Consider the following 95,951-nt stretch of genomic DNA (forward strand, 5'->3'; position numbering starts at 1 on the left):
AGGGCCTAAGTGAAGGCTGAGAACTCCACCGATGCAGCTGTATGGCCATTCAGCTAGCAACTATGCTGGCCGTACAGCTGTATCGATTGCTATTAATATGATTTTAAAATGAAAAATGGCATCATTCTTGCAAAATAAATCTTGCTCAAGAATGAAAATGAATACAATAAAATTAAGAGGTACTGTATGAAACTGATCACCGCCATTATCAAACCATTCAAATTGGACGATGTCCGTGAAGAGCTCAACAAACACAGCATTCATGGTATGACCGTGACCGAAGTCAAAGGTGCAGGCCGTCAAAAAGGCCATACCGAAATGTACCGCGGCGCCGAATACAGGGTCGATTTTTTGCCGAAAGTGAAATTGGAAGTGGCCGTCCGGAGCGATCAGGTCGAATCAGCGATTGAAATTATCAGCAAATTTGCCGCTACGGGCAAAATTGGTGACGGTAAAATTTTTGTCAGCGCGCTGGAACAAGTGGTACGTATCCGCACAGGTGAAACCGGTATGGACGCCATTTAGTGTTATGCTCGATCCCATCCCCCCACCCTTTGGTTTGATCATCCTCCCAAAAGTTAAACACTGAATTACCTGGCAAGTGGGGTTTGGGGACACATAAGACTGAACTCAAATCTTTTATTGCCAGCCGGGTACAATTCTGACTATCCCTCTGAAAGCCTATTGCACCGTTTCTGCCCTTGTTCAAGGGTTCTAAAATGCCTTCTACGGCTGTGACTATGCCGCTCTCCTCGAGATGTGTTGCAACTTGCTACATGCTTACATCGCAGGCCATGTCCATACGGTCATTTAAATAAAAGGGGATATGAAAACGGCTTCCCATAAGTTTAAAGCAGGCTCAGCTCCAGACTCATCGGCTGCTCAAACTGGTCAAATAGAACACCTAAAAAAATCCTGCTAACTGCAGGATTTTTTTAGGCTGAGTGGATTGCTGGCTGCTTAGCCTTTTGCTGTGCGTTTTAATTTCTCTGGATCATCAAATGGCAAGGTATGCGCGATTGCATTCACTTCCAGGCTGCCTTTGACCTGTAGCGCTTTGCCCTGCTCTGCATAAGGTACATCCAGACGTGCGATGGCCACGGTTTTACCGGTCAGCGGCGAATGCATGCCGCAGGTAATGACCCCCACTTGCTGATTGCCGTCCCATAAGGTATCTCCCATTGCAGGCACCTGATCGCCCTCCAGCAGTACACCGAAGATTTTAAAGCGTTCTTTGCCTTTTAAACGGCGATGCTCATAGCAGCCACGGAATTCGCCTTTATGCGGTGAAACCGTGAAATCCAGGCCAAGTTCCCACAAGGTGTCGCCGCAGACATCATTCTCGAAGGGGAAATATTCTGAATTGTCATACGGGAAAAAGAGTAAATAACTTTCGGTACGCAGCCAGTCCAGCGTGGTAAATGAACAGGGAATAATGCCATATTCAGCGCCGGTACTGAGAATGGTTTCCCAGATCATCGGTGCATCGGCAGCCTTACAGAAAATTTCATAGCCGCGTTCGCCGGTATAGCCGGTACGTGAAATCATGACAGGCGCGCCAAACAGTTTGGTTTGCAGATGGTGAAAATAGGGCAAATCACGAATGCCCGGGACATGTTGAGCTAAATAGTCCACTGCCAATGGTCCTTGCAGCGATAAATCATGCAGGTCATCATCAAACAGTACCGCAACCTGACGCCCAGCAGCTGAACGGATCAGCATTTCATAGCCAATGCCTGTGCCATGCACCACCATAAAGGCATTTGGCCCGGTCCGGTAAATTACGCAGTCATCCACAAATTTTCCTTGTTCATTCAGCATGGTCGCATACACGGATTTTCCGGGATACAATTTGGAAATGTCACGGGTGGTTGCATATTCCAGCAGGCTTTCCGCATGCGGGCCGACATAATGGACTTTTTTCAGGCCCGAAACATCCATCAAGCCGGCTTTGGTACGGATGGCCGTATAGTGATCTGCAATATCCGAATCATAGGTCCATGCCGTTCCCATGCCGTTCCAGTCTTCTAATTTTGAACCGAGCTGACGGTGGTGGGCTGCCAATGCAGAAATGCGCCAAGAGTTTGCCATACAGGTCTTCCTTATTGAATATTTTAAAATGTGCTGCTTGCTTCAGGTTATGAAACTGAGCTGTTATTCATCTACGCCATCGAACTGGCTGAGCCATTGCACCAGCGGTTCACGATATTCACTGATGCCCTTGTATTCTGCGATCGGCTCAGGCAAATCGCGGATTACCCGGTATAGCCGCTTGGCCCATGCCGGATTGCGGGTCAAATCATTCAGGCTAATCAGATAAGTGCGGATACTGAACAGCAGTGCATTGCTGCGCGCCAGACGCGGCATCGTTTGCAGCTCCACCCGCAAATGCACCAGTTCACCGGCATTTTCCGCAGTGACCAGTCCCCGCTCGTGTCCCCATAAATGATAGGTTTCCGAGGAAGTATCCATACGTGGATTGATGGTCATGGTCCAATTCAGACGCCGGTAGGGCTGGCCAACCTGAATGTTGAGCAAGAATTTGAGTGCGCGCTCAAACACCCCCAAGTTATGTGCCAGCTTTGGTACAGGTGCATGCCATTGCTTAAAACTCATGCCAGCATCAAAATTCAGTGACCAGTCTGCAGGGCCGGTGATCATGCCAGTATCCATAAACAGATCGCCATCACGTTGGTCCAGCAAGGCAACATCGCCTTGAAACTGGCGGCTGATAAATTCAAACGGATCCATCGGCAAGCTGTCTGCCTGACCAAAAATAAAATGGACATCGATATTTAAGGGTTGGTTGACCCAGTGCCAGTTCAGGCCATCGCGCTCCAGCTGGAAATGTTCAGGGTAGTCTTCCGCATAACGCAGCATCACCATTTCCAAAAAGTCCCAGCTGGCTTGATGCATGTGCGGCATGATAATGCAACGTTTCGGGTCCTGTTCCAGGGTTAAGCGGCGTTCGTTCATGTCCGTTACATAATGCTCATCCACATCAAACCAATGCTCGAAAATGCTATCCGGCCTTGAAACAACAGGCTCAATATTCACCGAATACATATACTGGTCTTCGGGAAATGGAAAAGGAAAACGGGCAATCGCCTTTGCACTGTTATGGTAGTGAAACTGATCATGCATATTTTCATTGGGGTTAAATTGAACCGTCATCGTAATCTCCCAAAGCTATAGGTCTAAATGCAGGCAATGGCCTGGTTTGGCACGCGAAACGCAAGGCATTAACTGCGCCGAGCGCTCCTGCACCGTTAAATAATGATCCAGATGTTCCACCTCGCCTTGGCTGTATGAGGTGGCACATTGACCGCATACGCCACCGCGGCAGAGATTGGGTACCTCAATGCCTTCTTGTTCCAGTGCTTCCAGCAGGCTGAAATCGCCGGGCACATGAATACGGCGCTGGCTTTTACTGAGCACGGCATCAAATGCGACTCCAGGTGCAGGCGAAGAAAAAGCTTCCCAATGCACACGTTTTTTTGACCAGCCCAGCATTTGCGCACAGTCAACAACGGCATGAATCAGGCGCTCTGGCCCGCAAATATAGACATGGCTGCCGAGAGACTGCTGGCTCAGCAGTGCTGCTATGTCCAAACGGCGCTGGTTTTTTTCCGAATAAATATGTACCTGGTCACGGAACAACTGCATCAGCATATCTTCATAGGCATTGCTGATGCCGTCACGACAGGCATAGTGCAGTTCAAAACTGTGTCCGGCATGCAGCAGGTATTTCATATGCGACAGGAACGGGGTAATGCCGATGCCGCCGGCAATAAATACATGATGCTGGGCCTGAGAATTGAGGGAAAATAAATTCAGCGGCGCTGAAATATTTAGGGTATCGCCCACCTGAATTTTTTCATGCAGGTATTGCGAACCGCCACGCGAGTTCTCCTGCAAGCGCACCGCAATTTGATACTGGTGCTGCTCATACGGGGCATTCAGCAATGAATAGGCATTGCGGATGATGCGGCCTTCGACTGGCAGCTGCACAATCACATGGCTGCCGGAGGAAAATGGTTGCAAGGGGGTATCTAAAGCGGCCAAGGTAAATTCGCGAATCATCGGGGTAACTTGATGAATGCGGGTCACATGGACAGGAACGGTTGGGTTCATGCGCTGAGTGCTCCCATAGGTTGATGCGCATTGGCACAGACTCCCATATAGGCGCCAAGGCGTTCAGAAAAATGACTGCGGATCAGCAGTTCGACCTGACACTGTTCACAGCTACACAGCTCGTCTTTAACGGTATGCTGGGTATGCCCGCAGTGCACGCAGTAGACTTTTTTACTCGGGTTTTGCAGGCTGGAGCTATCCGCAATCAAGCTGATTTCCTCATCTAGGCAGCCCGTACCCACCAGGCACTGCTGTACTGTCCAAACAAAGGATTCATCACCGCAGACCACGGTACGTACGCCAGCCTTTTCCTGCTGCAGCACGGTCTCTAGTTCATGCAGCAGGCCAGCCAAGGCTTGATCTTGTTGACTGTCCAGCATCAGCTGCACCGTTTGCGGATGCTGTTTGCTCATTTCGGTTAATTGCTGTGTCACTGCTGATGCTGCATGCTGCAACACCAGCACATACTTGGGTGCATTCCAGTGCAGCGTTTCTACAGTTTGATATCTGGGGGTACTGTGCATGGCTTCCATCATTTGAGAAACCTCATATAAGAACTACATAATCAGATATTTAAAGGTTTTTACGCCGCCTGGCCATTCCCTCTAAATCATACCCACTAAGGGGTAAAGCAAAGCATGCGGGGGAGGTTTTTAAGCGAATGTGGACATAAAAAAAGCAGCTGGAAACCAGCTGCTGCAGAAGAAACGTATACCAGGTTGTTACTATATTTTGTGGGTCTGCCCGGCAGTGTGGCGGATCAAGCATTGACCGTCCTAACCTGCCTTTTGCTGTAGGTCGGCCTCGGTCTGTAAATAAGCCTCCAGGGAGTCATCCAGGGCATCAATCCAGGGCGTATGATGCGGCGTTGCCATCGTCCCGGTCATCAATGAACAGTAAGTATTGTCACGGAAGGCCATAATGTTTTCTTGCTTGTGTTTTTTCCATTGCAAAAAGGTCAGCCTCACCGCTTCAATATCAAAGCTTGGATAATCGGTCTGATCAATCAGGCGCATAATATAGTCGCCTTGAAATTTGAACATGGCTGCTGCATCCTGTAGGGTTTTTTCTTCCTCATGCCAGGCTTGGGTGTCGGCCTGCATCTCGGCAAAACTCGGCAAGGCAATTTTACCCAGCATCACATCGCGCGCATACCAGGCCTGTGCATCAAACATATTGAAGGAATACCACTGATCCTGCATGCCTAAATAAAATAGCTGCGGATTGGCTTCCCAGACCACGCCCTGATACAGGTGCAGCGGATAGAGAATGTTATCGGTTTTTAAACGCAGGCTTTCCGACATGAAAGGGAAACTGTGCAAATAGCCGGTACATAAAATAATGGCATTAATCTCGGCCGAACTGCCATCAGCAAAATAGGCATGGGTCTGATCGACCCGCAGCAGTTGCGGACGCTCTGACCAATTTTCTGGCCAGTGATAGCCCATCGGTGAACTGCGGTAACAACTGATAATCTGCTTTGCACCATATTTATAGCATTGTGAACCTATATCTTCAGCAGAATAGCTGCTGCCGACCAGCAGTACATTTTTACCTTTAAATTCCAGTGCATCACGGAAGTCATGGGCATGTAAAATCCGTCCGCCAAAACTGCCGAAACCTTCATATTCAGGAATTTTTGGGGTAGAAAAATGGCCTGAAGCCACCACCACAAAATCAAAAGTCTCGGTATACATCTCGTCGGTGACATGGTTATGCACCGTCACTGAAAACTGCTTGCTGTCAGGGTGAAACTCGACATGGCGCACCGCGCTGTTGAAGCGGACATATTTGCGTACATCGGCTTTTTCTACCCGGCCTTTGATATAGTCCCACAGCACGGCACGTGGCGGATAAGAACCAATCGGCCGGCCAAAATGCTCATCAAAGGTATAGTCTGCAAATTCCAGACATTCTTTCGGGCCATTCGACCACAGGTAACGGTACATGCTGCTATGCACCGGTTCACCATGTTTATCCAGGCCGGTATGCCAGGTATAATTCCATTGACCACCCCAGTCGGCCTGCTTTTCAAAGCATACCATTTCCGGAATTTCGATGCCCTTGCTTTGCGCAGATTGAAAAGCGCGCAGTTGCGCCATCCCGCTTGGCCCTGCCCCAATAATTGCAACTCGTTTCATGGTGAATCTCCATGTGATCTGTTTTAAACAAAACTGCCGTGATGCCATTACCTTAGACAGACCTAGATTATTTCGAAATTCCTCAGATGGGGTATGCACAATGGGATACTGACCGGGGGTCATGCCGCTTTAGCGACTTGCATGCTCTCAGTTTTGGATAAATACAGCGCCTTCCAGACCCAGCACCATGTCACTTTGCGAATATAGGCCCTGCCCGATTTCCTGTACCCGCTGTATACGGTTCTGGGCAGTGACAATGCGGTAGTGCAAATGAAATACGCGATGATGCTGCAAAGCCAACTGGATACTGTCCCAGACATACTGCTGGTCATCGGGATGAATCAGCTGTCCATAGCGCGGCGTATTGATCAGCAGCTCACTGTGATAACCCGTTATCTGCTGACAGCCGCTGCTGACATAGTCCATGGTCCAGTTCCAGTCATTGCGTGAGCGGTACAGCATGACCGGCAGGCGCGACAGCAAATCATGCAGACTGCGCTGCTGTGCATCCTGCAGTTCTTGCTGCCGGATTTTTTGCGTCTGCTCTGTGCCTAAAATGCACCATCCCCGCAACTGGTTTTTTCCGGCACCGGCACAGATCGGCTGCAGCGACAGATCAAACCACACCAAAGGCTGTTCCGGAATTAACAGGCGCAGTGCCAGCTTACACGGCCGTCCGGCCATGAGGGCACATTGGAAGGTCAAACTATCTTCGGAATACAGCCAGTAGCTCAAGGGTAAGCGCTGGGCTGCAGCATCCGGTTGCAGCTGTAGCAAGTTGTGCCAGGTACGATTGCTGCGCTGAATCGTGCCATGACTATCTAGCAACAGTGCAATATCGGCAAACTGGTCAAACAGTTCAGGCCAATCATGATTCAAGTCCATATTCAGCTCATCTTTGCTGGGAGGCAGCGCTATTTTCGACATATCAGCATTACTCGTACGGTGAACCTTAAACGGAAGACGAGGGATAAATATCAAAATCTGCAGTGTTAAGCTGCTGATGCACCCACACGGAAAGTTCCAGCCGTGAATGTACATTCAGTTTGCGTAGCAGACTTTTCACATAGACTTTTACCGTACCGTCACTGATGCCTAATTCGCGGGCAATCAGTTTATTGTTCAATCCTTTGGCGATCAGCTTTAACGTTTCCTGCTCCCGCTGCGTCATTTCCGACAGCAGTTTGCGCTGCAATAGCACCTGTTCAGAGGTTTTATGCAAGGCAGCGGCTAAGGGTGCCGTCTGCTGCCGGACTTGCTGGGCCAGCAAAGCGACTCCATCGGCATGCAATACGGTCCTGCCCTGCATGACTTGATGCAGTTGCAGCAGAATATCTTCCGGCAAGGTATCTTTGGGCAAAAAGCCATTGGCACCGAGACGAATGGCATCCAATACAATGCTGTCCTCCAGGCTGGCGGTTAAAATAATCACTTTAAGATCGACATTGCGTTCCCGGATGCATTTTAGTACCTCAATGCCGCTCATCTGCGGCATCTGTACATCCAGCAGCAGCAATTCAATGTTCGCGGTGTCCAGTGCTGACAGAAATGCTGATCCGCAGCTGTATTCCTGCTGTACATCAAAATGCTCGGACTGGCGGATAATATCCGCCACACCGCGCCTGAACAGCGCATGGTCATCTACAATACTGACTGCAATTTTATTCATCTCACTCCTCTCCAGTGCTCAGGTCTAATATCAGTTCAACGCAGGTGCCGCAGGGCTGATTCGGGCGGATACTGAGCACAGCACCAATCCGTTCGGCTCGTTCCTGCATAATTTCCAGTCCGAAACTGTCCGGCCGTTTCCGCCCTGCCTGTATGCCGCGGCCATTATCTGCAATCTGAATGTGCAGCTGCTGAGTGAAATTGCGCTTTACAGAAATGACGGCTGTACTGGCGTGGGCATGACGCACAACATTGCTCAGGCTTTCACGGATGATATACAGCAGCTGTACCGACTGTCTGGCACTGACTTTCAGCTGCGGGATACGGTTATCCAGTTCAAAGGCCACACTGGACTGATGTTCAAATTCGGCAATAATTTTTTTCAGCGCGGTGAAAAAATCCAGTTCCTGATAGGTTAAGCGTGAGGCGGTAATCAATTCACGCACCTGCTGGTAAGCATAATGGGTATAAGCTGCCAGTTCCTCGGTCTGTTCCAGCAGCGGTGCATAGCCAGGCTGCTGTTTGCATTGCTGGTTCAGCTGCGCAGATTTCAATCTTAAGAATCCAATAATTTGCGCAATACTGTCATGTAAGTCGGCCGAAAAATCACGCCGCTCCTGCTGCAATATGGTTTGTATGCGCTCCTGCTGTAGCGCGCGTTCCTGAAAGCCCGATTGCAAAGCCTGATCCAGCTGCTGTAGTAGCTCCGCTTCCACCGGCTGGACTGCCGAATAGTTTAAATATACCCGCCAGACTGCAAAATTCTGTCCGGTAAACAGCGGGAGGCAATCATGCTGGTCCAGCAGCAGCGGTACATCCTGCTGCATCACAGAGATGGAGCGAGGTAGCAGCTGCTCTTGGAGCAGACGTACCTCAGACTGCGCTAGCGGTTGCGCCAAGGCATGAAAAATGAAACATTCCTGAGTGAAGGGATAGCACATCACCAGACAATATTCCGGCAAGCCCGGCACAGGAAAATGCTGTTTCAGCCATTGCAGAAAAAGTGGCAATTCGGCCTTGGGATCCTGAATCTGCATCAGCTTTAATTTGGCCTGCAGATAAAACAGCGTCAATTCACTCTGGCGAAGCAGCCGTTGGGTCTGATCTAAATCACCTGCCTGGTTTATGGCACGCTCTGTCTCTATTTTGCCGTCATTCATCACTTCACTCGCAAGATGCGCCATGCTGCTGAATTATTCTTTACAGTTAAATTATTTGAGCAGGAATCATGCCAAAATCCAGCACTACCCTATTCAGGGTATACCTCTGGAGAAATTGCTGTGCCAGCAGAATATGTGTGAAATGAATAGCATCAGAACCAGCGAGACGCTTTGGGCTCATCTATGGGAACGCTTACTTCAGCTTTAGCCACTGCAGTGACAGATGAATATATTCATTTGCAGCAGCCAATCCATGAACTGTATTTGCGCGCAGATGCACAGTACATGCACATTTTTGACCTGGATGCGGGCGATCGCATTCAATTTGACTTACCTGAACAACAGAGTATTGATCTGCTGATTTTCAATACTGAACAGCAGCTTAGGCCGGAATTGCTGCAAGCACTACAGGCCGAATCCCTTCTGGTGGCCAATGGTGCTCGGGCTACGCTTGCGCAGTTAAATCAGGCCAGCGCCTCAGGCCAGCGCCTGAAACAGCAGTTAGCACAGCATGCCATACAGCCTGACTGGCTGGAGCAGGCACTGACCTTGCACAGCCCTGGAAAGAGCATTTTTCAGGCATCGGCGGCAATTCAGGTCATCGTGTTCAATACCGGCCTGGACATGAATGTGCAGCAGCAGTACTGCATAGATGAAGTGCCAGTGACGCTATTTAAAGCCCAGCCCGTGCATTATTATTTGCCGCAGCCTTTAGCCAAACCAGTGCAGGAAATTCTGATACCGCGCGCTTCAGCACGGACGTATAGCGTTAAAGCGGGCCAATGGATTCAAATTATCGACTTGTCGGGCAAGCAGTGTTCCGATTTTTTAGCCTTTGATGCCCAGGCTTTAGCCCAAGGCCAAGAACTGGGTCTGGATGCCATGGCCACCCGGACCATTTTGGGGCATGCCACCCCGGCTCCCGGGCTGCACTCTAAGTTTTTTGCCTCAGATCTGCAAGCACTGGCCGAAGTGGTTCAAGATACCGTGGGGCGGCACGATATGTTCCTCAGTGCCTGCAGTCCGAAGTTCTATAACGATTCCGGCTACTTTGGCCATATTTCCTGCACCGATAATTTTAACCAGGTTCTGCAGCCTTTTGGCATCCAAAGCCGCAATGCATGGCCTGCCATTAACCTGTTTTACAACACCTTTGTTGAACCTTGCGGTGCAATCAGCATGGCAGAACCGTGGTCCAGGGCGGGGGATTATGTCCTGCTGCGTGCCCACCGCGACCTGCTCTGTGCATCATCTGCCTGCCCTGACGATATTGATCCTTCCAATGGCTGGGTACCGACGGATATTCTGGTCCGGATTTATGATCAGGATCAGCATTTCCCACGCTCCCAGCATTATCGAATTGACCCAGAGGAACTGCCGCGCATGACCCAAGCATCAGGATTTTTTCCGCGCATCCAAGCGCTTACTTCAAAAATCAGTGAGTACCACGGCTATTGGATTGCCAATGAATACGACGGCTGGGGTGCCAAAGCGGAATATCTGGCCTGCCGTGAAAGGGTCGCCATGATCGATTTAAGCGCGCTGCGCAAATTTGAAATTACCGGCCCGGATGCAGAAGCTTTTATGCAGTATGCCTTGACCCGAAATATCCGCAGACTGGCGGTGGGTGAAATTGCCTACTCGGCCTCCTGTCTGGAAACAGGCGGCATGGTGGATGACGGCACGATTTTCCGCATGGGTGAAAACTGTTTCCGCTGGATTTGTGGTGATGAATATTCAGGAACCTGGCTGAAACAGCTGGCCCAGCAGCATGGCTATAAAGTCAGCATCCGCAATTCATCCCGGCATATTCACAATATTGCAGTGCAAGGTCCGCACAGCCGTGCGCTGTTGCAGCAACTGATCTGGACACCGGAACATCAGCCAAGCGTAGAAAAATTAGCATGGTTCCACTTTACCCTTGGCAAGCTGGGCGGTACAGACGGGATTCCGGTCATGGTATCACGCACCGGCTATACCGGTGAGCTGGGCTTTGAAGTCTGGTGTCATCCTAGCCATGCCGAACAGCTTTGGGATGCCGTTTGGCAGGAAGGCCAGCAATATGACATTGCTCCGCTCGGTTTTGATGCCCTGGATCTATTGCGCATAGAAGCTGGGCTGATCTTTGCACAGCATGAGTTTTCAGCTGAAACCAATCCCTATGAAGCCGGCATTGGTTTCACGGTACCGATGAAAACCAAGGAAGAAGATTTTATCGGCAAACAGGCCATGAAAAATCAGGCGCTGGAAAGCCGGCATAAACTCATGGGCCTGGTCCTGGAGGGCAATGAAGCGGTCCAGCATGGCGACCCGGTCTATGTCGGACGTTTTCCTGTGGGTGTGGTGACCAGTGCAGCCAACTCTCCTTTACTGCAGCAACAGATTGCCCTGTGCCGCCTTGCACCGCAGTATGCCCTAACAGGCACCGCTGTCGAAGTTGGACAACTGGATGGCCTTAAAAAACGCCTGAAAGCCAAAGTGGTGGAGTTGCCTTTTTATGATCCACAAAGGTTAAGAGTAAAAAGTTGATTGTCCAACCCATCATTTTTGCCTAGCCGTTGGATGCTCTTTAAAGCTGAACATTGCTACTGCTGAACAGCCATCCTGAACATAAGACCAGCGCTGCATTTTTCTAGAGGGTGCGGCTCTTTAACCCTGAGTTTTTATCTGGCTATGGCAGGATTATACAAATATTTTAAAGGCGCAATATCCCGGGTGATGATAACTGCAAGCTCCCACTCGGATGGGTCGTTTGCCTTATTCAGTAAACTGGTACCCTCCAGCCAGCTTCAGAATATTCAGTTGATGAGTTAGAGAAAATAGCAACATATTTTAAGGATCGAGAAAGATGTGTAGATAGCTGTGCCTTTAGGTTAAGTAGAATGTCAATTTCTAATTTATTTACTGCAATCTGTTTACATACCAAAAGTAGAGAAATGATGAGCTAACCATCGCTATATGTCTGATCACATCGTAGAAATTCTTCCATTTTTTAGTTTTTACATTATTTTTTAACTGCACGTTTAAAAGCTTTCAATACTTCCTCTCTGGCGCTTGCCAGCCATTAGGCCAGATCATGGTTGAGGCTAGCTCCTTACCCCTCTATCAGAGCCACCTGATTTTAGTTTCCACGTTCTTTTAACCAGGGACTAAAGTCACACCAGATCATGGCCTGCACAACACTCCCCCCTCTTCTGAAGCTTTTGTCCTAGGTAAAAGGTGGCATTATGGGTAATTTAAGCATCGGTTTCTTTCAGCTTAGGCTATTTCCAGCAGTCCAGTGAATGAAAACAATAATTTTGGCACCCATTTTGCTTAATCAGTATTACGTTTTATAAAAATTGTAATATTGAGGGGCAACACTATGGGTTACGTTGCACGTGAACTCAGTCAAAGAAATAAACTACTGTTTGGCTTGGGGTCTTTTTTAATACCGGTCTTGATTTGGTGTGCAGTCAGCTATTTACCCTTTATCTGGCATCCACAAGTCCAGATTGCCGATTCAGGCAGCGTGAACTATTTACAGGTCGGTAGTCGCATTGATAAAGACGTCTTTTTCTCTGCCGCCCAGTCTGCGCTAGATCAAGGTCTGGCTCCACCTCAAGGGATTCTGGTGAATCCGATCTATCTGCCCGCCCCGCATGAAGTGGCGATTGCCCTAGTCACGGCATTCACCACTGAACCTGCACAGGCCAATGCACCCTGGTTCCATGAAAGCCTGTGGCACAGTATCAAGCTGGTCTTTAGTGCTTTCTTTATTTCTTCGCTGATCGGGATTCCACTCGGTATTTTATGTGGCTTCTCTCATAAAATTTCCCAGCTGACCGAGCCTTTTGTTGAATTTTTCCGCTACTTGCCTGCCCCGGCTTTTGGCGCACTTGCAGTGGCTATTTTAGGGATCAATGATGCACCGAAAATTGCCATCATTGTTATTGGCACCCTGTTCCAGCAAATCCTGATTATTGCCAATACCACACGTCTGGTAGACCGTAGCCTGATTGAAGCCGGTTTTACCTTAGGCACCAATAAAATGAAAAGCCTGTTTTATGTGGTCATTCCAGCAGCCCTCCCTGAAATTTACCGCAATCTGCGTGTCCTGCTCGGCTGGGCATGGACCTATCTGATCGTGGCTGAACTGATCGGCAGTACCTCCGGGATTACCTGGTTCATTACCCAGCAAGCCCGTTACCAGAATTTTGACAATGTCTTTGCCGCGATCCTGATCATTGGGGTGATTGGTCTGCTTTGCGATGTGATGTTAATGAAACTGGGACAACGCCTATTTAAATGGAAACCGGGAGCAAATTAATGCAAAACCCTGAATTTAATACCCGCGAATACTTTGACAAGATTTATAGCCGTCCGGTGATTCTGGAAGCGAAACAGCTGACGCAAAAATTCAGTCATGGCAAAACTGAACGTACGGTTTTAAATGCCCTGGATCTCAAAATTCATAAACGTGAGTTTATCTGTGTGATTGGTCCTTCCGGTTGTGGTAAATCGACCTTTAGCCGTGTGGTGGCGGGGCTAGACCCTTATAGCAGTGGTGAGATTCTGGTCGATGGCCAGCCGATTACCGGTCCGAGTCCGGAACGTGGCATGGTATTTCAGGGCTATACCCTGTTCCCATGGAAAACCGTCAAAGAAAATGTCATGTTTGGCCCGAAAATGAAAGGCCAAAGTCATGCCTCAGCCGAAGCGCAGGCACGTGAATGGATCAATATCATTGGTCTGGAAAAATATCAGGACCAGTATCCGCATCAGCTTTCTGGTGGGATGAAACAGCGTGTCGCGATTGCCCGTGCGCTGGTCAATGAACCCAAGGTCTTGTTGATGGATGAACCTTTTGGTGCACTAGATCCGCATACGCGCCAGAAAATGCAGCGTCACCTGATGGACCTGTGGCAGAACATCGACATCACCATCATTTTCGTGACCCACGATATGGATGAAGCGATTTTGCTGGCCGACCGGATTGTGGCCTTGAAAGCCAATCCAGGTGAAATTAAAGAAATTATTGAAGTGAATCTGCCACGTCCGCGTCATCCCGATCTGATGCTGACGCCGGAATTTAAACAACTGCGTGAGCATGTCGATCACCTGGTGCATGCCCAAGAAGATGAACTGGATCCTGCACTGGCGGATCTGCCGGAGATTCCACGCTTAACTAAAATTAGTAACTCCAAATAAGAGGTAGACCAAGACCATAATGGCTTATGTGTATTTATTGATTGCAGTCATTTCAGAGGTTATTGCGACCTCTGCACTGAATGCATCAAAAGGCTTTACCGTTTGGCAACCCAGTGTTGTGACCTGTATTGGTTATTTGATTGCTATTTATTTCCTAGCATTAACCATGAAAAGCATTCCGATGGGGATTACCTATGCTCTCTGGTCTGGTGCTGGGATTGTATTTATTTCTACGATAGGCTGGATTGTCTTTAAACAACATCTGGATGCCGCTGCGATGATCGGTTTGGCATTTATTTTGGTGGGTATTTTTATTATTAATATCTTTTCAAGTTCAACTACTGTTTAATTTTTTACTTGTCGTTTCTCAGTCATTGCAAACTTTAAAAATAAACTAGAAAAAAGCCCAGATTTGGATCTGGGCTTTTCACGTTTTTGGTATTATTGTAATGATTCCACCAGTGTTGGCACAATCAGGCCATCTGCATCTTGTTCAGTAGTATAAACACCATTGCTTACGTTGAATTTATTCACATAGTAAGTTGATCCATAAATTGAATCGAAACCTGTACCTTTGCTAAATACCTTTTTATTGGCTGACAGATCTAGCAGATGTGTACCACCAATAAACTGTTCATATTGTTTAGGATCAACGCCCACTTTATTTGCCATGATTTTTACAGCTTCTTCATGGGTCGCTGGGTCATTGATGAATTTAACAGTCTTGTCCCAAACCTGAATGATCTTTTTCCATTCTTCTTTATTTGCAGACAAATGGGTCATATTCACAGTCAGCGTATCGTAGATCAGACCCGGTTTATCTTTCGAGCTATAGATAATTTTAGAACCTGAAACTGCTTTGAGTGCCTGATTTGCTACTGGTTGCCAAACTGCAATCGCCGATACATCAGGGCTATTAAACACCTGTGGCAATTCATTGGTCATCGAGTTAATCAGATTGACCTCAGAAGATTTAATCTTGGCATCTTCCAGGGCTGTAGACAGCAGCAAGTGATCGACCAGACCTTTTTCTACCGCAATTTTTTTGCCTTTCAGTTCATCAACACTATTAATGCCATTTTTAGCGATGATGACGTCATTACCCGCAGAATAATCTGTCACCATGATCATTGCACCTTTAGTACCGCCGGATGCAATCACCAGATTGTCACCATTGGTCACGGAAATTGCATCCAGCTGGTTCGCAGAAAAGGCATTAATCGACGCTGAATAGTCAAACCATTTAAAGTCTACATTCACACCAGCTTCTTTAAAGAAACCTTTTTCAATAGCGACTTGCCAAGCCACCCAGCCCGGCCAGTCGCTGTAGCCAATGGTGATTGGTTTAGTATTTACCGTTCCAGTTGTTTTACTGGATGGTTCTGGCACCTTAGCCGTATTGTCACAGCCACTCAATAAAATGGTGCCACAGATCGATGCGGCTAAACTTAGTTTTTTCATCATGGTGCGATTTCCCCTATGCAATTACATTTAAAACGCGTGTTTGAAGGTTGTTTTGATTGAATAAAGTCACGCCAGCCGCCGAAATGGCTGATGTCAGTGGCATCTTCCAGCGCATAGCCTTCACAGATAAAGCCTTTGACCCAACTACCATCCGCCAGCTGAACATTGCCAATACCGAGCGGTGCCGGCACTTCTGCAACAATCTGACCAAAGTTGGCAAATGGAATATCCCAGACTTCGACTGCAATCTTCTGACCTGTGCTGCTGTACTGCAGGCCCGGTTTAGGCGGAGTGGTATTTTTCAAGGCATACAGTTTATAGCGGGCTGCGGTCTGGGTGGTTTGCAGCAAGGTTCCGCCACGTGTAGTCAGCTGGAAGTTCAACGGCATGTCGGTCAGGTGTGCACCTACAACTGCGAGTTTGACCGAATGCTGGGATTGAATCGGCATTGTTGGAGCGTAAGTTTTTTGCGAAGTCCCCAGCGTTAAAGATGTCACTTGCTGCCAGTGTTGAGCAAAGTTGGCCAAGGCCTGATCCATCCAGGCGGGAGCAATAAAGGTCACTCCGCTTGGCAGGCCATCGGCACGAATGCTATTTGGCAGTGCCAAAGCTGACAGATCGGCAAAATTGACGAAATTGGTATAGGCACCCATGTGGCTGTTTTTGACCAGTGGGTCTGCTTCAACCTCGGCAATCTTGTAAATGGTCGGTGCGGTAGGCACCATCAGGGCATCAAAGTCTGCCAATGCCAGATTGATTTGGCGCGCCAGCTGGGCACGTTCATATTCCGCCTGCATCATATCGACAGCGTTGAAGTTGTCCGCCTGACTGATGATCTGGTGAATCACCGGATGGGTCACCTCACGCGAAACCATTTTTTCTACAGCGCTGCTACGCTCTGCGACCCAGGCTTTGTTATATAAAGCCGAAGCCAGCTGATTGAAGATGCTGAAATCAATCGCTTCGACCGCATAGCCCAGCTGTTTGGCACGAGCGATCGCCAGGTCAAAAGCTTTTTCCGATTCCACATCTGCATAAAATTCCAGCTGTGCCGGAATGGCAATTTTGCCTTTGGAGAACTGGGTGGATACATTTGCTGGATGCTGGCATGAATATTCATCAGATGCATCATAGCCTTGCATTAGCTGAGCCACTTGCCAGGCATCATCCACCGTCAAGGCAAAAATTGAAATCACATCAATGGTACGGCAAGCCGGAATCAGCCCCGAAGTTGAGAACCAGCCCTTGGTCGGTTTAAGCCCCACAATATTGTTATGTCCTGCCGGCACACGGCCCGAACCTGCGGTATCGGTACCTAAACTGAAGGGCACCTGACCATTGGCAACCGCCACAGATGAACCCGAACTTGAACCGCCACTGATATATTCAGGATGAAAGCTGTTTTTCACTGCACCGTATGGAGAACGTACGCCGACCAGACCGGTTGCAAACTGGTCCAGATTGGTTTTACCCACCACAATCGCACCAGCCGCTTTCAACTTGGCAACCACTGTTGCATCCTGGCTGGCCAGATACGCAGCTTCTTTACAGGCCGCAGTGGTATAAAAACCGGCAACATCAATATTGTCTTTCACCGCAAATGGAATGCCATATAACGGTAAATCATCTAATGATTTGTCTTTTAGCTTATCAATTTGGGCTTGTAATTGTTCGCTTAAGGCAATGGAAATCCAGGCATGATCATCATTGTTAAACGATGCAACATAAGAGATCAGGTCCTGTAACTGGATCTGCTGTTGCTGGTAAGCATTCTGCCAGTCCTGGATGGTCCATAAAGTGTTCATGACAATACTCCTTTATTGGTATTTTGGGGAATGGGAGGCATCACGGCATCCATCAGTTCCAGGTGCCCTTTGAGCACCCCTTTCAATGCAATAAATTGTTCGCCAATTTCTTTCAGGTCACTGCTCACGCCCTGCATCAACATCACCTGCAGGACTTTTTCATCATCCAGCTGGATATGCAGCGAGCTGATCACCTGTTCCAGATATTGCTGTTGCAGGTCCACCAGCTGGGAACGCAGCGGCTTGAGGCTGACGTCATAGACCAGCGTCAGGGTGCCGACCATCACTTCATCGTGTGCCACCAGATCGTCAATCAAATAGCGGTTAATCATGTCGACAATAGCCTGAGAACGGCTTTCATAATGTTGCTCGACAATCTTTTGATCGAGTGCCTGAAGCGTGCTTTCTGGCAGGGTGATACTAATCCGTGCCAATTTTTGTTTAGCCACGGCGGTATTCCTTCTGCTGTGCGGATTGCTGTAAATGCAGTCCGGCACGTACGCTTAAAAGCTCAACTAAAAATTTCAGCCATGGATGCAGCTTTTTATTCGAGTCTGGATAATTCATGTGCATCTCCTACAGGTATTACAAAACTGGAATTTCGTATTACTTGCTAAAATGCAGAAAGCGTGCCAATTGTGGCGATGGGGTGAAATAAAAACGGCTAAAAAAAAGCCCCATTACGCTGAGCTGGGGCCTGTTTTAAATCAGGGGGTTATTGATGATTTCACCGGTTCGATTGCTTTTATTCTTCATGTACAGTTATTTTTTTTATACATGATGGGTTGACCGATGAGTATGGTTGAGTGATCAAGTAAATGGCTCTCCTCTGTTTATCTGTCATGTAAATAAAAGCAGAAAGCATGCCAGCTTAGTTCTTATAAATAAAATTATCTAAAAACAGTTATTTATTAACATAAAAAGTACTTCAAAATATTGATCAAATGTATATGCGCCAAGATTGATCAGATTTGCACCAAAACGATGTCATTTAAAATATAAAATTGTGCTGTGTAGTCTTGGGTGGCAGTTATAGTGTTTTACCAATGAGCTTGTGGATTTTGATTCCGGCTGTGGTGGCTTGGGGGATTTGGCTCTTAGATCATAAGCATATTTAAAATAAAAACCGCCAAGAGGCGGTTTGTTTACATATTTTTATAAATGGTATCTCGCCGATCTACATCCAGAACAAGCATGACAATTTTTGCATTGATCTAATCTATTTTTTATTCTTTAAACCATTGAATATTAGTCATAAGTTCTATAAAAGCCCACCCACTTACATTTGGGATATCATCATTATGTTGGCTAGAGGTCTTTCCTGACATAAGATCAAGTTTATGATTTATCGCGTAAATAATCTGTGATTGTTTATCTTGTTCTAAACTCTCCCACCAGTTGGGTGATAATGCGTGATTTTCTGAGTTTAAAAGCAGGTACTGAAAAAGTGTATGCTCTATCGAACCGCCTGAATGTACAATCTTTCCTAAACTAATTATAAATGGTTCACAAGTTGAATTATTTTTAATATGCCAAGCAAATACGTATCCCCATCCCTCATCTATTGGTGCAGAGAAATAAGTGATTAAATCTTTATCATTTTCAAAGTCACTCAAATCTTGTAAAAATCCTTTTTGAAAATCAAAATCAGGATAAATTAAAGATGAGAAAGCTATATTCATTGGTTTTTTTGAATAAAAAATTATATATAAAATATCCTTTTCAAATGTTTGATTAAGGAAGGTTTCATCATAATTTTTCTTTATTTTTATTAATTCTTCGTAACCTTTTTGATTACCTAGTAAATTCCATATTAGATCTTGTTTATGTTCACCTGTGACTAATGGAATATTCTCTTTCAAAGAATGAATAACTTTATATTTTTGATAAATTTCTCTACATATTGAACGATATGCGTACAGAAAAACTTGTTTTTCTGTTGGTTTTAACTTGGCATTGTCAATATCTTCGAAAATTTCATTATCATGTTTCTTACAAAAACCCTTAAAGACAGAAGCTTTACTAGTCCCAACCTTTTGATAATCCAAGTAGGTTTTAGTTTGATGTATATATTTATGACTTAGCTGATATACATGCCCATTTTTAGCAATACTTGTGAGAGACTGACTATTCTGAATTGAATGTGCATTAATAATTTTTTCATCACACTCATCTCCAGCCATTGGGTGAAGACAAAATTTGTGTCTATCCATAGAGTGTTTATTCTTCAATAACTTGGCAATATCTAATGACTCATCACTCTCAAACTTTACAAATTGAGGTTGAGTTAAACTTTCATCTACACCGATGTAAAAAATAGAAAATCCATGTTTTTCTGCTTTATCAAATTGTTCAAGCCCTATATCTCTCCCTAAAAACATTTCACGGCTTACTCTTACTATATTCTCTTCTAAGCTAGTAACTTTCCATTTTTCATCCTTAAAATAATAAACGCACTCTCTAAATGCACTGATTGCAGAAAATGCTTTAACCCAACATGTTACCTGTACATTTTTATACTTGGACCACTTCGAATTTTTTTCTAAAGCTTGGACTTTAAATGTTAAGAAATAGATTTTATTCATAAATATTTTTATAGGTTCATGTTTACTAGCACTATTCTAATAAAAAAACCGTCCTTACGGACGGTCTTTTTTATTCTATCTTGATTAAGCCACCGGCGCCAAGGTAAACAACACCTGCCCTGTTTTCACCGTTTGCCCTTTCTCAATGGTAATGGCATCCACACGCATACGCTCAGGGGCAAGAATTGGAATCTCGATCTTCATCGCTTCAATCACGGCCAAGGTTGCGCCTTCTTCCACAATATCACCTGAAGCACATTCAATTTTCCAAATTGAACCCGGCATATGCGACTCTACGGTGCAGCCACCATCAGGAATTTCAACGCCTTCACCATCATCAACAGCGTCCAGGCTTTCAGACACATATTCTGCAAGACCTGCTGCATGCCAGCGACGGCGTTCTGCATCAAAATTAGCTTGTTGTACGGACTTAAAAGCAGAAATCGATTCCTGATGTTCCGTTAAGAAGTCGTTGTATTCCTTCAGGTTCAATACACCATCTTCAATACGTAGTTTTAAACGACCCGCTTTAAAGTCCTCACGCATTTGCATGAGTTCCGCTTCAGAGACTTCATAGAACTTGATCTGGTCAAAGAAGCGCAGTAACCACGGTTTGCATTGTTCAAAGTCGGTATTTTTACGGTAGCGTGACCACATTTGCGTAGTACGACCGACAAACTGATACCCCCCCGGACCTTCCATACCGTACACACACATATAGGCACCGCCAATCCCTACGGCATTTTCAGGTGTCCAGGTACGTGCCGGGTTATATTTGGTGGTGACCAGACGCTGACGTGGATCAAGCGGCGTGGCCACAGGTGCCCCTAAATACACATCGCCCAGGCCCATCACCAAGTAACTTGCGTTATAGACCACATCTTTGACTGCCTGTTTATCTTTTAAGCCATTAATACGGCGAATAAACTCGATATTGTCCGGACACCACGGCGCATCTGGACGCACGGTTTGCATATAACGTTCGGTTGCCAGTTGGGTTTGAGAATCTTCCCAGGCCAGCGGCAGATACACGGTACGTGATGGTACTTGCATTGCTGTCACATCCGGCAGTTCAGCTTCAGCGACTTGCAACAGGCGCAGCAGGTCAAGCTGATCCAGCTGGATCGAATCAAAATGGATTTGCAGCGAACGGATGCCCGGCGTCAGATCAATAATGCCGGCAATATTCTGTTTCTGTACCCATTTCATCAAGGCATGGATACGGAAACGCAGGTTAAGATCTAAAACCAGCTCGCCATATTCCACCAGCATATAGTTATTGCCAGCAGGACGATAGACTACATCCGGTAGACCATTTTGACCTTTTAAGGTATCCAGCACGGCATTTTTCAGCGTACTGATTTCAGGGTAGAACGATTCATCAAATGCTACGTCTTTTGTATCTGACGCTTCTAACTGCGCATGATATTTTTCATTGAGCACTTTGGCTTGGGTGTAGCTAACAGGGATAAATTTCACTTTGTCACCGGCTTTCAGCTGACCGAGTTTCCACAGTTCTGAGTTGATGACCACCGCAGGACAGACAAAGCCCCCCAGACTTGGTCCATCTGGGCCTAAAATAATCGGCATATCCCCGGTGAAATCAATCGCACCAATCGCATAAGCATTGTCATGAATATTGGAGGGATGCAGACCGGCTTCACCGCCGTCGATACGTGCCCATTCCGGTTTTGGACCAATCAGACGAATCCCGGTACGGCTTGAATTGAAGTGAATCTCAAAGCTGTTGGCAAAGAAGGTATCAATGTCATTTTTGCTAAAGAAATCCGGTGCGCCATGCGGGCCGTACATCACCGCAATTTCCCATTCATGGCTGAATGTTGGAATTTGTTCAGGCGCAAGTGCTTTCACTTCATCAGACGTAAAAGCAGTAATTGACAGCATATCTCCGATTAGCAAGTTACGGCCGGCATGACCACCAAACTGACCCAAGGTAAAGGTTGCTTGTGAACCTAAATATTCAGGTACATTCAGACCGCCCTTTATGCCGATATAGGTACGGCAACCTGTCGCGATTTTGCCACATTTCAAAATCTGGCCTTTACGTACATTCACCGTTTGCCACATCGGCACCACTACGCCATCCAGTGTTGATGGCATATCCCCACCGGCCAGTACGATCTGGCTGTCACAATGGAATTTCAGTGTCGGGCCTTGCAGGGTACATTCCAGCCCTGCGGTATTCGCTGCATTACCAAGTAATTGATTAGCGACATTGAGTGACAATGGATCAATCGCACCGGATGGCGGTACACCGACATCCCAGTAACCGAGACGACCAGCGACATCCTGCACAGCAGTCTGAATACCGGCTTGCAGCACTTCAATTTTCTGGGTTTTCCATGCAAAGGTATTTAAAAAACGTGTGCTTTGAGTCCCGGCTTTAAACACCTCACAGTCGATGATGTTTTGCAGATATTCCAGATTGGTTTCAATCCCCGCAACCTGCGTTTTTGCCAGAGTTTCGGTCATCGCCTGAATCGCAGATTCACGGTCGTCTGCGGTGACAATGATTTTGGCAATCATCGGATCGTAAAAAGATGATACGGTGGAACCGGTTTCTACCCAGGTTTCATTACGGGCATGGGCATCAAACTCAACATGGGTCAAAAGTCCTGCACTGGGCTGGAAGTTCTTGATCGGGTCTTCGGCATATAGACGCACCTGAATCGAATGGCCATGAAATTCCAGTTTCTCCGTTGGTGCTGTCCAGTCACCGCTGGCCAGAGTCACCATCCATTCCACCAGATCCACGCCAAACACCTGCTCCGTCACGCCGTGCTCGACTTGCAGACGGGTATTCACTTCCAGGAAGTAAAATTCCTGCGTATCGGTATCCATCACGAATTCAACCGTACCGGCCGAACGGTAATTCACTGATTGCATCAGCTGGATCGCGACATTCTGGATATAGGCACGCTGTTGATCAGTGATATGCGGTGCCGGGGTTTCTTCGATCACCTTCTGGTTACGACGCTGTACTGAACAATCACGCTCCCCCAGTGCAAGTACCTGTCCGTTGCCATCACCAAAAATCTGCACTTCGATATGACGGGCGTTTTGTACAAATTTCTCTAGGTATAAACCTGCATCTTTAAAGTTGGCTTGGGCTAAGTAAGACACCGTTGCATAGGCATCTTTCAGTTCAGTCTCATTCCAGACCAGACGCATGCCGATGCCGCCACCACCCGCGGTACTTTTTAGCATCACCGGATAGCCAATACGCGCAGCCTCAGTCAGCGCTTCAGCTTCATCTGCCAATAACTGGCTGCCCGGCAGTAATGGCACCTTGGCCTGAATCGCCAGTTCACGTGCGGTGTGTTTCAGGCCAAACTTACGCATTTGTGTGGAGTTTGGACCAATAAAGGCAATGCCTTGAGATTCACACAGGTCGCAAAATTCGGCATTTTCAGACAGGAAACCGTAACCCGGGTGAATGGCCTGCGCACCGGTCTGTTTGGCAACTTCTAGAATTTTCTCAACATTTAAATAGCTTTGACTGGCCGCTGCTTCACCAATATACACCGCTTCATCGGCCAGTGTGACATGCAAGGAATCACGGTCGGCTTCTGAATACACCGCAACCGACTGGATACCCAATTTCTTTAAAGTACGGATCACGCGGCAGGCAATCGCGCCACGGTTGGCAATGAGAACTTTATTAAAGCCATATTTTAAAGTCATGTGCTTACTCCTCAGCTTCACGGATGATCAGTTGAATTTTGGTTGGGTTATAGGCATTACATGGGTTATTCAGTTGCGGACAGTTTGAGATCAGTACGATCAGATCCATTTCTGCTTGAATCTCGACAAATTTACCGGGTGCTGAAATGCCATCATCAAATTTCAAATGACCGTCTGCTGTCACCGGCACATTCATAAAGAAATTAATGTTTGGACCAATATGACGCACATTCAGGCCATGCTTTTTGGCAATCGGATGCTGAGACAACGCCATCATGAAATTGTTACGGCAGCTGTGCATTGGATATTTGTCATGCGCATAACGCACGCTGTTACTTTCACATGAACATGCACCGCCTAAAGTATCGTGGCGGCCGCAGTTATCATCCTGAATTTTCGCAATCGCATTGCCAAAGTTGGTATAAAGCGTGGTGCCTTTTTCTAGATAAATCTGTTTATTGATCGCAAGCGTATCGGTTGCGCTGTAACGCTCTTCAGGATTTCTTGCTGAAATAAATAAGGTATCCACCGCCTGGTTGCCCTCCAGGTCAACAATACGGAAATACAGTCCTTTCTTGACTTCCCCCATCCACGCTTCACCGGCAAGACAGACTTCACTTAATACTGATTTTTCTAAACCATTTTCTAAATTAGCTAATGCAGTCATGATGATTCCCCCAATTAAATGCTGAGTGCGTAGTAACGATTATTGTTTTGGAAAGCACGCTGATTTTGCGGGCATGAATCACGGCAAATATCGGTCTCGGCTAAAGTATTGGCTTTGAACAGTGACAATTGAATATCGGCAGGTTGATACTCAACGCTGTCATCTAAGGCATGGGGTGCTGCAGACAGGAACAGCAGACAGTCCATTTCAAAACGCAGTTCAATGATCTGATCGGTATGGTTCGATGCCACATAAGACAGCTCACCGGCATCATTTGGCGCAACTTTAGAAAACAGATTGACCGTAGCGCTTAAATCTTGAGTCGATAAGCCAAATTTGGTCATCTCTAACAGCAAGCTGTCTTTGCCATTGCGGTACATGTCATTGCGTGCATCTTGAAAGGTTTGGGTTCCAAACTGTTTTTCAATTTGTACTTTGGTGCTTGGAGCGCATAAAGCATCATTCCAGCCATGCTCATCGTTGACAATCGATGCCATGACCCGGCCGAGATCTGAATACAGCACATGGCCGGTGCTTAAAAATGCGGTATGTTGCCCTTTTAGACTGTCGGGCATGTTATAGCGTTCCAGTTTATCCTCAGCATTAACACAGAACAGGGCAACGTTGGCATTGGCACCGAGTGCCTTGAATTGTAGAATTGCGCCTTTTTGAATGCGACCCGACCAGTGATGCCCGCCTGGCAGGATTTCAGTCCATAAAGTCTGATTGTTATGATAGTCGCCCATGTGCATGACCTCTCTAAGGTTTCAGTTCCAACCTCCCGGGCTTTTATCCCTCCGTGTAGCTCTGTTTTTTATCAAAACTAAGCCGTGAACTCTCGGTCTCAGGCACAGTATTTTTGCAAATAATTGCCCAAATAACTGCCGGAACCCTAGATCACTTTATGCTAGAGAGGTAAATGCAAATGATGTGCCAGTTTAGTATTACGATTTTTTGTTTTTATCACACTGTATTGGGCATAAAAGCAGGCATTGCAACGTAATCTTCGCTGCCCTGCACCATGATGAATCAAATTGGCTTGAAGTGCTGAAAGCTTGGGTTTTTAGCTTTTGTCCATCAAAATTCCGCTACTGGATCCTGTTGTCTCACGCTATTCGCTGGAATTTTTAAATGCCCTTGAGGTGGAAATAGGGCGGATGAATGCCGAAGTAGGCTTAAATCATGTCATTGCTTTAGACCCAGTCGATCAAGGTCGGCTTGTGATAAGAACCGGTTAGCGCTGTATTACATCCAGCTTCCTGCAGGTATGTATCAACACAAGCGCTTAACCCGATGCTAAACAGACAACTGCTGTTGCGGCAGCTGGCTAAAAAATGGCGGACTTGAGAAGTTGTTATCCGCGGGGTTTACTGATCAGCCAGTTTAAGTTTTGGCGAACGGCAGGCCACTCATGTTTTACAATACTGTACACATAGGTGTCTCTTAAAATATCGCCAGCCACCACCTGATGACTTCTTAAGATACCATCCAGCTTTGCCCCTAGGCGTAAAATTGCGGCCTGACTGCGAACATTAAAAGAAGATGTTCTGAATTCCACCGCAATACAATTCAATTGTTCAAAGGCATGCGCAAGCAGTAACTGCTTAGATTCTGTATTCACCAGTGTGCGCTGTACGGACTGCCGATACCAGGTAGAACCAATTTCCACACGTCGATGCAGCGACTCAATATTCATAAAACTGGTCATGCCTAATGCCTGCCCTGTGCTGCGATCTTCTATATAAAAAGGCAGCATACTTCCCGACTGTTGTAATGCCAGCCGTCGTTGAATTTCAGTACTCATTTGCTCTGGTGCAGGAATATGCGTATACCACAGCTTCCAGAGTTCTCCATCGCGAACCGCATCCACAAGTGCCTCGACCTGGGTTAAATCAAGCGGTCTTAAAATGACCTGTTCACCCACTAATTCAACCGGTTTGATCCACGGCATGTTGCTCTCCCCCATTAGACCGAAATGCGGCCTATACTTTCTGCTTGATGTACTGGATTCGGCAATGCATGCATGTATTTTTTGCATCACCTGCCCAAGCATGTGCCTCATCCAGAATAGTGCAATACTGTTGGTTTTTCCTGGGTTTTAATTGTTCTTCAAGTCGTCGCATTGCTCTTTCGATCAAGCAAAGTAAGGGGAAATATTTTTCAGCGTATAGTCAATCTCTCCAGATTCATGCACCTATCAAAAGCAGTACCACCCGTCCAAGAGCCAAACCACCTGCCGAAAAGCAGCACTTTGCCGGTGAAGCTGAGTGCCCTGTTTGGCACTAGAATAGCCTGTCCATAATTTGCTTGAATTTTGTAGCATCTGTTTGCCACTGCGGATTTTTGTCTTTATCAATGATCAGTGCCCGTACACCCTCAATAAAATCGCCCTGCTCTAACCAGATATCCTGCAAATCCCGTTCCAGTTGCATACATTTTTCCAGCGACAGGTTCTGACCGGTCTGCTGCAATTTCAGACTGGCTTGTTTTGCCATCAGCGGACGTTGCTGCAAGAGGGCCAGCATTTTCTTGGCCCAGTCCTGATTGAGGGCATCGCTGGCATGGGCCAGACTGTGTTCAATTTCGTCCAGATGGGGATAGGAAAAATGCTGGTTAATCGGGTCGATGCGTTTTTGTAATTCGCTTTCTAGCGGATGGGTGATAAATGTACTGATGATTTTGCGGATTTCCACCGGGTTTAAAATAGGCGCAGCACTCAATGCCGCTTCTAAATCAGCAAAACACTCACTCGGCACATGATAATCGACCAGATCCAGATAAAGCGCATCACTGCTGCTGATCTGCTCACCGGTCAGTGCCATATATACACCGACTTCATCCAGTCTGGACAGAAAATGGGTTGCACCAACATCCGGGAAGAAGCCAATCGCGGTTTCTGGCATGGCAAAGCGTGATTTTTCACTGGTCACCTTGATATGACAGGCCTGAGCCAATCCAAATCCTCCGCCCAGTACATAGCCATCCATCATCGCGATCACAGGTTTGGGAAAATGACGCAGCGTATTCAGCATGGCATATTCAGTGGCGAAAAAATCCTGATATCGGGTATTGCCGGCCTGATAGCTGTCATACAGATAACGGATATCGCCTCCGGCACAAAACGCTTTCGGACTGTTGGAATTGATCAGCACGGCTTGTACCTGCGGGTCATGACGCCACTGATCGAGTTGTGCCTGAATACCCTGAATCATCGGCAGGGTTAAAGCATTTAAATGGCTGCTACGGTCCAGGCTAATGATGCCCAGACCTCCTGCGACCCGAATTTCTAAGTTGTTATCATCACTCATTATTTTTTCCTATTATGATTTTTATTGATGGGTAAATTGGGCTGGGCGTTTTTCCACAAAGGCCTGCATGCCTTCTTTCTGGTCAGCACTGGCAAAAATGGAATGGAAAACCCGGCGTTCAAAACGCAGACCTTCGGCCAGACTGACTTCAAAGGCCCGGTTAATCGACTCTTTAATCATCATCACTGCCGGCAAGGATTTCTCGGCAATTTTTTCCGCCGCTTGCAGGGTGTGTTGCAGCAGTTCTTCCTTGACAAATACCCGTGCCACCAGACCGCTTTGCTCGGCTTCCTGTGCCCCCATTTGCCGTGCGGTCAGGCACATTTCCATGGCTTTGGCCTTGCCGATGGCCAGGGTTAAACGCTGGGTCCCGCCAATGCCGGGCAACACACCTAAGGTAACTTCAGGTAAACCAAATTTTGCATTGTCGGCGCAATAAATAAAGTCACACATCAGCGCCAACTCGCAACCGCCACCCAAGGCATAACCACTGACCGCGGCAATCAAAGGCTTACGGCGCTGTGCGATGCGATCGGCCAGACTGAAAAAATCGTCCAGATAAATTTGTGGGAAAGTTAAATCTGCCATTTCCTTAATATCGGCACCGGCAGCAAAAGCTTTTTCCGAACCGGTAATCACGATACAACCAATTTCGGGGTCTTTTTCTAGCTGATCGAGTGCCTGATTGACCTCGACAATCAGCTGGTTATTCAGTGCATTTAACGCCTGAGGACGGTTTAAGGTAATCAGTCCGACACCGTTACGTTGTTCGAGTAAAATGGTTTGCCATTGCATGATAAAAATCCTTTTTAATTCCTTATAAACTGCGTGCAATCACCAGACGCTGAATATCGCTGGTGCCTTCATAGATCTGACAAATTCGGGCATCGCGATAAATGCGTTCAATCGGAAAATCTTTCAGATAGCCATAGCCACCAAAAATTTGTAGCGCCTTGGAACAGACGCGTTCGGCCATTTCTGAAGCAAATAACTTGGCCATGGAGGCTTCAGTCAAACAGCTTTCGCCGGCTTCCTTTTTACGTGCAGCAAAATGAACCAGTTGACGTGCAGCTTCAATTTCGGTGGCCATGCTGGCCAGCCTGAACGCAATCGCCTGCTGCTCAAAAATCGGTTTGCCAAAGGCCACGCGCTCATGCGCATATTTGCTGGCTTCTTCTAAAGCGGCACGCGCCAGTCCGACCGCCTGTGCGGCAATACCAATCCGTCCACCTTCAAGATTGGCCAGAGCGATTTTCAGGCCTTCACCTTCTGCACCGAGTCTTAAGCTTTCATGAATGCGCACATCGGTTAAGGCAATCTGGCAGGTATCCGAAGCGTGCAGGCCCAGTTTCTCTTCCACCCGGATCACTTCATAGCCGGGAGTATCGCGCGGCACTAAAAAGGCACTCATGCCTTTTTTGCCCGCAGTCGGATCGGTGATGGCAAAGACAATAATCATCCCTGCGTTATTTCCAGAGGTAATAAACTGTTTGGCACCATTAATGATGTAGTGATCGCCATCTTTGACCGCGCGGGTTTTAATCGCAGCAGCATCCGAGCCGGTATGCGGTTCGGTCAGGGCAAAAGCACCAATCATTTCCCCTTGGGCCAAAGGTTTTAAAAATTGCTGCTTTTGCTGTTCGGTTCCGAACTTGAAAATCGGTACACAACCCACCGAGTTGTGTACGCTCATAATCGCAGAAGTTGCGCCATCCGCTGCGGCGATTTCTTCCAGTGCCAGCACATAGGCCAATGTGCCTGTACCTGCCCCCCCCCATTCCTCGGGAATCAGCATCCCCAGAAAACCCAACTGTCCCATTTGAGCCAATGCATCTTTGGGAAAGATGCCTTTTTGATCCCACTCGCCGGCATGCGGTTTAATCTGTTCCTGGGCAAAGCTCTTGGCCATGTCCTGAATCAGTTGTTGTTCTTCCGTAAATTGCATTGATTCTTCCTTCAATCTCTTTAATTCGATCTTTTATTCAATCTGCTGAATTTGGCTGGTTTATGCAGTCTTGGCTTGTTGCTTGTTAATTTCCTGATTACGTAATAAGAAACGTTGAATCTTGCCACTTGGGGTTTTCGGAAGTTCAGTGACAAACTCGATCAGGCGCGGATAGGCATGTGCAGACAGTCGCTTTTTCACAAACTGTCCCAGTTCCTGTTGCAGCTCGGCAGTTGCAGGAGAATGGCTGGCCAGAATCACAAAGGCTTTAATGATTTCGGTCCGCTCTGGATCAGGTACGCCAATCACCGCCGCTTCGATCACCGCGTCATGCTCCAGTAAGGCACTCTCGACATCAAATGGCCCGACGCGATAGCCTGAGGTGGTAATGACATCATCACTGCGTCCGACAAAACTCATACTGCCATCGGCATGAATTTCCGCAGTATCTCCGGTTAAATAGTAACGGCCGACAAAAGGAGATTTGCGGCTTTCTTCATAGCCCGAGAACCACATCATCGGCGACTGGCTGATATCCACCGCCAGAATACCCGGAACGTCAGCCGCTAATTCATGGCCCTGTTCATCCACGACGGCAATCCGGTAACCCGGGCTGGCAAAGCCTGCCGAACCTGAACGCACCGGATGCTCCAGTGCATGATGGTTACACACCACCATCCCGACTTCGGTCTGGCCATAATGATCATAAATCGGCACATCCAGCACCTCTTTAAACCAGCGGATCACTTCCGGATTTAAAGGCTCTCCGGCACTACTGACCACGCGCAACTTGCCGTGCAGCTGGGCCATCTGGGCAGGGTCCGCTGCCATCATCATGCGATAAGCGGTCGGTGCACCAGCCAGATTGGTGATGCCATATTCCTTGACGATTTCGCAGACACTTTCGGCATTAAAACCACCTTCATAAAACAGGGTCGAGTGTCCGAGTAATAAAGGCCCGGTAATGGCGTAGTACAAACCATAGGCCCAGCCCGGATCGGCAATATTCCAGAAAGCGTCGTCCTCGGTGAGACCGATGGCATTGTGCATATAGCCGGCAAAAGCAATCAGCGCTTTCAGCGGAACTTTTAACGGTTTGGCTGGCCCGGTGGTGCCCGAGGTAAACATCAGTAAAAATGGCTCATTGATACCGAGCATTTCCAGTTCACAGTTTTCCGCTTGCCGGTTCAGCACCCTCCAGAAGCTGAGATCCTGCGGATAGACTTCGGCCTGCAGTTCAGCCTGTACCGTCACAATCGGGGGGCAGTGGCTAATCTCGGATAATTTTTCCCGATTGGCCAAGTCTGTGACCACCAGCTTGCTTTGCGCCAGCTGAATACGATGCTCAATCGCTTTAGGGCCAAAGGCGGTAAATAAAGGCTGATACACTGCGCCAATGCGCCAGGTTGCCAGAATAGTGATGATCAGCTCCGGGGTGCGCGGCAACAAGCCGGAAACGCGGTCACCTTTACCAATGCCCTGTGATTTTAAAAAGTTGGCAAACTGACTGGAATATTTCTTCAGTTCACGAAAGCTGTATTGTTCTTTGCGGCCATCTTTGCCATACCAGTACAAGGCAATCGCATCGGAATCGGCATGCCGGTCACAACATTCATAACAGGCATTCACTGCCTGCATCGAACCGGACAAATACTGCTTTGCCACCGCATCTAAATCAAAGTTTTCAACCGTTTTTTGATAATCTAACATGTTCAACCTCAGCCTGAATTTATCGTTATTACTGACAAGGTATTGTTAATGAAGCGAATCCTTGCTCCATTGGATGATTAAGTTCTTAAGCAGGTGTTGGGGTGTATTGATGCATGATGCTGGAAAAATCCAGATGGGCATGACCGTCCTGACACAGCTGTTGGTAGAGTTTTTGTACCATGCTGCCCAGAACTACCGGCTGCTCGGCCTGTTGCGCGGCATCGACCGCCAGACCCAGATCTTTCAGCATCAGTTGCGCGGCAAAACCATCGGTATAACCCCGTGATGATGGTGCATTGGCACAGATATCTGGCCAGGGATTATAGATTTCAGAACTCCAGCAACGTCCGGTAGAACTGTTGATCACGCCAGCCAGCGCCTGCGGATCAATCCCCAGTTTGGCCCCAAGCGCCATTCCTTCTGCAACGGCGGTCATGGAAATGCCCAGAATCAGGTTATTACAGATTTTGGCCACCTGTCCTGTACCCACAGCACCACAATGCACCAGATTTTTACCCATACAACTGAGGACTGGTTTGACGGCTTCAAAGGTGGCAGCATCTGCACCGACCATAAAGGTCAATGTACCGTCTTTGGCGCCCAAAGTCCCCCCGGATACCGGTGCATCACAGACGCGAACCTGTTTGGCCTGCGCTGCTGCTGCAATCTCCTGAATGGTTTGCGGGTCAATGGTGCTACTATCGATACACAAACTACCCGCTTGAAGCACGTTCAAAATACCGTGTTCACTGAGATAGACGTCACGAACATGCTTGGCTGCGGGCAACATACTGACCACAACCTCTGCCTGCTTGGCAGCGGCTTGCGGGCTGTCACAGACGATGCCGCCGGCTGCTGCAAAATGCTGTAGTGCTGTTTCACTCAGGTCATAACCCAATACCTGATGTCCCGACTTGAGCAGGTTCTGCGCCATCGAGCCGCCCATATTGCCTAGACCAATAAATGCAATCTTCATGCTGATGCTCCTTAACGCAGACTGATCGTGGTATTCACACCAGTAGTTTCCTGGTCATCTTCAAACCAGCGGCTGGTAATGGTTTTGGTCTGGGTATAGAACTGCACTGCCTGCTTGCCATAAGGACCCAAATCGCCGAGTTTTGAACCGCGTGATCCGGTAAAGCTGAAGAATGGCACCGGTACAGGAATTGGAATATTGATGCCGACCTGACCAATATCAATCTGGTTTTGGAAAGTGCGCGCCGTATTGCCATTTTGAGTGAATAGTCCCACGCCATTGCCAAACGGATTGGCATTAATCAGCTCAATTGCTTGCTCTAAAGTGTCGACATGGATGATCGCCAGTACCGGGCCAAACACTTCTTCCTTGTAAATGCGCATCTCGGTCGTGACCTGATTAAAAATCGTTGGTCCGACAAAATTACCTTGTTCATAGCCTGGAACCTGCACATCACGGCCATCCAGCAGCAGTTCGGCGCCCTGTTCAACCCCGCTGTTAATCAGATCAATCACGCGGGCTTTGGCACGGGTTGAAATCACCGGTCCAACGTCGGTATTGGGTTCATGTCCGGCATTGACTTTCAAAGTTTTGGTTTTATTGACCAGTTCATCCACCCAGTGCTTGGTCTCGCCAACCATTACGGCCACGGAAAGTGCCATGCAACGCTGACCTGCTGCACCAAAAGCTGCACCGACCAAGGCATTCAAGGTCTGTTCTTTATTGGCATCCGGCATCACCACCACATGGTTTTTGGCACCCATCATCGACTGCACACGCTTGCCATGCTGGCCTGCAAGGTTATACACATGCGTACCGACTGCGGTTGAACCGACAAAGGAAATGGCTTTGATGTCACGATGCGTACACAGCAGATCCACTACTTCTTTACCGCCATGCACCACATTCAGTACCCCAGCAGGGACACCGGCCTGAATCGCCAGCTCCACCAGCATCATGGTCGACAGGGGGTCTTGTTCCGAAGGCTTTAAGACAAAGGTATTACCGCAGACAATGGCCATCGGGAACATCCACAGGGGAATCATCGCCGGGAAGTTAAACGGGGTAATTCCGGCACAGACACCCAGTGGTTGCTGCAAGGTGTAGGTATCGACCCCACGTGCCACGCCTTCCACATACTCGCCCATTTGCAGAGTACCGATAGAACAGGCATGCTCGACCACTTCCAGACCGCGCTGGATATCCCCTTCGGCATCGGCCAGGGTTTTGCCCTGTTCAGCAGTCAAGACCTGGGCAATGCTTTTTAAATTACTGCGGATCAGGTCCTGCAGTTTCAGCATGATGCGCATACGCGCCTGAATCGGAGTTTGGCGCCAGCTGGCAAAGGCATTTTGCGCCGCCGCAATCGCAGCATTGACTTCTTCAGGGGTTGCGAATGGCACCTGACCCAAGACTTCCTGGGTGGCAGGATTGACAATATCTTGCCAATGGCTGCTTTGTGACTCGACAAATTCACCATTAATGAGGAGTTTTGCGGTGGTGAATCCGGTACTTTGCTGTGGATGATGAATAGCGTTCATGGTCGCTCCGTGCTGGTTTGTTATTGTCGTTGTCTCTGCCTTTACTGGCTTTTTTAACGTATTTTTTTACGCTGTTCCAGCAGACTAACAAAGAACACTTTGACCACCAATAGAAATTGATGCACGATGGTTGTGCAAATATGCACAGGAATTTAACAGGATGTTAAATAGAAGATGAAAGTAGATTGGGATCATTTACGCTTTTTTTTGGTTTTGGCACGTGCTAAAACGCTCACCAATGCAGCCCGCTTGATTGGGGTTGAACACAGTACCGTGGCACGCCGGATTCAGGCGCTGGAAAGTACCTTGGGTACGCAACTGTTTAAACGCGAAGCCAGCGGTTATGAGCTGACCTCGGAAGGTTTGGCGCTGGTACCGCGTGTAGAACAGATGGAACAGTCCTTTATCCAGATTGACAAGCGGCATGACCCCTTGCAAGGTCGAGTCCGTATCGGAGCACCGGAAGGATTCGGCACGGCATTTCTGGCCGGTCTTTTGGCAGAGTTTTCCCAGCATTATCCGTTGCTGACCATTGACCTGATTCCAGTGCCGAAAACCATTAAACTTTCGCATCGTGAAGCCGACATTGTCATTTCCATCGACCGGCCTAAATCTGGACCCTATATCATTACCCGGCTGTCGAATTACTGTCTAAAGCTGTATGGCAGTCAGCATTATTTACAGAAAAATCCGAAAATTAAAAAACTGGAAGACCTCAAGCAGCACCGCTTTGTCGATTATATTGATGATCTGGTTTATAGCGCTGCGCTGTATTCGCTGGAACGTTTACCCTTGCAGGTCAGCGCCTGCTTTCGCAGTAACAGCATTCTGGCGCAGGAGATTGCAGTGCGTGCAGGTGCCGGACTGGCGATTTTGCCACGATTTCTGGTGCATGATAAAAGCGAACTGGAAGAAGTTCTGGGCGATCAGCTGAGTTTTACCCATACTTTCTGGATGCTGACTCTGGTCGATTTACAACATGAGCCCAGAATTAAGTTAGTGTGGGATTTTTTGCGTAAACAAGCCGATGTTCAGCAAGGGCTGTTAATGGGTAGATAAATCACAGCTTGAATCAATTTCAATAACAACATCTCGATACAGCAAATGAACGGATCACAACAATCTACATGCCAGCGAATTGCTAAATTAACTTGCGATGATGCGTATAAACGTTAAAGAAAGACAGGAAAATAATATGAACATTCTGATGGTTTTGACTTCACATGACACGCTTGGTAAGACCGCTAAGAAAACCGGATTCTGGCTGGAAGAACTCGCTGCTCCTTACTACACCTTTGTAGATGCCGGTGCAGAAGTCACCTTGGCCTCTCCAAAAGGCGGGCAGCCACCGCTAGACCCGAAAAGCAGCGAAGCGGATGCACAAACTGAAACCACCCGGCGTTTTGAAGCGGATACATCGGCCATGCAGGCCTTGGCGAATACCCGGAAACTAAGTGAAATCTCTATTGCCGATTTTGATGCGGTATTTTATCCGGGTGGTCATGGTCCATTATGGGATCTGGCCGAAGATCAGCCCTCGATTTCCCTGATTGAGCAAACCCTGCAAGCGAATAAACCGCTGGCCTTGGTGTGTCATGCACCCGGCGTACTCCGTCATGTAAAAAGCACTGATGACCAGCCTATTGTAAAAGGCAAATCAGTGACAGGCTTTAGCAATACTGAAGAAGCGGCGGTTGGCCTGACCGAAATTGTTCCCTTTCTTGTCGAAGACATGCTCCGGGAAAATGGCGGGCATTATTCTAAAGCTGAGGATTGGCAGGTGCATGTACAGCAAGATGGCTTACTGATTACCGGACAAAACCCGGCTTCTTCTGCTGCGACAGCAGAAGCACTGTTAAAATTACTCCAATAGGGGGGCAGTACAGGTTAGAAAGAAGCTCTATCAATATGTCGTTTTTATGGACATGCAGACGATCTGTTCAGATTCATCAGAATACGCATTCGTTATTGAACTGGTTTGTTTAATTCACTCTCAAGACTGAATATCTGTCGCCATAAAAGATTAATCGATGCTATGTGGTCGATCTATGAGCGGGTCGAAGGCAAAGAATCAAGGGTGATTCTGTCACAGCAGCGTACATGCGGTATTGTTGCTGTGGCTTCATCAAGCCCTAGCAGCAGACAGCGCAGATGGGCTCAGCCTTCAGATCCGTCATGCTACGAGCGATCAATGGTCAAACAGGGTATATAAAAGAATAATCAGGCCCATCAAAATGTACGGACATAAGTACAATGCCAAAGCCGCAGGCCAAGTCCAATCCCATCCATAATGTACGCCAAGCACACCCACAGTCGTGCCAACAACAGGAATCCCCGCTGTAATAATCGCCACGATTATTCCCACTATACCATGCCAATCAAGTACCTCATTGAAATAGGTATAAACTCCAAAAAACTGAATAATGGTGATTATCCAATAAGCTAAAAACTTAATTACTTTCATTACTCTACCACCCCATCAGAACTCATCCCATTTAAACGATCCATGCCATCAATGTTTTGTCATTTGATGTTATGAACTATCTCAATGTGTCAAAGGAGATGTTTAAATCTCATCGACTTCTCTGTTCTGCGTTCATATCAGCTTAGCTAAAATAGAAAAACCAGAAAGCTATCAACACGCCCAGTGAAAAGAGTGCAGCAAACAGGGTGAACCATGAATGCGATTCGATCCCCCAGAACATCCGTTTTGCCAGCCATTTTTTAAGCAAAACACTATTCAGTGTCAACGCTGCCAAATGCAGCAACACACTGGCTAAAAACAGATTGGCAAAGAGCTCATGAATTTCTTTTAAGGTATGGCTATAGGTATAGTCGGTCAAAAAGCCGGCCAGCACCGTTAAAGGCAGCAGGAGAAAAATACCCAGTATGCTGAGCTGAAACAGGCTAGAACTGGCAGCTTTTAAAAATGTTGGCGAAAGCCATTGCTGCGGCTGTGCCCAATAACGCTGTACAAAAGGCTTGATCACCTGCAATCGTCGGCTTGGCCCTGAAGGCTGAGTATGGGCCAGTCGAGGAGCGCCAAACTGCCATAAAATTCTTAATATCAGACTGATTCCGAGGGTATAGCCAAAGGCCATATGGATTTGATGCCATTCTTCTGCATCCCCAGTCAGATAAGCCCCGGTAAAACTCAACATGATGACAATATGCAGAAACCGAATCAATAAATCCGTTGAAGAAGTGGTTGTACGCTGAAGCATAAAAAACCTGTGCTGACTTTATTTTAGGTACAGCATAGCAACTCAAGCTGAGTTGAATCTTAAGATACAGCCAAAAAAGTGCGCTTGTTGAAGCGCACTTTTTAGCATGAGGAAATCTGATCAAGATCAATGTCAGGAAGCCTCAATAAGCAGGTTTCTTTTGTGATTTGTTACCTGTTATTCCATCAGCCTCATTCTAAGCTCGGCAGGATTGCCAGCCCTCCATTGACCCGTTTCCTATCAGCTGGAAAACTCTTTAAAGGCATCCAGTGCATTTGCAGCATACATCAATGACGGCCCACCGCCCATATATACAGCAACACCTAAAAGCTCTTCCAGCTCCTGCAGGGTCATCCCCATTTTAACCAGGGTTCTGACATGAAAACCGATACAACCATCACAACGCGATGCAACACCAATCCCCAGAGCAATCATTTCCTTGGTTTTGGGATCAATCACGCCGTCACGCATAGCCGTCTGAGACAACTGATTAAAACTTTTCATTAAATCAGGTGAATCCTGAGTTAAGGTTCTTAAACTGCCTGAAATGTTCTGGGTTAATTCTTTGTATTTCATCACTGCCTCTCACATTAAACAATCAACAATAAGGTTGTTCACCTATTCAATAGCTTATTTTTCTACCGGATAGCCCTGTTGCAGCCAGGCCTGATAACCGCCATGCACAGACTTGACCTGGGTAAAACCCATATTCTGTAAGGTATCGGTTGCCAATGCTGAACGTCCACCCGTGCCACAGATCAGATAGATCGGCTGATCTTTAAGATATTCCAGTGCCTGCAGGGTATCGCAATGATGGCTCGCCACAGGATGCTGGTGAATTCTCATTTCTAAAACACCACGAGGATAATTCACCGCCCGGTCTATCGCTGCCGCCTGAAATTCATCCGGTTCCCGAACATCAATCAGAATGGTTTTATGGTTTTTCATCACTTCAAACAGTTCATCTACGCTCACTTCCTGAATCCGGCTTTTTGCATTCTGGATCAATTGCTCTGCAGTTTTCATCATTTTCATTCTTCCTCAGCCATTAAAATCATATTCATATTTTATAAAATATAATCAGGTAGATTAAAAGAGGTTTAGTTTAAATTCCCAACCGGCAGTTTCAGCCCTCTTGCCACGATCAGGCCATGCAGACCCTAGCTGCTAAAGTGCTTTCAGATGTTACACTTGCTTGATGTTCAACCTGATGACAGTCGCATCCAGGCTGATTCAACTCACGCATTCTTATCCAGACAGCGGGCGGAACTAGCCCATGAGCGCTGAATAGATTAAATACATTGCTACCCCAATCACGGTCGTGGCAAAAATTTTCTGCACCAGATTACTGTCTATTCGGTGCATCGCATGACGTCCTATTAACATGCCCACAATACAAGCCAGAACGAAAGTTAGCGTGACCGAAACAGGGTATTGAAAGCCATCCAGTACGTGTACAGAAATACTGACACCGCCTATCAGGAAAATAATCATCAGCGAAGTTGCAACGATGCTGCGCATATCCAGGTCAGTCACTTTACGTAGTGCCGGAACAATCACGAATCCCCCACCCACCCCAAGCAAACCGGTCAGTAGACCTGCCACGACACCAATGGCGCCGAGAGATAATGCAGTTTTCATATTCCAGATCAGGCGACCAGTCGTTTGATTGACCTTGCACAGTGCATTTCCATGATCATGGACTTTATTAAAGAAGATCCGGTAAGCGATTATCAGCATCACCAAACTGAAAGCCAGCGTGAGCCATACAGGAGAGATAATTCCAGCCAGATGCACGCCATAACGTGCTGAAGGAATACTGATCAGCGCAATCCAGAGCGCAGCACGATAACGCACGATGCGCTTGGACAAACCTTCAAATGTTCCAACCAGTGCTGATAGGGTCACTGCCAGCAAGCCTACAGGTGCAGCCTGTGCTACCGTCCAGCCCTGACTCGCCATCAGTGCAGGTACAGCCAGAATACCGCCACCCGCACCGGTTAAACCCAGCAAGCCACCGATGGCCAGCCCTTCCAGTATCAACCACATCACCCCTATACCTCTTTTGACTCCAGTGGTTCAACAAAAGAACCTGCTGGTTTAATCCTGAAACTTGCCTATTTGAAGTAATTCAGCGGAAGCTTTAAATAAGAAACCCCATTCTCTTCCGGTTCAGGGAACTGTCCTGCTTTCATGTTGATCTGAATCGAAGGCAGAATCAGTTTGGGCATACTCAAACCTGCATCGCGCTTGTTACGCATCTCGACAAATTCAGCTTTGGTCGTGCCATGATGAATATGAATATTGCGGTTTTTTTGCGTCTGGATATCCGTCTCACACACATAACTATTCCGTGTTTCTGGCAAATAGTCATGGCATAGATACACCCGGGTAGTCTGCGGCAATTCAAACAGGCGCTGTACCGAATCAAACAGCATGGCTGCACTGCCACGCGGAAAGTCACAGCGTGCCGTGCCATAATCCGGCATAAACAAGGTATCGCCCACAAACACGGCATCACCGATGACATAACTCAAGCAGGCTGGCGTATGTCCAGGGGTGGGAATGTTATATGCCTCGATGGAACCAAGCTGGAATTTCTCATCATCCTCAAACAGGTAGTCAAATAACTGCTGGGTATTCCATTGCTTGATATCCAGATGATAAATTGCAGCAAAGGTCTCCTGTACCATCGCAATTTTCTGGCTCATGGCAATCTTGCCCCCCAGTGCAGCTTTGAGATACTGCGCCGCAGTCAAGTGATCGGCATGGACATGGGTTTCCAGAATCCACTCGACTGTTAAACCCTGCGCTTTGACATAGGCAATGATCTGATCGGCATGTCTGGTCGAGGTGCTGGCCGATGCAGCATCATAATCCAGCACACTGTCAATAATTGCGCAGGCTTTCGTTGAAGGATCACTCACCACATAACTGAACGTATTGGTATCTTCATGAAAAAAGTCTTTTACAACTGGGGAATTTGACATGATTAGGCTCCTGCCCACTTACGGTGAATCAACACGCCTGCAAGCATCGCGACAATAAAATACAGAACCTGATAATGCCCAAGACCAATCAAGGTAAAACTTGGTGCAGGACATATCCCGGCAATCCCCCAACCGATACCAAAGAGCAGGCTGCCCGAAATCAGTTTAGGATCAATCTTGTTATTCTTTGGCAAATCGATCGGTTCATTAAAGATCGTTTTCGGTGCCTGGCTGCGTAGCGCTTTTTGAAAGGGAATAAAGGCTACAACAATTGCACCCATCATCACAAAGGCCAGGCTGGCATCCCAGTCCCCAAACAGATCCAGGAAGTCGAGCACTTTTTCCGGATTCGACATCCCGGAGACCATCAGCCCCACAGAAAACAAACCGCCGAAAATGAAAGCCAGAAAATTCTTCATTTAGAAAGCTCCTGTAATATGGCGAATGATATAAACCGTGACAAAACCAGCGAACATAAAGCTCATGGTGGCCAGGATAGAACGCTTCGATAAACGGCTCATCCCGCAAATCCCATGACCACTGGTACATCCTGAACCCAGGCGCGTACCAAAGCCAACCAGCAGACCTGCGATGATCATCATCAGCGGACTGGCATTCAACTCGATTTCAGGCTGGACAAATAATCCATAAATAAAGGGCGTGACAATCAAACCTGACATAAACCAGATTGCCGGGGTTTTAAACACGGTCTGTGGATTCAGTACCTGTCCAATCAATCCGCTGATCCCTGCAATACGGCCATGCACATAGAGATAGCCGACCACCGCTACTCCCAGTAATAATCCGCCGAGAAATGCGATGAGAAAATCATGCATAGTAAATCTACTCATTTACAATATATATATTTATATTATATAATAAATAAAAATATTCAAGCGGAAATGCTGATTTTTTTTGTATCTCATCATGGCTTATCAGGACACCTACATGAACCCTGCACCTTTAAAAGTACAAATAGACTTTTCACAAGTTGAGTTGGTCAGTGATTGTCTGAAAGTTTTATCCAACCCTGACCGTCTTAAAATTCTCTGTGTCTTGGTCGATGGCGAGCTGAATGTACAGCACATAGAACAACGTACGGATATCCACCAACCCACCTTGTCACAACAGCTGACTGTATTAAGAAACAGCCAGATCGTATCAACACGACGGGAAGGCAAACAGATTTTTTATCAATTCAGTGATATACGGGTGCTCAAAATCATGCAGACCCTATATGAAGTGTACTGCAGCCAGGATTGTGATTGACATAACTCCCCCACTTTCAGATCACTCCTGGCCAAACAGGGTTTTTCAGGGATTCTAAAAGCAAAAGCCTTTAGCTGATTTTCCCACGGATTTTTACTTGCTTTCTGTTTCACAGGGTGACCTTTAACGCAGACTCCCTCCACAGACCATTTGGCGTGTCCCGCCATTAAAATGTTAGGTGCAGCATTAAAGTCTGCATGTGCAACATAACCCTATTCGACACCTTCCAACTGTGCTGGAGTGGATCTGTATTCTTTACATCAATGCGACAGTATTTATCCCGCTGAACCAAGCGAATTGCATCATAGCCATCTAATTTAGGCTTGAATCTTGGCATCAATCGGCGAAGTTAAACCGCTGTACCATCAGCTCATTTAAAGAATTAGGCTTTTTAGGTTTGTGCTTATTTTCTTTTAGTCGTGCATGTTGTTTGGCATTAAAAAATTTAGATCATGCTGCAAGATGACAAAGCTGTTGTTGTAGCGACATGTATTTGGGGTAGTTACAATCGATGAGGTATTTTTAGATTTTACTGAATAGCAGGGTGATCCAAATGCATCAAGAGTGGGACAAACGTTATCGAGAAACACAACATTTATATGGCTCAGAAGCAAATGTATTTATTCAGGACATCAGCCGGCGTTATGTGATTTCTGGCCGTACCTTGGCTATTGCAGAGGGTGAGGGGCGTAATATCCTGTATTTAGCACGTACAGCGCGAGAGAAACATTTAGCATTTAGTGCCGAGGCGTGGGATTATTCGCAAGTTGCTCTTGAAAATGCCCAGGTATATGCGCAAGAACAAGGGATTGAATTGCAAAGCCGGCAGGTCGATTTGACTACAGTGAAATGGCCAGAAGATCAATATGACAACATTCTGTGTGTATTTGGTCATGTCGATCCAGCAACCCGATTAAAAACCTTGCAGGGTGTACGTCAGGCACTAAAAAATCACGGTCATTTTATTGGTGAGGTCTATTCCAAAGCCCAATTTGCTTATAAAACCGGTGGTCCTGGCAATCCTGATTTTCTGTATGATCCTCAGGAAATTTTAGAAGTGTTTCAGGACGATCATATTGTTCACTTTTTTGTCGGAGATGTAGAACGTTATGAAGGGCAATTACATCAGGGCAAAAGCCACGTGATTCAATTTATGATTGAAGTGATCAAAGAGCGAAGCTGACCATTAAAGTATGAGCTGAGTCACTCTCAAATTTATCTACAAGAAATGAGAACCATCTGTTTTTGTAACAGATGGTTCACTTGATTGATAAGCTTGCGGAGATATCTACCGGTTGAATAGCAGTAGATTGTTACTCTTCTAACAGGCTTCTTAACATCCAGGCTGTTTTTTCATGGACTTCTAGTCTTTGTGTGATCAGATCCGCGGTTGGCTGGTCATTAACTTCATCCACGATGGGAAAGAGACTTCGAGCAGTGCGTGCAACAGTTTCATGTGCATTGACCAGCAGGCTGACCATTTCCTCGGCTTTAGGAACACCTTCTACTTCTTTAATTGCAGTTAATTTTACAAATTGTTTATAGGTTCCTGGAGCAGGAAATCCCAATGCACGAATTCGTTCCGCAATAATATCCAGGGCATTCCATTGTTCGGTATATTGAGTCATAAACATGTTATGTAAGCTATTGAATTGTGGCCCAGTCACGTTCCAATGAAAGTTATGGGTCATCAAATACAAGGTATAGCTATCCGCTAGCAGTTTGGATAAGCCTTCAACAATTTTGGCACGATCACTATGAGAGATACCAATATCAATTTTCATTGCTTTAGATTCTTTTTTAGAACTCGCCATTTTTGAGACTCCTTTTATTTTAAGGGTATATTTATATTAATTTAGCTCAATCTGCTCTATAAGACCTGAGCAATAGAGACTACGTGCTTTAGCGCTGATAAAGAAATTTTTGAACCGTCGACTCATATTCAAATATTCTGCAGGATATCAGCAAAGCTGCAAACATTAGTATTCTGTTGAGTTATATAAATAACATACATCTTACCAAGATGTATTGAGAATTAACGAGAGTTAATTACGCTCGCACAAATATAAATTATGGCAGCAAAAATTGAGTATGTTTTATAGCTAAGTATGGCTATACGTTTGAATTATTTCAATTTAAAAAATTAATTTTCGATAAGATATCGCCATTGATACATACAACGATCAGATATACGCTGAACTTTAAGCTTAGTTTTTGGGAAGAATAACTGCTTTTACACCACCATGATCAAGTTCCTTCAATAACTAATTTAGTATGTGTACCGCTATGTATACAATCTGTGACTTTACCGAGGCAGAGTTGTTCCATTTTCGCCCATTGAGCATCTGTAAGCATGTATCTATCCATGATGAAACTATAAACGAAATAGTCTTATTAACCCAATTCTCAACACACCATAGAAATCAAGTTATGCTTTTAATAAAATTTATGCCGATTTCCACTGTCATATTACAGCCCCTTATCTAAGTGTAGGATCGCGGGCTTATTTGACCTCTGTCGCTACACGTAGTGGTGACAACCTAATTTACAATTTTAAAAATTACTCTGGGATACTATTTAACCCGAATCCTGTTTAAGCCAATGATTCCATTACTCGAATGGTTGGCTTATTTCGATGGGTTAATTGATATGCGCACAATGAAGCATAAATCCCTCCTAGAAATCCACAAATACTACGTGCTCTACTCGTCACTAAATTGTATTGTCCCTTCAATAGGCTGAATAATGTTTCTATTCTATTTCGCTGCTTTAAGTGATATTCATCTGATACACAGAGTTGAACAGATTGCATGTTCTTTCGATGATAGGTAATCAAATCAATGCCTTGTTCTTTCAGTTTCCTTTTTAATTCCTGACTGATGTAGCCACGATCCGCATAGAGTTTCGCCTGTAAACCTTCAACTCATTGTTCAACCATTTTAATATCAGCAACATGCCCATTGGATAATGCAGAACACACGATTTCACCAAATTGATTCATCACGATATGTAATTTACAGCCATAAAACCAGCCCATTGAACTTTTTACCCCGTGATGCGATCTTGGCTAATGATTTATGACGCTGAATACGCTGATTTTTACAGACAGGCAGAGTCGTTGAATCAATCCACAAATATTGGCTATGTTTAGCTTTCATTACAGCTACATGTAAAGCATATAGTGCTAATTGATGCATATTAATCAGGTGAATCATGCGTTGATAACAGGGTAAGCTCTTAAATAAATGACTTTTATCCTGTTTCAACCATGAAAAAAATGCTTTGAAATTATTGAAGTGAGAATACTTATACCAAATGGCAATAAAGATGATTTCAGAGATACTCAGTTGTGCTTTTCGGATTCTTAAGCAGTGATTGCTTTGCTTTAGAAATTTCCAATACATTGCTTCAAATTTAAGAAAGAAATCATCAATTACGCAAAATAATTCGGTACTATTGAACATCAGGACTAGAGTTGTAAGTTTTTTGTGGTAACTCAACTGATGGCTCTAGTCCTGCTGTTTTTTAAGTCCATTTCTTATCCGCGATTCGGGTTATTTATAGTGCCGTTATTTATTTTTGATTTTAAACTCAATCCTGATCACCAGACCGCCAATGGCATCTGCCCGGCGTGACTCAATTTTTCCGTGGTATAGATCGACAATTTGCTTAACAATCGATAAGCCTAGACCACTGCCAATAACTGTACTATTCTGATTCACTCGATAAAATCTTTGAAAAATCAGAGGTATTTGTGCTTCATCCAAACCGATTCCATTGTCCTCAATCTGCACAAAACTATAATTTTCAACACAGCCACAACTAATTTTAATGAGACACGGACGTTCCTGGCTACGATAGATAATGGCATTTTCTAAAAGATTACGGAGCATAATTTCCAATTGATCCATTTGTGCCATGACCAGGGCCGACTCCAGTTGTAACTGTAAGTCAATCTTTGCCTGACGAAGCTGAAAATCCATCATCGCAAGGGTACTTTGAATCATATTAACCAGATCAACCGGGCCTTGAATTTGTTGACCATTGGGTTCTATCCGGGCCAACGTCAGTAACTGCGTGATCATTCGTGAGGCCTTATCAATGCCAATGATAATGTCCTCTGCTGCTTCTCGTGCCTCCTCAGTCGAACGTGCACTCTGCAAAACTTGTGCATGCAGACGGATCGCCGCCAAAGGTGTACGTAACTCATGGGCTGCATTTGAGGTAAAACGTTTTTCACGTTGCATGCTTTCTGCAACTTCACTCAATAATGTATTTAATGACTTCACCAAAGGTTCGATTTCTTTGGGCACGACAGGGTTGATGGGTTTTAAATGTTCAATCGACTGCTTTTCCAGATTTTGACTGATACTGAATACAGTGGACAAATTGCTACGTACGGTCTGCAAAATCAGCCAGGACAATAATGGTAAAAAAAATGCTGAAACCCCTATTAAAAATAACAGCATATCTCTCTGGATATCCTGACGGATAGTCCAGACCTGTGCAATTTGTACTTGTATAGTGTGGGTGCTGTCCCAAACCGAATAACTGCGATAGGTTTGATTGTGAATCTTAATCCAGCCAAAGTTGGCTTGCTGAACAAACGGGTGTGTGTCAACGCCAACCGAACGATAAATCAACTTGCCATTATGATGCCAAATCTGAAATATAATCTGATTATAATGCTCACCTTGAGCTTTCTCGATGACAGTATGGTCAGGGGTTCGCCCCTCCAGTGAACTTGAAGTGGTCGAGAGTAAAGCATGGGCGGTTTCGACCAGTGATTTATCAAATATATTGTTCGCCGTGCGCTGCATTCCCCAGTAGATACAGCCTAGACTACCCACCCAGACAGTGGCGGTGATAACCAGTAAAATCAATGATAAACGCCGGGTCAACGAATAACTGCGGATGAAATTGGCCATCAATAGTTTTCATCCATAATATAGCCAAAACCCTGCACTGTACGGACAATGTTTTTCCCAAGCTTGCGCCGTAAATTATGAATATAGACCTGGATCACATTACTGCTTACATCTGCATCATAGGCATAAAATGAGTTTTCTATGCTCTCCCGTGAAATAATCCGGCCACGGTTAAAAATAAAGAGTTCCAGCAAGTGAAATTCTTTCTGAGTTAATTCAACTTCAGTTTGATCTCTTAGTACCTGTTTGGTCGCTTTATTAACTGCAATATTGCCAATCTGAATCAAATCACTCACTTGACCTGAAATACGGCGCAATACCGCTTGAATCCGTGCAATTACTTCATACAAATCATATGGCTTAACTACAAAATCATCTGCTCCTGCATCCAAACCTGAAATACGCTCCTGAATTTTATCCTGAGCAGTCAGAATAATAACGCCTACTTTATTCTTTTTACGGCGCAGTGACTTTAAAACTTCCAATCCATTCCGGTCTGGCAAACCTAAATCAAGCAAAATAAACTGATAATCATAACTCGCCAAAAAATGATAGGCTTGCTCTGCTGTGGTGGCTATATCGACCACAAAATTTGCATGGTCTAAGCCCCGTGCTGTCGCCTTAGCCAGTAAGGCATCGTCTTCAACTAACAATATTCTCACGTCTGAGCTACCCTCTCATTCTGCTACTTATAAGCCTATATTTATTTCTGTGAAAGCGGCAGGTATCTGGCCCAAGAAAGACAGAACACCAACCGAATAATGATCATACAAGGCATTGATATATCAGCACTCTACTATTTTACTCTGCCTGATGATCCTCATGTAAAGGCCATAACTGATGCGAATTCAGCAATAGTAAACTCAAGCTTTCTGCATAATCAATTTTGGCTTGATCAATTCGACCGCGCGCATCAACCAGTTGCTGTGAATGAAGTAACAGTTCATTTAAACTCAATTCACCAAGCTTATATGCTTTTTGCATCAATCCATGTTGTTGCTGTAACTGTGCCAAATTCTGTTGAGCCTGCTCACTCCGTACAGTTGCCGACTCCATCTGCGTGAACCAGTATTGCGTTTCCTGACGCAAACGGTTTTCTACTCGTCCGATCTCAAAATTGGCCTTTTGAGCTTCCGCCATGGCCATACCAGAAGCTATCCGCACTTGCCGACTGGCGAGTGGAATTGAAACGCTCACACTCATCAAATTTTCAATGCCAGACTGCTCACGACTATAGCCCACTCCGACCGTAGGATTAGGTACCCGATTGAGTTGCTCTCTTTTGACTAATGCATCTTGCTGTGCTGCCTGCGTTTTGGCCAGCTCAAGCTCATGATTAGCAGACAAAACCTGCTGTATCCATTCAGTCTGTGTATATTCGAGTGGGCGAATTTTGATGACATCACTGCTCCAGTGTTCTGGAATTTTTCCCTGATAATCACGTGACAATAGCTGCTGTGCTTGGTAGTAAGCTGTTTTAGCCTGCATATATTGTTCTTCGATTTGCCGCGATTCATTGCTAAGCAGCATCAGTTCCAGTCCTGGGGCATCTCCAGCACGAATACGCTGCTGGGTCATTTGCATATAGTGCTGTATTCTTGCCTGCTGTTCCTCTATGCGCGTCAATTGCAAAGCACTGCGCATATATGCAAACCACTGATTTAGCAAATTTTTGGCAACTTCATGTTTGGCATCTTCATATTTTAATTCCGCAATACTCATCCCTCGTTGCGCCAAATCCTGATCCAGCTGGTATTTGCCAGGCAAACGAATCTGCTTTTCAATACCAAAGTTCGGCTCATAGCTATTGGACTTTGTTTGACCATCTTGGGCATTGCTGTTACGAAGCTGCATGCCCGCACGCACTGTCCAGGGATGGCCCAGTTTTAGCCCCTGTCCTGCAAAATTGGCATAGTCCTGATCCGAAACTGCCGATCGAACAGTTGGATGCTGTGACAAGCTCTGTTTGACCGCATCGAGTGGTGGCAAGACCTGATCCAAAGCGGGTTCCGCGGATACGACAGAAGTCATCATCACACAACAGCCCAAGCCCAGTAAACGTAAGGCTTTACCCAGCAAATGGGGTTGAGTCGCTATTTCTGGTTTCATTCGTTCACTTCTCCTTGACCAGCATAACCCGATGTTATGGTTGGTAATACCCAATAGAAACAGTCACTTGATTTAAATTTCTTTTGGATATGGGCCAAAACTAAAGGCACAGTTGCGAGGGGTAAAATCAACAGAATCAAATTACGCTCAGTTGCACCCCGAATTTTTTCTTGAATGTTTCGATAATGTTGGCGGCTGCCGAAACCTTGTGCCGGAATACAGGTACATCCTGTCACAATCTCGGGAATGAGCCATAAATGGCTCATTAATTCTTCCGCAATATCACTGGAGATGTTGATAGAGAGTTGGCACATTTCAGACATGAGTATCTCGCACTAAACCAAATTGTTTGAACAAGTTAGGAAGTAAAATCAGCGTCAGTAAGGTGCAGGAAATTAATCCACCAATCACCACGATCGCCAATGGACGCTGAATTTCAGCACCTGGCCCAATGGTAAAGAGCAACGGAATTAAACCCAAAGCCGCGATACTTGCAGTCATCATTACTGGACGTAAACGTCGCATCGCCCCCTCACGAACCACCTCTTCAATTGCAACGCCGCGTGAAATGAGCTGGTTAAAATAACCGATCATCACCAAACCATTCAGTACGGCAATCCCCATTAATGCAATAAACCCGACCGAAGCAGGCACCGATAAATATTCACCAGTGATGGCTAAGGCTACGACTCCCCCAATTAAAGCAAAGGGAATATTCACAAAAACCAGTACTGCCTGACGAACAGACCCTAAAGTTGTAAAGAGCAGGAAGAAAATCATGGTCAACGCTGCAGGGACAACCAGCATCAGACGCGCTGCTGCACGTTGTTGATTTTCAAATTGGCCACCCCATTTCAATGAATAGCCGGCCGGTAATTTAACTTTCTGGGCAACCTGCTGTTTTGCTTCCTCGACAAAACCAACCAGATCCCGGTCACGCACATTGGCACGGACAACGGACATTCTTGAAGCATTTTCCCGGTCAATTTTGACGACGCCTTCAGTCTTGACCATTTCTGCTAAAGAGGACAACGGTACAGCCGCTGAGTTTTCAACAGGTAAATTCATGTTCGCGAGGGCAAAACTGGATTGTCCCAGACGCGGATCACCTTTCATCATCAATGGAACCGGTCGCCCCTGTTCAATAATCGAACTAATCTGCTGCCCTTCAATGAGCATTTTGAGTTGTGCCTGTATGCTTTGGCTATCTAGCTGATTGCGGACAGCCATATCACGACGAATACGTAATTCCTGATATTGCACCCCAGAATTTTCCAAAGTCATGACGTCTTCGCTGCCTTTTATCCCTTGTAGAACGGTAGAGATTTGCTTAGACAGCTGATTCAGCTGGTCTAAATCGGTACCAAAAATTTTGACGGCCAAATCTCCACGTACACCCGATAACATTTCTGAAGTCCGCATTTCGATCGGCTGACTAAAGGTGAGATTGACCCCAGGAACATCGGCCAATACATGGCGAATTTTGGCTAAAATCTGCTCCTTACTTTGTCCCTGCCACTGATCTTGCGGTTTCAAAATGACAAAGCTATCGGTTTCATTTAAGCCCATAGGGTCAAGGCCCAGTTCATCCGAGCCGGTTCTTGCCACAATGCGGGCCACTTCTGGAACTTGTTTTAGAATTCTTCTTTGAATGTCCAGGTCAAGTGCAATTGAATTTTGCAGGCTGATCGATGGCATTTTTTCCAACTGCAATATGGTGTCGCCTTCATCCATGGTTGGCATAAAAGACTTACCAATGAGTGGAAAAATGAGTGCAGCAACCACCAAAGCACCTCCGGCCAAAGCATAAACACGTTTCGGATGGGCTAAACTTGCATTTAACACCTTGCTATATGCCTGTTCCAGCTTAGCAACAATATACGGCGTGTGATGTGCTTGAGATTTCAAGAAATAAGAACACAGCACCGGAATAATCGTTAATGAAAAAATCAGTGAGCTCGACAATGCAAAGACAATGGTCAGTGCCACTGGAGAGAAGAGTTTCCCTTCCAGACCTTGCAACGTCATCAACGGAATGAAGACCAGCATAATAATGATCATTCCTGCGGTCACCGGCACCGCCACCTCACAAACCGCGCGATAAATGACGTTCAGCGGGGGTAAAAATGAACGGTGTTTGGACTCGTGTGCATCTGCCAGTTGCATTTCAATATTTTCCACCACCACAACCGCCGCATCGACCAGCAAACCAATGGCAATGGTTAAACCACCCAATGACATCAGGTTGGCACTCAATCCAAACTGACGCATCATTAAGAAAGTACTCAATGCAGATAAAGGTAAAATGGCGGCAACCACCAAAGCAGCTCTTAAATTGCCTAAAAACAGCAGCAATAAAATCAGGACCAGTACAATCGCCTCGATCAAGGTTTTACTCACGGTATGAATGGCACGATTCACCAGTTCACCACGGTCATAAAAAGGCTTGATCGTAACGCCCGGGGGTAAATTTTTCTCAATGTCATGCAAATGTTCACGCACACTTTGCACAACCTGACGTGCATTGGCACCTTTTAAGGTGAGGACAATCCCTTCAACAGCTTCACCCTGACCATTTTCGGTTACCGCCCCGTAACGGGTAAGTGCACCGGTATGGACATCGGCGACATCCTTCACTTGCACCAGCGTCCCCTGATGATTGGAAACAATAATCTCGCCCAGCTCTTGTAAATTGGTGACACGACTATCGCTACGAATCAGTAATGATTCTCCATTTTCATTCAGACGCCCCGCACCGTCACTTGCATTATTTAATTCAATTGCTTGTTTTAACTGATCAAGAGATAGACCTCTCGATGCCAGAGCATCGAGGTTGGGTGTCACTTCAAAGGTACGTGCCAAACCACCAAGGACATTGACATCCGCTACCCCTTCAATTTTTCTGAGCTGTGGACGGACGACCCGATCGAGCAAGGTTCGTTTTTCCATATCACTCATAGGGCCATGTAAAGTGAACATAAAAGATTCACCTAATGGTGTCGTCATAGGTGCAATCCCGCCTGATGCATTGCCAGGCAAAGCTGACATGACTCCAGTCAAACGCTCATTGACCTGTTGTCGGGCCCAATAAGGATCTGTCCCTTCTGCAAAATCCAGGGTAATGATTGCAATGGCATATTTAGATTGTGAACGTAGTACAGTTTGATGAGGGATTCCCAACATTTCCTGTTCTATCGGTACCACAATACGGCTTTCCACCTCTTCTGGCGTCATGCCAGGAGATTTCATCACAATTTGAACCTGTGTGCTTGATACATCGGGAAAGGCATCAATCGGCAATTTGGTAAATGCCAAATAACCCGCAACACTGATTGCCATACCCAATAACAGCATTAGGATTCGTTGACTCAGTGAAAATGCAATAATACTTTTTAACATGTGCCTAACCTCAATTCACCGCAGTGCTACTGCTGGCAGGTGGTGCCTGCTCTGCACCGAAACCTGACCAAACGGCTTTTAGACGTTCGACACCCCTCACAGCAACTTGAATTCCAGGTTTTAATGCATTTCCAATCACATGACTTTGCTGCTGGTTCGCACCCACCAATTCCACAGGCATTACCACGAAACCATTTTGGTTTTTGATAAAAATGAAGTGCTTGTTATCTTTTAAAGTTAAGGCAGCACTCGGTATTACCCATGCGGTTTTTGTTGTCGGGTTATGGCTTTGAATATTCGCTTTAACAAACTGTTGTACTTTTAAACAGTTATCCTTGGCCTGCATTTGGACTAGAACATTTTGAGATTGCGTATTGCCTGAAAGTGCTGGTGCAATTTGTTGTACCTGCCCGGTAATTTCACACCCCTCAACTTTGACCAGATCGCCAATCTGGATATATTTGCTATCCGCTAAAGGGGCTTGCAGCATTAATTGCAAAGGTAGATCACTATTCACCAACTGGCCCAGTACTGCACCGGTTTCTACATACTGACCTGCAGATACCTGTAAACTTTCTACACTGCCTCTGGCGGGACTTTTGACATACACCACGGGATTCAGTCCCTGACTGCTACTTCCGCCCATAAACTGCAACATGCGTTGCTTGGCATTCAGATCAATATTCAGTCGTTGCACTACATTCTGGGCTTCCTGTACACGTTTTTCAGCAATAATCCCTTCAGCATATAAACTGCGTTCACGTGCCAAATTTTGGCTGGCCAATTGCAGTTGTGCACGAATTTGTAAAATTTCATTTTGAATCTGAATTAAATCAGGGCTATGAATGGCCAGTACAGGACTGTGTAAACCCACTTCTGCTAAAGGTTGCACCAGTACCTGTTGCACTATCCCCGCTACAGGACTGGTTAAAACCACTTTACTTTGAGGTGACCACTGCGCTTGCCCCTGCAAAGTCAGTGCGAATTGTACATCTCTTGTCGCTTGTCCTAAAGTTTGTAATTGAATACCTGCTTGTTGAATCTGTGTGGGCGAAATTAAAATCTGATTACCAGACACATCTATTGTTTCTGTTTCATTGGCGACTACATTTTGTGTCTTTGATTTTTCCGTTTTATTTTTATTTAGTAGTAAACTGCTGCCCCACCAAATTCCTAAAATCACCAAGGCCAATGTGCAAATACTGATAAATAGTTTTTTATTTCGTAATACACTCACTTGCTGACTCACTGATCTACCCTCAAAAATATTTTCACTCAGGGTAAAATCAAGTTCTTAAGATCTAATTAAATTTGAAAATTCAATTTTTTCGAGGCTGGAGCAAATCCATGTTGTAAATTGCAGCAATCAAATTCAGGCGTAAACTCATACGTTTACGTCGATTACGGTAACGTGTAGCAAGAATTCTGAAAGTTTTTAATTTACCATTTACATGCTCAATTCGAATACGATGTTTGCCAATTTCTCGATTAATCTGTTTATGCAATAAGGTTAATGGTTTGTTTTTACCTACCTTGAATGGAATTAGACATCTGACCCCTAATTGACTTAAACCTTGATACACTTTATCAACAAGCATAATGGCTTTATATTTTTGCTTCTTACGCTGATCTTTAAACAATTGGAAATCATGTGTACTTCCTTGTGCAAGACCTATTGAAATAATCTGCATCGTTTCATAATGAATTGTCAGTTGCACTTTAATCCTATGGCATTTTTTCTTACCACTATAGAACTTTTTCTGTTTTTTTGGGACGCTCAATTACCATCTCAGTGGCATCAACAATAACAACATCCCAATCTAAACCTTCATCATGAGGTAATTTCTTAGGTAAATGAAACTTATCAGATTTTATTAAAATATTTTCTATCTTTTGGATAATTCTAGATGCACTAGACTCATGGAGCCCATAGCTCATAGCGACATGAAAAAGTGTTCGATATTCACGCCAATAACTTAGAGTCATTAAGAGTTGATCTTCAAGTAAAAGGCTGGAAGGTCTGCCTCGCCGGGTATTCGCTTGGTTTATTTTTAATACTTCGAGCATTTCTAAAAAGGTTGAAGGTTGTATGCCAATAAGTCGTTTGAATTGACTACTCGATAATGTTTTAACTTTTGAATATTTCATGTGTCAATGATAATAGAACATACCTTTTTGTTGGAATAAAAAATGGGCAATTTACTGATCGTTTTTTGATTTATGCAAGAGATCTAGTATGTGATGAAACTTGCTCAGGTTACGTCTATTTGAATGATGTACCTGATACTGAAACAGTAATGAAAGCTTTGCCACCATAGATAGAAGACAATAATTGCAATTATCCGCATAGTGGATTAAAAATGAAATCCCCCCTCGGGAATTTCTATCGCTAAAATTAGCGAGTTAACTGTTCGTTTTTACGGGGGCTAATACAACTACCTATACGGGTAATCCACAATACAGCTTCTAAAAATAATCTATTATTTGTACCACTACGTACACGATCTGTGACTTTACTGAAGCAGAGTGGTTCCATTTTTGCCCATTGAGCATCTGTTAAGTATTTATCTATCCATGATTATAAACGGAAGTCTTATTAACCTAATTCTCAATACACCATAGCACTTCAATTTAAAGCATTAGAAAACATCAGTCTTCCAAATTTCCATTAAGCTAAAAGAGTGAATAGCTTTTGGGCTGCTATTCACCTGATGATTATCCAGCCTGTTTAACTGGGCAGGACATATCCCTTTTCATTAATTAAACGTACTGCTGCATCACAAACTTCCGCATCATAAATCATCCCGCGTCCACGTAAAATTTCTGCCAGGGCCACCTCAACCCCCAAAGCCGCACGATAAGGACGATGCGAAGCTATTGACTCAATCACGTCTGCCACGGTCAGAATACGCGCCTCAGGATAGATCTCATCACCTTTTAATCCTTTAGGATAACCGGTGCCATCCATCCGTTCGTGATGCTGGCCAATGATTTCAGCAATCGGAATATTGAAAGGAACATCCTTGAGAATTTCATAACCGGCCTGTGCATGGCCTTTCATCATTTCCATTTCCAGATGGGTCAGACGAGAAGGTTTGGTCAGAATCTCGGAAGGAATAGAAATTTTACCGATGTCATGTACCAGCCCAATTTCTTCCATCTGCAGACAGCGTTTTTCATCCCAGCCCATTTCTTTGGCAATCGCACTGGCAATCAAGCCTACACGGCGTTCATGCCCTGCGGTATAAGGATCGCGCAATTCCACCATGATCGATACCGCCTGCAAGGTGCCATACATGGTGGCCTCCAGCTGTTCCAGCTGCCGTGCAATCTGGTCTTGGGCCTGCTTTTGCTCGGTGATGTCTTGCGCCATTACAATCGCGGCAGGCAAACCGTCATCCCAAAGGATACGACGGGCATACAGGGAAAATTCCCGGATCTGGCCATTTTGATGTCGCACGGGAATCGTGTAAGGCAGGTTCGAGTGTTCTGCCAGCTGTGCCTTATCCTCAGCTTGGTGAATCAGCGCCAGAGTATCTGGGGTCGCATCGCTAAACTCCTGAATATTATGTCCGTTGAGCTCTGCGGCAGATCTACCCAGCATGTTGGCATAACTTGGATTGACGTATAAATACTGATTGTCGCGCAGTACATACATTCCGACCACGGTTTGTTCCACCATGCCACGGAAACGCTGCTCGCTGTCTCTTAATGCCTGCTCGGTTTGCCGGATGGCAGTCAGATCAGCCCAGGCCAGAATCGCATCATTGCCGACGATCGCCAGCGTGCGCTGTGCAATACGCTGACTGCCATCTTTGGCTACCAGGGTAATTTCAGGAAGCTGCACCTGTTTGCCGTTTTTCGCCAGCTGCAAGGCCGCTTGCCAGCTCCGCTGCATCAACTGTCTTTGTTCTGCATCTGGTGCCACTTTTTTCAACCAGGCTTCCCGGTCTTGGAAATCCTCCAAGCTGTATCCCAGCCATTTTTCATAGGCCAGATTGACTGCGAGAATGCGTTCATCCTGTATGGAAATAATATGCATCGGTACCGGCGACTGTAAAAACACCTGCTGGAAACGTTGTTCCATCTGCTGCGAATAGGTTTCAGCTGTTTGACGCTGCTGCTCAGCCGAAAAACGTTCCAGCGCAGATGAAATATCTCTGGAGAGATTTTGCAGCAGCTGAATTTGCTCCTGGTCAAATTCCACTTGGCCCGTGGTGTACAGCCCAACCAGTCCCCAGAAATGGCCTTGTAACAGCAACGGCGTTAATGCCGCTTGACGGATCTGCTCCTGTTTTAAATACTGTCTCCAGGTCCGGTATTCTGGAGAAACACTGTCATCAGGATTATTGGCTAGGGTATAGGCATAAACATCCACATCCGGGCTGGTATTTTTCAACTGATTCAACGGAATATTCTGATCCTGCTGCAAGGCAGTCTGCAAAGTGGGCAAAATGTTGGCGCTAATATTATGATGGAACTGAATCACCAGTGGACTGTCCGCCTGATCATCAACTTTCAGCGCAATCAAAATTTTGGCAAAACTACCCAGCTTCAGCAGTACCTGCTGCAACTCAGTCAGCAACTGCTGCTGGTTCTGACTATGTGCAATCACCCGGTTGGTTTCACTGAGCAGCTGGTACAGATAGGTTAAACGTGCTACCCGCCCCTGGGACTGTAACCGGATATAAACATCGGTAATCTGGCTGGTGATGTGATCGATTAAACTCTGTTCTTCATCCAGAAAAGCGGGCACATCCGGTGCCTGAGCATACCAGATGGTTAAGTTTCCGAATTTCTGGGTGTCATTGGCAAAGGCCGACTGCAGATAGGGCGTCTGGGCCGGAAGCCCGGTGCCAAAAATGCCCCAGTCACTGTCAATCCTCAGATGAATCCTTTCCGGAGAGGAAAATCCCGAAGGAATGATTTCCATGGCTTTCTGCAACAGCTCGGCCATGTCGCTATGCGTGTTATTACAGAGCTGGTTGATCTGGTTCAAACAACGTACTTCTTTGACCCGTTTTTGTACATCCTGCAGCAAAAGCTGGCGGTCTGTAATATCGTGTACCACCATGACCCAGACCGGTTTTTTGCCCAAGCGTTCCGCAAAAGGGGCGACATGACACTCGACCGTTTTGCGGTCCGACAAGGTCAGCTGGATTAAAAACTCTTGCGGTGCCTGCTGTAGTCTAGAACACACCGGACAATCCTCGGTCTTTACACGAGGATCATGCACCAGTTCATGCACGGAACATCCGGTCAATTGTGCCGCAGCAATACCGTGTAGCCGGGCTGCCGCCAGATTGACCTGCTGAATGGTGTGGCTGGAACTGACAATATAGGTCGGATCCGGAATGGTGTCATAGGTGCTGGCCGCCTTGGACAGCATGCTAAAAGGCTCTTTGATGGTCGACTCGACCAGTGCCATATAAATGAACCAGTAGGAATAAACTTTCAGAATATGCCCCAGCAGATTGGCATCAGCATATACGGATACATATTGGGTAAAGGTAAATTCAGAGGCCATCATGGTCAGCATGGAAAGGCTGACCCCAAACGTTAGTTGTGCCGATAAATATTCGCGGCGGCGCCAGACCAGTATCAGCGCCATTGCCAGTACCGCAATAATCAGATATTCACTGTAAATTTTAAAAGGGGTCAGACCTTGCCCATCAACAAAGGCGGTGGGGAAGAAACCCAGCATGACTGCAGTCACAATCCCGGCACTGAGCAGACCAAAAAACAGGTTCAGTGGGATAGGCTTGATCGCGCATGTCAGCATGAATGGTGCGACGAGCATGGTCAAAGCCTGCAACAGGCGGGCGCCAATCCATAATTGTGTGGCCTGATTGGCACTGTCCACAGGAAGAATCTGCATGCCTTTGTAAAGCAAGGTATGGAACAGATCAATAAATCCACACCAGCCAATGGCAATGGCAATGAAAACCACAAAATAATTTTTAGTAAAATGCCGCGATACCACAGTCACTATCAGAGCTGTAAGCGCGATAATGATGGAAATCAGTTCCGCGATGGTATGGGTAAAGACGAAACCAAAACTTTGATTGGTCCACCAGATCAGCAAGGCAAAAATCGTCGGAGGAATGATCATCATATAAGGAGAAATAAACGACTTAAGGTCGAATACATCCGGTGAAAATAAGTCACGAGATGATTTAGGCATAAAGTTCCCCAATAAAGTTCGAAAATGGCCTTATGTCATAGCGCTGTTTAAAATTTTGTATTGTCTGAAAATTCACATGTTTATTATAACATTAGGCCGGTGTAAATAATCCGTGAATACCTTGCATGAGAGCCGCCTACAGCTAATCTTATATATCAAATACCTCAACTCTCTCTGTCGTGTTTGCATCAGTTAAATAGCTGAAATTAACGCGTGCAGTTACGTCCCTCACGCTTGGCCTGATACAGTTTTTGATCTGCCATTTTCAATACCTCTTCCACATCCTCAGAACTATGCGGCCAATAAGCGATACCAATTGAAATAGTCACTGTTCCCATGTCATCCATTTCGGTGAGCCCAACCGCTGTTCGTAGCCGTTCTGCCGCCTGAAAAACGGTGGTCGGGTCTGAAGCAGCCATTAAAATAATAAACTCCTCTCCCCCTGAACGGCAGCAGATATCATTGTCACGGAAATGATATTTCATCAGGCTTGCCAATTTTTGTAAGACGATATCGCCTTTGTCATGGCCATAGCTGTCGTTTACCTTTTTAAAGAAGTCGATATCCACGGCCAGAACAGCAAAATCCGTACGCATACGCACAAATTCTTCAATAAACAGGTTCATTCCGCGGCGATTATATAAACCGGTTAGCGGATCGGTATTCACCGACTGATTCAACTCATCAATTTTTTCATTAAAATTCTGACAGCTTAGCATCAGGGAATTTTTGAACTGATCAACCTCAAAATACACAGGATCAATTTTTTTAATTTTTTCCTGAACATCCGGCCGACTGAGCATACTGGCCATTTTCGCCAAATGGTTTAAAGGCAGTGCAATCAAACCGGATAAACGCCAGACCACAAAGAAAATGAAGAAATAAAAGAGGGTAATCCCGATGGATACTTTGATAATAATACTGTTGGCTTGAGCAAACAGCTCGTCAATCGGCTGCTGCGATACCACAATCCAGCTCACGCTGGGAATACGCGAGAAACCAACCAGACTATCTATTCCTTTACTGTTCATCAGACGGAAAGCGCCATCCTGTTGCTGAAGCATGGTTGTTAATCCATCACTGGCCTGGACTTTCTGGCCAATTTCCCGAGTATCGGCATGAAAAATGATGCGTTTTTGGTCATCCATCACATAGGTATAATTTTTTTTGTAGCCATATTTGGATGCCAGCATTTCACTGACCAGATTCTTGCTCTGCAGATAAATCGTGCCCGCAACAAAGCCCAAATATTGCCCCTGGGCATCGAAGATCGGTTCAGAAATAATCACGATCAATTTTTTGGTCGAAGACCAGTAGGGAGAAGAAATATAAGTTTGCTTGCGTTTAATTGACTCGGTGATGCCATAGGTTTTATAAATCTGTTTAGAGTCAATCTTTAAGCTGGTCGGGAAAAATGAGATGATATGCCCTTCCCGGTCAGCCAGAAAAACACTGTTGAAATTTCCTGACTGGCTTTTCAGGCGTGCCGTTTCACTATTCCGCAGGCTGGCACTAGCAAAATCTTGACCGAGCAGTTTGGCGCTAAAGCGTAAGTTTTTTAAGATTTCTTCAAATTGATAGTTGGTATGGGCAGCAATCCTGGAGGAGTATTCGGCATTCAAGGCCAGAGAGTTGTCGATCAGGCGCTCTTTCACAGTATAGTTAACAAAAAATAAGGCAAAGATAAACAGACAGGTCACGCTTAAAACCGTTAAAAGTAATATTAAGCTGCGCAGATTTAAACGAGGCGCCAGTAAAACCTGTCTCAATAGGGCAATTCCAAGTCATCATTTATGATACTTATATCACAAAATAATGAAAAAACACGGTTTATTTCAATAACATCGACGTGAGTCAAATCATCCTGAAATGGCCGTCAATTTTCCCGACCCTATTTGTTTTACCGAGCGTTCGACGAATGCACTGAAAATGTAGTACGGAAAGGATGTCAATGCTTGCCGAAGTATGCTTTGGGCATTCATCGCTGTTCTGCCTGAACTGATGATTCCAGGAAAATGGCCTGAACATGCAGGGTACCAGATTACTTGGAGTCGCGGGGTTCCTGCATTTTTACGCTCAGCACAGGTTCAGATCATTTAACCAGCAATGAACACCGCCGATATCGATTTTTTTTATGCTATATTCCCAGTTAAGACTTATATTTATTATATAAATCACATGACTTATTTTCCCTAAAAGTTTGAACTTATTACAAGGTTTTTGGATTCCCATGCAAACATATATTCCTTATCAGCTGCGGGTAAAATTAAAACAAATTGATCCTATTCTCGATAAGCATTGGCAACAACAACTGCAGTCCATCCTCTCGACGACGCCGCAGGCATTGCATCAGAAAATAGAAGACCAGTACCTAAAAGCCAAGAATATCGCATGGAATTACCTGACCCAGACCTTTGAGTTTAAAGGTCATACTAGCCTAAAAAATCTTCAGCTTGACACGCACAACTCCGAATTACTGCAACTCGCGCACAGAATAAAGAGTACATTCAGCTATCTGCAAGGCTATCAAACAGACTTTCAGATTGCCGATTACCTAGAAAGTATTGTGCGTGAAATTAACCAGATTGATCTGGAACATTCAGCAGACATTCAGGCACAGCAACTGATCAAAAAAGCCTTTCTGTATGACGCTACCCTGATTATTCGGGACCTAGATTTTAGTGTTTCTGAAAATCACCGGCATTTGGATATTGAGCAGGTTCGAACTTTTATCTTTGAAATTTTTATGAAAAGTGAAATTTTGGGAAGCTGGTTTGCCCATATTTTGCCAAGTGAATATGTCGAACAGGAACTGGTAATTTTTCAGGATTATTTTATTCAGCAACAACGCGTTCGCGACTTTGAAATTATCAAAACCTTTCAATATTATTTTGTCCTGAGCAGCACCTACGACAGTTCAGTTTCTGCCTATTCAATTCGCCGCTTTTTAACCGAAGAAAACTTTGGTAAAGAAGACCGATTCTATATCAGTGGTTTGGTTCTTGACCCACAACAGCTGGATCAAGCAGATTATTTTGAAAATTTTAAACAGTTGATGACCCAAATCATTGGTATTCAACGCAAAATGAATTCGCATATTGTGGAACTGGTTGAATCCCTGCATGAATATAATCAGCACAGGCTCATCCCGAGTTTAAAAGAAATTTTAAATATTCAAAGTTTTTCCATCGATCACCTGGTGAAAGAACATCTGGAAATCCTAGAGAAAGATTTATCCTTAAATATTCTTGAACCCTTTCTAAAAGGCTTAAAAAACAGTGTGCAACATACCGATGAACTAGAATATTGCTATTTAAATATTTTAAGGTTAATCAATGAGTTTCTGCATCAACTGGAAATTTTATCACAGCAACCGATGCTGCAGTTTAATCCGCATGCGCGTCTGTTCAAATATCGCTTAATTGCCTATTTAAAATTACTGGAACAACGTCGTGCCCAAATCTTTGTAATCTTTCACGATGAATTTCAGTATCAGCAACAGCTACGCGCGGTTTCAGCCCCCGCTCAGGAAATCAGGGAACTGCTCAATAGCGCGATGGAACAAACCCGCCAGATCCAGCAGCACATACGCCAGTTAGAACGCGAAATGCAAAATGCCGAAAATAGCAGTTTTCTTAAACGGCTGTTTAAAAAATCTGAAAATCATGAATTGAAGATCAATGAATTAAAACAGAATCTGATCGAGGTTCGAGATCGTTGCTATATTAGAATTATTGCTATTCAAAAACAGGCCTCTCAAGAGAGTATTTATCTGGAAGCGAAGAATTTAATTTCGGTGATTGACTCTAAAGTACGGCATTATGCCTTTGCGAATGGTGAAAATGGGGTAACACGTTTACCGCTTCTGTTACAGTTACCTGAAGACCGCAATAACTTTAATATGCAGAGCATCCTCATGGCATTAAACTATGAATTTCTGCTCTCTGCAAAGAGTTGGAAATTGTCACAAAAGACCTAAGACAAGACTGGTGAACTATCAAGAGGAAGGTAAATCAACGAGCGTATTTAAGAGTTGATTTTGGTGCTGAAAAAGTTACGGCAAGCTGGTTATTTGGACAGGTCTTTAAACCCGGTTCTTCCCTGCTCAACAGGCATGATTAATTTTAGAAAATTTTATAGCAGCAATCCAAGCATTTCAACATGAGCGTATAAGGCACAGGCTGATTACTTTTTCAGGGCTGATAGTAGGCAGACGTTATATACTCAATCTGCTCTACTTTGGGACAGGATTAAATATCTTAGGCTAGAAATACGGCGATGTCTTCCGCCACCGCCTTAGCTGTGCGGGAAACCCCGACCAGCGTTGCCGAAGCAGCACCGGTCCATTCTCCATAGCCCAGCAGCCATAAATTCGGCACCTGAACCGAACGACCATTATAAACCGCAATGGTATGGTCCTGCTGAATAATCCCGAGGCTACCGAGATGATTCAGTGCCGCTTTAAATCCAGTACACCAGATCACCGCATCCACCTGTTGAGCAGATCCATCGTCCCAAATCACGCCATGTTCTGTAAATGCCGAAAATGGACGCTTGCTCTGTAAAACGCCTCGCTCACGTGCCGCTTTGACTGAATCAATCATGACAATATCGCCCAACCCACCAATCGGCTGCTCGATGCTTCTCCCTTCCTGCTGGGCTTTCAGGCGCTCAGTCGCCCTTAAGAACAGGACACGGCCGTCGACATCATCTGCCAGAAACTGCGGTGGTGTCTGGGTGATCCAAAGCGTTTCGGCAACCAAAGATACTTCTGCCAGGATTTGCGCACCAGAATTTCCACCGCCTACCACCATGACTTTTTTGCCCTTAAAGGGTTCGGCATTGAGATAATCTGCCGAATGCAGTTGCATACCCTGAAAATGTTCACGACCGGCATATTCGGGAATAAAGGGTTGACTCCATGTTCCCGTGGCACTCACCACTGCTTTGGCTTTCCAGCATCGTTCCCCGGCATAGACCTCTAAATACTGGCCCTTGCTTTCCACACGATCCACATGCACGGGACGAATTACGGGAAAGTGATAACGCTGTTCATAGGCTGTCAAATAATCGATCACTTCGTTACGGGTCGGATAGGTCTGTTCGGTTGCCGGCATCATCCAGCCCGACAGGGAACTCCAGCTGTTCGGGGAAAAAAGACGCAAGGACTCCCAGGCATGCCGCCAGGCACCTCCGGGCTGAGACTGATCATCCAGGAGAATAAACGGAATGTTCTTGCGCTTTAAAAAATAGGCCATGGACAAACCAGCCTGTCCAGCACCAATGATGATCACTTCCGTTGCAGTCTGTGTTGCATCCAAAATCTTTTCCCCTTACATTTTTCTGTTGTGTTTAAGGCAGAATCCCGCTTTTGCAGCGGGTTCCAACCTATTTATCTTATTGATAGGACAGCATGAGTAAAAATGAATCCTGCCTTACAAACTGCGCTGATTCACCCGTTTAGAGAGCTCTTCAGCCGATTCCTTGCGTTCCGAATAACGGTTGGTCAGATAAGCACTTTGCCCACGGGTCAGCAAGGTAAACTTATACAGCTCCTCCATCACATCCACAATTCGGTCGTAATAAGCAGAGGGTTTCATGCGGCCATCTTCGTCAAATTCCAGGAAGGCTTTAGCCACAGATGACTGGTTTGGAATCGTGATCATGCGCATCCAGCGCCCCAAAATCCGCATTTGATTGACCGCATTAAAGGATTGAGAACCACCACAGACCTGCATCAGCGCCAAGGTTTTGCCCTGTGTGGCACGAATGGCTCCAGCCGCCAGTGGAATCCAGTCAATCTGTGCCTTGAGAATTGAACTCATCGAGCCATGTCGCTCCGGCGAACACCAGACCATGCCTTCCGCCCAAGCTAAAAGCTCATGTAATTCCTTCACTTTAGGATGGTTCATGTCCGCATCTTCAGGCAGTGGCAGTCCCTTAGGATGAAATATTTTCACTTCCGCACCGAAATATTCCAGAATACGTCCCGCTTCAAGTGCAGCCAAACGGCTATAAGAACGCTCACGATTCGAACCGTACAGTAAAAGAATACGCGGTGGATGCTCAAGCTGCTTGGCTTGCACCTGTTCAAAGCTTGGTTTTTCCAGCAAGTCTAATTCGATATTCGGCAGTGTCATGAAAATTTCATCCCAATTGTTTTTAAGCAAAATATTTTTTCTTTAGCCACAAAGACACGCTGACCAAGGAAATCAGCACCGGCACTTCCACCAAAGGACCAATGATCGTGGTAAATGCGATCGGAGAAGCCAGACCAAAGGTGGCAATCGCAACCGCCAGGGCCAACTCAAAATTATTCCCTGCTGCGGTAAAGGAAATAGCCGTGGTTTTCGGATAATCATTACCCATCCATTTGCTCATGAAGAAGCTGACAAAGAACATCAATACAAAGTAAATGGTCAATGGAATCGCAATACGCAGTACATCCAAAGGTAAACTCAGCACATCCGCACCTTTGAGACTAAACATCGCCACAATAGTGAACAGCAGCGCAAGCAAGCTCAATGGGCCAATTTTTGGCAGGAATTTCGTCTGATACCAGTCCAGCCCTTTGGCTTTGACCAAAGACAGACGGGTCAGGAAACCCATCAGAAATGGAATACCCAGGTAGATCAATACTGCATTGGCAATGGTCCAAAAATCGACATTGATCACATGCCCTTCTACCCCAAAAAATGGCGGTAAATAGGTCAGGAAGAACCAGGCATAACTACTAAAGAACAGAATTTGGAAAATACTGTTAAAAGCCACCAGTGCCGCACCATATTGGTTATCACCGCAAGCCAAACCGTTCCAGATCAGTACCATGGCAATACAGCGCGCCAAACCGATCAGGATCAGGCCGGTCATATATTCCGGATAATCGCTCAAAAAGACGATTGCCAAGACAAACATCAGTACCGGGGCAATCAGCCAGTTCTGGATTAATGACAAAGCCAGGGTTTTCTTATCCTGAAAAACTTGTGGCAGTGTCGCGTAATCCACTTTGGCCAACGGCGGATACATCATCAGAATCAGACCAATCGCAATCGGCAGATTGACCGAGTTGACGCTCATGGCATCCAGTTCTGTTGATGCTTGTGGAAATACCACCCCAATCGCAACACCCAATGCCATGGCCACAAAGATCCATAGCGTCAGGTTGCGATCTAAAAAGGATAAACCTTGTTTAGACATGATCTGCTCGATTAAATATGAGAAATTTTATTGATTTCAGCAATGAGCTCCGGACGGCTCATTTTTTCGGTATCCAAGGCAAATAAAGCATCTAGGCGTTTATTGATATGGTCGACAGTGGTCAAGAAAGCCTGTAATTTTTCTTCTTCAGGCAAGTCTAGGTGTGAAGGATCAGATAGCCCCCAGTGTGCCTTGATTGCTCCACCCAAATATAGTGGGCAAGCTTCCTGTGCCGCAGCATCACACACGGTAATCACCACCTCTGGCTGATATTGTTCGCAAGCATCAATCGTTTTACTCGACAAACCTTCAGTAGATAGACCGAGGTTCTGTAAGGTCTTGATCGTTAAAGGATGAACCTGACCGGAAGGTTTGCTGCCAGCACTGTAAGCCACCCAGCCTTCTGGCGCACGGCTATTGAACAACACTTCAGACAGAATACTGCGGCAACTGTTGCCCGTGCACAAAAACAAAAATTTCATGAAAATTTACTCGCAATGGCTCTGGATCGGCAGAGCAGATGGATTAAATAAAACTGGAGCATGACTACGTTTGAGCGCATCAAGAATTTCAAAGCACCACGCAGGCAATTGTGGATTGATGCTGTAATACACCCACTGGCTTTGACGACGGTCATTTAACAAACCACAAGAACGCAACAAGGCCAGATGGCGTGAAATTTTCGGCTGGCTTAACTGGAGTTTATCGGTCAGATCACAGACGCATTGCTCTTTATTTTCTGCAATCAGCATGACAATACTGAGACGTGTCTCATCGGATAAACATTTAAAAAACTGAACGTGGTCCATAGCTGCTCCTATCCTGTTATGCAAATATATACATATCCGCATATATAGTAAATAGTATAAGTTCAAAATTATAAACGGATGATTATAATGAGGCTAGAAATATGCCGATTACAAAATCATCCATTTCATATTTTGTGTTGTGAATAAAGAAAATCTTAACGATTAGAAACTTTAAGGAATATCGAATGACTGATAAAAATATTTTAGTACTCATTGACGGTTCTGATCCGGCGCTAGCGGCAGTCAAGCAAGCCTCTATTATAGCTGCTGCTATGGATAGCAAACTCACGATTATCAGCATCGTCGAAGAAAATCCGTTTACCAATACCGATTTTTATTACTTCGGTGCAGACTCAGCGACCATGAAAGTATTTTTTGATGAAGCTTGTCGTAATGCAACACAGGCCTTAGTTGAAGCAGAGAAATTATCAGCAGACTCAGGGGCAAGTGAAGTTAAAACTCAACTGATTAAAGCTGAAGTTTCTGCGCAAACTATTGTAAAAGCAGCAGAGGAAGCAGGAGCTGCTCTGATTGTGATGGGATCGCATCGGCGAAAAGGTATCCAGAAACTCACTTTGGGCAGTGTGGCTGAAGAGGTATTAAAGCTGGCCAAATTACCAGTGTTAATTGTGAAACAATAACGAACCTGATTTTTTTGTTCATTCAATACAAAAACCAGTGGCCTGAACCACTGGTTTTTTTTAATAAGGCGTGATTTCTGAAGTTATTTATTTTTCTCAATCAGTTCTGCTACAGCTTGAGCTTCCAGAACTTTACCACTCGACACGATTTTATTGTCAATAATCAGACCTGGGGTACTTAACAGACCGGTTTCAGCAATCTGCATCATGTCAGTGACATATTCAATTTCAGCTTGCACACCGGTGCTTTTGACTGCTTCCTCTGTCGCTGCCAAGAGTGCTTTACATTTAAGACAGCCTGTACCGACGACTTTAATTTGCATATTTTATTCTCCAAACGTTTTATAAAAACCAGTAACCAAAAGTATTCAGGCTATAACCAATAATCAAGATTCCCACAAAAATAATCCCAACAAACAGGCTCAATAAGCGGGTTTTTACCACTTGTTTTAACAGGATCAGGGATGGCAAGGAGAGAGCTGTTACCGCCATCATAAAGGCCAATACTGTACCTAAGCCCACACCCTTCGCCACTAAAGCTTCCGCGATCGGCAAGGTACCAAAAATATCCGCATACATCGGCATACCCACAATGGTCGCGACCAATACGGAGTACCAGTGTTCCTGGCCAAGCAAGGCCGTAATCCATTGTTCAGGAATCCAGTTGTGAATCGCTGCGCCAATCCCTACTCCGATTAGCACATACAGCCAAACCTTGCTAAAAATTTCGACCACCTGTTCCCAAGCAAATGTACGCCGCTCTTTTGCAGTCATACTGAAATCTTCATCTTCTTGTACTGCCTGATTATGGGTTACAAACTCAGCCACATACTTTTCCATTTTTAAATAGCTAATCAATGATCCTCCTAGTACTGCCAGTATCAAACCGAGTAGTACATAAACTATGGCGATTTTCCAGTTAAAAATACTGGCCAATAGAATAATTGAAGCCAGATCAACTAACGGAGATGAAATTAGAAATGAAAAGGTCACACCCACTGGAAGCCCGGCACGGGTAAAACCGATAAACAGCGGAATGGAAGAACAGGAACAAAATGGGGTAATGGTTCCGAGTAAAGCCCCCATGATATTGGCTTTAATCCCGGTCATTCGGCCTAAAATCTGTCGGGTACGTTCAGGTGGAAAATAACTCTGGATATATGACAGGGTATAGATCAAGACTGATAACAGAATAAAAATCTTGAACACATCATAGATAAAGAAATGAATACTGCCACCAAGTCGGGTTGCGACCGATAAACCGAATACATTTTCAACCAGCCAGCGTACCCCATTGGACAGCCAGGTCATTTTAAGCAGGACATCATTGAGCCAGGCAAAAATCGCGATTATGCTTTCCATTCAAAGCTCCTGGTTTGGGCTGAATAAAAGCGCTTGTGTAAATACACATAGTTCTTCAGCACGAATGGGATTAAGAGAATAGTACATCCAGCGTCCATCTTTTCTGCGCTGGACCAAACCGGAGTTGGTTAGGCATTTCATGTGGTGAGATAATGTGGACTGGGTAATCGCCAGATTCTGTAGCAATTCGCATGCACAACATTCCCCTGCCTGTAGCATCTGCAAGATCTGAAGACGGGTAGTATCCGTCAAAACCTGATACAGGTAAACTGCTTGCTCATTGTCCAATTATTTTTATCCATCAGTGACTTATCGTATTGAGTATGTAACTTATATTGATCATCGTCAATGTGTTTTTTCGCATAAAAAAAGCCCAACCAAGTTGAGCCTTTTCGTCTCGGAGTCTTTTTATTTCATACGATTACCGTGTTCATCAATGATGACTTCACCATCTTCTTTGGCAAAAGCTTTTAATTGTGGTGAAGGCAGGATATCCAGAACCAGCTCTGACGGGCGACATAAACGTGTACCTATATCTGTGACGACCAATGGGCGGTTAATCAGGATCGGATGTTCCAGCATAGCCTCAATCAGTTTCTCATCTGTCCAGCTGGCATCATCTAGATTCAATTCGGTATAAGGATCCACATTTTTACGCAACACTTCACGAACGCTTAAGCCGGAATCCTGAATCAGTTTGATCAACTGCTCTTTCGAAGGTGGAGTGACCAGATACTCAATCACTTCTGGTTCAATTCCTGCGTTACGAATCAGCGCTAAGGTGTTGCGAGAAGTTCCACATGCAGGATTATGATAGATTTGGATTTTTGGCATTTGATCCATGAGTATAATCTCTTAAACAGATAGCCTGTTATATATGAACATTCGAATATACGCAATATGCAATATATTCATTTATAGCACTCACCTGATAATGAAAGTCCACAAACATTTGACGCCTCTTCCAAATGTGACCATCTCATATTTAGATTATTGGATCTGACTATAGATTTATTCAAATACGCTGCACAATACCTTGAAACCATGAGCCGGTATTGACCGTGGAACAATAATAATTGCTAAAACAACTTCTGCAGCTCTGCAACTTTCCTTTAGGCTATTAATATTTAACTAAATAATTTTTTACAATGATTTTATATAAACAACCGGTAAATGTTCGACAGACAGCCCTTGATTGTTGCAAAACAATTTTATTTCAGCTGTGTGCGATTCATTTTCGGATCAAATAGGCCATTGCGCATGGTTCCCTGATCATCCAAAAGTGTGAATTCAATGCGATCAAATTTGGCAGACTGCGGAGCCTGCTCTAAGGGATAGATACGATTCGCTTGTGTAGGGGTCATCATATCCATCTGTTTTGCAACAGCTCTGGACTGCTGACCTTGAATCACTTTTAGTCCGGTAAATGAAATATGGTAGGGTGTAGGATTATGACAAAGTAAAAACCACTGCCCTCCAGATTGCTGTAAGGAAAAACGCAGCTGTGCAGCAATTTGTTCAATATTCATTTTGGCCAAGCTGGCTGGGCGATAAAAAATTTTCAGCTGGGTATTCATTGCCAGATCTAAACGTGCCTGATTTTCACCGACCGGCTGAGTTTGCTCAGGTGTCTTCCCTGCGATTTCATACAGATTGAGCCAATAGACTGATTCACGATCGGTTGGCATGGCATCGCCATTCTGCACGATACGTATTGCCTGAATACCTTTGGGGTTCATCTTAAATATTGCTGGCAACACTACAAAAGGGGCTTTGGCAAGATCGAGATTACCGGAACCCTCATCTACCCATATTTGTACAACAACAGGATAGTCATTGCTATTGGCCAGTAGCAAGGATTGTTCCTTGCTCTGTTCTGCATAAATGACCCTGCTAGAGGCAGGCAAAATACCTGCCCGTGCCACACTGTGAGCGAGTAAGCTTATACAGCATAAGCGTAGAATTGACTTCATTGCATTTTTACCAGCACATGGGCAGTTGCAAGCACGGAGCCCGCCGTCACTGCTCCAGCAGCAGGAAGTTTTTTTAATACAGCACGTAGTGGAATATTGGTGGTCTTGTCTCCAGAAGATTGGGTAAGATCTGGAAAATTATACCAACCCGCATTAATGCCACTTGGGTAATTAATAGCATTCCCTAAATAGCAAACATTCGTGCTACCACCTGTTCCGGGAATAATTGGAGCTGTCCAATCACAAGAATAATGTATGCTAATCCCTCCACCAGTATTGGTGGTATTGGGAAAGCCACTACCTGTATATCCCGGCTGTCCGACAAAGTTCATCAGTGTACTGCCACTATCTTTGTAGAGGAAAATCCCGACATTTTTAGCTCGAGATGCATTGGTAGAATAGTCATCCGAAACCAGTGCAGTCACCCTGTTATTGGCATTGACCAGTCCTAAAGCTTGTGCCTGAGTATAGCTGGCTTGAGAAGCCTGAATCCCGACAGCAAATTGACCAGTATTCAGGCCAGCAGTCACATTTCCCGTACATGCAATCTGGATTTGAAAATCTGCAAACACTTCTCCACCTGTATCCAGATGAGTCGTCGTGGTCAAAGGTAAAGTAACTGTCTGCGTATTAGCAGTGGTCGCCCAGCAGGTGTTTGCAGCAGGGACAAGGAATGCTGCATTATATAAGGTATAACCAAAACCATTTTCAGGACCATAAAAATCAAAATGGGAAGCAGAATCATCTCCTTCAATGTCATGCAGGAAATGTACAGGATTGTCAACTGTATCAAGTATTCCACCTTTATCATCTGCTAATTGAATATATAATGAGGGTTGCCCACATTTATAATTTCCTGACTCCCCCATACCAATCGTTCCTCCTTCAGTAACAGAATCACAGTAAAAAGAAGGGTTTAATAATGCAGGGGGAGTACCAGCTACTTTAAAAAATTCAACTTGCAAAGTAGGGATATGTCTTAAGCGAATACAATACCAGCCCTTGGGACATTCAGTTGGACTGAATGTATCTCTATCCCCAACATCGTAGTTTATTGGAATACTTTTCCAAGTTCTTGTTAAAGGAATATCCATCATGGTTTGACGAATGCCAATTCCTTTAAACCATGTATAATAAACATTTGACGCACCGCCAACATCGGTAGGATCAACGAGATTATGTCCACCAACTCGATCATCGCCATTCGTGGCAACCAGAAGCTTGATATAATTAACATCAGTGGCAGTATTACAACGCCATAAAATCGTTTCAGTACCTACATTTTTAATTTTATATTCTGTTGCAGCAACAGATATCTCTGCGAGCTTAGTCCCTACCGGTTGAATCGTATTATTGTAAAGGTGCAAATTTCCTATTGGAATCTTTGCTGCAGAATTATCATTAGTATTCGTAGTTTTATTATTATCCAGGGTAGTCGTCTCCCCTGTAATGTAGTTAACAAAGTAACATTGTGCCTGTACAGTAATACCAATACTCATTAACAGCATTACAAAAAAAAGTTTGAGCAGAATATAAAACTTATCATTCATGTTATTTATGCTCTACAGTGCATTGTAGTTGTAATTTAATCAGCGGTTGTTCCAGCTGCTGATGGTCGATACGGTAAGGCATTGTGCAACGTTGTCCCGCATCATCGCCCCAATCGAAAGTCAGTGTACCTTGTGGCTGTTCGACGCGTACATAAGCCTGTCCAGCCTGTCCCACCATGCCAATCATTTCACCGGCTTCATTACGGACATCTGCCCCCATCGGAATATTTTGCCCTTCAGCTAACATACTTTGTATCAACACACTATAGCCATAACGGGTTTTAAAGTTCACTTTCACTGCAGCGCCAGCATAGGGTGCTATACGCTGTTCACCGCCTTCCAATTCGATATTGCTGGACACCCCTTGCGGGTCGAGGGCAATGGTGTTGTAACGATAAGGACTGATACTCGGGACCAAGGCATAACCAAAACGGTCAATCCTGTTGGTGGGGGAGCTGACAATTTTTGCACCTTTGGCACCTTTGGCTTCAACCAGTGCAAAGGTATCTCCAAGATAGGAACCCAATGTAATTCCGCCAGCATGGATGGCCAAGGCACCACTGGCATTCAGGGAACTTTGCCAGTATTGCTGATTATAGGCACTATTGAGACCAAGAGAAATTTTCGGCAGCCTCTTGTACAGGCCGGCATTATAAGTCTGATCATTCGACTGTCCGCTGCCATTCATGCCCAGGTTATAGCTCAAGCTATAGTCTTCATCCAAGGTACCAGTTATGCCAACCTGATAGTTATCACTGTCATTACTGCGATTATAATTGGCGTTCAGGTTCGGCGTCAGCCTGCCCCGGTTTGATCCAAGCGGGAACGACAGGCTCAGACCACCAAAGTTGTCAAAACGTTCTTGCTTGACCACTCCCCCTTGAAGGCTATGAAATTTTTGCCGCGTATAATTCAGATTCATACTGAGAATACCAAAAGATTTTTGATACCCGGCTTGCAGTGAAGTATCACGTTCCCGCCCATCGCGATAGTTTTGGGTGGAACCGGATAAATAAAATGAACCATAACTTCCCAAGGGCTGACTCAGATTGATCTGAAAACGCGAACGCTGTAAATTGCTATATGAAGAAGCCCACGGATTGCCCTGCTCCCAGGCATAACGCGATCTTAAAATATCACTGAATTCACGATAACCGCTGGTCGAATAGCGATAGCCTGCAAGGGTAATTGTGGTCTTGGTCGGCTGCAGGGTCTTACTGTAAGTCAGATTGGTCATCCAGCCATCGCTGGATTCCTGTCCATCTATACCTGGCAAATCGGCTCGCGAATAAGTCAAATTGGCACCCAAGGCACCCAGAAAACTGCCATAAACACCTCCGACTGCCAGGGCCTGATAAGCATCGGCAAGACGTATACCGCCATTCACGGTAATACTATTACTGACCCCATATTCATAATTAAGGTCTGAAAAAAAAGCATCACGGGTTTGATCCAGATCGGTCCAGCCCATTGCCAGACTATAATTCGACAATCCGGCGCGTAGAGAAGTGGGAACAGCTGCATAGGGCACTTCTGTGGAATGCCTGGAACCATCTGCTTCAGTAACAATGATGGTCAGATTGCCATCATAATTGGTCGGATAAAGATCATTAATTTCAAAAGGGCCGGGAGCCACCGTAATTTGATAAATCTCCACCCCATTTTGTTCAATCGACACTTTGGCATTGCTTTGAGCGATGCCACGGATTACCGGAGCATAACCACGCATTGAATCTGGCCGCATTCGTTCATCTGTTTGCAGACTAAACCCCTGAAAAGCCAACCCTGACAAAAAACGTCCTGAGCTATACTGCTGTCCCAGAAGCAGTTGGGACTGCAACTTATCCACCGGGCGTTGCACATAACTGCGAAGATGACGCCAGGTTGTATTATGATCATTATTCATGGACAGGTTGGATTGCTGCCGATATTGCCATTTGCCCAGATTGATCCCGCCATTGAAACTCATAAAGGCAGATTCAGAATTGTCCTGATGACTTAAGCGGCTCTGCGAATAATAATAGTTGCCCATATAATTGACGAAACCAATACTGCTGCCACTATCCAGATCGGCTGGATTGACATAGCCTCGCGGCAGATTCTTCATGAAACGTTGCGGCACCATCAGGTTCAGACGCAATAAGGAAAAATCAAAATGGCTGCTACTCCCTGTTGCAACCTGGGTGATGGTTAAACATGCAACAGGTTCAGTGATACTGGCCTGTTGTTTACGATATTCCTCATCGCCCAAAACACCAGCTTGCTCTAGCAGTTCGGTGGATAAGCAGGCGTCTACACCCTGTACGGTTGCCTGATTTTCAATAAACTGGATACTGCGTCGTTCCAGAAAACGGTCATTGATGTAGAGATCAACTTTATATACCCCTGCTTCAATCCGGTCTGCCTGATTAAAGCGTTCAATCATTGCAGCACTTAAGCCACTGCCTTGAAATAAATGCGGATCAAAAGTATAGGTTTCTTTTATCGGCTGCTTGCTATCCGGCTGTACGATAGCACTGCTCTTGGGGCTGACGACGAATGGTGGTTCCTGAGCAGATACCTGCTGCAAGCAGATACAGTGAATCATCAGAGATAAACAGGATGGCAAGAATAAAGGGATCATTCGCTCCATGCTTTATCCCTATCTGATGTTACGGCTGTTGTACAGAAATGTCTTGTCTGGCTATGGCACCATAATCATTCACATACGTCACACTCAGTACGCTGTCTTGCTCCACTGTTATTTTTTCAGGCATGGGCCAGGTTGCGCTGCTGTATGGGGCAATCATGGCAACAGATTTCTGGTCAATGCGATAATTCTGCTGTTTCACTTTTAAGGTCGCAGTCGTCAGGTTGGCATAATATCCGGTCGGATTATTAACAGTGATCGTGCTACGCTGCGTATGTTGCTGTAGCGTATAGGTCCATTTTTGCGGCATGACTTCAACATTGCCAATAATGGTTTTGGGACGATAAAAAACTTTTAAGCGGTTCTTGACCAGAAAAATTAGCTTATTTTGGTCAGCCGAACTTTCCTGTAAAGCGGGAATCTGTTTGAAATTCAGATAAAAAATGGATTCACGATCCTTTGGTAAGTCAGTCTGAGGCACATAAATCAGGCGTGCCATTTGACCCTTATGTGGATTAATACGAAATAACGGGGGATTCACTACAAAAGGAGCATCTGCATTTTCAGGCGTAGATGCATCATTCCCCCGATCCAGCCAAATTTGCACAATATAGGGGATGTCGCCATTATTACTGAACTGCAGGGTCTTTTCATTGCTTTCAGCAGGAAAAATAACTCGCGTCCCGACCATCACAATATTTGCCCACGACTGCATGGAAATCATGGAAGCCAATAAAGTTAATATAAAAGCATAACGAAACACGGTTTGGATTCCTGCATTTTTTTATATTTTTACTGAAATTATCTGACACATATCTAGAAATAAGTAAAGATCAATATATGTCAGATCGTTTATACATGTTTTATTGGTAAACTAATTCATAGTCTACAATTGCTTGCACAGTACCAGCGGTGACTCCATTTTCTACTGCAATATATCGTGCTACGAAAGGAAATTTTACTACTCCTGAACCTATAGCATCTGCTAATGGTTGAGTACCAGATTCAGCATATCCTGTAGTAAAGTTTAATGCTGTATCACCTGTGCTACCAATCACTCCTGTATCTTGCAAAAGTTGTATCGCGACCTTCGTTGCAGGGGTAGTGCCGGCTGTATTAGCTAAATTTGCTCCATTCACGTTCTGCGCTAAAAAACGCGTTTTAATCGATGTAATGAGTGGAGTGGTAATGGCAGTACAATCGGTTACGTCTATGGTAAAAGGTGTAGCCCCTGCAGTATCATTTGCATTAGCTAACTCTTGAATTTTCACTGTTGGCAACGTTACGGTAGCACTAGCAGTAGTGTTATTAACTGTTACTGCACAGGTACTATCCACAACTTGACCACTGAATGTAATTGTACCTGTATTAGCCATTGCCATATTTGCTGCTCCTGCAGCAATTCCAGCAAGTAATAAATGTTTTAATTTCATAAAAATCCCCTATTCCTATATACATTTATACGTAGTTATCAAGTGAAACTTAACGATAATTTTAAATTATTAATTTAACATTAGCATTAATAATCTATAAAAAAAAGTATTTTAGACATTAAAATTAAGAGGTTATTAAGCTTTAAAAATAGACTTTAAATATAACTAAACTGTTGCTAATGATTTCTTAAAACTGTTAAGGCTATCCAATATAGCGAAGTCTGGGTTAATGCCCTTGTCTTGAATAAAAGCGTCTCTTAGATTCCACTCTACAGGTAGATTTTCAATAATGATCAGTGAAAACGCCAGAATGTCTGAGTGATGGTTTTATTCATATCTCTAGTTCTTGAAACTACTGTCTCTCAAGAATGTCCTGCCAAGATATAGTAATGTTAATCGGCATAAACGTAGCCTGCTATATAATATGTCTTTGGCTGCAAGCGTATACCCGATACCGTCAGTGTTGCACCTTTTTGTCAGCCTTGAGTCAGCCTGTGGTAAAACCTGCTGGAGTCAGACAGGCTTCCACATATGCGACAACAATTTTTCAATCTGGCTGATTTTCTGTATCGGCACTCTTTTCAATACATCACTCAGATAGGCTACGGATCCAGTTAACACTCTTCCGCTGACTGGATAAAGCATCATATTGGCAGCGCGTGGGATCACTGCGCAGTGATCCTGCAAAATACTCAGACAGTTTTCTATAGAAAAATATAAGGTCAAATTAGAAATTTACAGTCCATGACAGTTGTGCTGTACGTGGTGCCCCAAGGAACAAATAGTCATCACCGAAGAAACTACCCGCATCTCGCCAGTATTTCTTATTGAACAGGTTATCAATGTTGAAGCGCAGCATATTGTCATAACCATAAGCCCGGAAGTTATAGCTTGTACCTGCATCAAATACGGTATAAACAGGTACTTTCACAGTGCCTGTTTTGTTGGCATATTTACTGCTGCTGTACTGCATACCGGCCAATAAACGCCATCCCTCTACTTGCGGCACCTGATAAGACAGATGATTGGCAAAACGGACAGTAGGTACATTCTGAGTTTGATGGTCTTGATATGCAGCAGTTTCTAGCGCTGTAAGACGTGAACGGGTAAGTGCCAAAGTCGAGTTCAGATCTAGATTCTGACCTAGGCGCCCTTGTAGACCCAGTTCCAGGCCCAGATTATGCTGTTCACCATCTGTGACATAGTCACTCGCAGTATTGGTATATTGATTGTCTTGGGTTAAATCAAACACTGCAGCGGTAAAGAGTACCCCCTGCCACTGCTGCTTAATCCCCAATTCATACTGGGTGGAATGTACGGGGGCTAAAGTTGCAAAAGCATTGTTGGCATACCACGGGGCCTGCCCGCCATCACTCAAGCCTTTGGCGTAAGACGCATACAGATGGGTGTTTTCCCCAGGCTGATACATTAAGGCCAGCTGCGGCAGGAAGCGAGTCAAATCGGTATCGCGGATGTTGTTGCCATTCGTATTATAAGCACTTTCATTGACATGCAAGAGTTTACCACCCAGCAAAACAGACCAAGTCTCATTGAAATCAATCTGGTCGAGTAAGTTCAAGGCTGTGTGCTGGCTATCCAATGATTTGTAATGATTGCCTAGAGTTCTGTCATTAGGGGGTGCGATGATAGGATCACTATAAATATTTCCTGTACCTACCCAAACCATACTATTAGTAGCATCATATTGTGCATGCCGTTTATAGGTTTGTGACAATTCCAGGCTAAGCGTATGTTGCCATGCTCCAGTGTTGAATTGGCCATTTAATCCAGCCTTAAACTGATTGGTCAGATAGCTGTCATTCGGACTACGGAAATCATAAATATCATAGTTGCCATTTTGGTCAAAGCTATTGCCTAAACCTGAATATTGGCAAATGCTACTATAAGAGCAACCCCACGGGAATGCTGAATAATCATCCACCACCACACGGCTTTGCGAAGCAGCCAGATTGGCTGTCCAGTTGTCATTGATCTGGTGAATATATTTTAAACCGGTATTCAAACTTTCATTGGTCACCGGTTGGCTCCAGCTCTGATACCCCAGCAAACGGTCCCATTCAACGCCAGTGGGTACTGTTTTACCATCCAGCAACTGATAGCCGGGTACGGAGCGCTGACGTTGGCGCTGTGATTCGATATCGAATTCCAGTTTTGAATGATCCGAAATTTTCCAGTCTAAAGCCAAAGCACCAAACACGCGCTTGCCATCGGCATGTTCCACATAAGGATGAATCTCTTCATGCGCCAAATTGACGCGATAGCCAAACTGTTGATCTGCTCCAAGGAAACCGCCGAAGTCCGTTGCCACGCGGTTGCCACCATGACTGTCGGCTTCAACAGTAAATGAGTGAATGTCTTGGGGGCGTTTGGTCACATAGTTCACCACACCACCCGGGGTTGCCATGCCACTTTGAATTGCACTGATGCCTTTTAAAATTTCGACTTGCTCTTTGTTTTCAAGCGCCACATTTTGCTCACCGCGCAGCAAGTGACCATTGAGTAAATAGCTGGATCCCAGATTTAAGGCAAAACCGCGCATGACAAAGTTCGGATAATAGCCAATCGGGGCATAGCCATCCCCTACTGCAGCGTCATTTTTAACCACATCCGTCAGGGTTTTCGCATGCTGATCGGCGATACGTTCGGCTGTGATTGTGCTGATCGATGCTGGAATTTCAGCCAGGTTTTGCTGGCTAAAACCAGATATATTCACCTCGGGTTGGTCATAGGCCGTTTGTGCAGTCACTGTGAGCTTTTCCAGTTGCGAGATCTCATTCTCATTTGCAGCATGTACCCATACCGGGCTTAAGCCTAGACATGAAAATGAACCCGCAGTGAGTAACGCTTTTTGTAAATGAGAAAATGAATACGTTTTCACAGTAGTTGTCCAACCCCAAAAGATAATCTTGCAGCATGCATTTTTCGGGCATGAGTATTCACAATTTTCTCAGATTGAACAAGCATTTCTACACCATATCCGAGATTTTTTTATCTTGATTCCGATACGGCTTTTTAAACCAGGATTTCTGGGTTGGGTTTATCCTGCCAGTATTCAAATTTAAGCCGCAACTTGGATGAAAGGTCTGCATCATTCAGCCGGTTGAATGCCATACCTGCATATATCTGAGACCTGATTTGAGAACACTGAATCGCCTCGGGCCAAGTTTGATTTTGGCCTTGTTTGTCTTTTGATTGGATTTAGCATTAAATCACAAGGACGGTATTGCTTAGCCTGTGCCTTTTATTCAAAGACAATAGGCTATTCGTTTTATTAAAGCCTGCGCTGTAAATCTAAATGATTCAGCTTACTATACTGCTGCTGCATATCATTAAATGCGTCAGAAAAACCAATTAATGAAACTTCATTCACAACCAGTTTAGCATTATGAGATACATTAAACTCGGTTTTTACCTCAAAGCCACGCTTGAACTGATCTATAATGGCTTGAGCGTCACGGTATAAACCCTCACGCGCCTGCAAAACACTATTATTATCTACTTTAAGTAGTGTAATAGAATTTTTTGCATGGTTTATGCCAACACTTAAGCTGTAAGAATCGTTCATACGCATTACCGTAATATGGTTTTTACGCATTGTGCAAATTTTAGTATTTTCACTACTCTTTACCCAGCATTGAATATCCCAGCTTGCACGTCCCAATAACCGATTTTCAGATTTTTCAAGAGAGTCATTTATATGCTGATAATCTACCTGTTGTATTAAATAGCCCAACCGATCATTCTTCATGCTTATAGTTGCAGCTCCTGCCGCATTTGCAATCGTTAAACCTAAAACTGCCCCAAACAAAATATAAGTATTATTTAACATTAGTCTATATAAAAAGATAAATTCAGCACACTATAGCAAGCTTTTAGCCTTTCACATCTTATACATTAATTTTATTTACTAAATTAAAAATCCATGATCCATTATTTTTATATTATCCATTGTCTTGTCAATGTATAAGATTTAAAGCTAGTGTTCAGATGAAGAGGGTATCTTTTTAATTTTATAGTTTTAAACTTTTAAACTTTTAAACTAAAGATAATACCTTTAAGAGTGTTATAGGCGGTTGTCTCTCAATCAGGTAAGGGTTATTTTGGAATAAAAAATGCAATATGCATATAGATTTCAGAAGTTAAACCAATCAGCAAGGTTTTTTAACCGCCTTATTTCCATAAAATACAGCTTTAGAATATGTGATATATAAAAGATCTCTTTCATAAATCAAAAATTAAGCTATTTGTTGTTGATTATTTGTACCGTAGAATTTTTAACATTCATGCATAATTTTTAGATGAAATACATCGACTCAAAACAGATTTCTGAAACACAGCTTAAGCGATTACGAGCATCTCATGGTCAACGTTTTATTTAATGGTTGAGCAATTGCATAAGCATGTTCTAGCTAAAGGCAGACTACCCAAATTACGCCTGGAGGATCAGATTCTGCTTTGTCTAGGATACTGCAGCAGTCCAGTCCATTAAAACAGGAGTCAAATCTATGATTTATGAAGTATCTGGAGATATTTTACTCAGTGATGCACATGCTATTGCTCACGGTGTTGCCCCCAATGACAACTTTGCTACAGGTCTCGCTTTAAGTCTGCGTGAGCACTGGCCGGCCTTGTATAAAGACTTCCGTAACTATTGCCATATTTATCATCCTAAGGCCGGAGAGCAATGGACATGGGTGAATGCTGAAGGTCAATGTATCGTAAACTTGATGACACAAGAGGCAGCTTATGATAACGGTTCAAAACCCGGCAAGGCGTCTATCGATATGTAAACCGTAGCCTAAAAAACTTAAAAGATTTAATCGAACAAGAGAAAATTGAAAGTCTGGCATTACCTCGCCTTGCCACAGGGGTTGGCAGTTTAGATTGGGAGATGTACGCCCACTCATCTATTTTTAACAAAAACGATAAGAAGAGTTGAGATGTTTAGACTTAAGCTAGGCTAAAAATCACTGGTTTCATACAGATGTGACATACGCTTCTGCTTTGTTTCTAAATAAGCTTTATTAAAATGATTTAAGCCTACCGTCAAGGGAACGCGGCTAACCACATTAATTCCTAAATCAGTCAATGCCTTGATCTTAAGCGGATTATTTGTAATCAACTGGATATCTTTAATTTGTAGGTAATCCAGCATAATGCTACACATGTCATACTGCCGGGCATCTGCAGGTAAGTTTAACAACAGATTGGCATCAAGCGTATCATGACCTTGATCTTGCAGTGCATATGCACGAATTTTATTGGTCAATCCTATGCCACGACCTTCCTGACGTAGATACAAGATCACCCCTTGCCCTGCATCATTGATCATTTTCATGGTTGCGTGTAATTGTGGGCCACAATCACATTTTAATGAACCAAAAGCATCCCCTGTGAGACACTCAGAATGCATTCTGACTAATACGGGTTTTACAGGAACCGTTTCTAATCCTTGAGCAAGAGCAATATGTTCTTCACCCGTCGTTTGATCTTGAAATGCTATAATCTCAAAATTACCGAAAGCAGTCGGTAATTTAGATTTAGAAACAAATTGTATGGCCACTGATTCATCCAATTAAATTTTAAGAGTCAGTAAAAACACTGTTCATCAAAAATAAAAGATTGGTCATATCTAAATTAAGATTGATTTAGTATTTTCGTATCTTCGAAATATTACATTCCGGATTTGATCATAGTGATTTCAAAGTGAATTTTATGTGAAACCCTAAAACATTTTGATAACGTTTTTAAACAGCTCTAGACTACAAAGCAAAAACCAAGAATTGAATACTTTCATCCTTTAAAAGGAGGCGGGGCTTCACTTTTATTGGTAAATAGTGTCCAGATCTTTCTGTATAGAACCTTAAACTATACCCGGCAGGACTTGATTCACCTTAACGAATATTTTTTCAGGATAGCCGACCTGATAAGACGGGAGATCATTTTGCATGAACTGATAAAGTTCTTTTGCTACAAACTCTGGTTTGTCTATTTTCACTCCTAGCTTAAGATTCATCCCCGTCTCGGTGGCACGTGGCGAGAAATATCTGAATTTAATGGGGGGCTTGCTGTATTTCCGTGCAATGCGCCACGTAAAGCAAACTTACTGGCACAATAGCTGACATAGCCCGGCTAACCAATGCTGCCGAAGGTTGAACCTATATTAATGATCTGGTCAAAATTTCAACCTATCATATCCACATCTATACTTTAGTGATGAAGCTCAAGTCTCGCCATTTTGCCTAAACCCAGCAGGTGTAGCAATTTGCTACACCTTTTTTTCTATTACTGACTCAGCATTTTTTTCAACAGGTTTTCCAGCTCCTGTAAGTTTTGATCATCAAATTCACTTATTTTTAATGATACTTTTAAAGTATTGTGATCAAACTTGATATTGCCTGCGACTTTTCCATCATATTCAATTTTATGCACGATCGATGTTTTAATCGGTTGTTTGGTTTCTTTCGACTTTAGAATTTTTTCTGCCAATACTGCCAGTTTTGTTTGTTCTACTTCTTTTTTCAGTAATTTTACCCAGGCTTCTAAAAGTGCTTTTTTAGCATTGCTGTAATTTGCTTCGTAATCCGAGAGAAATTTTTTGACAGCCGTGGCTGCGGTTCGCGCCAATAATGCCGGCTGTTGCTCTAAATCTGAAATCAGTTCTTTCGGTAATTTTTCGAAAGATAAATATTTATACATATCCTCACGGTTCATGCCTAAGGACTTTGCCAGTTTTTGCTTGTTCTTTTTTAATTTCTCATCCAGAGAACTCAAACCTACATAAATTTCATAATCGGTTAGGTCTTCGCGTTTTAAATTTTCAGCTAAAGTTAATAGTGCAACCTCTTCATCAGATGCATCAATGACAATCACTTCAATGGTGTTTTTATTGAGAATTTGATGCGCTTTCAAGCGTCGTTCACCAGCGATTAACTCATATTTGTCCTGTACCCGTCGGACTGCAATGGGTTGTAGTAAGCCAATTTCTTCAATCGAAGCAGCCAAATCTTCAATATCTTGTTGATTAAATATTTTTCGTGGCTGATTTGGACTAGGATGAATATCTGTAATTTGTACATTACGACGCAGTTCTTTCACATCATTGACATGCTCTTGCTGAGCTTGTTGATGCTTTTGAGTATTTTGCTGAAGACGTTGTGCCAGCAATTCTTTTGTACTTACCATAATATTCTCAGAAGACTTTTATTCAACACGATGGATGATTTCTTTCGCTAAATCTTGAAAAGCCTTACGAACTTTAGAATTTTTATCTACACTGAATAAGGGCTGTTGTAAAATTGCTGCCTGATTCACTTTAGTACTCATTGGAATGGTCGTTTTTAACAATTCACCGACCTGGCTTAAAGCTTCATCTCTAATCAATTTACACACGTTTTGACGTTCATCATGTTTAATCAACAAAGCGCCTAAAAGTTTTAACTCAGGATTAACCCGTCTTATTTTACTTAAATGGTTAATCAAGTCAGTTACACCATACAAACCATATTGAGAACCTGATTCAATCGGTACTATAACATGTGTAGATGCTGCTAATGCATTACTGGTGAGCAGTTTTAGGCTTGGAGGACAGTCAATCAAAATGAAGTCATATAATCCTTTTAATAACTCCAATTTATTAGATAATTCTTCAGATGGTCTTGGGGCATCATCTTTGAGTTGATCTTCAGTTTTACCTAAAGTGAGTGATCCATAAATTAAAGAAACGTTTTTGAAATTGGTTTCTTCTTCTAAAGCATCAGATAATAGGCTTAAATCACCCACCAATAATTCAGCAGACGTAGTTTCCACTTCACTTGGATGTCTTGATCCGATATGTAAACTTGCATTGGCCTGAGGATCTAAATCAATCACCAATACTTTATTACCCAAGTCGGCTAGCTCTGATGCCAGATGAACAACAGTGGTTGTCTTTCCGCAACCACCTTTATGATTTGCCACCGCAATTATTTTAGTTGACTTAATTGTCATAATAGACCTCACTTGAGTTCTTGTAATATAAAGAACTTTGTAGCAAGTTGCTACACCTTATTTACTTTAGCTTGCAGTTATAATCGGAAGTTCGATAAAAAACAAACATATTCTTTTTTTTATAAAATATAGCTAGCTAATTATAATTAGTATTAATTAATATAATTAGTTAATTATAATTAGAACACTTTTTTATTTTTTAAAATCAATATCTTATGAATTTAAAAGTGGAAGGTTTGTCACTGAAAAGTGGAAGGTTTGTCACTGAAAAGTGGAAGACTTGTCACTGAAAGGTGGAATACTTGTCACTGAAAGGTGGAAGATCTGTCACTGAAAGGTGGAAGACTTGTCACTATGGTGGAAGACTTGTCACTGGTTTTTAAAAAAAATTAAATATAAGTGATAAAATTATTTAAATTCAATATTTTAATTTGTTGATAAGTTGAAATATTTGACTTTAAAGGTGGAAAACTTGTCATTTTGATATTTTTATTCTGTGGATAAGCTGTTTGTTGCTAATTTCATCAAGGATACTGTGCGTTTTCACTTCTGAGTCGGCTAAAAGTGGAAGCTTTGTCACTGTTAAGGTGTATTTTTTATTATACTTTCCACTTTATTGGGGGGCTTAGTGCATTTTTTCCCTTTTTATATGACTTAAAAATGTCTGAGAAATATTAAAAGTGGAAGCTTTGTCACTAAATAGTGCATTTTTAATTTTATTTTCCACTCAATGTTTAAAAAGTGTTTTAAATGACAAAACACAGTGACAAGGTTTCCACCATTAGCTTTGGGTTTGATGGCTTCTTGACCAAGGATGGGTTTTGCCTGAGTTAAAATGGTGGATAATTTGCATGAGATTCCACTTTTGTGTATAACATGTAGAAAAGCACTTTTATTTTCCACTTATGAATAAGCTAAATGAAAAAGAAGAAATAGAATATTTACCGTACTGTATTGGGAATATTCGAAATAATGGCGTGGTCAGCACCAGCAACCGCCTGATTCGACCGATTGAACTATCATCCAATGAGTACAAAGCGCTGCTTTATGCGATGGCGGTTGCGAATTACGGTGAAAAAAATAATCAAGATCGTGAAATTACCGAGCAAACCTATATTTATTTGCATAAAGATGATTTAGGCGAATTGTTGGGTTTGGATAAAAAGAATTCCATTAATGTCGCGATTGACCGGATCTATAAAGAACTGTCATCTCGAGTGGCCCATTTTGTCATTGAAGAACCTGTAGATGAAACCAAGCGCAAAATAAAAAAAGTTCATTCTGTGGTACCGATTATTCGAGAATTGCGTTGGGAAGATGATGCTAAAAATGCCTTGCAAATCCGTTTTACCAGTGAAGTGTTGCCTTATTTTACCCGTCTTGCAAGTGGCAATTTTACCACTTACCAATTGAAAGATTTATTTGCTTTAGACTCCGTGACCAGTATGAGTCTATATTCCTATTTTATTAAAAATGAGTTCAAGTACGCCAATCAAGAGTCGTATGAGGTTGAACTGTCACTGGAAAATATAAAAGCATTAACCGACATTGGTGAGAAGAAATATGATCGTTGGGTCGATTTCAGACGTTATGTGCTCGATAAAATTGTTGAAGAAATTAATGAAAGAACCAGTCTGAAGCTAGAATATGACACCATCAAAAAAGGCCGTCCTGTTGTGGGGGTCCGGTTTAGAATTGTGAGTGGACATACTGAAACTGTTATCCTGCAAGCTAATGAAAAGACTCAAATCTACTTGGATGTAAATTTTGATGATAATGCCATCGTGAAAGAGCTGGGGGCGAAGTTTGATATGACAGTACGCTCCTGGTATATCTATGCCAATGATCCGAATTATAAACAGTTCAGCAAGTGGTTTAAGACTGAAGGCTGCTTAACCGATTCTCAGGCGAACGTGATTGTGAACGATATTATGTTTCAAATGGATTTTGCTGTGGCGGGTGCATCCATGAATGATTTCAAGAGAGAGATGAAATATAAGCTCAAAAATGATCCTAACTTTGTTCAACAAAATCACGCGCGTTTGAATGAGATTTTTGGTAAAGAAATTATTTAAAAAGTGTAGCAACTTACTACAGGTTTTGTGGCGACACTTTAAATCATATTTTTGGATCATATATTATTTTCAGCGTGTAGCAACTTGCTACAAGTTTTAGCATGTGTCCCCATTTCAATTCAATATTTGAAAAAATAAATCAAAGCGACAAAAGAGGTCATATAGGGTGAGAAACTTTGGATAATCAAGCTAAACTCTATCTATTGTTAAAAATTAAACTGATGGATTCTGTATGACCTAGGTATAATGGCAACAGCTACAAAAACAACTTTGGAATATTGCCAATACTTTACGCGGCACCATGGGGAAGATGAATTCAGTGATTACATTCTGGGTTTTATTTTCTTTAAATATTTGTCGGAAAAGTTAGGGCGTGTCCTCATTTGGCTTTGCACCAAATAAATATGCAGGCTATACGGATCATAGATTTATAATTGCGTGCCAGTTTATCAAATCGAGTGCAATAGCACGGAAATGTTTTAATCTCGCAAAAGCATTTTCAACTAAATGTCTTAATTTATATAGATGTTTATCAAATTCCTTATTCGATCTCTTACTGTTTGATCTCAATGAAATAATAGGGATCATATTCTTGTTCTTGGCACATATTCTAATGTGCTCGGCATCATACCCCTTGTCAGCAATGAGATCAGTTGCCTCGCCTACAATATCAATCAGTTGTTTTGCAACTTGACTGTCGTGGACGTCACCCCCAGTGATTTTAAAATCAATCGGTAATCCATTCGCGTCGGTTGCAAGATGTATTTTTGTTGTTCGTCCACCGCGTGATTGTCCAATTGCTCTTTCGAAACCATGCCGAGCTCCACTTGCATGTTGATGCACGCGTATGTAGCTTCCATCAATGAATACCCATTCCTGATCCAGAATGCCTCGTAATCTAAAAAAAATTTATCCCATAATCCCTTACTTGCCCAGCGATTAAAGCGATTGTAAGCAGTTTGCCAAGGGCAAAGTTCTTGAGGAATATCACGCCATGTCGCACCCGTACGTAGTTTCCATAAGATAGCTTCCATGATATTTCTACTGTTTTTTGAACAGTAACAACCGTGTAATCGCATAGTATCTTGAATTTGCTGCCAAATATCATCGGTGAGAAGAGTACGTGCCATTGAAAAAATATAGAAATGAAAAGAGCTTAAAGGAGGATTTTAAGTATTTAAAACCAATTCTTCAAATGAGGACACGCCCTAGTACAGCCTTTGCTAAAATTACTTTTTTTATCTGGTGGCTGTTTTAATAATGTACTCATGATAAACATCTCGTGTCATGTATTGTTATTTTCAGCCAAATCTTCATGTATGAAGTTTACTGTGATTTCATTTGTGTAGCATTCCTTGCATCTAAGTTTTTCAATCATTCTTTTTCTGAGAATCGGGATGTGGAAACACCCGATACGTCAATGTCCATTATGTGATTTTGACTGAATAGGAGACATTGTTTACGCACAATATTTTTCATTTTTTCAATATCGTCTGGACATGTGTAGTTTGTCTGAAGGTTCTCGATCAACACGCGGTAGATGGTTTGCTGAAAATCTGCTTCCAGACCACAAAAGCCACTGGATAGGGTTAAAGCAAAACTGAAAGTGCCATCATAGTAGTTGCGAGCAGACAAGGAGTTAAAAGTACGGATGTGACGGAACGGCAAACGTCGAACTTCTAATACGATTGAAACTTTAAGCAAAGATTTAAGAACCAAATCGTAATACTTGCGATCAAGCTCCTCGAAACCTAAATCACTGCAATTTTTTCCCATGTAAATTTATCGTAGTTAGATTCACGATCTAACATGCGTAAATATAGGTAATTCAAAGTCATCACACTTTCAATAGACTTAAACCCGAAAAAAGCGTAGTTGCTACCATTGATCGTACAGCGTATATCTTTTTTAACTATTATTTTGTCTACCACATAAAATCCTTATGTAGTTCAGAAAGTAAAATAAGTTGCTTGTTTGTTTGAGTCATATTGGTATCAAAAAGTAGATAGATTGCTTCAAAATAGAATAAAAAATGTTTTTTTAAATTCAATAATATATTGACTTATACCATGTTTTAACTGGCTTAGCTTAGATGATATATAGGGTCTAAAAAATTAACTGATTGACTTAGGCCAACAAAAAAAAGTAAAAAAAATGGATCATATTTCCATGATGTATCCTTACTTTTGTATAGTAAATAGCCTAAGCGTTCAAAATATTGCCCAAATGTTTTCAAACAAACAATCTCAATATGAGGAAAAGGGGGGAAAGAAGCCAAGTGAATCGCTGAGAATTATTTTTTAAGATTTCCTGTACGCGTTCACTTCGCTGGTGAAGGATTTACTGGGTTGAAACCAGCCAACCAGGTTGACTTGGGCGCCGCAGCAGCCGATCAGGCTCTTCAATCTGGCTTAGCACGTATCATGTGCGGTTGCCGGTGACATACCACGCATTTTTTAGAGCGCCTCAATCAGCTTAGTTCTCATGCAGCTTCACAGCTACACCGTGAGCCCGCCCACCATACAGAATAGAATTGGTTAACTATGTAGGGGAGGAAGTTTAAGGCTCCCTGCAGGTCCACCTAGGATGTCTTGTAGAAGAATAATAAACACTTGATAAAATTTATAACCCATCATACTGATATATAATCGATTACAATCAAGTAAACTGAGCGACTGGAGCAGCGATGTCTGTACAGCATTTCGATGATGATACCCATGAAGATGATTTAATTCATCCAGAACAGCGTGCGCAGGCAGCAAGTAAAACCACGTGGGTGAGTGTATTTGTCAACCTGTTTTTATCCATCTTTCAGATTGTGGTCGGCATTTTTGCCAAGTCCCAAGGCCTGATTGCAGATGGTATTCATACCCTCAGCGATTTGGTGGCGGACTTTATTGTTCTGTTTGCCAACCATCACAGTAAAAAAGAAGCCGATGAGGATCATCCTTTTGGCCATCACCGTTTCGAGACAGCAGCCTCTTTTATTCTCGGCCTGCTGTTATTGGGAGTCGGTATCGGCATGCTGATTATGGCAACGAACAAAATTCTTAACCCTGAAGACATTCCAAAAGTACAGGCAGTGGCCTTGTATATCGCAATGCTGGCTCTGGTGGGGAAAGAGTTATTGTTCCGTTATATGCTAAAAGTGGCCAAAAAAGTCAAATCCAGTATGTTGGTGGCGAATGCGTGGCATGCCCGTTCTGATGCCGCTTCATCTCTAGTGGTGCTGGTCGGCATTGCCGGAAACCTGTGGGGTTATCCTATTCTTGATCCGATTGCTGCCTTGGTGGTCGGTTTGATGATTATAAAAATGGGCTGGGAATTTGGTTGGCAAGCATTAAGTGATCTCATGGACAGGGCAGCAGATGAACATGAAATCAAAGCAATAGAACAGACTTTTCTCTCCACTGAAGGTATTCAGGGGGTGCATAATATTCGTACCCGTAAAATGGGCGATATGATTATTGTGGATGCGCATATTGAGGTCGATGGCAATTTGAGTGTGCGTCAAGGACATGATATTTCAGTGAATGCGAGAAATCTGGTGATGAAGAAGCATCAGGTGATTGATGTCATTACCCATATGGATCCTGTTTAATTTATCTCAAGGCTATGGGTACACAACCTAAGCGACTGAGCGTTAAACCACAGTGGATTGACAGCGAAAAGTCGCTTCATCCGCTCCACTGTCACCTTGTGCTTCCTATTGAGGGTGACACGACTGCTATAAAATAATTTTGAAAGATGTCTTTAGAATAAAATTTGGGTAAGCAGGCACATGAATATAAAGAAACTCGCTGTTGTCGGTGCAATTGTGATTCTGGGGCTGGTGGCCTATCTGGTCTGGAAAAATATGACCCAGCCGGATACACAGGCTTTAGTCAGTGGCAATGGGCGGATTGAAGCGACTGAAATCAATATCTCCAGTAAGTTGTCCGGACAGCTGGAAGAAATTTTGGTGCAGGAAGGAGATTTCGTCGAACCAGGCCAGGTTTTGGCACGAATTAAGGTTTCTGCCTTGGAAGCACAGCTGCGTGAAGTTCAGGCCCAGCAACGTCAGGCACAGGATGGTATTGCGACTGCAGAAGCCCAGGTGGCCATGCGTATCAGTGAAAAAGCTGCAGCCGCAGCCATGGTCGAGCAGCGTGAAACCGAACTGGTCTCTGCCAAAAACCGTCTGGCACGAACCGAAATTTTGGCCAAAGACGGGGCTGTCTCTAAACAGCAGCTGGATGATGAGCGCGCCGATGTCAAAAGTGTTGCAGCCGTGCTGAGTGCGGCAAGAGCACAAGTAGACAGTGCACAAAGTGCGATAGTGGCAGCGCGCAGTCAGGTGTCGAGCGCACGCTCGCAAGTCGATGCCATCAAGGCCACCATAGAGCGGATCAATTTCGATATTGAAGATGCCCAGCTCAAGGCACCCTTGAAGGCACGTGTCCAGTTTCTGGTGGCACAGCCGGGTGAAATGATTGCCGCAGGCGGACGGGTCATGAACCTGATCGATCTGTCGGATGTTTATATGACCTTCTTCCTGCCGGAAACTGTGGCCGGCCGCATCGCGATAGGCAGTGAAGTCCGTATTGTACTGGATGCAGCCAAAAACGTGGTTATTCCTGCCCGCGTTTCTTTTGTCGCAGATACTGCACAGTTCACACCAAAGACGGTGGAAACTGAAAGTGAACGTCAAAAACTCATGTTCCGGATCAAGGCAAAAATAGATCCCGCCTTGCTACAAAAACATATTCAGCAAGTCAAAACCGGTCTTCCAGGCGTAGCCTATATCAAAATCGATGACAATGCTGCCTGGCCCGATTTTCTCAGCAATCTGGTTAAATCATGACCACCTCATCTGTACAGGACACGATTATTGCCGACATTCAGCAGGTCAGTCTGAAATACGGCAAAACCCAGGCCTTAAAGGACATTTCCCTGTCATTGCCTGCGGCTTGCATGATTGGTCTGATCGGTCCGGATGGCGTGGGAAAATCCAGCCTGCTGGCATTGCTGGCTGGTGCCAAGGTGGTTCAGCAAGGCCGCTTGATGGTGCTTGGTGGCGATATTGCTGACCGAAAGCACCGCAGAGAAGTCTGTCCACATATCGCCTATATGCCACAAGGACTTGGTAAAAACCTGTCCAAAACCCTCTCGGTTGAAGAAAATCTACAGTTTGTTGCCCGTCTGTTTGGGCACAATGCTGCAGAAAGCCGAAAACGTATTGATGCACTAACCAAAAGCACGGGACTGTATGACTTCCTTGATCGTCCGGCTGGGAAACTGTCCGGCGGTATGAAGCAGAAACTGGGCCTGTGCTGCTCCCTGATTCATGATCCGGACTTTTTGATCCTGGATGAGCCCACCACTGGGGTTGACCCCTTGGCACGTGCGCAATTTTGGGAATTGATCAACCGTATTCGTAAGGTGCGGCCACAGATGAGTGTCATTGTTGCCACGGCGTATATGGATGAAGCGCAGGGCTTTGACTGGCTGGCGATGATGGATGCAGGCAGCATCCTGCAAACGGGTACACCGCAACAGTTGCTGGCCCAGACGGACAGCCATAGCCTGGAAGAAGCTTACATCAAGCTTTTACCGGAGGAAAAGAAACAGGGTTATGAACCGGTGGTGATTCCACCTTTAGCGGATGATGGTTCAGATGGCTATGCCTTGGAAGCCAAGGATCTGACGGTCAAATTTGGTGATTTTACCGCAGTGGATCATGTCAATTTCCAGATTCGCCGCGGCGAAATATTTGGATTCTTAGGCTCCAATGGTTGTGGTAAATCGACCACCATGAAGGTCTTAACCGGATTGCTGGAAGCTTCGGAAGGACAGGCTTGGCTGTTCGGGCAAACGGTGCAAGGCAGTGATATTGCCACGCGCAGGCGTGTCGGTTATATGTCGCAATCCTTTTCACTCTATAGTGAACTGACCATTATTCAGAATCTGGTGTTGCATGCCAAGTTATTTCATGTGCCGGCAGAGCAGATCGCATCACGTGTGCAGCAGATGTTGCAGCGTTTTGACCTGATGGAGCTGAAAGACAAATTGCCTGACGATTTGCCGTTAGGGATCAGGCAGCGTTTGTCACTGGCGGTAGCACTGGTGCATAATCCGGAAATTCTGATTTTGGATGAGCCAACTTCCGGTGTAGACCCGATTGCCCGGGATAAGTTCTGGCATGATCTGATCACTCTATCGCGCAAAGATGGGGTCACCATCTTTATTTCCACCCACTTTATGAATGAAGCCGAGCGCTGTGACCGCATGTCGCTGATGCATGCCGGACGGGTGCTGGACAGTGCCGCACCGGCACAATTGATGAAAAGCCGGCAGGCTACGACACTGGAACAGGCCTTTATTGGCTATCTGCTGGATGCTGGTGCAGGCAGCCAGCCTCCCGCAGAAGAAAAGCTGGAGAGTCGTTCAGCCGATCAACCGCCCGCCAAGATGCCGCAAAGAAAATCCAGCCGATTCAGCCTGCAACGCCTGTTTAGTTATGCCTGGCGCGAATTGCTGGAACTGGCCCGTGATCCGATTCGTGCCACCATGGCGCTGGTCGGCTCGATTATCCTGCTGTTTGTGATGGGCTACGGCATTACCATGGATGTGGATGATCTGACTTTTGCGGTGCTGGATCGTGACCAGACAGGGCTAAGCCAGAATTACAGCATGAGTATTGCCGGTTCGCGTTATTTTGTCGAAAAGCCTCCTTTGCAAGACTATGACGATTTGGATCAGCGCATGCGCCGCGGCGATATTTCTTTAGCCATCGAGATTCCGCCCGGTTTTGCCCGCGATGTGGCCCGGGGTGAAGAGGTCAAGATTGGTGCCTGGATTGATGGAGCCATGCCACAGCGTGCCGAAACGGTTCAGGGTTATGTACAGGGCATACATGCACACTGGTTGATGCAGCAGGCCCTGCAGCAAAGCGGCTATAAAATCTCGAGTACGGTCAATGTGGAAACCCGATTCCGCTATAATCCGGATATCAAGAGTCTGCCGGCGATGGCACCGGCCTTATTTCCGCTGCTCATCCTGCTGATTCCAGCAATGTTGACAGCGCTTTCTGTGGTGCGTGAAAAAGAGCTAGGTTCCATTGTCAATTTATATGTCACCCCGGTCACCCGCAGTGAGTTCCTGATCGGCAAGCAGATTCCCTACGTGGTGCTGGCCATGCTGAATTATTTCCTGATGTGCCTGATTATTGTGGTGATATTTGATGTGCCGATTAAAGGCAGTTTTCTGACCCTGACCTTGGCTTCATTATTATTTATTATTTTTTCTACGGCTACGGGTCTATTGGCCTCCGCGCTGACCAAGAGCCAGATTGCTTCGATGTTTCTGGTGATGCTTGGCACGCTGATTCCGGTGATGCAGTTTGCCGGTATTATCAATCCTGTCTCTGCTCTGGAAGGCTTTGGTCGCTGGTTTGGTGGGATTTATCCTGCTACGCATATGGTGAATATCAGCCGTGGCGTGTTTAACAAAGCTTTAGGTTTTGAGGACTTGCATCAGTCTCTTTGGATCATTCTGCTGTCGGTGCCTGTCATTATGTGTGCAGCAATCCTTGCGCTAAAAAAACAGGAGTCCTAGGATGTTCAGCCAGAAAATACAGAATATCTACCAGCTCGGTTGCAAGGAATTGTGGAGCTTATGGCGTGATCCGGTCATGCTGATCCTGATCATCTACACCTTTACTGTGGCGATTTATACAGCGGCTACCGCTATGACCGATAGCCTCAATATGGCCCCGATTGCGATTGTGGATGAAGATCATTCGACCTTGTCCGAGCGAATCACTTCGGCAATGTATCCGCCTTATTTTATTCCACAAAGTACTGAACTGAATTATATGGATGCCGGAATGGATGCCGGTGAGTTTACTTTTGCCTTAAATATTCCGGTTAATTTTCAGGAAGATGTGCTGGCAGGAAATGAAGCTGTGATTCAGGTCAATGTGGATGCCACACGCATGTCCCAGGCGATGATCGGGGCAGGTTATATTCAGCAGATTGTACAGGCCGAAGTCAGTGAATATCTGCTGCATAGCAGGGAGGTCAACAGTATGCCAGTTGAGCTGGAGATGCGTGCCCGCTTTAACCCGACGCTGGACCAAAAATGGTTCGGTAGTATCATGGAAATCATCAATAACGTGGCGATGCTCTCTATCATTCTGACTGGAGCAGCTTTAATCCGGGAACGTGAACACGGTACGGTGGAGCACCTGATGGTGATGCCAGTGACGGTGTTTGAAATTATGATGTCCAAGGTCTGGTCCATGAGCCTGGTGGTATTGCTTGCGGCTTTTGTCGGACTAAAATTGGTGGTGCAGTTCGCTCTACAGGTTCCGATCGAAGGCAGCTTGTTACTCTTCTTCTTTGGTGCGTTATTGACGCTGTTTGCCACAACTTCGATGGGAATCTATCTGGCCACCATGTCGAAATCGATGCCACAGTTCGGTCTATTGATGATGCTGATTCTGATTCCGATGGAAATGCTCTCAGGCGGGATGACTCCACGTGAAAGTATGCCAGAGTATTTACAGTATTTTATGCTGATTGCACCGACCACGCATTTTGTCGAGCTGGCCCAGGCTATTCTATATCGAAATGCCGGGCTGAATATCGTTTGGCCGTCGTTTCTCTGGCTGGTTGGAATTGCCGTGCTGTTTTTCTATGTGGCCTGGAAACGCTTTAAAGACACGATTCATACCATGACCTGAGCATAACCAAGGGCGAGTAAATATCAGTATTTTTAAATATTGTTAAGTTTCCCGTAAAGATAGCTGTGCTTGGGACGTCATCAAACTGATGTGATACTAGCAAGATTTCACTGGGACTGAATGTACTGAAAATAAAGATGTTTTTTGAATAGCCACCATTCTCCTAGACAAATTTAGTCTATTCTTGGACTGCCACCACTCTCCTAGACAAATTTAGTCTATTCTTTTTGCATAGGAGAGAACATTATGAGTGGACAATAGATCTCTTTCATAAATTAAAAAATGTTCAATATTAGATTTTTTTAAATCAGTACGGCCTCATTTGATTGATTTAATTTTTTTTCCTTTTCGTAGGCAATCTCTCTACTTTTGAAAGGTCAAAAGTAGACAAAAACCTTTTTTTTCCCATACACGACTTCCTTGTCGTGATGGGAAACGTGTAGCATCCATGCCACACTCATGAATCTAATATCGACTATAATCTATTTTCAATTTTGGCTTTACGAACAATTTTTAGTTTCTAAAATGATTTATGAAAGAAGCCCAATGATATACCGAACCCATTCAGTTTTGCTGACTGGATGAACTGAGGATCAGAAGGCTTCTTTGAGTCGATTTATTTCATATGCAGATTATGCATGAATGTTAAAAATTCGACGGTACAATAGTTAACAACAATAATTAGATTATTTTTAGATTTCTTTAAAATTATTAGCTACTGCTAAATTTGTTTATGATGATTACAATTAAGTATGTTTTTATTAAATTGATTCTATGACTTCCAGAAATAATCTTCCTAAAGTTATTGCTTTTGATGCCTTTGGTACACTTATGCAAATTGGGCAAATTAGATCACCTTATCTAAAATTAATGAAATGGCTCAAAGATAATGGTCGAAAGCCTAAATCGAATGATGCTTCAGTGATTATGTCAAATTATGTTGACCTCGCTGAACTAGCACAAATTTTTGGAAAAAGAATTTCAGAAGATCTACTTCAAGAACTTCACGAGGATCTCGAATTTGAACTACAAACAATTAAAGTTTATGAAGATGTAATACCTACATTAATGGAACTAAAGAGATTAGGATTTAAATTAGCTTTGTGTTCTAACTTAGCTAAACCATATGGTAAAGCGCTAAGTCCTTTACTCCCATATTTTGATGTAAGTATATTGAGTTATAAGGTTGGTGAAATTAAACCTAACACTCAGATATACAATATTTTGATTGAAAGATTAGGATGTCAAATGAGTGATGTGCTATTTATAGGCGATCATCCTTATTTAGATGTAGAGAAACCATTAGAATTAGGTATGTCTGCAAAATTAATTGATAGAAAAATTCATCAGACAATCCGAGATGTTCTTTCTAGTATTATAAATTTAAATCATCTTACTTAGATCATTAGATCTCTTTCATAAATCAAAAAACGACCAGCTTTTTA

The 95,951-nt window shown here is 44.4% G+C and carries 83 protein-coding genes, 5 pseudogenes and 1 riboswitch; of the genes and pseudogenes, 22 read left to right on the forward strand and 66 right to left on the reverse strand.

From position 1 onward, the window contains the following. The first annotated feature begins 186 nt into the window (after window positions 1-186). A complete protein-coding gene (locus LZZ98_RS12590; protein WP_086197630.1) occupies window positions 187-525 on the forward strand; it encodes a P-II family nitrogen regulator in 339 nt (112 codons plus the stop codon). Window positions 526-960: 435 nt separating this feature from the next. Here the strand turns inward: LZZ98_RS12590 and LZZ98_RS12595 are convergent, their stop codons facing one another. From LZZ98_RS12595 to LZZ98_RS12630, 8 genes are all read right to left on the reverse strand, one after another. After that, complete coding sequence (locus LZZ98_RS12595) at window positions 961-2,091, reverse strand: aminomethyltransferase family protein (RefSeq protein ID WP_237788142.1); 1,131 nt, start codon at window positions 2,089-2,091, stop codon at window positions 961-963. Between the two features lie 63 nt (window positions 2,092-2,154). Next, a complete protein-coding gene (locus tag LZZ98_RS12600; protein ID WP_237788143.1) occupies window positions 2,155-3,174 on the reverse strand; it encodes a heme-dependent oxidative N-demethylase family protein in 1,020 nt (339 codons plus the stop codon). Window positions 3,175-3,189: 15 nt separating this feature from the next. Continuing rightward, window positions 3,190-4,134, reverse strand: coding sequence for a PDR/VanB family oxidoreductase (locus LZZ98_RS12605; protein WP_237788144.1), 945 nt, complete (start codon window positions 4,132-4,134; stop codon window positions 3,190-3,192). Further along, window positions 4,131-4,670, reverse strand: coding sequence for an HAD family hydrolase (locus LZZ98_RS12610; protein ID WP_237788145.1), 540 nt, complete (start codon window positions 4,668-4,670; stop codon window positions 4,131-4,133). Before LZZ98_RS12610 ends, LZZ98_RS12605 begins: the two co-directional genes overlap by 4 nt. Before the next feature lie 240 nt (window positions 4,671-4,910). Continuing rightward, the gene (locus tag LZZ98_RS12615) at window positions 4,911-6,275 is read right to left on the reverse strand and encodes an NAD(P)-binding domain-containing protein (protein WP_237788146.1); all 1,365 of its coding nucleotides are present in this window, start codon (window positions 6,273-6,275) and stop codon (window positions 4,911-4,913) included. A 147-nt stretch (window positions 6,276-6,422) separates the two neighbouring features. Then, a complete protein-coding gene (locus tag LZZ98_RS12620) occupies window positions 6,423-7,202 on the reverse strand; it encodes a PAS domain-containing protein (protein ID WP_237788147.1) in 780 nt (259 codons plus the stop codon). Between the two features lie 25 nt (window positions 7,203-7,227). Beyond that, entirely contained in the window at window positions 7,228-7,944 is a 717-nt protein-coding gene (locus LZZ98_RS12625; RefSeq protein WP_237788148.1) for a response regulator, read from the reverse strand. A gap of 1 nt (window position 7,945) precedes the next feature. Then, window positions 7,946-9,127: a sensor histidine kinase gene (locus tag LZZ98_RS12630; RefSeq protein ID WP_237788149.1), complete on the reverse strand. Its 1,182-nt coding sequence runs from the start codon at window positions 9,125-9,127 to the stop codon at window positions 7,946-7,948. A 159-nt stretch (window positions 9,128-9,286) separates the two neighbouring features. Here LZZ98_RS12630 and LZZ98_RS12635 point away from each other — a divergent pair, with 159 nt between their 5' ends. The 4 genes from LZZ98_RS12635 to LZZ98_RS12650 all read left to right on the forward strand — a co-directional run bounded on the left by LZZ98_RS12635 (window position 9,287) and on the right by LZZ98_RS12650 (window position 14,642). Continuing rightward, window positions 9,287-11,632 carry a DUF1989 domain-containing protein gene (locus LZZ98_RS12635; RefSeq protein ID WP_237788150.1) on the forward strand — a complete coding sequence of 782 codons (2,346 nt, stop codon included), beginning with the start codon at window positions 9,287-9,289 and terminating at the stop codon, window positions 11,630-11,632. A gap of 835 nt (window positions 11,633-12,467) precedes the next feature. Continuing rightward, window positions 12,468-13,412 carry an ABC transporter permease gene (locus LZZ98_RS12640; RefSeq protein WP_237788151.1) on the forward strand — a complete coding sequence of 315 codons (945 nt, stop codon included), beginning with the start codon at window positions 12,468-12,470 and terminating at the stop codon, window positions 13,410-13,412. Continuing rightward, a complete protein-coding gene (locus LZZ98_RS12645) occupies window positions 13,412-14,293 on the forward strand; it encodes an ABC transporter ATP-binding protein (protein ID WP_237788152.1) in 882 nt (293 codons plus the stop codon). Before LZZ98_RS12640 ends, LZZ98_RS12645 begins: the two co-directional genes overlap by 1 nt. Before the next feature lie 19 nt (window positions 14,294-14,312). Beyond that, window positions 14,313-14,642 (forward strand): DMT family transporter, encoded by a 330-nt coding sequence (locus LZZ98_RS12650; protein ID WP_237788153.1) that lies wholly within the window; start codon window positions 14,313-14,315, stop codon window positions 14,640-14,642. A gap of 92 nt (window positions 14,643-14,734) precedes the next feature. On the opposite strand, the gene LZZ98_RS12655 is transcribed toward LZZ98_RS12650, so the two are convergent. The 15 genes from LZZ98_RS12655 to LZZ98_RS12720 form a co-directional block, all read right to left on the reverse strand. Then, window positions 14,735-15,757, reverse strand: a complete 1,023-nt coding sequence (locus tag LZZ98_RS12655; RefSeq protein WP_237788154.1) for an ABC transporter substrate-binding protein — start codon at window positions 15,755-15,757, stop codon at window positions 14,735-14,737. Beyond that, on the reverse strand, window positions 15,754-17,562 hold the full coding sequence (gene atzF, locus LZZ98_RS12660) for an allophanate hydrolase (protein ID WP_237788155.1): 1,809 nt from the start codon (window positions 17,560-17,562) through the stop codon (window positions 15,754-15,756). The genes LZZ98_RS12655 and atzF overlap by 4 nt, the downstream gene beginning before the upstream one ends. Continuing rightward, on the reverse strand, window positions 17,559-18,011 hold the full coding sequence (locus LZZ98_RS12665) for a CopG family ribbon-helix-helix protein (protein ID WP_086176811.1): 453 nt from the start codon (window positions 18,009-18,011) through the stop codon (window positions 17,559-17,561). Before LZZ98_RS12665 ends, atzF begins: the two co-directional genes overlap by 4 nt. Then, window positions 18,004-18,129: a hypothetical protein gene (locus LZZ98_RS15500; RefSeq protein WP_269091840.1), complete on the reverse strand. Its 126-nt coding sequence runs from the start codon at window positions 18,127-18,129 to the stop codon at window positions 18,004-18,006. The genes LZZ98_RS12665 and LZZ98_RS15500 overlap by 8 nt, the downstream gene beginning before the upstream one ends. Before the next feature lie 659 nt (window positions 18,130-18,788). Beyond that, complete coding sequence (locus LZZ98_RS12670) at window positions 18,789-20,147, reverse strand: hypothetical protein (RefSeq protein ID WP_237788156.1); 1,359 nt, start codon at window positions 20,145-20,147, stop codon at window positions 18,789-18,791. An 84-nt stretch (window positions 20,148-20,231) separates the two neighbouring features. Beyond that, window positions 20,232-23,852: an urea carboxylase gene (gene uca / locus LZZ98_RS12675; protein ID WP_237788157.1), complete on the reverse strand. Its 3,621-nt coding sequence runs from the start codon at window positions 23,850-23,852 to the stop codon at window positions 20,232-20,234. A 4-nt stretch (window positions 23,853-23,856) separates the two neighbouring features. Further along, window positions 23,857-24,519, reverse strand: coding sequence for an urea amidolyase associated protein UAAP2 (locus LZZ98_RS12680; RefSeq protein WP_237788158.1), 663 nt, complete (start codon window positions 24,517-24,519; stop codon window positions 23,857-23,859). A gap of 14 nt (window positions 24,520-24,533) precedes the next feature. Then, on the reverse strand, window positions 24,534-25,271 hold the full coding sequence (locus LZZ98_RS12685; RefSeq protein ID WP_237788159.1) for an urea amidolyase associated protein UAAP1: 738 nt from the start codon (window positions 25,269-25,271) through the stop codon (window positions 24,534-24,536). Window positions 25,272-25,295: 24 nt separating this feature from the next. Continuing rightward, window positions 25,296-25,426: riboswitch (guanidine-I (ykkC/yxkD leader) on the reverse strand. A gap of 447 nt (window positions 25,427-25,873) precedes the next feature. Then, entirely contained in the window at window positions 25,874-26,470 is a 597-nt protein-coding gene (locus LZZ98_RS12690) for a GNAT family N-acetyltransferase (RefSeq protein ID WP_237788160.1), read from the reverse strand. Window positions 26,471-26,801: 331 nt separating this feature from the next. Continuing rightward, window positions 26,802-27,827, reverse strand: a complete 1,026-nt coding sequence (locus LZZ98_RS12695) for an enoyl-CoA hydratase/isomerase family protein (protein WP_237788161.1) — start codon at window positions 27,825-27,827, stop codon at window positions 26,802-26,804. 21 nt (window positions 27,828-27,848) lie between these two features. Then, entirely contained in the window at window positions 27,849-28,622 is a 774-nt protein-coding gene (locus LZZ98_RS12700; protein ID WP_237788162.1) for an enoyl-CoA hydratase, read from the reverse strand. 22 nt (window positions 28,623-28,644) lie between these two features. Beyond that, window positions 28,645-29,772, reverse strand: coding sequence for an acyl-CoA dehydrogenase family protein (locus tag LZZ98_RS12705; protein WP_237788163.1), 1,128 nt, complete (start codon window positions 29,770-29,772; stop codon window positions 28,645-28,647). A 60-nt stretch (window positions 29,773-29,832) separates the two neighbouring features. Further along, window positions 29,833-31,482: an AMP-binding protein gene (locus LZZ98_RS12710; RefSeq protein WP_237788164.1), complete on the reverse strand. Its 1,650-nt coding sequence runs from the start codon at window positions 31,480-31,482 to the stop codon at window positions 29,833-29,835. A gap of 85 nt (window positions 31,483-31,567) precedes the next feature. Next, window positions 31,568-32,458 (reverse strand): 3-hydroxyisobutyrate dehydrogenase, encoded by an 891-nt coding sequence (gene mmsB / locus LZZ98_RS12715; protein WP_237788165.1) that lies wholly within the window; start codon window positions 32,456-32,458, stop codon window positions 31,568-31,570. Between the two features lie 11 nt (window positions 32,459-32,469). Then, a complete protein-coding gene (locus tag LZZ98_RS12720) occupies window positions 32,470-33,999 on the reverse strand; it encodes a CoA-acylating methylmalonate-semialdehyde dehydrogenase (protein ID WP_237788166.1) in 1,530 nt (509 codons plus the stop codon). Window positions 34,000-34,173: 174 nt separating this feature from the next. Here LZZ98_RS12720 and LZZ98_RS12725 point away from each other — a divergent pair, with 174 nt between their 5' ends. Then, window positions 34,174-35,058: a LysR family transcriptional regulator gene (locus LZZ98_RS12725; RefSeq protein WP_237788167.1), complete on the forward strand. Its 885-nt coding sequence runs from the start codon at window positions 34,174-34,176 to the stop codon at window positions 35,056-35,058. Window positions 35,059-35,194: 136 nt separating this feature from the next. After that, complete coding sequence (locus LZZ98_RS12730; RefSeq protein ID WP_237788168.1) at window positions 35,195-35,872, forward strand: type 1 glutamine amidotransferase domain-containing protein; 678 nt, start codon at window positions 35,195-35,197, stop codon at window positions 35,870-35,872. Between the two features lie 315 nt (window positions 35,873-36,187). Here LZZ98_RS12730 and LZZ98_RS12735 read toward each other — a convergent pair whose 3' ends face one another. The 8 genes from LZZ98_RS12735 to LZZ98_RS12770 form a co-directional block, all read right to left on the reverse strand. Continuing rightward, window positions 36,188-36,352 carry a hypothetical protein gene (locus LZZ98_RS12735; RefSeq protein ID WP_237788169.1) on the reverse strand — a complete coding sequence of 55 codons (165 nt, stop codon included), beginning with the start codon at window positions 36,350-36,352 and terminating at the stop codon, window positions 36,188-36,190. Between the two features lie 253 nt (window positions 36,353-36,605). Further along, window positions 36,606-37,223, reverse strand: a complete 618-nt coding sequence (locus LZZ98_RS12740; RefSeq protein ID WP_237788170.1) for a cytochrome b/b6 domain-containing protein — start codon at window positions 37,221-37,223, stop codon at window positions 36,606-36,608. A gap of 240 nt (window positions 37,224-37,463) precedes the next feature. Beyond that, window positions 37,464-37,799, reverse strand: coding sequence for a carboxymuconolactone decarboxylase family protein (locus LZZ98_RS12745; RefSeq protein WP_092819707.1), 336 nt, complete (start codon window positions 37,797-37,799; stop codon window positions 37,464-37,466). A gap of 54 nt (window positions 37,800-37,853) precedes the next feature. After that, complete coding sequence (locus LZZ98_RS12750; protein ID WP_237788213.1) at window positions 37,854-38,249, reverse strand: rhodanese-like domain-containing protein; 396 nt, start codon at window positions 38,247-38,249, stop codon at window positions 37,854-37,856. A 243-nt stretch (window positions 38,250-38,492) separates the two neighbouring features. Continuing rightward, a complete protein-coding gene (locus LZZ98_RS12755) occupies window positions 38,493-39,272 on the reverse strand; it encodes a sulfite exporter TauE/SafE family protein (protein ID WP_237788214.1) in 780 nt (259 codons plus the stop codon). 68 nt (window positions 39,273-39,340) lie between these two features. Continuing rightward, window positions 39,341-40,213, reverse strand: coding sequence for an MBL fold metallo-hydrolase (locus LZZ98_RS12760; protein ID WP_237788171.1), 873 nt, complete (start codon window positions 40,211-40,213; stop codon window positions 39,341-39,343). Window positions 40,214-40,215: 2 nt separating this feature from the next. Then, on the reverse strand, window positions 40,216-40,632 hold the full coding sequence (locus LZZ98_RS12765; RefSeq protein ID WP_237788172.1) for a DUF6691 family protein: 417 nt from the start codon (window positions 40,630-40,632) through the stop codon (window positions 40,216-40,218). Further along, entirely contained in the window at window positions 40,633-41,049 is a 417-nt protein-coding gene (locus LZZ98_RS12770; protein WP_086176664.1) for a YeeE/YedE family protein, read from the reverse strand. 112 nt (window positions 41,050-41,161) lie between these two features. Here LZZ98_RS12770 and LZZ98_RS12775 point away from each other — a divergent pair, with 112 nt between their 5' ends. Next, window positions 41,162-41,482 (forward strand): ArsR/SmtB family transcription factor, encoded by a 321-nt coding sequence (locus LZZ98_RS12775; RefSeq protein ID WP_237788215.1) that lies wholly within the window; start codon window positions 41,162-41,164, stop codon window positions 41,480-41,482. A gap of 553 nt (window positions 41,483-42,035) precedes the next feature. Further along, complete coding sequence (locus LZZ98_RS12780; protein ID WP_237788173.1) at window positions 42,036-42,665, forward strand: class I SAM-dependent methyltransferase; 630 nt, start codon at window positions 42,036-42,038, stop codon at window positions 42,663-42,665. A gap of 130 nt (window positions 42,666-42,795) precedes the next feature. Here LZZ98_RS12780 and LZZ98_RS12785 read toward each other — a convergent pair whose 3' ends face one another. The 13 genes and pseudogenes from LZZ98_RS12785 to LZZ98_RS12840 all read right to left on the reverse strand — a co-directional run bounded on the left by LZZ98_RS12785 (window position 42,796) and on the right by LZZ98_RS12840 (window position 59,871). Then, window positions 42,796-43,296, reverse strand: a complete 501-nt coding sequence (locus LZZ98_RS12785; protein WP_237788174.1) for a Dps family protein — start codon at window positions 43,294-43,296, stop codon at window positions 42,796-42,798. Between the two features lie 779 nt (window positions 43,297-44,075). Next, a pseudogene (locus LZZ98_RS15505) lies at window positions 44,076-44,946 on the reverse strand (IS982 family transposase). Between the two features lie 105 nt (window positions 44,947-45,051). After that, on the reverse strand, window positions 45,052-46,410 hold the full coding sequence (locus LZZ98_RS12795; protein WP_237788175.1) for an ATP-binding protein: 1,359 nt from the start codon (window positions 46,408-46,410) through the stop codon (window positions 45,052-45,054). Next, entirely contained in the window at window positions 46,410-47,072 is a 663-nt protein-coding gene (locus tag LZZ98_RS12800; protein WP_237788176.1) for a response regulator, read from the reverse strand. The genes LZZ98_RS12795 and LZZ98_RS12800 overlap by 1 nt, the downstream gene beginning before the upstream one ends. 139 nt (window positions 47,073-47,211) lie before the next feature. Further along, window positions 47,212-48,519 carry a TolC family protein gene (locus LZZ98_RS12805; protein ID WP_237788177.1) on the reverse strand — a complete coding sequence of 436 codons (1,308 nt, stop codon included), beginning with the start codon at window positions 48,517-48,519 and terminating at the stop codon, window positions 47,212-47,214. Then, the gene (locus tag LZZ98_RS12810; protein WP_016165445.1) at window positions 48,516-48,842 is read right to left on the reverse strand and encodes a DUF3240 family protein; all 327 of its coding nucleotides are present in this window, start codon (window positions 48,840-48,842) and stop codon (window positions 48,516-48,518) included. Before LZZ98_RS12810 ends, LZZ98_RS12805 begins: the two co-directional genes overlap by 4 nt. Next, window positions 48,835-51,918, reverse strand: a complete 3,084-nt coding sequence (locus LZZ98_RS12815) for an efflux RND transporter permease subunit (RefSeq protein WP_237788178.1) — start codon at window positions 51,916-51,918, stop codon at window positions 48,835-48,837. Before LZZ98_RS12815 ends, LZZ98_RS12810 begins: the two co-directional genes overlap by 8 nt. Window positions 51,919-51,928: 10 nt before the next feature. Further along, window positions 51,929-53,167, reverse strand: coding sequence for an efflux RND transporter periplasmic adaptor subunit (locus LZZ98_RS12820; protein ID WP_237788179.1), 1,239 nt, complete (start codon window positions 53,165-53,167; stop codon window positions 51,929-51,931). Window positions 53,168-53,237: 70 nt separating this feature from the next. After that, window positions 53,238-53,636 (reverse strand): transposase, encoded by a 399-nt coding sequence (locus LZZ98_RS12825; RefSeq protein ID WP_237788180.1) that lies wholly within the window; start codon window positions 53,634-53,636, stop codon window positions 53,238-53,240. Window positions 53,637-53,664: 28 nt separating this feature from the next. After that, window positions 53,665-54,066 (reverse strand): transposase family protein, encoded by a 402-nt coding sequence (locus LZZ98_RS12830; protein ID WP_237788181.1) that lies wholly within the window; start codon window positions 54,064-54,066, stop codon window positions 53,665-53,667. Window positions 54,067-54,352: 286 nt separating this feature from the next. Then, window positions 54,353-54,490, reverse strand: a pseudogene (locus LZZ98_RS15625) (IS5 family transposase); the annotation flags it as partial. Between the two features lie 156 nt (window positions 54,491-54,646). Continuing rightward, window positions 54,647-58,102: an MASE3 domain-containing protein gene (locus LZZ98_RS12835; protein ID WP_237788182.1), complete on the reverse strand. Its 3,456-nt coding sequence runs from the start codon at window positions 58,100-58,102 to the stop codon at window positions 54,647-54,649. A gap of 206 nt (window positions 58,103-58,308) precedes the next feature. Further along, window positions 58,309-59,871: a sensor domain-containing diguanylate cyclase gene (locus tag LZZ98_RS12840; protein WP_237788183.1), complete on the reverse strand. Its 1,563-nt coding sequence runs from the start codon at window positions 59,869-59,871 to the stop codon at window positions 58,309-58,311. A 196-nt stretch (window positions 59,872-60,067) separates the two neighbouring features. On the opposite strand from LZZ98_RS12840, the gene LZZ98_RS15510 reads away from it, so the two are divergent. Together LZZ98_RS15510 and LZZ98_RS12845 are read left to right on the forward strand one after the other, a co-directional pair. After that, window positions 60,068-60,202: a hypothetical protein gene (locus LZZ98_RS15510; protein WP_269091841.1), complete on the forward strand. Its 135-nt coding sequence runs from the start codon at window positions 60,068-60,070 to the stop codon at window positions 60,200-60,202. 130 nt (window positions 60,203-60,332) lie between these two features. Continuing rightward, window positions 60,333-62,081 carry a hypothetical protein gene (locus LZZ98_RS12845; protein WP_237788184.1) on the forward strand — a complete coding sequence of 583 codons (1,749 nt, stop codon included), beginning with the start codon at window positions 60,333-60,335 and terminating at the stop codon, window positions 62,079-62,081. Window positions 62,082-62,361: 280 nt separating this feature from the next. On the opposite strand, the gene LZZ98_RS12850 is transcribed toward LZZ98_RS12845, so the two are convergent. The 5 genes from LZZ98_RS12850 to LZZ98_RS12870 form a co-directional block, all read right to left on the reverse strand. Continuing rightward, window positions 62,362-63,423: an ArsO family NAD(P)H-dependent flavin-containing monooxygenase gene (locus tag LZZ98_RS12850; protein WP_237788185.1), complete on the reverse strand. Its 1,062-nt coding sequence runs from the start codon at window positions 63,421-63,423 to the stop codon at window positions 62,362-62,364. Window positions 63,424-63,537: 114 nt separating this feature from the next. After that, window positions 63,538-64,242, reverse strand: coding sequence for an arsenical resistance protein ArsH (arsH, locus tag LZZ98_RS12855; RefSeq protein ID WP_237788186.1), 705 nt, complete (start codon window positions 64,240-64,242; stop codon window positions 63,538-63,540). A 22-nt stretch (window positions 64,243-64,264) separates the two neighbouring features. After that, complete coding sequence (gene arsB / locus LZZ98_RS12860) at window positions 64,265-65,299, reverse strand: ACR3 family arsenite efflux transporter (protein ID WP_237788187.1); 1,035 nt, start codon at window positions 65,297-65,299, stop codon at window positions 64,265-64,267. Window positions 65,300-65,310: 11 nt separating this feature from the next. Next, window positions 65,311-65,781: an arsenate reductase ArsC gene (locus LZZ98_RS12865; protein WP_237788188.1), complete on the reverse strand. Its 471-nt coding sequence runs from the start codon at window positions 65,779-65,781 to the stop codon at window positions 65,311-65,313. Between the two features lie 6 nt (window positions 65,782-65,787). Then, window positions 65,788-66,108, reverse strand: coding sequence for a metalloregulator ArsR/SmtB family transcription factor (locus LZZ98_RS12870; protein ID WP_237788189.1), 321 nt, complete (start codon window positions 66,106-66,108; stop codon window positions 65,788-65,790). A gap of 185 nt (window positions 66,109-66,293) precedes the next feature. Between LZZ98_RS12870 and LZZ98_RS12875 the strand changes: the two genes are divergently transcribed. Then, on the forward strand, window positions 66,294-66,749 hold the full coding sequence (locus tag LZZ98_RS12875; RefSeq protein ID WP_237788190.1) for a universal stress protein: 456 nt from the start codon (window positions 66,294-66,296) through the stop codon (window positions 66,747-66,749). Between the two features lie 83 nt (window positions 66,750-66,832). Here LZZ98_RS12875 and LZZ98_RS12880 read toward each other — a convergent pair whose 3' ends face one another. From LZZ98_RS12880 to LZZ98_RS12935, 11 genes are all read right to left on the reverse strand, one after another. Next, on the reverse strand, window positions 66,833-67,072 hold the full coding sequence (locus LZZ98_RS12880) for a thioredoxin family protein (RefSeq protein ID WP_237788191.1): 240 nt from the start codon (window positions 67,070-67,072) through the stop codon (window positions 66,833-66,835). A 19-nt stretch (window positions 67,073-67,091) separates the two neighbouring features. Next, window positions 67,092-68,111: a permease gene (locus LZZ98_RS12885; RefSeq protein ID WP_237788192.1), complete on the reverse strand. Its 1,020-nt coding sequence runs from the start codon at window positions 68,109-68,111 to the stop codon at window positions 67,092-67,094. Continuing rightward, window positions 68,112-68,399, reverse strand: a complete 288-nt coding sequence (locus LZZ98_RS12890) for an ArsR/SmtB family transcription factor (RefSeq protein WP_237788193.1) — start codon at window positions 68,397-68,399, stop codon at window positions 68,112-68,114. It lies immediately after the preceding gene. 120 nt (window positions 68,400-68,519) lie between these two features. Further along, a complete protein-coding gene (gene arsC / locus LZZ98_RS12895) occupies window positions 68,520-68,954 on the reverse strand; it encodes an arsenate reductase (glutaredoxin) (protein ID WP_237788194.1) in 435 nt (144 codons plus the stop codon). A 368-nt stretch (window positions 68,955-69,322) separates the two neighbouring features. After that, complete coding sequence (locus LZZ98_RS12900; RefSeq protein ID WP_237788195.1) at window positions 69,323-70,084, reverse strand: fimbrial biogenesis chaperone; 762 nt, start codon at window positions 70,082-70,084, stop codon at window positions 69,323-69,325. Then, window positions 70,081-71,634, reverse strand: coding sequence for a fimbrial protein (locus LZZ98_RS12905; protein WP_237788196.1), 1,554 nt, complete (start codon window positions 71,632-71,634; stop codon window positions 70,081-70,083). Before LZZ98_RS12905 ends, LZZ98_RS12900 begins: the two co-directional genes overlap by 4 nt. Before the next feature lies 1 nt (window position 71,635). Further along, window positions 71,636-74,266, reverse strand: a complete 2,631-nt coding sequence (locus LZZ98_RS12910; protein WP_237788197.1) for a fimbria/pilus outer membrane usher protein — start codon at window positions 74,264-74,266, stop codon at window positions 71,636-71,638. A gap of 19 nt (window positions 74,267-74,285) precedes the next feature. After that, window positions 74,286-75,026, reverse strand: a complete 741-nt coding sequence (locus LZZ98_RS12915) for a fimbrial biogenesis chaperone (protein WP_237788198.1) — start codon at window positions 75,024-75,026, stop codon at window positions 74,286-74,288. Between the two features lie 100 nt (window positions 75,027-75,126). Continuing rightward, window positions 75,127-75,696: a fimbrial protein gene (locus LZZ98_RS12920; RefSeq protein ID WP_237788199.1), complete on the reverse strand. Its 570-nt coding sequence runs from the start codon at window positions 75,694-75,696 to the stop codon at window positions 75,127-75,129. A 727-nt stretch (window positions 75,697-76,423) separates the two neighbouring features. After that, window positions 76,424-78,595: a TonB-dependent siderophore receptor gene (locus LZZ98_RS12930; protein WP_237788200.1), complete on the reverse strand. Its 2,172-nt coding sequence runs from the start codon at window positions 78,593-78,595 to the stop codon at window positions 76,424-76,426. Window positions 78,596-78,988: 393 nt separating this feature from the next. After that, complete coding sequence (locus tag LZZ98_RS12935; RefSeq protein WP_086176680.1) at window positions 78,989-79,546, reverse strand: hypothetical protein; 558 nt, start codon at window positions 79,544-79,546, stop codon at window positions 78,989-78,991. A gap of 676 nt (window positions 79,547-80,222) precedes the next feature. Here LZZ98_RS12935 and LZZ98_RS12940 point away from each other — a divergent pair. Both LZZ98_RS12940 and LZZ98_RS15575 read left to right on the forward strand, forming a co-directional pair. Beyond that, window positions 80,223-80,507 carry a hypothetical protein gene (locus LZZ98_RS12940; RefSeq protein ID WP_237788201.1) on the forward strand — a complete coding sequence of 95 codons (285 nt, stop codon included), beginning with the start codon at window positions 80,223-80,225 and terminating at the stop codon, window positions 80,505-80,507. A gap of 29 nt (window positions 80,508-80,536) precedes the next feature. Beyond that, window positions 80,537-80,656, forward strand: a complete 120-nt coding sequence (locus tag LZZ98_RS15575; protein WP_330848238.1) for a hypothetical protein — start codon at window positions 80,537-80,539, stop codon at window positions 80,654-80,656. A gap of 21 nt (window positions 80,657-80,677) precedes the next feature. Here the strand turns inward: LZZ98_RS15575 and ribA are convergent, their stop codons facing one another. From ribA to LZZ98_RS12960, 4 genes and pseudogenes are all read right to left on the reverse strand, one after another. Further along, window positions 80,678-81,280: a GTP cyclohydrolase II gene (gene ribA, locus LZZ98_RS12945; protein ID WP_237788202.1), complete on the reverse strand. Its 603-nt coding sequence runs from the start codon at window positions 81,278-81,280 to the stop codon at window positions 80,678-80,680. Between the two features lie 300 nt (window positions 81,281-81,580). Next, window positions 81,581-81,891: pseudogene (locus LZZ98_RS15580) on the reverse strand (SDR family NAD(P)-dependent oxidoreductase); the annotation flags it as partial. A gap of 111 nt (window positions 81,892-82,002) precedes the next feature. Then, window positions 82,003-82,902, reverse strand: a complete 900-nt coding sequence (locus LZZ98_RS12955) for a ParB/RepB/Spo0J family partition protein (RefSeq protein WP_237788204.1) — start codon at window positions 82,900-82,902, stop codon at window positions 82,003-82,005. Between the two features lie 18 nt (window positions 82,903-82,920). Continuing rightward, window positions 82,921-83,706, reverse strand: coding sequence for a ParA family protein (locus LZZ98_RS12960; RefSeq protein WP_237788205.1), 786 nt, complete (start codon window positions 83,704-83,706; stop codon window positions 82,921-82,923). A gap of 905 nt (window positions 83,707-84,611) precedes the next feature. On the opposite strand from LZZ98_RS12960, the gene LZZ98_RS12965 reads away from it, so the two are divergent. Both LZZ98_RS12965 and LZZ98_RS12970 read left to right on the forward strand, forming a co-directional pair. Further along, window positions 84,612-85,781 (forward strand): replication initiation protein, encoded by a 1,170-nt coding sequence (locus LZZ98_RS12965; protein ID WP_237788206.1) that lies wholly within the window; start codon window positions 84,612-84,614, stop codon window positions 85,779-85,781. 277 nt (window positions 85,782-86,058) lie between these two features. Next, window positions 86,059-86,150 (forward strand): annotated as a pseudogene (locus LZZ98_RS12970) (type I restriction-modification system subunit M N-terminal domain-containing protein); the annotation flags it as partial. Window positions 86,151-86,160: 10 nt separating this feature from the next. Here LZZ98_RS12970 and LZZ98_RS12975 read toward each other — a convergent pair. Together LZZ98_RS12975 and LZZ98_RS12980 are read right to left on the reverse strand one after the other, a co-directional pair. After that, window positions 86,161-86,911 (reverse strand): annotated as a pseudogene (locus tag LZZ98_RS12975) (IS5 family transposase). A gap of 244 nt (window positions 86,912-87,155) precedes the next feature. After that, complete coding sequence (locus LZZ98_RS12980; protein WP_237788207.1) at window positions 87,156-87,500, reverse strand: hypothetical protein; 345 nt, start codon at window positions 87,498-87,500, stop codon at window positions 87,156-87,158. Between the two features lie 563 nt (window positions 87,501-88,063). Between LZZ98_RS12980 and LZZ98_RS12985 the strand changes: the two genes are divergently transcribed. The 6 genes from LZZ98_RS12985 to LZZ98_RS13010 all read left to right on the forward strand — a co-directional run bounded on the left by LZZ98_RS12985 (window position 88,064) and on the right by LZZ98_RS13010 (window position 95,907). Beyond that, window positions 88,064-88,222: a DUF6448 family protein gene (locus LZZ98_RS12985; RefSeq protein ID WP_237788216.1), complete on the forward strand. Its 159-nt coding sequence runs from the start codon at window positions 88,064-88,066 to the stop codon at window positions 88,220-88,222. 245 nt (window positions 88,223-88,467) lie between these two features. Then, a complete protein-coding gene (locus tag LZZ98_RS12990) occupies window positions 88,468-89,382 on the forward strand; it encodes a cation diffusion facilitator family transporter (protein ID WP_237788208.1) in 915 nt (304 codons plus the stop codon). Between the two features lie 180 nt (window positions 89,383-89,562). Continuing rightward, the gene (locus LZZ98_RS12995; RefSeq protein ID WP_237788209.1) at window positions 89,563-90,624 is read left to right on the forward strand and encodes an HlyD family secretion protein; all 1,062 of its coding nucleotides are present in this window, start codon (window positions 89,563-89,565) and stop codon (window positions 90,622-90,624) included. Continuing rightward, the gene (rbbA, locus tag LZZ98_RS13000; RefSeq protein ID WP_237788210.1) at window positions 90,621-93,377 is read left to right on the forward strand and encodes a ribosome-associated ATPase/putative transporter RbbA; all 2,757 of its coding nucleotides are present in this window, start codon (window positions 90,621-90,623) and stop codon (window positions 93,375-93,377) included. Before LZZ98_RS12995 ends, rbbA begins: the two co-directional genes overlap by 4 nt. 1 nt (window position 93,378) lies before the next feature. Next, entirely contained in the window at window positions 93,379-94,506 is a 1,128-nt protein-coding gene (locus LZZ98_RS13005) for an ABC transporter permease (protein WP_237788211.1), read from the forward strand. Between the two features lie 774 nt (window positions 94,507-95,280). Next, the gene (locus tag LZZ98_RS13010) at window positions 95,281-95,907 is read left to right on the forward strand and encodes an HAD family hydrolase (protein ID WP_237788212.1); all 627 of its coding nucleotides are present in this window, start codon (window positions 95,281-95,283) and stop codon (window positions 95,905-95,907) included. The last annotated feature ends 44 nt before the right edge of the window (window positions 95,908-95,951 follow it).

The organism is Acinetobacter sp. SM34 (genome assembly GCF_022012365.1).
Taxonomy (GTDB): domain Bacteria; phylum Pseudomonadota; class Gammaproteobacteria; order Pseudomonadales; family Moraxellaceae; genus Acinetobacter.

Bases quoted from the DNA above. Each gene is read 5' to 3' on its own strand.
- LZZ98_RS12590 (WP_086197630.1), top strand. From the start codon at position 187: ATGAAACTGATCACCGCCATTATCAAACCATTCAAATTGGACGATGTC.
- LZZ98_RS12905 (WP_237788196.1), bottom strand. From the start codon at position 71,634: ATGAATGATAAGTTTTATATTCTGCTCAAACTTTTTTTTGTAATGCTG.
- LZZ98_RS12745 (WP_092819707.1), bottom strand. From the start codon at position 37,799: ATGAAATACAAAGAATTAACCCAGAACATTTCAGGCAGTTTAAGAACC.
- LZZ98_RS12680 (WP_237788158.1), bottom strand. From the start codon at position 24,519: ATGACTGCATTAGCTAATTTAGAAAATGGTTTAGAAAAATCAGTATTA.
- LZZ98_RS12885 (WP_237788192.1), bottom strand. From the start codon at position 68,111: ATGGAAAGCATAATCGCGATTTTTGCCTGGCTCAATGATGTCCTGCTT.
- LZZ98_RS12865 (WP_237788188.1), bottom strand. From the start codon at position 65,781: ATGAAATTTTTGTTTTTGTGCACGGGCAACAGTTGCCGCAGTATTCTG.
- LZZ98_RS12725 (WP_237788167.1), top strand. From the start codon at position 34,174: ATGAAAGTAGATTGGGATCATTTACGCTTTTTTTTGGTTTTGGCACGT.
- LZZ98_RS12780 (WP_237788173.1), top strand. From the start codon at position 42,036: ATGCATCAAGAGTGGGACAAACGTTATCGAGAAACACAACATTTATAT.
- LZZ98_RS12720 (WP_237788166.1), bottom strand. From the start codon at position 33,999: ATGAACGCTATTCATCATCCACAGCAAAGTACCGGATTCACCACCGCA.
- LZZ98_RS12835 (WP_237788182.1), bottom strand. From the start codon at position 58,102: ATGCCTAAATCATCTCGTGACTTATTTTCACCGGATGTATTCGACCTT.
- LZZ98_RS12710 (WP_237788164.1), bottom strand. From the start codon at position 31,482: ATGTTAGATTATCAAAAAACGGTTGAAAACTTTGATTTAGATGCGGTG.
- atzF (WP_237788155.1), bottom strand. From the start codon at position 17,562: ATGAACACTTTATGGACCATCCAGGACTGGCAGAATGCTTACCAGCAA.
- LZZ98_RS12990 (WP_237788208.1), top strand. From the start codon at position 88,468: ATGTCTGTACAGCATTTCGATGATGATACCCATGAAGATGATTTAATT.
- LZZ98_RS12795 (WP_237788175.1), bottom strand. From the start codon at position 46,410: ATGGCCAATTTCATCCGCAGTTATTCGTTGACCCGGCGTTTATCATTG.
- LZZ98_RS12640 (WP_237788151.1), top strand. From the start codon at position 12,468: ATGGGTTACGTTGCACGTGAACTCAGTCAAAGAAATAAACTACTGTTT.
- LZZ98_RS12695 (WP_237788161.1), bottom strand. From the start codon at position 27,827: ATGAGTGATGATAACAACTTAGAAATTCGGGTCGCAGGAGGTCTGGGC.
- LZZ98_RS12615 (WP_237788146.1), bottom strand. From the start codon at position 6,275: ATGAAACGAGTTGCAATTATTGGGGCAGGGCCAAGCGGGATGGCGCAA.
- LZZ98_RS13005 (WP_237788211.1), top strand. From the start codon at position 93,379: ATGTTCAGCCAGAAAATACAGAATATCTACCAGCTCGGTTGCAAGGAA.
- mmsB (WP_237788165.1), bottom strand. From the start codon at position 32,458: ATGAAGATTGCATTTATTGGTCTAGGCAATATGGGCGGCTCGATGGCG.
- LZZ98_RS12870 (WP_237788189.1), bottom strand. From the start codon at position 66,108: ATGGACCACGTTCAGTTTTTTAAATGTTTATCCGATGAGACACGTCTC.
- LZZ98_RS12600 (WP_237788143.1), bottom strand. From the start codon at position 3,174: ATGACGGTTCAATTTAACCCCAATGAAAATATGCATGATCAGTTTCAC.
- LZZ98_RS12910 (WP_237788197.1), bottom strand. From the start codon at position 74,266: ATGGAGCGAATGATCCCTTTATTCTTGCCATCCTGTTTATCTCTGATG.
- LZZ98_RS12645 (WP_237788152.1), top strand. From the start codon at position 13,412: ATGCAAAACCCTGAATTTAATACCCGCGAATACTTTGACAAGATTTAT.
- LZZ98_RS12920 (WP_237788199.1), bottom strand. From the start codon at position 75,696: ATGAAATTAAAACATTTATTACTTGCTGGAATTGCTGCAGGAGCAGCA.
- LZZ98_RS12770 (WP_086176664.1), bottom strand. From the start codon at position 41,049: ATGCATGATTTTCTCATCGCATTTCTCGGCGGATTATTACTGGGAGTA.
- LZZ98_RS12765 (WP_237788172.1), bottom strand. From the start codon at position 40,632: ATGAAGAATTTTCTGGCTTTCATTTTCGGCGGTTTGTTTTCTGTGGGG.
- arsC (WP_237788194.1), bottom strand. From the start codon at position 68,954: ATGGATCAAATGCCAAAAATCCAAATCTATCATAATCCTGCATGTGGA.
- LZZ98_RS12995 (WP_237788209.1), top strand. From the start codon at position 89,563: ATGAATATAAAGAAACTCGCTGTTGTCGGTGCAATTGTGATTCTGGGG.
- LZZ98_RS12620 (WP_237788147.1), bottom strand. From the start codon at position 7,202: ATGTCGAAAATAGCGCTGCCTCCCAGCAAAGATGAGCTGAATATGGAC.
- LZZ98_RS12670 (WP_237788156.1), bottom strand. From the start codon at position 20,147: ATGAATAAAATCTATTTCTTAACATTTAAAGTCCAAGCTTTAGAAAAA.
- rbbA (WP_237788210.1), top strand. From the start codon at position 90,621: ATGACCACCTCATCTGTACAGGACACGATTATTGCCGACATTCAGCAG.
- LZZ98_RS12805 (WP_237788177.1), bottom strand. From the start codon at position 48,519: ATGAAACCAGAAATAGCGACTCAACCCCATTTGCTGGGTAAAGCCTTA.
- LZZ98_RS12595 (WP_237788142.1), bottom strand. From the start codon at position 2,091: ATGGCAAACTCTTGGCGCATTTCTGCATTGGCAGCCCACCACCGTCAG.
- LZZ98_RS12705 (WP_237788163.1), bottom strand. From the start codon at position 29,772: ATGCAATTTACGGAAGAACAACAACTGATTCAGGACATGGCCAAGAGC.
- LZZ98_RS12625 (WP_237788148.1), bottom strand. From the start codon at position 7,944: ATGAATAAAATTGCAGTCAGTATTGTAGATGACCATGCGCTGTTCAGG.
- LZZ98_RS12655 (WP_237788154.1), bottom strand. From the start codon at position 15,757: ATGATGAAAAAACTAAGTTTAGCCGCATCGATCTGTGGCACCATTTTA.
- LZZ98_RS12830 (WP_237788181.1), bottom strand. From the start codon at position 54,066: ATGAAATATTCAAAAGTTAAAACATTATCGAGTAGTCAATTCAAACGA.
- LZZ98_RS12685 (WP_237788159.1), bottom strand. From the start codon at position 25,271: ATGCACATGGGCGACTATCATAACAATCAGACTTTATGGACTGAAATC.
- LZZ98_RS12775 (WP_237788215.1), top strand. From the start codon at position 41,162: ATGAACCCTGCACCTTTAAAAGTACAAATAGACTTTTCACAAGTTGAG.
- LZZ98_RS12635 (WP_237788150.1), top strand. From the start codon at position 9,287: ATGGGAACGCTTACTTCAGCTTTAGCCACTGCAGTGACAGATGAATAT.
- LZZ98_RS12880 (WP_237788191.1), bottom strand. From the start codon at position 67,072: ATGCAAATTAAAGTCGTCGGTACAGGCTGTCTTAAATGTAAAGCACTC.
- LZZ98_RS12700 (WP_237788162.1), bottom strand. From the start codon at position 28,622: ATGCAATGGCAAACCATTTTACTCGAACAACGTAACGGTGTCGGACTG.
- LZZ98_RS12610 (WP_237788145.1), bottom strand. From the start codon at position 4,670: ATGATGGAAGCCATGCACAGTACCCCCAGATATCAAACTGTAGAAACG.
- LZZ98_RS12760 (WP_237788171.1), bottom strand. From the start codon at position 40,213: ATGTCAAATTCCCCAGTTGTAAAAGACTTTTTTCATGAAGATACCAAT.
- LZZ98_RS12845 (WP_237788184.1), top strand. From the start codon at position 60,333: ATGCAAACATATATTCCTTATCAGCTGCGGGTAAAATTAAAACAAATT.
- LZZ98_RS12960 (WP_237788205.1), bottom strand. From the start codon at position 83,706: ATGACAATTAAGTCAACTAAAATAATTGCGGTGGCAAATCATAAAGGT.
- LZZ98_RS15500 (WP_269091840.1), bottom strand. From the start codon at position 18,129: ATGAATTATCCAGACTCGAATAAAAAGCTGCATCCATGGCTGAAATTT.
- LZZ98_RS12940 (WP_237788201.1), top strand. From the start codon at position 80,223: ATGATTTATGAAGTATCTGGAGATATTTTACTCAGTGATGCACATGCT.
- LZZ98_RS12690 (WP_237788160.1), bottom strand. From the start codon at position 26,470: ATGCCGTGGATCAAACCGGTTGAATTAGTGGGTGAACAGGTCATTTTA.
- LZZ98_RS12740 (WP_237788170.1), bottom strand. From the start codon at position 37,223: ATGCTTCAGCGTACAACCACTTCTTCAACGGATTTATTGATTCGGTTT.
- LZZ98_RS12730 (WP_237788168.1), top strand. From the start codon at position 35,195: ATGAACATTCTGATGGTTTTGACTTCACATGACACGCTTGGTAAGACC.
- LZZ98_RS12630 (WP_237788149.1), bottom strand. From the start codon at position 9,127: ATGGCGCATCTTGCGAGTGAAGTGATGAATGACGGCAAAATAGAGACA.
- arsH (WP_237788186.1), bottom strand. From the start codon at position 64,242: ATGACACTGCCGAATATCGAATTAGACTTGCTGGAAAAACCAAGCTTT.
- LZZ98_RS12900 (WP_237788195.1), bottom strand. From the start codon at position 70,084: ATGAAGTCAATTCTACGCTTATGCTGTATAAGCTTACTCGCTCACAGT.
- arsB (WP_237788187.1), bottom strand. From the start codon at position 65,299: ATGTCTAAACAAGGTTTATCCTTTTTAGATCGCAACCTGACGCTATGG.
- LZZ98_RS12650 (WP_237788153.1), top strand. From the start codon at position 14,313: ATGGCTTATGTGTATTTATTGATTGCAGTCATTTCAGAGGTTATTGCG.
- LZZ98_RS12810 (WP_016165445.1), bottom strand. From the start codon at position 48,842: ATGTCTGAAATGTGCCAACTCTCTATCAACATCTCCAGTGATATTGCG.
- LZZ98_RS12755 (WP_237788214.1), bottom strand. From the start codon at position 39,272: ATGTGGTTGATACTGGAAGGGCTGGCCATCGGTGGCTTGCTGGGTTTA.
- LZZ98_RS12750 (WP_237788213.1), bottom strand. From the start codon at position 38,249: ATGAAAACTGCAGAGCAATTGATCCAGAATGCAAAAAGCCGGATTCAG.
- uca (WP_237788157.1), bottom strand. From the start codon at position 23,852: ATGACTTTAAAATATGGCTTTAATAAAGTTCTCATTGCCAACCGTGGC.
- LZZ98_RS12785 (WP_237788174.1), bottom strand. From the start codon at position 43,296: ATGGCGAGTTCTAAAAAAGAATCTAAAGCAATGAAAATTGATATTGGT.
- LZZ98_RS12605 (WP_237788144.1), bottom strand. From the start codon at position 4,134: ATGAACCCAACCGTTCCTGTCCATGTGACCCGCATTCATCAAGTTACC.
- LZZ98_RS12965 (WP_237788206.1), top strand. From the start codon at position 84,612: ATGAATAAGCTAAATGAAAAAGAAGAAATAGAATATTTACCGTACTGT.
- LZZ98_RS13010 (WP_237788212.1), top strand. From the start codon at position 95,281: ATGACTTCCAGAAATAATCTTCCTAAAGTTATTGCTTTTGATGCCTTT.
- LZZ98_RS12815 (WP_237788178.1), bottom strand. From the start codon at position 51,918: ATGTTAAAAAGTATTATTGCATTTTCACTGAGTCAACGAATCCTAATG.
- LZZ98_RS12935 (WP_086176680.1), bottom strand. From the start codon at position 79,546: ATGTTAAATAATACTTATATTTTGTTTGGGGCAGTTTTAGGTTTAACG.
- LZZ98_RS12875 (WP_237788190.1), top strand. From the start codon at position 66,294: ATGACTGATAAAAATATTTTAGTACTCATTGACGGTTCTGATCCGGCG.
- LZZ98_RS15510 (WP_269091841.1), top strand. From the start codon at position 60,068: ATGCTTTGGGCATTCATCGCTGTTCTGCCTGAACTGATGATTCCAGGA.
- LZZ98_RS12955 (WP_237788204.1), bottom strand. From the start codon at position 82,902: ATGGTAAGTACAAAAGAATTGCTGGCACAACGTCTTCAGCAAAATACT.